This window comes from Pseudomonas sp. R1-18 (genome assembly GCF_051132095.1).
GTDB lineage: Bacteria > Pseudomonadota > Gammaproteobacteria > Pseudomonadales > Pseudomonadaceae > Aquipseudomonas.
On record NZ_CP071658.1, the window covers coordinates 3441029 to 3556371 of the forward strand.

Annotated in this window: 99 protein-coding genes, 2 tRNA genes and 1 pseudogene (1 of these 102 cut by a window edge); 43 read left to right on the forward strand and 59 right to left on the reverse strand. The window is 61.3% G+C overall.

What is annotated here, in order from left to right:
- Positions 1-59: 59 nt before the first annotated feature.
- From J3P77_RS15700 to J3P77_RS15795, 20 genes are all read right to left on the reverse strand, one after another.
- Positions 60-680 carry a phosphoribosylanthranilate isomerase gene (locus J3P77_RS15700; protein WP_434677512.1) on the reverse strand — a complete coding sequence of 207 codons (621 nt, stop codon included), beginning with the start codon at positions 678-680 and terminating at the stop codon, positions 60-62.
- Positions 681-739: 59 nt separating this feature from the next.
- Positions 740-1564 (reverse strand): tRNA pseudouridine(38-40) synthase TruA, encoded by an 825-nt coding sequence (gene truA, locus J3P77_RS15705; RefSeq protein ID WP_434682037.1) that lies wholly within the window; start codon positions 1562-1564, stop codon positions 740-742.
- A 157-nt stretch (positions 1565-1721) separates the two neighbouring features.
- The gene (locus J3P77_RS15710) at positions 1722-4673 is read right to left on the reverse strand and encodes a FimV/HubP family polar landmark protein (RefSeq protein WP_434677513.1); all 2952 of its coding nucleotides are present in this window, start codon (positions 4671-4673) and stop codon (positions 1722-1724) included.
- Between the two features lie 108 nt (positions 4674-4781).
- Positions 4782-5792: an aspartate-semialdehyde dehydrogenase gene (locus tag J3P77_RS15715; RefSeq protein ID WP_434677514.1), complete on the reverse strand. Its 1011-nt coding sequence runs from the start codon at positions 5790-5792 to the stop codon at positions 4782-4784.
- Positions 5793-5877: 85 nt separating this feature from the next.
- Positions 5878-6438: a DUF1285 domain-containing protein gene (locus tag J3P77_RS15720; protein WP_434677515.1), complete on the reverse strand. Its 561-nt coding sequence runs from the start codon at positions 6436-6438 to the stop codon at positions 5878-5880.
- Between the two features lie 9 nt (positions 6439-6447).
- On the reverse strand, positions 6448-7050 hold the full coding sequence (locus J3P77_RS15725) for a DUF4823 domain-containing protein (protein ID WP_434677516.1): 603 nt from the start codon (positions 7048-7050) through the stop codon (positions 6448-6450).
- A 114-nt stretch (positions 7051-7164) separates the two neighbouring features.
- Positions 7165-7827, reverse strand: coding sequence for a TetR/AcrR family transcriptional regulator (locus J3P77_RS15730; protein ID WP_434677517.1), 663 nt, complete (start codon positions 7825-7827; stop codon positions 7165-7167).
- A gap of 460 nt (positions 7828-8287) precedes the next feature.
- Positions 8288-9073 carry a TatD family hydrolase gene (locus J3P77_RS15735; RefSeq protein ID WP_434677518.1) on the reverse strand — a complete coding sequence of 262 codons (786 nt, stop codon included), beginning with the start codon at positions 9071-9073 and terminating at the stop codon, positions 8288-8290.
- Positions 9074-9087: 14 nt separating this feature from the next.
- Entirely contained in the window at positions 9088-9444 is a 357-nt protein-coding gene (locus J3P77_RS15740; protein WP_434677519.1) for a PilZ domain-containing protein, read from the reverse strand.
- A 32-nt stretch (positions 9445-9476) separates the two neighbouring features.
- On the reverse strand, positions 9477-10463 hold the full coding sequence (locus tag J3P77_RS15745) for a DNA polymerase III subunit delta' (protein ID WP_434677520.1): 987 nt from the start codon (positions 10461-10463) through the stop codon (positions 9477-9479).
- Complete coding sequence (tmk, locus tag J3P77_RS15750; protein ID WP_434677521.1) at positions 10456-11088, reverse strand: dTMP kinase; 633 nt, start codon at positions 11086-11088, stop codon at positions 10456-10458. Before tmk ends, J3P77_RS15745 begins: the two co-directional genes overlap by 8 nt.
- 19 nt (positions 11089-11107) lie before the next feature.
- Positions 11108-12235: an endolytic transglycosylase MltG gene (gene mltG, locus J3P77_RS15755; RefSeq protein WP_434677522.1), complete on the reverse strand. Its 1128-nt coding sequence runs from the start codon at positions 12233-12235 to the stop codon at positions 11108-11110.
- A 3-nt stretch (positions 12236-12238) separates the two neighbouring features.
- Positions 12239-13054 (reverse strand): aminodeoxychorismate lyase, encoded by an 816-nt coding sequence (gene pabC / locus J3P77_RS15760; RefSeq protein ID WP_434677523.1) that lies wholly within the window; start codon positions 13052-13054, stop codon positions 12239-12241.
- Positions 13054-14298: a beta-ketoacyl-ACP synthase II gene (gene fabF / locus J3P77_RS15765; RefSeq protein ID WP_434677524.1), complete on the reverse strand. Its 1245-nt coding sequence runs from the start codon at positions 14296-14298 to the stop codon at positions 13054-13056. Before fabF ends, pabC begins: the two co-directional genes overlap by 1 nt.
- Positions 14299-14408: 110 nt before the next feature.
- Positions 14409-14645 (reverse strand): acyl carrier protein, encoded by a 237-nt coding sequence (gene acpP / locus J3P77_RS15770; protein WP_434677525.1) that lies wholly within the window; start codon positions 14643-14645, stop codon positions 14409-14411.
- Between the two features lie 192 nt (positions 14646-14837).
- Positions 14838-15581, reverse strand: coding sequence for a 3-oxoacyl-ACP reductase FabG (gene fabG, locus J3P77_RS15775; RefSeq protein WP_434677526.1), 744 nt, complete (start codon positions 15579-15581; stop codon positions 14838-14840).
- Between the two features lie 15 nt (positions 15582-15596).
- Positions 15597-16535 carry an ACP S-malonyltransferase gene (gene fabD / locus J3P77_RS15780; RefSeq protein WP_434677527.1) on the reverse strand — a complete coding sequence of 313 codons (939 nt, stop codon included), beginning with the start codon at positions 16533-16535 and terminating at the stop codon, positions 15597-15599.
- Positions 16536-16641: 106 nt separating this feature from the next.
- A complete protein-coding gene (plsX, locus tag J3P77_RS15785) occupies positions 16642-17688 on the reverse strand; it encodes a phosphate acyltransferase PlsX (RefSeq protein ID WP_434677528.1) in 1047 nt (348 codons plus the stop codon).
- Between the two features lie 4 nt (positions 17689-17692).
- Positions 17693-17875 (reverse strand): 50S ribosomal protein L32, encoded by a 183-nt coding sequence (gene rpmF / locus J3P77_RS15790; protein ID WP_003179396.1) that lies wholly within the window; start codon positions 17873-17875, stop codon positions 17693-17695.
- Positions 17876-17888: 13 nt separating this feature from the next.
- Positions 17889-18416: a YceD family protein gene (locus J3P77_RS15795; RefSeq protein ID WP_434677529.1), complete on the reverse strand. Its 528-nt coding sequence runs from the start codon at positions 18414-18416 to the stop codon at positions 17889-17891.
- A 106-nt stretch (positions 18417-18522) separates the two neighbouring features.
- On the opposite strand from J3P77_RS15795, the gene J3P77_RS15800 reads away from it, so the two are divergent.
- A complete protein-coding gene (locus tag J3P77_RS15800) occupies positions 18523-19101 on the forward strand; it encodes a Maf family protein (protein WP_434677530.1) in 579 nt (192 codons plus the stop codon).
- A 62-nt stretch (positions 19102-19163) separates the two neighbouring features.
- Here J3P77_RS15800 and sppA read toward each other — a convergent pair whose 3' ends face one another.
- Genes sppA through rluC form a run of 3 tightly spaced genes read right to left on the reverse strand, consistent with a single transcriptional unit; the run spans position 19164 to position 21801 of the window.
- The gene (sppA, locus tag J3P77_RS15805; protein ID WP_434677531.1) at positions 19164-20168 is read right to left on the reverse strand and encodes a signal peptide peptidase SppA; all 1005 of its coding nucleotides are present in this window, start codon (positions 20166-20168) and stop codon (positions 19164-19166) included.
- Positions 20169-20192: 24 nt separating this feature from the next.
- Positions 20193-20855, reverse strand: a complete 663-nt coding sequence (locus J3P77_RS15810) for an HAD-IA family hydrolase (RefSeq protein WP_434677532.1) — start codon at positions 20853-20855, stop codon at positions 20193-20195.
- The gene (gene rluC, locus J3P77_RS15815; protein WP_434677533.1) at positions 20845-21801 is read right to left on the reverse strand and encodes a 23S rRNA pseudouridine(955/2504/2580) synthase RluC; all 957 of its coding nucleotides are present in this window, start codon (positions 21799-21801) and stop codon (positions 20845-20847) included. The genes J3P77_RS15810 and rluC overlap by 11 nt, the downstream gene beginning before the upstream one ends.
- Positions 21802-22514: 713 nt before the next feature.
- Between rluC and rne the strand changes: the two genes are divergently transcribed.
- Complete coding sequence (rne, locus tag J3P77_RS15820) at positions 22515-25754, forward strand: ribonuclease E (protein WP_434677534.1); 3240 nt, start codon at positions 22515-22517, stop codon at positions 25752-25754.
- A gap of 155 nt (positions 25755-25909) precedes the next feature.
- Here the strand turns inward: rne and murB are convergent, their stop codons facing one another.
- The 10 genes from murB to J3P77_RS15870 all read right to left on the reverse strand — a co-directional run bounded on the left by murB (position 25910) and on the right by J3P77_RS15870 (position 35357).
- Positions 25910-26929, reverse strand: a complete 1020-nt coding sequence (gene murB, locus J3P77_RS15825; RefSeq protein ID WP_434677535.1) for a UDP-N-acetylmuramate dehydrogenase — start codon at positions 26927-26929, stop codon at positions 25910-25912.
- 34 nt (positions 26930-26963) lie between these two features.
- Positions 26964-27728: a 3-deoxy-manno-octulosonate cytidylyltransferase gene (gene kdsB, locus J3P77_RS15830; protein ID WP_434677536.1), complete on the reverse strand. Its 765-nt coding sequence runs from the start codon at positions 27726-27728 to the stop codon at positions 26964-26966.
- Positions 27725-27910, reverse strand: a complete 186-nt coding sequence (locus tag J3P77_RS15835) for a Trm112 family protein (RefSeq protein WP_434677537.1) — start codon at positions 27908-27910, stop codon at positions 27725-27727. The genes kdsB and J3P77_RS15835 overlap by 4 nt, the downstream gene beginning before the upstream one ends.
- A gap of 17 nt (positions 27911-27927) precedes the next feature.
- Positions 27928-28923: a tetraacyldisaccharide 4'-kinase gene (lpxK, locus tag J3P77_RS15840; RefSeq protein ID WP_434677538.1), complete on the reverse strand. Its 996-nt coding sequence runs from the start codon at positions 28921-28923 to the stop codon at positions 27928-27930.
- Complete coding sequence (locus J3P77_RS15845; protein ID WP_434677539.1) at positions 28923-29354, reverse strand: ExbD/TolR family protein; 432 nt, start codon at positions 29352-29354, stop codon at positions 28923-28925. Before J3P77_RS15845 ends, lpxK begins: the two co-directional genes overlap by 1 nt.
- A complete protein-coding gene (locus J3P77_RS15850; RefSeq protein ID WP_434677540.1) occupies positions 29351-30025 on the reverse strand; it encodes a MotA/TolQ/ExbB proton channel family protein in 675 nt (224 codons plus the stop codon). The genes J3P77_RS15845 and J3P77_RS15850 overlap by 4 nt, the downstream gene beginning before the upstream one ends.
- Positions 30026-30196: 171 nt before the next feature.
- On the reverse strand, positions 30197-32416 hold the full coding sequence (locus J3P77_RS15855) for a DNA internalization-related competence protein ComEC/Rec2 (protein ID WP_434677541.1): 2220 nt from the start codon (positions 32414-32416) through the stop codon (positions 30197-30199).
- A 430-nt stretch (positions 32417-32846) separates the two neighbouring features.
- Positions 32847-33635 (reverse strand): ABC transporter permease, encoded by a 789-nt coding sequence (locus J3P77_RS15860; RefSeq protein ID WP_434677542.1) that lies wholly within the window; start codon positions 33633-33635, stop codon positions 32847-32849.
- The gene (locus J3P77_RS15865) at positions 33632-34564 is read right to left on the reverse strand and encodes an ABC transporter ATP-binding protein (RefSeq protein ID WP_434677543.1); all 933 of its coding nucleotides are present in this window, start codon (positions 34562-34564) and stop codon (positions 33632-33634) included. The genes J3P77_RS15860 and J3P77_RS15865 overlap by 4 nt, the downstream gene beginning before the upstream one ends.
- Positions 34565-34733: 169 nt before the next feature.
- Entirely contained in the window at positions 34734-35357 is a 624-nt protein-coding gene (locus J3P77_RS15870; RefSeq protein WP_434677544.1) for a glutathione S-transferase, read from the reverse strand.
- 152 nt (positions 35358-35509) lie between these two features.
- Between J3P77_RS15870 and J3P77_RS15875 the strand changes: the two genes are divergently transcribed.
- Both J3P77_RS15875 and J3P77_RS15880 read left to right on the forward strand, forming a co-directional pair.
- A complete protein-coding gene (locus J3P77_RS15875) occupies positions 35510-37957 on the forward strand; it encodes an acyl-CoA dehydrogenase (RefSeq protein WP_434677545.1) in 2448 nt (815 codons plus the stop codon).
- A gap of 75 nt (positions 37958-38032) precedes the next feature.
- The gene (locus J3P77_RS15880; protein WP_434677546.1) at positions 38033-38443 is read left to right on the forward strand and encodes a PA2817 family protein; all 411 of its coding nucleotides are present in this window, start codon (positions 38033-38035) and stop codon (positions 38441-38443) included.
- An 81-nt stretch (positions 38444-38524) separates the two neighbouring features.
- Here J3P77_RS15880 and J3P77_RS15885 read toward each other — a convergent pair whose 3' ends face one another.
- The 3 genes from J3P77_RS15885 to recQ all read right to left on the reverse strand — a co-directional run bounded on the left by J3P77_RS15885 (position 38525) and on the right by recQ (position 43447).
- On the reverse strand, positions 38525-40702 hold the full coding sequence (locus tag J3P77_RS15885; protein ID WP_434677547.1) for a FimV/HubP family polar landmark protein: 2178 nt from the start codon (positions 40700-40702) through the stop codon (positions 38525-38527).
- 89 nt (positions 40703-40791) lie between these two features.
- Positions 40792-41226: a MarR family transcriptional regulator gene (locus J3P77_RS15890; RefSeq protein ID WP_434677548.1), complete on the reverse strand. Its 435-nt coding sequence runs from the start codon at positions 41224-41226 to the stop codon at positions 40792-40794.
- 91 nt (positions 41227-41317) lie between these two features.
- Positions 41318-43447: a DNA helicase RecQ gene (recQ, locus tag J3P77_RS15895; protein WP_434677549.1), complete on the reverse strand. Its 2130-nt coding sequence runs from the start codon at positions 43445-43447 to the stop codon at positions 41318-41320.
- 189 nt (positions 43448-43636) lie between these two features.
- Between recQ and J3P77_RS15900 the strand changes: the two genes are divergently transcribed.
- Both J3P77_RS15900 and J3P77_RS15905 read left to right on the forward strand, forming a co-directional pair.
- A complete protein-coding gene (locus J3P77_RS15900; protein ID WP_434677550.1) occupies positions 43637-44224 on the forward strand; it encodes a UPF0149 family protein in 588 nt (195 codons plus the stop codon).
- A gap of 10 nt (positions 44225-44234) precedes the next feature.
- Complete coding sequence (locus J3P77_RS15905) at positions 44235-44633, forward strand: YbaN family protein (RefSeq protein ID WP_434677551.1); 399 nt, start codon at positions 44235-44237, stop codon at positions 44631-44633.
- Positions 44634-44678: 45 nt separating this feature from the next.
- On the opposite strand, the gene J3P77_RS15910 is transcribed toward J3P77_RS15905, so the two are convergent.
- Positions 44679-47327 carry a retention module-containing protein gene (locus tag J3P77_RS15910; RefSeq protein WP_434677552.1) on the reverse strand — a complete coding sequence of 883 codons (2649 nt, stop codon included), beginning with the start codon at positions 47325-47327 and terminating at the stop codon, positions 44679-44681.
- Between the two features lie 394 nt (positions 47328-47721).
- Between J3P77_RS15910 and J3P77_RS15915 the strand changes: the two genes are divergently transcribed.
- The 4 genes from J3P77_RS15915 to chrA all read left to right on the forward strand — a co-directional run bounded on the left by J3P77_RS15915 (position 47722) and on the right by chrA (position 53940).
- Positions 47722-49077 carry a TolC family outer membrane protein gene (locus J3P77_RS15915; protein ID WP_434677553.1) on the forward strand — a complete coding sequence of 452 codons (1356 nt, stop codon included), beginning with the start codon at positions 47722-47724 and terminating at the stop codon, positions 49075-49077.
- Between the two features lie 20 nt (positions 49078-49097).
- On the forward strand, positions 49098-51293 hold the full coding sequence (locus J3P77_RS15920) for a type I secretion system permease/ATPase (protein ID WP_434677554.1): 2196 nt from the start codon (positions 49098-49100) through the stop codon (positions 51291-51293).
- A 15-nt stretch (positions 51294-51308) separates the two neighbouring features.
- Positions 51309-52661: an HlyD family type I secretion periplasmic adaptor subunit gene (locus tag J3P77_RS15925; protein ID WP_434677555.1), complete on the forward strand. Its 1353-nt coding sequence runs from the start codon at positions 51309-51311 to the stop codon at positions 52659-52661.
- A 73-nt stretch (positions 52662-52734) separates the two neighbouring features.
- Positions 52735-53940, forward strand: coding sequence for a chromate efflux transporter (gene chrA, locus J3P77_RS15930; RefSeq protein ID WP_434677556.1), 1206 nt, complete (start codon positions 52735-52737; stop codon positions 53938-53940).
- A gap of 41 nt (positions 53941-53981) precedes the next feature.
- Here the strand turns inward: chrA and J3P77_RS15935 are convergent, their stop codons facing one another.
- Both J3P77_RS15935 and pap read right to left on the reverse strand, forming a co-directional pair.
- The gene (locus tag J3P77_RS15935; RefSeq protein ID WP_434677557.1) at positions 53982-54215 is read right to left on the reverse strand and encodes a DUF6124 family protein; all 234 of its coding nucleotides are present in this window, start codon (positions 54213-54215) and stop codon (positions 53982-53984) included.
- A gap of 169 nt (positions 54216-54384) precedes the next feature.
- The gene (gene pap / locus J3P77_RS15940) at positions 54385-55893 is read right to left on the reverse strand and encodes a polyphosphate:AMP phosphotransferase (protein WP_434677558.1); all 1509 of its coding nucleotides are present in this window, start codon (positions 55891-55893) and stop codon (positions 54385-54387) included.
- Between the two features lie 161 nt (positions 55894-56054).
- On the opposite strand from pap, the gene mnmC reads away from it, so the two are divergent.
- The 9 genes from mnmC (at position 56055) to J3P77_RS15985 (ending at position 69103) form a co-directional block, all read left to right on the forward strand.
- On the forward strand, positions 56055-58043 hold the full coding sequence (gene mnmC, locus J3P77_RS15945; protein WP_434677559.1) for a bifunctional tRNA (5-methylaminomethyl-2-thiouridine)(34)-methyltransferase MnmD/FAD-dependent 5-carboxymethylaminomethyl-2-thiouridine(34) oxidoreductase MnmC: 1989 nt from the start codon (positions 56055-56057) through the stop codon (positions 58041-58043).
- A gap of 114 nt (positions 58044-58157) precedes the next feature.
- The gene (locus J3P77_RS15950) at positions 58158-58826 is read left to right on the forward strand and encodes an ABC transporter ATP-binding protein (RefSeq protein WP_434677560.1); all 669 of its coding nucleotides are present in this window, start codon (positions 58158-58160) and stop codon (positions 58824-58826) included.
- Between the two features lies 1 nt (position 58827).
- On the forward strand, positions 58828-61308 hold the full coding sequence (locus J3P77_RS15955; RefSeq protein ID WP_434677561.1) for an ABC transporter permease: 2481 nt from the start codon (positions 58828-58830) through the stop codon (positions 61306-61308).
- Positions 61298-62377 (forward strand): lipocalin-like domain-containing protein, encoded by a 1080-nt coding sequence (locus tag J3P77_RS15960; RefSeq protein ID WP_434677562.1) that lies wholly within the window; start codon positions 61298-61300, stop codon positions 62375-62377. The genes J3P77_RS15955 and J3P77_RS15960 overlap by 11 nt, the downstream gene beginning before the upstream one ends.
- Positions 62378-62514: 137 nt before the next feature.
- Positions 62515-64287, forward strand: a complete 1773-nt coding sequence (locus tag J3P77_RS15965; protein WP_434677563.1) for an N-acetylglutaminylglutamine amidotransferase — start codon at positions 62515-62517, stop codon at positions 64285-64287.
- 3 nt (positions 64288-64290) lie between these two features.
- On the forward strand, positions 64291-66039 hold the full coding sequence (gene ngg / locus J3P77_RS15970) for an N-acetylglutaminylglutamine synthetase (protein WP_434677564.1): 1749 nt from the start codon (positions 64291-64293) through the stop codon (positions 66037-66039).
- 151 nt (positions 66040-66190) lie between these two features.
- On the forward strand, positions 66191-67387 hold the full coding sequence (locus J3P77_RS15975) for an osmoprotectant NAGGN system M42 family peptidase (RefSeq protein ID WP_434677565.1): 1197 nt from the start codon (positions 66191-66193) through the stop codon (positions 67385-67387).
- Positions 67388-67757: 370 nt separating this feature from the next.
- Positions 67758-68753, forward strand: a complete 996-nt coding sequence (locus tag J3P77_RS15980) for an IS110 family transposase (protein ID WP_434677566.1) — start codon at positions 67758-67760, stop codon at positions 68751-68753.
- Between the two features lie 122 nt (positions 68754-68875).
- The gene (locus J3P77_RS15985) at positions 68876-69103 is read left to right on the forward strand and encodes a YheU family protein (RefSeq protein WP_125830176.1); all 228 of its coding nucleotides are present in this window, start codon (positions 68876-68878) and stop codon (positions 69101-69103) included.
- A gap of 3 nt (positions 69104-69106) precedes the next feature.
- On the opposite strand, the gene csrA is transcribed toward J3P77_RS15985, so the two are convergent.
- The 4 genes from csrA to J3P77_RS16005 all read right to left on the reverse strand — a co-directional run bounded on the left by csrA (position 69107) and on the right by J3P77_RS16005 (position 71191).
- On the reverse strand, positions 69107-69316 hold the full coding sequence (gene csrA / locus J3P77_RS15990; RefSeq protein ID WP_434677567.1) for a carbon storage regulator CsrA: 210 nt from the start codon (positions 69314-69316) through the stop codon (positions 69107-69109).
- Positions 69317-69464: 148 nt separating this feature from the next.
- The gene (locus J3P77_RS15995; protein WP_434677568.1) at positions 69465-69797 is read right to left on the reverse strand and encodes a YnfA family protein; all 333 of its coding nucleotides are present in this window, start codon (positions 69795-69797) and stop codon (positions 69465-69467) included.
- An 84-nt stretch (positions 69798-69881) separates the two neighbouring features.
- On the reverse strand, positions 69882-70688 hold the full coding sequence (locus tag J3P77_RS16000) for an SDR family oxidoreductase (RefSeq protein WP_434677569.1): 807 nt from the start codon (positions 70686-70688) through the stop codon (positions 69882-69884).
- A 122-nt stretch (positions 70689-70810) separates the two neighbouring features.
- Complete coding sequence (locus J3P77_RS16005) at positions 70811-71191, reverse strand: DUF2784 domain-containing protein (protein ID WP_434677570.1); 381 nt, start codon at positions 71189-71191, stop codon at positions 70811-70813.
- Between the two features lie 298 nt (positions 71192-71489).
- Between J3P77_RS16005 and J3P77_RS16010 the strand changes: the two genes are divergently transcribed.
- The gene (locus tag J3P77_RS16010) at positions 71490-71648 is read left to right on the forward strand and encodes a DUF3309 family protein (protein WP_434677571.1); all 159 of its coding nucleotides are present in this window, start codon (positions 71490-71492) and stop codon (positions 71646-71648) included.
- Positions 71649-71737: 89 nt separating this feature from the next.
- On the opposite strand, the gene J3P77_RS16015 is transcribed toward J3P77_RS16010, so the two are convergent.
- The 3 genes from J3P77_RS16015 to J3P77_RS16025 form a co-directional block, all read right to left on the reverse strand.
- Complete coding sequence (locus J3P77_RS16015; RefSeq protein ID WP_434677572.1) at positions 71738-73396, reverse strand: cation acetate symporter; 1659 nt, start codon at positions 73394-73396, stop codon at positions 71738-71740.
- Positions 73393-73704, reverse strand: a complete 312-nt coding sequence (locus J3P77_RS16020) for a DUF485 domain-containing protein (RefSeq protein ID WP_434677573.1) — start codon at positions 73702-73704, stop codon at positions 73393-73395. The genes J3P77_RS16015 and J3P77_RS16020 overlap by 4 nt, the downstream gene beginning before the upstream one ends.
- 238 nt (positions 73705-73942) lie before the next feature.
- Positions 73943-74797 (reverse strand): glycine betaine ABC transporter substrate-binding protein, encoded by an 855-nt coding sequence (locus J3P77_RS16025; protein WP_434677574.1) that lies wholly within the window; start codon positions 74795-74797, stop codon positions 73943-73945.
- 1140 nt (positions 74798-75937) lie between these two features.
- On the opposite strand from J3P77_RS16025, the gene J3P77_RS16030 reads away from it, so the two are divergent.
- The 3 genes from J3P77_RS16030 to J3P77_RS16040 all read left to right on the forward strand — a co-directional run bounded on the left by J3P77_RS16030 (position 75938) and on the right by J3P77_RS16040 (position 79137).
- Complete coding sequence (locus tag J3P77_RS16030; protein ID WP_434677575.1) at positions 75938-77236, forward strand: serine/threonine protein kinase; 1299 nt, start codon at positions 75938-75940, stop codon at positions 77234-77236.
- Positions 77229-78035, forward strand: coding sequence for an MlaA family lipoprotein (locus J3P77_RS16035; protein ID WP_434677576.1), 807 nt, complete (start codon positions 77229-77231; stop codon positions 78033-78035). Before J3P77_RS16030 ends, J3P77_RS16035 begins: the two co-directional genes overlap by 8 nt.
- A gap of 247 nt (positions 78036-78282) precedes the next feature.
- Positions 78283-79137 carry a pirin family protein gene (locus J3P77_RS16040; protein ID WP_434677577.1) on the forward strand — a complete coding sequence of 285 codons (855 nt, stop codon included), beginning with the start codon at positions 78283-78285 and terminating at the stop codon, positions 79135-79137.
- Positions 79138-79573: 436 nt separating this feature from the next.
- Here the strand turns inward: J3P77_RS16040 and J3P77_RS16045 are convergent, their stop codons facing one another.
- Both J3P77_RS16045 and J3P77_RS16050 read right to left on the reverse strand, forming a co-directional pair.
- Entirely contained in the window at positions 79574-80752 is a 1179-nt protein-coding gene (locus tag J3P77_RS16045) for a patatin-like phospholipase family protein (RefSeq protein ID WP_434677578.1), read from the reverse strand.
- 31 nt (positions 80753-80783) lie between these two features.
- A complete protein-coding gene (locus J3P77_RS16050; RefSeq protein ID WP_434677579.1) occupies positions 80784-81716 on the reverse strand; it encodes a lipid A biosynthesis lauroyl acyltransferase in 933 nt (310 codons plus the stop codon).
- 120 nt (positions 81717-81836) lie between these two features.
- Between J3P77_RS16050 and minC the strand changes: the two genes are divergently transcribed.
- From minC to J3P77_RS16080, 6 genes are all read left to right on the forward strand, one after another.
- A complete protein-coding gene (minC, locus tag J3P77_RS16055) occupies positions 81837-82583 on the forward strand; it encodes a septum site-determining protein MinC (RefSeq protein WP_434677580.1) in 747 nt (248 codons plus the stop codon).
- Positions 82584-82812: 229 nt separating this feature from the next.
- A complete protein-coding gene (gene minD, locus J3P77_RS16060; protein WP_434677581.1) occupies positions 82813-83625 on the forward strand; it encodes a septum site-determining protein MinD in 813 nt (270 codons plus the stop codon).
- The gene (gene minE / locus J3P77_RS16065) at positions 83625-83879 is read left to right on the forward strand and encodes a cell division topological specificity factor MinE (protein WP_004879390.1); all 255 of its coding nucleotides are present in this window, start codon (positions 83625-83627) and stop codon (positions 83877-83879) included. The genes minD and minE overlap by 1 nt, the downstream gene beginning before the upstream one ends.
- A gap of 90 nt (positions 83880-83969) precedes the next feature.
- On the forward strand, positions 83970-84605 hold the full coding sequence (locus tag J3P77_RS16070; RefSeq protein WP_434677582.1) for an RluA family pseudouridine synthase: 636 nt from the start codon (positions 83970-83972) through the stop codon (positions 84603-84605).
- Between the two features lie 406 nt (positions 84606-85011).
- Positions 85012-86301 (forward strand): M18 family aminopeptidase, encoded by a 1290-nt coding sequence (locus J3P77_RS16075; RefSeq protein ID WP_434677583.1) that lies wholly within the window; start codon positions 85012-85014, stop codon positions 86299-86301.
- Between the two features lie 234 nt (positions 86302-86535).
- A complete protein-coding gene (locus J3P77_RS16080) occupies positions 86536-86877 on the forward strand; it encodes a hypothetical protein (protein WP_434677584.1) in 342 nt (113 codons plus the stop codon).
- A 63-nt stretch (positions 86878-86940) separates the two neighbouring features.
- On the opposite strand, the gene J3P77_RS16085 is transcribed toward J3P77_RS16080, so the two are convergent.
- Complete coding sequence (locus J3P77_RS16085; protein ID WP_434677585.1) at positions 86941-87657, reverse strand: UTRA domain-containing protein; 717 nt, start codon at positions 87655-87657, stop codon at positions 86941-86943.
- 350 nt (positions 87658-88007) lie between these two features.
- Here J3P77_RS16085 and J3P77_RS16090 point away from each other — a divergent pair, with 350 nt between their 5' ends.
- From J3P77_RS16090 to J3P77_RS16125, 8 genes and pseudogenes are all read left to right on the forward strand, one after another.
- Positions 88008-89075: an ABC transporter substrate-binding protein gene (locus J3P77_RS16090; protein WP_434677586.1), complete on the forward strand. Its 1068-nt coding sequence runs from the start codon at positions 88008-88010 to the stop codon at positions 89073-89075.
- 90 nt (positions 89076-89165) lie between these two features.
- Entirely contained in the window at positions 89166-89972 is an 807-nt protein-coding gene (locus J3P77_RS16095; protein WP_434677587.1) for an alkaline phosphatase family protein, read from the forward strand.
- Positions 89969-90811 (forward strand): ABC transporter permease, encoded by an 843-nt coding sequence (locus J3P77_RS16100; RefSeq protein WP_434677588.1) that lies wholly within the window; start codon positions 89969-89971, stop codon positions 90809-90811. The genes J3P77_RS16095 and J3P77_RS16100 overlap by 4 nt, the downstream gene beginning before the upstream one ends.
- Positions 90798-91595, forward strand: coding sequence for an ABC transporter permease (locus J3P77_RS16105; RefSeq protein ID WP_434677589.1), 798 nt, complete (start codon positions 90798-90800; stop codon positions 91593-91595). The genes J3P77_RS16100 and J3P77_RS16105 overlap by 14 nt, the downstream gene beginning before the upstream one ends.
- A 1-nt stretch (position 91596) precedes the next feature.
- Positions 91597-92586, forward strand: a complete 990-nt coding sequence (locus tag J3P77_RS16110) for an ABC transporter ATP-binding protein (RefSeq protein WP_434677590.1) — start codon at positions 91597-91599, stop codon at positions 92584-92586.
- Between the two features lie 61 nt (positions 92587-92647).
- On the forward strand, positions 92648-93301 hold the full coding sequence (locus J3P77_RS16115) for an HAD family hydrolase (RefSeq protein WP_434677591.1): 654 nt from the start codon (positions 92648-92650) through the stop codon (positions 93299-93301).
- Between the two features lie 453 nt (positions 93302-93754).
- The gene (locus tag J3P77_RS16120) at positions 93755-95836 is read left to right on the forward strand and encodes a carboxy terminal-processing peptidase (RefSeq protein WP_434677592.1); all 2082 of its coding nucleotides are present in this window, start codon (positions 93755-93757) and stop codon (positions 95834-95836) included.
- Positions 95837-95951: 115 nt separating this feature from the next.
- Positions 95952-97154 (forward strand): annotated as a pseudogene (locus J3P77_RS16125) (EAL domain-containing protein); the annotation flags it as partial.
- A 93-nt stretch (positions 97155-97247) separates the two neighbouring features.
- Here J3P77_RS16125 and J3P77_RS16130 read toward each other — a convergent pair.
- From J3P77_RS16130 to J3P77_RS16155, 6 genes are all read right to left on the reverse strand, one after another.
- Positions 97248-97619 (reverse strand): hypothetical protein, encoded by a 372-nt coding sequence (locus tag J3P77_RS16130; protein ID WP_434677593.1) that lies wholly within the window; start codon positions 97617-97619, stop codon positions 97248-97250.
- Positions 97616-97954 (reverse strand): helix-turn-helix domain-containing protein, encoded by a 339-nt coding sequence (locus J3P77_RS16135; RefSeq protein WP_434677594.1) that lies wholly within the window; start codon positions 97952-97954, stop codon positions 97616-97618. The genes J3P77_RS16130 and J3P77_RS16135 overlap by 4 nt, the downstream gene beginning before the upstream one ends.
- Before the next feature lie 128 nt (positions 97955-98082).
- Positions 98083-98535: a YkvA family protein gene (locus tag J3P77_RS16140; RefSeq protein WP_434677595.1), complete on the reverse strand. Its 453-nt coding sequence runs from the start codon at positions 98533-98535 to the stop codon at positions 98083-98085.
- Between the two features lie 392 nt (positions 98536-98927).
- Complete coding sequence (locus tag J3P77_RS16145; protein WP_434677596.1) at positions 98928-99692, reverse strand: FKBP-type peptidyl-prolyl cis-trans isomerase; 765 nt, start codon at positions 99690-99692, stop codon at positions 98928-98930.
- Positions 99693-100135: 443 nt separating this feature from the next.
- Positions 100136-100212 (reverse strand) — tRNA-Asp (locus tag J3P77_RS16150).
- Between the two features lie 21 nt (positions 100213-100233).
- Positions 100234-100309 (reverse strand) — tRNA-Val (locus tag J3P77_RS16155).
- Positions 100310-100470: 161 nt separating this feature from the next.
- Here J3P77_RS16155 and rdgC point away from each other — a divergent pair.
- On the forward strand, positions 100471-101391 hold the full coding sequence (rdgC, locus tag J3P77_RS16160; protein WP_434677597.1) for a recombination-associated protein RdgC: 921 nt from the start codon (positions 100471-100473) through the stop codon (positions 101389-101391).
- Positions 101392-101578: 187 nt separating this feature from the next.
- Positions 101579-102544, forward strand: a complete 966-nt coding sequence (locus tag J3P77_RS16165) for a bile acid:sodium symporter family protein (RefSeq protein WP_434677598.1) — start codon at positions 101579-101581, stop codon at positions 102542-102544.
- Between the two features lie 107 nt (positions 102545-102651).
- On the opposite strand, the gene J3P77_RS16170 is transcribed toward J3P77_RS16165, so the two are convergent.
- Positions 102652-104526, reverse strand: coding sequence for an MFS transporter (locus J3P77_RS16170; protein ID WP_434677599.1), 1875 nt, complete (start codon positions 104524-104526; stop codon positions 102652-102654).
- A 220-nt stretch (positions 104527-104746) separates the two neighbouring features.
- On the opposite strand from J3P77_RS16170, the gene J3P77_RS16175 reads away from it, so the two are divergent.
- Entirely contained in the window at positions 104747-108220 is a 3474-nt protein-coding gene (locus J3P77_RS16175) for a hybrid sensor histidine kinase/response regulator (RefSeq protein WP_434677600.1), read from the forward strand.
- 1 nt (position 108221) lies between these two features.
- Here the strand turns inward: J3P77_RS16175 and aceK are convergent, their stop codons facing one another.
- From aceK to cysK, 3 genes are all read right to left on the reverse strand, one after another.
- Positions 108222-109958, reverse strand: a complete 1737-nt coding sequence (aceK, locus tag J3P77_RS16180; protein ID WP_434677601.1) for a bifunctional isocitrate dehydrogenase kinase/phosphatase — start codon at positions 109956-109958, stop codon at positions 108222-108224.
- A 66-nt stretch (positions 109959-110024) separates the two neighbouring features.
- The gene (locus J3P77_RS16185) at positions 110025-110963 is read right to left on the reverse strand and encodes an aspartyl/asparaginyl beta-hydroxylase domain-containing protein (protein WP_434677602.1); all 939 of its coding nucleotides are present in this window, start codon (positions 110961-110963) and stop codon (positions 110025-110027) included.
- Between the two features lie 160 nt (positions 110964-111123).
- Entirely contained in the window at positions 111124-112098 is a 975-nt protein-coding gene (cysK, locus tag J3P77_RS16190; RefSeq protein ID WP_434677603.1) for a cysteine synthase A, read from the reverse strand.
- Positions 112099-112223: 125 nt separating this feature from the next.
- Here cysK and J3P77_RS16195 point away from each other — a divergent pair, with 125 nt between their 5' ends.
- From J3P77_RS16195 to J3P77_RS16205, 3 genes are all read left to right on the forward strand, one after another.
- On the forward strand, positions 112224-113294 hold the full coding sequence (locus tag J3P77_RS16195; protein ID WP_434677604.1) for a DUF748 domain-containing protein: 1071 nt from the start codon (positions 112224-112226) through the stop codon (positions 113292-113294).
- A gap of 441 nt (positions 113295-113735) precedes the next feature.
- Complete coding sequence (locus J3P77_RS16200) at positions 113736-114578, forward strand: AAA family ATPase (RefSeq protein ID WP_434677605.1); 843 nt, start codon at positions 113736-113738, stop codon at positions 114576-114578.
- A 38-nt stretch (positions 114579-114616) separates the two neighbouring features.
- Positions 114617-115343: the 5' portion of a vWA domain-containing protein gene (locus J3P77_RS16205; RefSeq protein ID WP_434677606.1), read on the forward strand. The gene runs 452 nt beyond the window's last position; 727 of the gene's 1179 nt are visible here — the first part of the coding sequence; its start codon is at positions 114617-114619; its stop codon lies beyond the right edge, outside the window.

Genomic DNA, 115343 nt, shown 5'->3' on the forward strand with positions numbered 1-115343 from the left:
CTTGCGGGACTGATGGCAGGAACAGGCTTATGGACGGCGGCAGAACCGCCGCCGTCACATCAGGCACCCTGGACGGCGCTCATGAACGCGAGAATCTTGTCGCGGTCCTTGATGCCCTTGCTCTTCTCTACGCCGCCGCTGACATCGACCGCGTAAGGGCGAACCTGTGCAATGGCCTGTGCCACGTTAGCTGACGTCAGCCCGCCGGCAAGGATAATCGGCTTTTCCAGCTTGCTCGGAATCAGCGCCCAATCGAACGTCTCGCCAGTACCGCCCGGCACGCCGTCCACGTAGGTGTCGAGCAGAATGCCCCGAGCGTTGCGATAGGCACGGCAGGCTTCGGCGATCTGATCGCCGGCCTTGACGCGCAGCGCCTTGATATAGGGACGATGGTAGCCTTCGCATTGCTCGGGCGTTTCGTCGCCATGGAACTGCAACAGGTCCAGCGGCACGGCATCGAGCGTCTCGTTGACCTCGCAACGACTGGCGTTGACGAACAGGCCGACCGTGGTAATGAACGGCGGCAGTGCGGCGATGATTGCGCGTGCCTGCTGGACATTCACTGCTCGGGGGCTCTTGGCGTAGAACACCAGGCCGATCGCATCGGCACCGGCCTCGACCGCTGCGAGAGCGTCTTCTATGCGGGTAATCCCGCAGATCTTGCTGCGAACGGCTGACATGTGGTTAAACCTCAGACCTTTCGGAAAGTCCCGAATGTTAGCAAATGGTTGCCTGCCCGTCAGCCGTCAAGTTCACTGAACCCTGTCAGAAAATGCGGACCGATGTAGCGATCAGGCAACGGAAACTCATCGTGGTATTCGACCTGAACCAGATACAGCCCATATGGATGAGCCGTGACGCCACCGGTACGACGAACCCGGCTTTCCAGCACATCCCGGGCCCAGTCCACGGGGCGCTCACCCGCGCCGATGGTCATCAGCACGCCAGCGATATTGCGCACCATGTGGTGCAGAAAAGCATTGGCGCGCACATCGATGACGATCATCTTGCCGTGTCGGGTCACGCGCAGATGATGCAGTTGCTTGACCGGCGACTTCGCCTGGCACTGTCCGGCGCGAAACGCGCTGAAATCATGCGTCCCCACCAGAAACTGCGCGGCTTCGGCCATACGTTCGACGTCCAGAGGCCGGTGGTTCCAGGTGATTTCCTGCCCCAGGTGCGCGGGGCGAATCTGGTCGTTGTAGATCACATAGCGATAACGACGGGCGATGGCCTTGAAGCGCGCATGGAAATGCGCCGGCATGACCTTGGCCCAGGTAACACTGACGTCATGGGGCAGGTTGATGTTGGCCCCCATTACCCAGGCTTTCATTGAACGTTCGGCCTGGGTATCGAAGTGCACGACTTGCCCACAGGCATGAACCCCGGCATCGGTGCGGCCGGCGCACATCAACGATACGGGTGATGCCGCAACTCTGGACAGTGCGTCTTCAAGCGTCTCCTGAACTGTCAGCACGCCGGAGGCCTGGCGCTGCCAGCCGCAGTAGCGCGAGCCTTTATACTCGACGCCCAGCGCGATACGGGAAAAGCCCTCGGCAGCCATCTCGGCGGCCGGGTTGTCTATGTTCGCCAAGGGTTACAGCCTGTCGGTTTGCGAAAAGTCGGCCATTATACGGACGGGGAAAAAAGACGCCACCCGACCGAGGCCGCAAATGCAAACGGCCGCAATCGCGGCCGTTTGTGGTCGAGCATGGAGCCGGTCAGGCCAGGCGAGCAAGCATTTCGCGTGCTTCGCTCTTCTGGCCGTCGTCACCCTCGACGACCACTTCGTCGAGAATGTCCCGCGCTCCGTCCGCGTCGCCCATATCGATATAGGCCCGCGCCAGATCCAGTTTGGTCGCTGCTTCGTCCCCACCCGCCAGGAAATCGAACTCAGGCTCGTCATCCAGCGCCGCGGCGTCGGCTGCGGTGAAACTCGGCTCGCTCAACGGTGGCTGTTCCAGATTTTGCGACAGACGGTCAAGCTCTGCGTTGACGTCCTCGATCTCCGACGCAAAAGCCTCAGAAGCCTGGTCGTTCTCCATCTCGTCCGCCAGCGACAGATCGAAGTCATCAGGCAGTTCCAGGTCCTCGCTCAGCGGCTCCGGCTCGGTCGCGCCCAGATCAAGCGGATCCTCACCCAGGCTCAGCAGGAATTCGTCCTCGTTTTTCAGCACGGGGTCGTCTTCTGTCAGGTCCAGGTCGAAGTCGGCGAGGTCGTCCGGTTGAGTGCTGGCCGCGGTCTGCTCTTGCAGGATGGATTCGAAGCTCGGCGTCTCGGTTACCGGCTCGGCCACCGGTGCCGGCTCGTCCAGCATCAGATCATCCACATCGTTGACGGTCGTGACGTCAGGCGATGAAGCCTGCTCGAACTCATCCAGACTCAGATCGAACTCGTCTTCAGGCTCCTGCACCGGGGCAGTAGCTTCGTCGACGGCCGGCGCTTCGGCCACTGGCTCGTCGATAATCGGCTCGTCGATAATCGGTTCGTCGGCAATCGATTCCTGCACGTCCGGTTGCTCTGCAACAGGCTCTTCGACGACAGGCGTCGCAGCTACCTCGTCGGAATCATCGGCCAACAGCTCTTCGACATACCGGGCATCCATCTCCGCCGCCAGTGCTGCAGCCGAAGCGGCGGCTGCGGCAGTGGCGGCAGCGGCGGCCACCGGCGCAGTCGAATCGGACCCGGTTTCAACCACCGGCGTCGGACTGGTTTCAGCCACAACCGGCGCCACGACCGGCGCCGAAGTGTTCATGGTCGGGTATCGATCTTTTAGCTGCTCGACCTCAGCTTCACGCTTTCCCGCAGCCACCAGTTTTCGTTCATGGACCGCGAACGCCTTGTTGTTGCCCTGCTCCGCGTAGATCTCCATCAGCTTCAGATGGATGTCATCGCGTTCCGGATCTTCCTTGACGGCCTCTTCCATCAGTTCGACAGCCTGGTTCATGCGTCCGTAGGCAATGTGTATCTCGGCCTGAACCAGCGGATCGGCAGGACGCTCGCGAGCAGCCGTGACACCGGCAGCGGCAGCGGCAGCCGCACCCATGCGTACGGTTGGCGGCGGTACGTCCAGACCGTCGAAACTGGCCGGCGGCGCATTCATGTCCATGTCAGACACAAACTGCGATTCCTCGGCCAGCGCGCGAGCCATGCGCTTGTGCTTTTCGGCTTCGGCACGCGCATTGCGACGGCGCGCCAGGAACAGCAACAGCAAGGCCAGCAGCAGAATGACCGCACCGCCGATCAGGCCCAACAGAACGGGGTTGTTGAGGATGCTTTGCAGCGGATCTTCTGGCTCCTGCGGCGCGACCGGCTCAACAGCCAGCGGCTGTTCCGCCGACGGCGCGACGACTTGTGCGGCGCCCGGAGGCAATGCATCTTCCGGCGCGATTTCGCCGGCTGGCTTGACGGGTGCGCCGTTGGCGTCGACCAGTGCGGCAGGCAGCGCGGGATTCACGCCCGGTGCGCCCCCAGTAGCTGGCGCTGCGGCCGGCGCTGCGGCCGGATCCGCCGCGGTCGCCGCCGGAGCAGGCGCGCCGCCAGCGGCTTGCATTTTCGCCAGCTGATTGTTCTTCAACTCGATGATGCGCTGCAGCTTATCGAGCTGACTTTGCAGATCGTTCATCCGGCTCTTGAGCTCGGCATTGTCACGACGGGAGGTGTCGAGCGCCTCTTGCGTCATCGCCAGCTTGTTGCCCAGATCACCATCCCCTGCCGCGCCATTGGCGGCAGGCTGGCCGCTGGCGGAAACCAGACTCAGGTTGTCACCGGTTTCGACCTGCGACGGCGCCTCGCCAGCGCGGGCGCGACGCGTGGCATCCACCTGACGCGTGCCTGCCGGCAGGCGGCGGCCTTCCCGCCAGGCGCGGTATTGCTGGGAAACTTCAGCCAGTGCCCGGGACTGCGGCAAGGCCGTGGACTGCTGTGGCGTCGGCAGCTGTAGCACATGGCCTTTTTTCAGGCGATTGATGTTGCCACCGATAAACGCATCAGGATTCAACGCCTGGATGGCCAGCATGGTTTGCTGCACGGTTCCGCCATTGCGCGCTCTATCGGCAATTTCCCACAGAGTGTCGTTATTGACAGTGACGTACTGAGCGGGCTTGTCTGCCACAGGTGGCGGCAAGGCCGGATCGGCGGGTGCTGTCGGCGCTGGCCCAGCCGGTGCCGCTGCTTCAGGAGACGGCGCAGTGGCAGGCAACTGGACGGGTGCCGCGGGAGCAGTGGCAGGAGCAGATGCCGCAGCGGCGGCTGCAGCGGCTTCAGGCGAGAACTTCGGCGGATCCAGCAGCAGGCTGTATTCACGCAGCAACCGGCCATTAGGCCACAACACCTGCACCAGGAACTTCACGAAGGGATCGCGAACCGGCTTGCTGGACGTTATGCGCAAGACGCTTCGACCATTGGCGTTGATGACCGGAGTAAAGGTCAGGTCGTCCAGAAAGGCCTGACGCGTGACACCGGCCTGAGCAAAGTCAGCCGTGGTGGCCAGGCTCGGGACTACCTGAGCGGCGTTAAGCCCTTGCGCCTCTGTCAACTCGATCTCGGCTACCAGCGGCTGATTCAGGGTCGACTTGACCGACAACTCACCGAGCCCCAACGCGTGCGCCATTCCTGATGACAGCGCTGAAGCCGCGGCGATAGCTAAAACCAGTTTACGAACCTGAACCATAGCCCATCCCTTGTTTAAAGATTCCCCGGTGACCGAGGAGGTAGTCCTGCATTTGGGTGTGAGGCATATCGCCGCTATTAAAGAGTAGTAAATTGTTGCAAGTATCTTTTACACATAGTCTTTTATCAACAATTCGGCTACCTGCACAGCATTGAGCGCCGCGCCTTTGCGAACGTTGTCGCAGCTCACCCAGAGATTCAATTGCGTTAAATCGTCGATTCCGCAGCGTACTCGCCCCACATAAACCGCGTCCTGGCCGACCGCGTCGCCAACCGGTGTGGGGTAATCGCCCGCCTCCACCAGTTCAAGACCGTCCGCCGCCTCAAGCGCTGCGTTAACCTCTTGAAGATCGACAGCGCGCGCCGCCTGAACCGCAACCGTGAAGCTGTCGCCGAAGAACACCGGCACCTGTACGCAGGAGGCAGCCACTTTGAGCGACGGCATGCCCAGCAGTTCACGCAGTTCCGTCACCAGTCGCCGCTCCAGCGGGACATGGCCGGATTCGTCCGGCGTACCGACCTGAGCCAGCAGATTGAATGCCATCTGACGGTCGAAGAATCGAGGCTCCAGCGGTCGCACGTTCAACAGTTCGGTCGTCTGGCGAGCCAGTTCCGAGACGCCTTCACGGCCCAGGGCAGAAACCGCAAGGCATGCCGTCACGCTCACGTGCTGGATATCAAGCAGCCCGCGCAAGGGCGCCAGCACCAGGGCCACCGCTGTCGCCGAAGGGCTCGGGCTTGCGATCAGGTGCGTCGCGGAGTCGCGAGTCAGCAGATCGGCGTTGATCTCCGGAACGACCAACGGCGCCTGCGTTGACTCGAAAGCGCCGGACAGGTCGATGACCGAGCAGCCCGCCGCCGTTGCGCGGGCAACGAAGCTGCGACTGATGGCTGGACCGGCGGCGAAGAACGCCAGGCGCACCTTGCTGAAATCGAACTCGTCGACTTCACGAACCCGCACGTTCTTTCCTCGGAAGGGCACGGACTGCCCCGCCGACTCGATACTTGCCAGCAGGTGCAGGCTGGCGACGGGAAACTCGCGTTCTTCGAGGATCTGGACGATGGTTTCGCCGACCGTTCCGGTGGCGCCGACCACGGCGATGTCGAAGGACTGGCTCATTCAAAAACCTCAGCAAAATCAGGGAGTAGCACTTTAGCTTCTGCACTGGCCGCAGGCAATTCAACCCGGCGGCAGCGCCTGATGCTCAAGGCTCTGGCCCGATGGGGAAATACACACCATGGCTCCAGACGCCCAACCAGCGCTGCCCGTCAATTACCTGCGGCACCGCCAGCTCGACCAGTTGGTAGAACACGTTGCGATGAATCAAGGCTTCAAGATTGGCGCGCACATGGATATACGGCGAAGGCTCCAGCGTAACGGGATCGGTTACCACGCGCAGAGGGTGCTCCGGGCCCGCTTCGGCCTGGTCCTCGACATTGGTGACAAAACGCAGAACCTGGCTTTCGCCTTCGCCCTGCACCTCCAGCGTGACCGCTACGAAAGGCGCGTCCTCGACGGTGATACCGACCCTTTCAACCGGCGTCACCAGGACATATTTGTCGCCGTCGCGGCGGATGATGGTCGAGAACAGGCGCACCATCGGCTTTCGGCCGATGGGCGTGCCCTGATAGAACCAAGTGCCGTCGCGTGCGATATGCATGTCGATATCGCCGCAGAAATCCGGATTCCACAGATGAACAGGCGGCAGCCCTTTGGTTTTGGGGATCTGCGCGAACAGATCATTGGCCTTGCCTGAATCGCTCATGCGTTGCTCCTATCGTGGGACACCCAACAACATACGAGCGTAGTCCTCAAGAGGCGGGCCGAGCAAATCTTCCGGACTCTTGTCGTACAGCGTCAGCAATCCGCCGCGGCTGCGAATGCGGGCGCTGTCGATCAGATAACGGGTGTTGGTTTCGATCAGCATCAACTGAACGACGCCGCTGTCGACGCCCAGACGATCGACGGCCTCCTGGTCGGCCCATTGGTCGCCGTTGCCGATACGGTCATCCGCCTTCGCGAATCGGGTATAGAGCAGGTAATGGGCCCCGGCGCTGCGGGCCTCGATCATCGCCTCGTCCAGACCCCGCGGCGCAGGCGCCCGGCGGACCATCGGGAAGTATTCGACAAAGCCCTTGAACGCCTCTTCTGCCACGACATTGGGACGCGGATAGGCGTTTCCCGGAGGCACGAAAGCACCTTGGGCGATGTAGATAAAGGAATCGGGCTGGACGCGCCAGTTCGATATCCGGCGAGTCTCGCTATGATCGAGCAGCCCCGCATCACTGAACTGCTCGCGGGCACCCTCGCCCATATCACTGACTTTCATGCAACCACTCAGCGCTACAAGCGCCAGCAGCAGAACCAGGCTACGCATCTACCCCTCCAGATACCGGTGACGGAAAACCGGCGAATGGTCGTCGGATGCAGCTTCCGCGCCAGCTCTGCATAATTGCTCGGGAAAGCCTGTTGCGAGGCGTGAGCCGCTGGCTTACTTTTTTGGCAGTTCCGGCCTGGCTTGGGCAGGGACGTCGCTGTCGCGCTTGCGCTTGTTGCCCATGCGCACGCCGATGTCCATCAGGAAATGAAAGAAACCTTCCTGGTCTTCCAGCACGTTGCTCCAGAACGGCGAGTGGTACAGCGCTACGGCGCCGTGTACCAGCGCCCAGGCCGCGCAGTAGTGGTAATACGGCGGGACGTCTTCCAGCTTGCCTTCGTTGATGCGACCTTTGATCAGAAGGGTCAGGTGCTCGAAATTCGAAGCGCGGATCTTGTGCAGCTCCTCGACCAGTTCGGGTACCTGATTGCCCTTGACGACCTTCTCTTCCAGGCGGTCGAACAGCCGATATCGCTGCGGATCACGCATACGGAACTCGAAGTAGGCGCGCGACAGCGCCTCCTTGTCTTTGTCGACGTCGGCCGAATGCAGCAGCTCGTTCAGATCCCGCTCATAGTCGAGCATCAGCCGCAGGTAGATCTCGGCCTTGGATTTGAAGTGTTTGTAGATGGTGCCTTTGCCTATGCCCACGGCGTCCGCGATCATTTCGACGGTGACGCTGTCTTCCCCCTGCTCAAGGAACAGCTTGAGCGCGGTATCGAGAATTTCCTGTTCGCGACGACGAAACTCGCGGACTTTACGAGGTTCTTTCTGCATAAGAAGGTCTTTAGGGGTCAAAATCGAAGCCGCGTATTATGCCCAAACGGCGGCAGATTGCACGGTTCATCCGACCATATCGGTCCATACTGATGAAATATCGTGCAATGGCTCAGGTGCGGCGAGTATGGATTACAGAAACATCGACCGCTGGCGCTCCGACGAATTCCATAGGCGCCGACCACGGCGCCAACCGTAAATATCTTCGGCCGCTGCGGACGGAGCGACCACTGAGCGCTGACCAGCGGATTTAGTATTCCAAAACTGTTTAAAAAATGAACAATCCGGGCTGGACGCAGGGCAATCCTGATCAATACTTGAATCGTTGGCGAGCCACCTTCCCCCAGGTGGCGCGCCAGCAAAGACGCCAAGGGACCGCGTGTCTTTAGTTTACTCCTAATGGTCTTAACCCGGTTTCACCCCCCAGAATCCGGGTTTTTTTTGCCCGCGATTTACCGCCTCAGCGCTTGACGTGCGCCAGCGGGAACAGGCGCGCGAAGTTTTCGGTCGTCTGTGCGGCGAACTGTTCGTACGGCTCGCCGCGCAACATCGCCAGGAATTCCGCGACTTCGCGAACGTACTGCGGCAGGTTCGGCTTGCCGCGATAGGGAATCGGCGCAAGGTACGGAGAGTCGGTTTCGACCAATAGCCGGTCAGCTGGAACCTGCCGGGCGACATCACGCAGCGCATCGGCGTTGCGGAAGGTCACGATGCCGGACAAGGAGATATAGAACCCCAGATCCAGCGCCGCCCTGGCCATTTCCCAATCTTCAGTAAAACAGTGCAGCACACCGGCCTGCGGCAGTGCGGCTTCGCGAAGCAGCGCGAGCGTATCGGCCTGAGCGCCGCGAGTGTGGACGATGACTGGCTTGCCCGTGGTTCGGGCAGCCTGCAAGTGCAGACGAAACGAAGCCTGCTGCAGTTCGGCGGCCTCGGGCTCGTAGTGATAGTCCAGCCCTGTCTCGCCAATCGCCACCACCCTAGGATGGTCGAGCTCTGCCAGCAGCCAGTCCAGCGCGGGGGCTTCGCCGGGTTTGACGTCGAGCGGGTGAATGCCCACCGAACAATCGACATCGTCATAGCGCTCCGCCAGTGCCTTGACGGCCCCGGCGTTATCGGCACTCACGCCAATGCACAAAAAGTGGCCAACGCCCCGGCCACGCGCCGCGTCGAGAGCTGCGTCCAGAGAGCCCTGGTGCTGAGTAAGGTCGAGACGATCGAGATGACAGTGGGAATCTACAAGCATGGGAATTGAGACAACTACATCGTATGAGTAGGACGATCGGACTTCAGAGCCCCGACCAGATAGGTTTCGATCAGATTGCGGGCGGTGTTGTCGCCGTCGTTGAACTGCACGCCGACGCCGGCGGCGCGATTGCCTTGGGCGCCCTTGGGCGTGACCCACGTAACCTTGCCGGCCACCGGGACTTTTTCCGGCTCGTCCATGAGGCTGAGCAACATGAACACTTCATCGCCCAGACGGTAGCTCTTGCTGGTCGGGATGAACAACCCGCCGTTCTTGATGAACGGCATGTAGGCGGCGTACAGCACGGCCTTGTCCCGGATGGTCAGGGACAGGATTCCGTTACGTGGACCGGGGTTTAGCGGCAGGCTCATCACAACTCCTCGCGAATTCCGAATGACAGAGTCTACGCCTGTCCGGGCAGACCTGCCCACTGCACGAGCAAGGCTTCGAGCAGCAGAACCCTGTTGAGGTTGGCCTTGGACATGACTTTCTGACGCTGCGCCAGAATCCATTCCTGGAGTTCCAGCACTTTGCCACGACCCGATTTTTGCGCCAGGTACTGAACGACCTTGCGCATGTCCGCCAGGCCCAGCCCGTCTTCGTCTTCCGTGAGCTGGTAGCGCAGAATCAACTGCGACCAGTCACAGAACCAGTCGAACAGCTGCAGCAGCGCAATGTCTTTCCAGCCTTCGGCCAGTTGGGTCGGTGACTGCTGCTGTTTGAGCAGCTTCTTCACGCCATCCACAACATGCGCACGCTGCTCGCGCACGCCCTGCCCATGAAGCGTCACGGCGGCCAATGGCGATCCGGCGGCCAGGCTCAGCAGCTCGGCGCGCTCGTCCTGCGAACAGTCAGGCAACGCCTTGCCCAGCCAGTCCAGGCTCATCTGTTCACCGGGCAGCGGACAGGCCTGCTGCACGCAGCGGCTTTTCACGGTCGGCAGCAAACGGCTCGGCTGATGGCTGACCAGCAGCAGGACCGTGTTGCCGGACGGCTCTTCAAGGCTTTTGAGCAGGGCATTGGCGGCGTTGATGTTCATCGACTCGACCGGCTCGATCAGCACTACTTTGCGCCCACCCATCTGGGACGTCTGCACCACGAAGCTGACCAGGTCACGCACCTGGTCGACCTTGATCGGCTTGTCGGCTTCTTCAGGCTCAAGAATGTAGTTGTCCGGATGGCTGCCCGCCGCCAGAAGCATGCACGACTTGCATGTCGCGCAGGCTTCCAGCCCGTTTGGCGTATTGCACAGCAGATGGGCCATCAGACGTTCAGCCAGCGCCCGCTTGCCGATACCCGCCGGCCCGTGCAGCAAGTAGGCGTGCGAATGCCGGGACCGCCCGGCCATCTGCTGCCAGAGCGCATCCTGCCAGGGGTAGGCTTCAGCCACGGTACAACTCCAGCAATTGTGGCAGCCAGGCATCGAGCGAACGCTGGACTTCGGCCAGAGGCTGAGCCGCATCGATCAAGCGGTAGCGGCCGGGCTCGGCGCTGGCGCGTTGCAGGTACGTGCTGCGCACCGCATCGAAGAACGCGCGGCCTTCCTGCTCGAACCGATCCAGACGTCCACGCGCGGCGGCACGCGCCAGACCGACTTCCACCGGCAGGTCGAAGACCAGAGTCAGGTCAGGACGCAGATCGCCTTGCACGAAGCTTTCCAGAACTGCGATGCGGTCCCGGGACAAGCCTCGACCGCCACCCTGGTAGGCGTAGGTCGCGTCGGTAAACCGGTCACAGAGAACCACTTCGCCACGGGCCAGCGCCGGCCGGATCACTTCGGCCAGATGCTGCGCGCGCGCCGCGAAGACCAACAGCAATTCGGTGTCGGCGCACATCGGCTCGTCAGTGGGTGCCAGCAACAGCTCGCGTATGCGCTCGGCAACCGGCGTACCGCCTGGTTCGCGGGTCAGCAGCACTTCCACTCCCTGAGCGCGCAGCTGTGCGGCCAGATAGTCGCGATTGGTACTTTTGCCGGCGCCTTCCGGGCCTTCCAGAGTGATAAACAAGCCGGTCACGGGCAATCCTTAGTCGAAGTCATTGCGAACCCGATTCGGTCTGCGGCGCATCCGGCGCTGCAGAGGATTCGGGTTCCGGGGAAATAGTATCTGGTTGCACCAGGGGGCCCGACGCAGGCGCCGGACTGGAGCGGTAATCGGCGCGACGCTTGAGCTGGTACTCGCGCACGGCGGCGTTGTGGGCATCCAGATCAGCAGAAAACACATGGCTGCCATCGCCCTTGGCGACAAAATACAGGCTGTTGCCCGCCACCGGATTGAGCGCGGCATGAATCGCCTCGCGTCCGACCAATGAAATCGGCGTCGGCGGCAGGCCGGCGATGACGTAAGTGTTGTAAGGCGTCGACTCCTTGAGGTTGGCGCGGGTCAGCTTGCCGTTGTAACGCTCGCCCATGCCGTAGATCACGGTCGGATCGGTCTGCAACAACATGCCCAACTGCAGGCGGCGCACGAACACGCCGGCGATCTGGCCGCGCTCGTGCGGCACGCCGGTTTCCTTCTCCACCAGCGAGGCCATGATCAGCGCCTGATACGGGTCTGCATAAGGCACGTCCCGTGCCCGCTGATTCCACTCTTCGTCGAGTACATCCTCAAGGCGATTGAACGCCTGCTTGAGCACGTCAGCGTCCGTCATGCCACGCACGTAGCGATAGGTGTCCGGGAAGAAACGACCTTCGGGGAAAACATCCGGGCGACCGATCCTTGCCATCAGTTCGTTGTCGGTCAGGCCTGCCAGCGTCTGGCCGAGCTTGGGCTGGGCAGCCAGCGCGGAACGCACCTGGCGGAAATTCCAGCCTTCGACCAGCGTCAGGTTGTACTGCACGACTTCCTTGCGTTTCCAGACGTCGAACAACGTTTCGACACTCATGCCCGGCGTCATGCGGTACTCACCGCTGTGCAACGGCTGTTCGGCCAGATTGAATCGCCAGTAGAGGCGCAGCCAGAACGCGTCGCGGATCACGCCGTCATTCTGCAAACGATTGAGCACCCCGGAAGGCGTCGAGCCCGCCGGTACATCAAGCAATTGTTCCTGGGGGACATTCAGCGACTGGTTCAGCGCCGAGTGCTGTTTCCAGACCACGAAGCCCAGCAGCAGAACAGCCAGGACCACGAGGGTTTCCAGCAACACCAAAAATTTTCGGATCACGAATCAGGTATCCAGAAGTGCACAGGCGATGCGTTGCAGTTTACGGGTGAGCGGGCCAACCGGCCAGTTCAGACGCTCGAACCCGCGTACCGGCCAGATGCCGTAGACGCTGTTGCAGAGAAAGACTTCGTCCGCCTGTTCCAGGTCGGACAGATGCAGGTCGCGGATCTCGACCGCGATTCCGAGGGCCGAGGCCTGTTCCAGCAGTTCGGCACGCATCACACCGGCCACGCCACAGCGGCTCAGATCGGCGGTGAGCAGACGCTCGCCACTAACCACAAACAGATTGCTGAACACGCCTTCGACGATTCGGCCGGAAACATCGCGCATCAAACCTTCAGCGTGCTCGCTGTCTTGCCATTCGGCGCGCGCCAGCACCTGCTCCAGACGATTCAGATGCTTTAGCCCGGCCAACAGCGGCTGCTCGGCGAGTCGTGTCTGGCAGGGAAAAAGATGCACACCCTGCTCGGCATGGGAAACGGGATACGACGGCAGCGGCCCGCCCTGCAGGATGCGTCGCGATCGCGTATCCGGAGCCGGGGCATAGCCGCGCTGGCTGTCGCCGCGGGTAACGAGCAGTTTCATGACCCCGTCACCGAGCTGGCTGGCGAAGTCGGTCATTTCCAGGCGGACCAGCGCCGCATCCAGCGGGATTGCCAGACGCCGGCACGAACCTTCGAGACGTTGCAGGTGCCGGTCGAACAACACCGGCACCCCGGCTTTCACGGCAACGGTTTCAAATACACCATCGCCGTAGGCCAGCCCCCGATCCTTGAGCGGCAGGGTATCGGCGGGGCGGCCATCAACCCAGCTCGACATCACTCGGCGAACCGACGGAACACCAGCGAGCCGTTGGTACCGCCAAACCCGAAGGAGTTCGAGATGACGACATCGATCGGCGTCTGACGCGCCTCGTGGGGGACGAAATCCAGGTCGCAGCCTTCGCTCGGCTCATCGAGGTTGATGGTCGGCGGCGCGACCTGATCGAGAATCGCCAGCACACTGAAGATCGCTTCCACCGCGCCCGCCGCACCCAGCAGGTGGCCGGTCATCGACTTGGTGGAGCTGACCGCCAGTTTATAGGCGTGATCACCGAACACTGACTTGATCGCCGAAGCCTCGGCGAGGTCGCCGGCCATGGTCGATGTGCCATGCGCGTTGATGTACTGGACCTGCTCGGCATTCACTTTGGCGTCACGCAGCGCGTTGGCGATGCAGCGCGCGGCACCGGCACCGTCGTCCGGTGGCGAAGTCATGTGAAAGGCGTCGCCGCTCATGCCGAAACCGACCAGTTCCGCATAGATGGTCGCGCCGCGTGCCTTGGCGTGCTCCAGCTCTTCCAGAACCATGGCGCCGGCTCCGTCGGACAACACGAAGCCGTCGCGGCCCTTGTCCCACGGGCGGCTGGCGCGCGTCGGGTCGTCGTTGCGGGTCGACAGCGCGCGTGCCGCGCCAAAACCGCCGAGCCCCAGACCGCAGGCCGCCATCTCAGCGCCGCCGGCGATCATCACGTCGGCTTCGTCATAAGCGATGTTGCGTGCCGCCATGCCGATGCAGTGCGTGGCCGTGGTGCAGGCCGTGGCGATGGCGTAGTTAGGCCCCTGTGCACCCAGATGGATGGACAGAAAGCCGGAAATCATATTGATGATCGAACCGGGTACGAAGAACGGCGAAATACGCCCAGGACCCTGTTCATGCAGCAGACGACTGCTGTTTTCGATATTGGTAAGGCCGCCGATACCCGAACCCATGGCTACGCCAACGCGGTCGCGGTTTGCGTCGGTCACTTCAAGACCGGCGTTACGTACTGCCTGGAAGCTGGCTGCCAGACCGTATTGAATGAAGAGATCGAGCCGACGAGCTTCCTTGGGCGCGAGGTACTCCTCGACATTGAAGCCCTTGACCGAGCCGCCGAAGCGGGTGGTGTAGGCTGAAAGGTCCGTGTGCTCGATAAGGCCAATGCCACTGCGGCTTTCCAGAATGCCTTGCCAACTGCTGGGCACATCATTGCCCAGTGGCGAAAGCATGCCCATCCCGGTGACCACGACGCGTCTACGCGACACAGGACTCTCCTTCTCTCTTGTTTACGAATCATCACATCGTTTTAAAGAAAAAACCGCACGCCGGCAGGCAGTGCGGTTTTCCCATGACAGCTAGCAGCAACTACAGAGCATTACGCCTGATGGCTGGTAACGTAATCGATAGCCAGCTGAACGGTGGTGATCTTTTCCGCTTCTTCGTCAGGGATTTCGGTCTCGAATTCCTCTTCCAGAGCCATAACCAGCTCAACGGTGTCCAGGGAGTCAGCGCCCAGGTCTTCAACGAAAGAAGCTGTGTTGGTGACTTCTTCTTCCTTGACGCCAAGTTGCTCAGCAACGATTTTCTTGACGCGCTCTTCGATGGTGCTCATACCTAGTTTTAACTCCTAGTGGAAATATTCAGGCATCTGGCCGGTGGGTAAGTGTATAGAAGAGGTTTTGCGAATTTCAAGCTAAACGCTCTCCCCTTGTACCCAACCGGTCCGCCGCCCGTTGATAGATTGCAGCTTTATAACGGATTTTTAGACAGCTGGTATGACATTTTTACGATGTCACGGGTCACATCAGCTCATGTACATGCCGCCGTTGACCGGGATTGTAGCCCCTGTCACGTACCCTGCGCCTTCGGACGCAAGAAAAGCGACTGCGTGCGCGATTTCCTGAGCCTGCCCAAGACGACCCAACGGGATCTGGGTCAGCAGCGCATCACGTTGAGCCTCGGGCAGCTCACGCGTCATGTCAGTGTCGATGAAGCCTGGAGCCACGGCGTTTACGGTTACTGCACGCGAACCCACTTCACGAGCGAGGGCACGACTGAAGCCTTCCAGCCCCGCCTTCGCGGAAGCATAGTTTACTTGACCGGCATTGCCCATTGCACCGACAACCGAGCCAATGCTGATAATCCGGCCCCAGCGGGCCTTGGTCATGCCGCGCAGGACGCCTTTTGACAGACGGAACAGGCTGTTGAGATTGGTATTGACCACGTCATACCACTCGTCGTCTTTCATGCGCATCATCAGGTTATCGCGGGTGATACCGGCGTTATTGACAAGAATCAACGGCGCGCCGACACGCTCCTGAATAGTGCTCAGTACCGAATCCACCGATTCGGCGCTGCAGACGTCGAGCATCAGACCGAAGCCTTCGATGCCGGCTTCCTTGAATGCCGCGCTGATACGCTCGGCACCGGACTCGGATGTGGCGGTACCGACGACCACGGCACCATTGCGACCCAGCTCCAGGGCGATGGCTTGGCCGATGCCACGGCTGGCGCCGGTGACCAGTGCAACTTTACCTTGCAGGCTCATGCAGGCTTCTCCTAATCAGGCCAGTGCCGCGCGCGCGGCGGCAAAGGCGTCTGGGGTGTCCAGGTTGTAGGTTGTCACGCCTTCGGCGCAACGCTTGTTCAGACCCGCCAGAACCTTGCCGGGACCACATTCCACCAGCCGGGTCGCGCCGTGACTGGCCAGGCACTGGATGGATTCGACCCAGCGAACCGGCTTGTACAGCTGCTCCAGCAGATCACGCTTGAGGGTTGCCAGGTCGCTGACCGCTGATGCGCTGACGTTCTGCACCAGCGCGATTTCCGGCGCCTGCCACTCGATAGCCTCGATGGACTCGGCAAAGCGCTCGGCTGCGGGACGCATCAGCTCGCAGTGCGAAGGCACGCTGACCGGCAACGGCAGCGCCCGCTTGGCGCCACGGGCCTTGCACAGCTCCATGGCGCGCTGCACGGCCTGTGCCGAACCGGCGATGACGACCTGACCCGGCGAGTTGAAATTCACCGCACTGACGACTTCGCCCTGCGCCGCTTCGGCACAGGCCGCGATCACGTCGGCATCGTCGAGACCAAGAATGGCCGCCATGCCGCCCTGACCGGCCGGCACCGCTTCCTGCATCAACTGGCCGCGACGTTCCACCAGCTTGACCGCGTCCGCCAGGCTCAGACTCTGAGCGGCGACCAGCGCACTGTATTCACCCAGGCTATGACCGGCAACGAACGCGGGAACCGCACCGCCTTCGGCCAGCCACACATGCCACAGCGCGATCGATGCGGTCAGGATCGCAGGCTGGGTCTTGTCAGTCTGGTTGAGCAGCTCGGCGGGGCCTTGCTGGGTCAACGCCCACAGGTCATAGCCCAGCGCGTCGGACGCTTGCTCGAATGTATCGAGAATCAAAGGATGCTGCGCGCCTTGCTCGGCGAGCATGCCGAGCGATTGCGATCCTTGACCCGGAAAGACGAATGCGAGGGATGCAGACATTTATCAAGCCCCTGAATTGTTGTCGCGTCGGAAAAAGGCCGAACGCAGGAATCAAAATTACACGACTGCCCGGTTGGATGACCGGGCAGTCCGTTGCGTCACATCTTCAGCGCTGGTCGTCACGCAACATGGCCTCCAGCTGGCCATGCAAGCGCTGCGGCAGGTTTTCACGAGTCTCGATCACGGCGCGCCGGATCGCACTCTGAAATGCCTGAACGCCGGCGGAACCATGGCTCTTTACCACGATACCCTGAAGCCCGAGCAGGCTTGCGCCGTTATGCCGTGCCGGCGCCATATCGGACTGCAGGCGCTTTAGCACCGGCCTTGCCAGCACGCCGGCGGCACGTGTCAGCAGGTTGCGCCTGAACAGCGCCTCCATTCGGGCCGCGATCATGGTCGCAAGGCCTTCACTGGATTTGAGCAGCACATTACCCACAAAACCGTCGCAGACCACTACGTCGGCCTCTCCGCGATACACCCCGTCGCCCTCGATGAAGCCGATGTAATTGAGACCATTGGCTTGCTGCAACAAGGCCGCGGCCTGCTTGACCTGCTGATTACCCTTGATGTCTTCGGTGCCGACATTGAGCAGAGCGACCCGTGGTTTGCTGACACCCAGCGTTTCGGCTGCCACCGACCCCATGACCGCGAACTGGTACAGCGCCTCGGCACTGCAATCGACGTTCGCCCCCAGATCCAGCAACTGACAATAGCCGCTGCGCGTGGGAATGGCGGCGACCATCGCCGGCCGGTCGATACCAGGAAGCGTCTTGAGCATAAACCGCGATAGCGCCATCAGCGCTCCGGTATTGCCGGCGCTTACGCACGCCTGAGCCTGACCGTCAGCCACCAGTTGCAACGCGAGACGCATCGACGAATCAGGCTTGCCACGCAAGGCCTGAGACGGACGCTCGTCCATGGTGATGACTTCGCTGGCTTGCACAACACGCAGGCGTGAGCGATCCAGGCCACGATCACGCGCCGGATGGCGTGCATGATGGAGGGCAATCTGATCTTCAATAAGGGAGGTTTGGCCGACAAGGACCAGGTGCAACGAGGGTGTAGCGGTCAGGCACGCGATACTGGCCTGAACAATGTTGCGGGGACCGAAGTCCCCGCCCATTGCGTCGATCGCAATGATCGGAGCGGACAAGAAATTACTCGTCAGCGCCCTTATCGATCACTTTACGACCACGGTATACGCCTTCTGGCGATACGTGGTGACGCAGGTGAACTTCACCAGTGGTCTTTTCTACCGACAGAGTGCTAGCCTCAAGCGCGTCGTGCGAACGACGCATGTCACGGGCAGAGCGGGATTTTTTGTTCTGCTGAACAGCCATAATTGATTAACTCCTAAACGTTTGGGTCACGCTTTAACTGCGCCAATACACTGAACGGGTTGGACCGCGTTACCTCGTCCACGCTCGGTTCGGGCTCATCGAGACCCGCCGGTTGCTGGCATTCTTCCGGATGATGAGCAGGCACAATCGGCAAGGCGAGCAGAAGCTCTTCCTCGATCAATGCCAGCAGATCCAAAGGATCTTCGCCCAGTTCCAGCACGTCATAACCTTTCGGTAACGACTGGGTATTCGCACCCTCCTTCACCACCGCGTAAGTACATTCGCTGTGGATCGGCAGGGTGACCAGCTCAAGACAACGCTGGCAAACCATCTTGACCGGGACGTCTATCGAACTGTGGATGATCACAGAACGGCGTTCGTCACGCTCAAATACGAATTTCGCCTGCACCGTACCGACATTGTCGGCAAGCGGGTCGCAGAGTCTCTCCAAATCGGCCAGCAGCACTTCGCCTTCAAGGGTAGTGCCGCGATCAGCCAATTTGCGCGGGTCAACGTGAGGTGGAATCGGGTCATTCAACATAGGCGCAGCATTCTAGGGATGCCCCCTTGGCATGTCAAAGGAAATTCAGGCCTGTTCGCTATTCCAACCACTGATTAGAATCGGCGCTCAGCCTACGGAGAACCGCATGCCTTCCTTGCTCCTCGCTTCCAGCTCACCTTACCGTCGCGAACTGCTCGCCCGCCTGCGCCTGCCCTTCACCTGCCAGTCGCCGGATATCGACGAAAGCCACCGCTGCGGGGAGTCCGCCATTGATCTGGTGCAGCGCCTGGCACGCGAGAAAGCGCAGGCGCTGGCCGGTGCTCATCCAGACCATCTGATCATAGGCTCCGATCAGGTGGCGGTACTCGACGGAAAAATCCTGGGCAAACCCCACACGTTCGAGCGCGCTCTTGAGCAACTATCCGCGGCCAGCGGCAACAGCGTGACGTTCCTGACGGGACTGGCGCTGCTCAACAGCAGCACGGGCAGTTGCCAGGTGGATTGCGTGCCGTTCACTGTCCATATGCGCGACCTGGACAAGCAGAGCATAGAACGCTATCTGCACGCCGAACAACCCTTCGACTGCGCTGGCAGCTTCAAGGCCGAAGGCCTGGGCGTAAGCCTGTTTCGCCGCACCGAGGGCGAGGACGCGACCAGTCTGATAGGCCTGCCGCTGATCCGCCTTGTCGACATGCTAATAAAGGAAGGCGTGCGCACGCCCTGACGACTCACAGCACCCATTAAAAACCCGACCAATGGCCGGGTTTTTAGTGTCACGCCAGAAGCTCAGCGCAATGTCGGTCCGGTAAAGCCGGCCCACATCGCGATACGCTCGGCAACGCTGGCACCCAGCTTCTTGGAGAAACGGTCGAATGGCGACTCCTGAACGGTGTAGTCGACGATATTCTTTTCGCCGATCACTTCACGCGCCACATGACTGGCGCTGCCCAGACCATCTACCAAGCCCAGACCCACAGCCTGCTCGCCGGTCCAGACCAGCCCCGAGAACAGCTCGGGGTGATCCTTGTCCTTCAGACGATCCCCACGCCCCTGCTTGACGCTGGCGATGAACTGGCGGTGGGTGGTGTCCAGCACGCCTTGCCAGAACTGCGTTTCATCCGCTTTTTGCGGCTGGAACGGATCAAGGAATGCCTTGTGCTCACCCGACGTATAGGTCCGGCGGTCCACCCCCAGCTTTTCCATGGCTCCGACAAAACCGAAACCGGTAGCCGTTACACCGATGGAACCCACCAGACTGGCCTTGTCGGCGTAGATCTGATCGGCAGCGCTGGCGATGTAGTAAGCACCCGACGCCCCCAGATCGGTGATGACCGCATAGACCTTGACGCCGGGCTTTTCAGCGCGCAGTCGACGGATCTCGTCATACACGTAGCCGGACTGCACCGGACTGCCGCCCGGGCTGTTGATCCGCAGAATCACGCCCTTGGTGCTGGAGTCCTCGAACGCCTTGCGCAGGCTGGTGACGATGTTATCGGCGCTGGCGGCTTCCTTGTCGGCGATCATGCCTTCGATCTCGATCAGCGCGGTGTGGCTGCCGGAGGTCGATGTACCCTTTTCGAAATCCATCAATGGCGTGAACAACAACAGCGCCGCAAACAGATAGGCAAAGGTCAGAAACTTGAAGAAGATGCCCCAGCGGCGCGAACGACGCTGCTCCTGAATACCGGCCAGCAGGGTTTTTTCCAGCAGCTTCCAGCTCTTGGCATCTTCCCTGCCATCGCCTGCCTCGTCCGCTCGCGGCGAAGTCGGCGCCTTCCATTCGTCAGACATAGTTCGGTCACTCCAACCAGAAAACTAGATACGGCGCTCGCCCAGCCAGGCGCGCAACTCGGAAAACTCTTCAATAGCCAGGCGCGGCTCGTAACTGCGCAGCGAATCCAGCGACTGCGCTCCGTAGCCGACCGCCACCGAATCCATGCCCGCATTGCGCGCCATCAGCAGGTCGAACGATGAATCACCGATCATCAGCGAGCGCTGCGGGGGTACATGGCAATGCGCCATGATCTCGTGAAGCATCAGCGGGTCCGGCTTGCTCGCCGTCTCGTCGGCGGCACGCGTGATGTCGAACCAGTCCAGCCAGTTGTTGGCTTTCAGAACCCGGTCCAGCCCACGCCGCGCCTTGCCAGTGGCGACAGCGAGACGATAACCCTCGTCCCGGAACGCCTGCATGGATTCCAGCACGCCATCAAACAGCCGCGATGGCACGTTATCCATCGCCATGTAGCAGTCGGCGTAGCGCTGACGAAAGTCGATCAGGTCGTTGGCACTGATCCGCGGATAGAGCGTGCGGATCGCTTCGGGAAGGCCAAGGCCGATGATGCCCTTGATCGCCTGATCATCGCGGACTTCCATTTCACTCTGAATCGCCGCCATGCGCATGGCTTCGACGATACGACCGATGGAATCGGCAAGGGTGCCGTCCCAATCGAAAATCAGCAGATCATATTCACGGCGCACTCAAACGCTCCACGGTCTTTGCCCACATCTCATCGACAGGCGCCTGAAGTTCCAGCTTGCCGCCATCAGGCAGCGGCACGGTCAGCATGTAAGCGTGCAGGAACAGGCGCTTGCCGCCCAGGTCGCGAATCTCGCGACTGAAATCCTCATCACCGTATTTGGTATCGCCGGCAATCGCATGCCCGGCATGCAGGGTATGAACACGAATCTGGTGGGTACGGCCGGTGACAGGCTTGGCCTCGACCATGGTCGCGAAATCACCGAAGCGGCGCAGCACCTTGAAGATGGTCAGCGCTTCCTTGCCTTCGTCGTTGACTTCGACCATGCGCTCGCCGGAACGCAGATTGCTCTTGAGCAGCGGCGCGCGCACCTGCTTCTGGGCGGTCGCCCAGTGGCCGCGCACCAGCGCCATGTAGCGCTTGTCCACACCGTCGCCGCGCAGGGCTTCGTGCAGATGCCGCAACATGCTGCGCTTCTTGGCGATCATCAGCAGGCCGGAAGTGTCGCGGTCCAGGCGATGGACCAGCTCCAGCTCCTTGGCATCCGGACGCAACTGGCGAAACGCCTCGATCACACCGAAGCTCAGGCCGCTGCCGCCGTGCACCGCGATGCCGGCAGGCTTGTTGAGCACGATCAGCGCCTTGTCCTCGTAGACAATCGCCGCTTCGAGACGCTGCAAAAGACCTTGCGCCACCGGCACCGGCTCGTCGCGCTCAGGCACGCGCACTGGCGGGATGCGCACGATGTCGCCCGCCTGCAGCTTGTACTCGGGCTTGATTCGGCCTTTGTTCACGCGCACTTCGCCTTTACGCAGGATGCGGTAGACCAGAGTCTTGGGCACACCCTTGAGGTAGGTGATCAGAAAATTATCGATGCGTTGACCGGCAAGTTCCGGCGCAACCTCTACCAGCTGGACGCCGGGGGTTGGGGGGGCAATATTCGTCATGCGGCGAATCATAACAATTTTTTATGGATTTGAAGCACTTAATGATTGCTGCTATAGTCGCGAACGCCGCCAAAAGCGGCCGGACAGCGGACAAACGGTTGACAACCGGCCCTGACCAACGCAATTCACAAGGACGGGAGGCCGTCCTACGAGGCTTTCGGTGACAACGGAGCACGCTGGAAACGTAACGAGCGCAGGTGACATGAGGCCGGAAACCCGCCAGATCGCAGAGTGAGTCACTCGCCTTCTGCGCACTACCCATGGCCAGTTCACAAAGTGCAGTCGCTTCCGGACGCTACGAGCGAATGTTTCGGGAACAACGCCTCAAGCCATGATGCGCGAACTTCCCATCGAAGATCGCGGTAAATGCCAACCCGCTGCGGATTCTGCGCGCGGCAGCACCCGAATTATCAGGGATACGTGTAGGGTGGAGACGCACAACCATCGGACTGTGTAGCACAAGGCTGGTTCTAGACGCTTCATCTCGTCCGCTACCGATGGTCGATTCCTCCTCCTGACAAAGCTTTTGCTGACAGGGTGTCTTATGTCACCACAGCAAGCAGGAAACGTCGTCGCGACTCTCCGACCCCTCTGGTCGAGAATCTCGCTAGACACTGGAGTGCCCAGGCACTCCTGACGCGCCCTGACACCGACCGTGAGAAGTCGTGTGTGCCGAACGCCGTTTCCGGCAGCCCGGAAACCGACGGTACTACATGAAAAGAATGCTGATTAACGCAACTCAACCCGAAGAGTTGCGTGTTGCTCTGGTAGACGGCCAGCGCCTTTACGATCTGGACATCGAGTCCGGAGCACGCGAGCAGAAGAAGGCCAACATCTATAAAGGCCGTATCACTCGCATCGAACCAAGCCTTGAGGCTGCCTTTGTCGATTTCGGCTCCGAGCGCCACGGCTTCCTGCCCCTCAAGGAAATCTCCCGCGAATACTTCAAGAAGGCTCCCGAAGGTCGCGTCAACATCAAGGACGTCCTGAGCGAAGGCCAGGAAGTCATCGTTCAGGTCGAAAAAGAAGAACGCGGCAACAAGGGCGCGGCCCTGACCACTTTCATCAGCCTGGCGGGCCGCTATCTGGTCCTGATGCCCAACAACCCACGCGCCGGCGGCATCTCGCGCCGCATCGAAGGCGAAGAGCGCAATGAACTGCGCGAAGCCCTCAACGGCCTGATCGCTCCCGCCGACATGGGCCTGATCGTTCGCACCGCCGGCCTTGGCCGCAGCAGCGAAGAAATGCAGTGGGACCTCGACTACCTGCTGCAACTCTGGACCGCCATCAAGGAAGCTTCCCTCGATCGTTCGGCTCCGTTCCTGATCTACCAGGAAAGCAACGTCATCATCCGCGCGATCCGCGACTACCTGCGCCAGGACATCGGCGAAGTGCTGATCGACAGCGTCGAAGCCCAGGAAGAAGCCCTGACCTTCATCCGCCAGGTGATGCCGCAGTACGCCAGCAAGATCAAGCTCTACGAAGACAGCGTTCCGCTGTTCAACCGTTTCCAGATCGAAAGCCAGATCGAAACCGCTTTCCAGCGCGTGGTCGAACTGCCTTCCGGCGGCTCCATCGTCATCGATCCGACCGAAGCTCTGGTGTCCATCGACATCAACTCGGCGCGCGCCACCAAGGGCAGCGACATCGAAGAAACCGCACTGCAGACCAACCTTGAAGCGGCTGAGGAAATCGCCCGTCAATTGCGTCTGCGCGACATCGGCGGCCTGATCGTCATCGACTTCATCGACATGACGCCGGCCAAGAACCAGCGCGCCGTGGAAGAAAAGGTCCGCGAAAGCCTCGAAGCCGACCGCGCCCGCGTTCAAGTGGGTCGCATCTCGCGTTTCGGCCTGCTGGAAATGTCCCGTCAGCGTCTGCGTCCGTCGCTGGGCGAAAGCAGCGGCATCGTCTGCCCGCGCTGCAACGGCACCGGCATCATCCGTGACGTCGAATCGCTGTCGCTGGCCATTCTGCGCCTGATCGAAGAAGAAGCCCTGAAAGACCGCACCGCCGAAGTGCGCGCCCAGGTGCCGATCCCGGTTGCCGCATTCCTGCTCAACGAAAAGCGCAACTCGATCACCAAGATCGAACTGCGTACTCGCGCGCGCATCGTGATCCTGCCGAACGATCATCTCGAAACACCGCACTTCGAAGTGCAGCGTCTGCGTGACGACAGCCCTGAGGCCAACAACGCCCAGACCAGCTACGAAATTGCCGCGGCCGCCGCCGAAGTGGAAGAAATGGCGCCTCAGGCCGCCGCGACCCGCACCCTGGTTCGTCAGGAAGCCGCGGTCAAGACTGCACCGCCACGCGCCAACGCTCCGATTCCGGCCGCAGCCGCAGAACCGGTTGCTCCAGCGCCAGCTCCCCATGAGCCAAGCCTGTTCAAGGGTCTGGTCAAATCTCTGGTCAGCCTGTTCGCCTCCAAGGAAGAGCCGGCCGCTCCGGTTGTCGTCGAAAAGCCGGCCGCCGAGCGCCCTGCCCGCAACGAAGAGCGTCGCAACGGCCGTCAACAGAGCCGTGGCCGCAACAACCGTCGTGACGAAGAGCGCAAGCCACGTGAAGAACGTGCCGAACGTGCTCCGCGTGAGGAACGCGCGCCGCGTGAAGAGCGTGCACCTCGTGAAGAACGCGCTCCACGCGAAGAGCGTGCGCCACGTGAAGAGCGCGCACCGCGCGAAGAACGCCCGGCCCGCACCCCGCGTGATCGCAAGGGTCGTGAAGATCGCCCGGTCCGCGAACTGCGCGAACCACTGGACGCCGTGCCAGCCGTAACCGAGGCGCGTGAAGAGCGTCCGGAGCGCGCACCGCGTGAAGAGCGTCAGCCACGAGCGCCGCGCGAAGAGCGTCAACCACGCGTTGAACAAGCTGCTGCGCCAGCGGAAAGCGAAGACGAAGTGCTGCTCAATGACGAGCAGGCACACGACGACAACCAGGAAGGTAACGAAGGCGACCGCCCTCGCCGTCGCTCCCGTGGTCAGCGTCGTCGCAGCAACCGTCGTGAGCGCCAGCGCGATGCGAACGGCAATGTGATCGAAGGCTCCGAAGAGACCGGCAGCGAAGAAGGCCAGAATGGCGCCGATCTGGCCGCAGGTCTGGCAGTGACCGCAGCCGTGGCCGGTGGCGTGATCAGCGCCCAGGCCGAAGCCGATGCTCATCAGCAGGCCGAACGTGCCACTAATGCCGTCGACGCCCCGGTTGCAGCCGAAGAGCCAGCCAAGGTTGGGGAAGTGAAGGAAGTCGAGATCGTAGAAGCTGCGGCCGTGGAAACACCCGTGGTTGAAGCGCCGGCTTTTGAAACTCCGAAAGCCGAGGCATCTGAAGCCGCAGCACCTGAAGCTGAAGCACCGTCGGTTGAAGCGCCTGCCGTAGAAGCACCGGTTGCCGACATCGCGCCGCAAGCCGAAGCTCTGCCGGAAATCGAAGTCGAGTCGTCCAAGGTCGAAGCACCGGCACTGGCTGCCCCGGCCGAACTGTCGGAAGCACCACACGCCGAGCGCGTTGTGCCTTTCACTCCGACACCTGCACCGCAGGCACCGGTCGAGGCCGAGGTTGAAGCCAAGGTTGAGGAAGCCAAGGATGAAGAAACCGAGGTTCAGGCGGTCAAGGTTGAAGAGGCCAAGGCAGAAGAGGTGCCAGCCACCGAATCCGCCGAATTGCCTGTTCCGGCTTCCCAGCCGCAGATCGTGGACGAAGCGCCTGCGCCGTACGTCGCACCGGCTGCGGTAGAGGCACCGGCCGTGAAGGCTGAAGCCGAACCGGTTCCGGTTGAAGCCCCTGCCCTGCCGGTCAGCAGCAGCGGTCGCGCACCGAACGATCCTCGTGAAGTGCGTCGTCGCAAGCGTGAAGAAGAAGCTCGCCGTCTGGCGGAAGCCCAGGCCAGCGCCGAACCTGAAGCAGTCGCGCAGCCTCAGGCTGAGGAAGAGACCGAGACCAAACCTCTCGTCTGATCCCCAGGCATGAAAAAGCCCTACCTGTGAAAGCAGGTAGGGCTTTTTTTATGCTGCTTTTTTTGTGGAAGCGGACCGGACGGCGCTCCGCCGGCTCTGGCCATTTCGCGGACAAGTCCGCTCCCACAGGTCTTTGCAGAACTGGAAGGGGCACGTCAGTACAGATTTGGCTCCATTTCCAGCTCGACGCCGAAACGCTCGGCGATGTCGGCCTGGATTCGGCGGGCCAGGTCGAGCAACTGGGTTCCGGTGGCCTTGCCGTAGTTAACCAGCACCAGCGACTGCAACGCATGGACGCCCGCATCGCCTTCACGGAAACCTTTCCAGCCCGCCGCCTCGATCAGCCAGCCGGCTGCCATCTTCACGCTGCCTCCAGCCTGTGGATAGCCGACGGCTGCGGGATGCTCACGTTTGATGGCTTCATACAGCCGAGCATCGACCACCGGATTCTTGAAGAAGCTCCCGGCGTTGCCCAGCACTGCCGGGTCTGGCAGCTTTTCACTACGAATCGCACAAATTGCCCGGCTGACATGCAGGGGTGTTGGCTCCTTGATGCCCATCTCGTCGAGACGCTGACGGACCGGGCCGTACTCCAGGTGCAGATTGGCAACGTGGCTGAGCCTGAAACGCACTCGCAGGATCAGCCAGCGACCGGCCTGCTGTTTGAACAGGCTGTCGCGGTAGCCGAAAGCACAGTCCTGGAGAGTGAACTCACGGACTTCGCCAGTCTGCCGATCCATAGCGCTCAGGCTGTGGAACACATCCTTGATCTCGACTCCATAGGCACCGATGTTCTGCATGGGTGCCGCGCCAACCGTGCCAGGAATCAGGCTCAGATTTTCCAGGCCTGCCAGGCCCAGTTCCAGACAGGACTGCACGAACGGATGCCAGGGCTCGCCCGCTTCCGCTTCGACGATGGCTTCCATGCAATCCTCGCGCAGGACGCGGATGCCACGGCTGGCCATGCGCAACACCAGCGCATCAATATCGGCGACCAATAGCAGGTTACTGCCGCCGCCGATGACCAGCAGCGGCACATCGTGCCCAGCGGAGTAAGCGAGTGCCTGACGCACGTCTTCATCGGTGTGCGCTTCGGCGAACAGCGAGGCCTGCACGTCCACGCCAAAAGTGTTGTACGGCTTGAGGGAAACCGCGGAGCGGATTTGCAGGGTCATGCAGATACCGCCCCGACTGTCAGAGACGACAACATCAACTCTCCAGCAGGCGCTTTATACGCTCAAGGTCTTCCGGTGTATCGACGCCGCCTGGAGGGGCTTCAAGGGCATCGGCCACATGAATCCGCACGCCGTTCCACAGAGCACGCAGTTGCTCCAGGCTCTCGGTGTTTTCCAGCCAGCACGGCCCCCAGCTCACGAAGTCGTGCAGAAATCCGACGCGGTAGGCGTAGATGCCAATGTGGCGGCGATAAGGGACGCCCTCGGGCAGTCGATCACGGCTCTGGGCCAGCGCATCTCGGGCCCACGGCAACGGTGCCCGGCTGAACGTCAGGGCCAGGCCGTTGGCGTCACTCGACACCTTGACCACGTTGGGGTTGAACAGCGCCGCTACGTCGTCGATCGGCTCGGCCAGCGTCGAAATGCCCGCTTCCGGATGCGCTGCGAGGTTTGCCGCGACCTGATCGATCACCGCAGGCGGAATCAGCGGCTCGTCGCCCTGGACGTTGACCACGATGGCATCGGCCGGCAGTCCCAGTTGCGTTGCCACCTCGGCCAGCCGGTCGGTACCGGAGTTGTGATCGGCGCGGGTCAGCACCACATCGGCGCCAAATGCTTCGCAGGCTTCAACGATGCGAGCGTCATCGGTGGCGACGACAACGCGCCCGGCACTGCTCTTGCGCGCCTGTTCCCAGACATGCTGGATCATCGGCTTGCCGGCGATGGTCGCCAGTGGCTTGCCGGGAAAGCGGCTCGAACCGTAGCGTGCGGGAATGACAACGATGAAGGCGGCGGTCATTTCTCAAGACGCTCCTCGGCGGACAGCGTGCGTGCTTCGCTTTCCAGCATCACCGGGATGCCGTCGCGTACCGGATAGGCAAGGCCCGCGCCTTTGCTGATCAGTTCGGTTTTGTCTGCGCTGAGCTTCAGCGGACCTTTGCAGATCGGACAGGCGAGGATGTCGAGTAATTTGGTGTCCATAGAAAATCCTGAAGCAATCAAGGAGAGAAACGGCGCAGCTGCTCGTCGAACCAGCGAATGAACGCGTCGGATGGTACCGCGTCCACCGCCAGATACCACCAGTCATCGGCGGCGAAGGCGCGGCACTTCACGGCGTCCTTCTCGGTCATGACCAGCGGCAGCGAAGGCGTGAATGCCAGCGCCTCGGCGCTATACGACGCATGGTCGGCGAAAGCATGGGCAATGGGCTGCCAGTGTAGTCCTTCGAGGGTGTTGAAGAAACGCTGCGGGTTGCCGATTCCGGCTACCGCGTGCAGCGTCTGGCCCTTGGGAAAGAAGTCGACCGGCTGGCGCTGGCCGCTGCGCAGGTTGACCAGCGCGGAGGGTTTGAGCGTGAAGGCATAGCCGTCGTCGCGATCCGCGGCGGCGCCGTTGTAAAGCAGCGCGTCGACGCTCTCCAGCCGCTCGACCGGCTCACGCAACGGTCCGGCCGGCAGGCAACGGCGGTTGCCCAGCCCGCGCGCGGCGTCGATCAACACCAGCTCCAGATCCCGGGCCAACCGGTAGTGCTGCAGGCCGTCGTCGGAAAGGATCAGGTCAATGGGTTCGGCGGCAAGCAACGCCTGCACCGCCCGACTGCGGTCGGGGTCGATCATCAGCGCGACACCGCTGCGCTGTACGATCAGCAAGGGTTCATCACCCGCCTGCGCGGCATCCTGGTCGGGCTGCACCCGCCAGGGCAGGCTCGGTGGCGTGGCGCCGTAGCCGCGGCTGACCACGCCGACACGCAGACCTTTGCTGCGGCAGTGTTCGATCATCCACAGGATCAGCGGCGTCTTGCCCGTGCCACCCACGGTGATGTTGCCCACCACTATGACCGGGACCGGCGCGCGATAGATCTCACCCTCCCCGGCCAGAAAACGCGCGCGCTTGCCATTCACGACCCGTCGATAGAGCGATTCGAGCGGACGGAGCAATCCGAGCGCGGGGTGGCCGGTGTACCAGGCGTCAAGCAAGCGGTCGGTAAGCGCCATCACTCAGCCTGCGTGGCTTCGACTGTGGTCATGCGCAAATGGCTGAAGCCCAGCTTGCCCGCTGCGTCCATCGCTGTAATGACCGACTGATGCGGGGTCTTGCCATCGGCGCTGATGGACAGCGGCAGACTGGTGTCGCCCGCCGACTCACGATGCAGCGCTTCGATCAGGGTCGCCAGATCGTTCTTGGGCAGCAACTGATTATTGAGCGAAAACAGTCCGTCGGCGTTGATGGCGATATCCAGTTGCTTGGCACTGGCGTCATCGGCGGATGCGCCGGTAACCGCCTGGGGAAGGTCCACACGCAACTGGGTTTCCCGGGTAAACGTCGTCGTGACAATGAAGAACAGCAACAGAATGAATACCACGTCGATCAGCGACACGAGGTTGACGTCGATGATCTCGCGGGGTCTGCGGCGACGAAACTTCACTTTTTCTTGCTCCCGGCGCGAGCCAGGGCCTTGAGGTCAACCCTGGCATCGATCAGATCGACCTCACGATCGCCCTGCACTACCTCGACCAGCCGAATCGCCTGCTGCTCCATGCCGACTACCAATTCGTCGACGCGGCCCTGCAAGTAGCGATGAAAGAAAATCGCCGGAATGGCAACGATAAGGCCAGATGCGGTACAGATCAGCGCCTTGGAAATGCCGCCCGCCAGCACGCCGGCGTTGGCGGTGGTCCCGGAACTGTTGAACGATCCGAAAATGTCGATCATGCCCAGAACCGTACCCAGCAAGCCGAGCAGTGGTGCCATGGCTGCGATGGAACCGAGCGCGCTCAGATAGCGCTCCAGCTCGTGGATGACTCGCGCGGCCGCTTCCTCGATGCACTCTTTCATGATCTCGCGACCATGCTTGGAGTTGGCAAGACCGGCTGCGAGGATTTCCCCGAGCGGCGAATCGGCGCGCAGCTCCTTGAGCTTTTCACTGTCCAGCTTCTTGTCCTGAATCCACTGCCAGACCTGTCCCAACAGATGAGGCGGCGTGATACGGCTGGCGCGCAGCGTCCAGAGCCGTTCGATGATGATGCCGGCAGCGGCGATGGAACTCAAAATGATTGGCAGCATCATCCAGCCGCCAGATTTGACCAGCTCCCACACAGTGACGCCTCCCGCAAAAAATTGGCGCCACTCTAACATGCGTCGAGGGCTGCCCGAAGCCCGAGATAACGATCCGTTCATCAAGCATCGAAAAGCACCATCTTCCGGCAAATCGCCAGTATCCGGACGCTGAAGGATGCCCGCTCATCAAAAGTCATGAGCGCAAGCCGGTCAGTCGCGCCAGAAACGCCTTTCCTTCATTTGTCCGCGTGCCGGGCCGAAAGTACCGAGCTGCAAGGTGATCGCGCCCAGCTCCGCGCTGTCATAGCTGGGGATTCCGAGCCAGCCATAACGCGCCATGACCAGCGGATGTGGATGCCCGAACGCGTTGTTCTGACCGCGCGAAATCAGCACGCCGTCCGGCGCGACCGCGCGCAGGAAAGGCTGGCTGGAAGACGAACGGCTGCCATGGTGCGGGGCTTGCAGCCAGCGCGCGCGAAGGTCGAATCCGCTGGCAATCGCAGCGCGCTCGACCTCCGCGTCGACATCGCCGGTGAGCAGCAGGCGCTCGCCTCCGGCGTCCACACTCAACATGCACGACGAAGGATTACCCGCGTCTGCCTGCGCCCAGCGCCAGGTCGCGAAGCGCACGCCGTCCCAGGTCCATGACTCGTCGTTATCGCAAAGGCGGGCACTGAGCTGCGGCATCAGCTTCTCGGGCTCGCCACTGAGGACACGGCTCACCGGCAGCGCTTGATACACGGCCGCCGCGCCGCCCGCATGGTCGGCATCGGCATGACTCAGCAGCATGAGGTCCAGCCGGCGCACCCCGGCCTTGCGTATGGCCGGCACCACCACGCGCTCGCCGATATCGTATTCACCGAAACGCGGCCCGGCGTCGTAGAGCAGTGCGTGATGACGGGTGCGCAGCAGCACCGCCAGCCCCTGCCCTACGTCCAGCTGTATCACTTCAACCTGTCCCGGCGGGACCTGTCTGAGCGGCGGGAAGACGCATAGCAGCAGTAGCGGCCAGCCCAGGTGACGCAGGGGAACTCCGCGGGGCAACAACACGAACAACGCGCCGAGCAGACCGAGTATCCACGCCCAGCCCGACATCGCGCTTGGCAGCCAGGCAGGCACCGCGCCAGCGACCCGGCCGAGAAACACGAATAACCCGTCAAGCGCGCCACCGGCCAGCCACAACAGACTCTCGCCAACAACCGGAACCGGCAGCAACAAGGTTCCGAGCAATGCCAGCGGCAGGACAATCACGCTGACCCATGGCACCGCGAATAGATTTGCCAATGGCCCGGTGATGCTGATCGGCAGATTCAGGACCAGTAAAACCGGCAACAGGCCGACAGCGATCAGGCACTGCGCGCGCGTCCAGCTCTGCCACCAGCGCCATGCGCCCAGGCGCCCGCCGAAGATCAGTATCAGGATCGCCACCGCCGTGTACGACAACCAGAACCCCGGCTGAAGGCTGACCAGCGGCTCGAATATCAACACTACATTGAGCGACATCAAAAATGGCCAGACCAGCCCCAGATGTCGAAAGCGCAGGCGCCACAGCAGCATCAGGGCGACCATTACGCAGGCGCGCCGCACCGGCACATCGAAGCCGGCCAGCAGCCCGTAACCCAGCGCGGCGGCAAACGCCAGCGCGCAGGCCCAAGGCAGCCAGGGCAAGGCCTGCGGCCAGCAGCCCCGGCGCGCCAGCCCGGCGAACAGCAGATAGACCACGCCGGCGAGCAGCCCGACGTGCTGGCCGGAAATTACCAGCAAATGAACAGTTCCGGTGTCCTGCAGCACTTGCCAGTCTGCCCGCGACAGACCGGAGCCGTCGCCCAGCACCAGCGCCGCCAGCCCACCTTCACGGCCCTGCGCATCGACCGCCAGCAGGCGCTGACGAAGCCCGTCGCGCAGGGCTCCGCGCGCCGGTGCCAGCTGCTGCCCGTCTGTCACAGTGCCGGTCGCGCCGATGCGCTGCGCCAGCAACCATGCCTGATAGTCAAAGGCGTGAGGGTTGACCAGCCCGGCCGGCCGCTTGAGCTTGACTGCCAGCCGCCAGCGCTCGCCGCTGCGGACCTCGGGCCCGCCATACCAGGCGATGCGCATGCGTGACGGCAGTCTGGCCCGCCTTGACTTGGCACCCGCCAGTTCGAAGCGCACCACGCCCTCGATCTGACTGGGCAGACCGACCACCTCGCCTTGCAACCACAGCGTCTGCCCGTCCAGGCTCACCGGCAGCCGGTCATCCAGCGCCCGCTGCGCCGAGAAGCACGCCCAGCTCACGCCCAACAGAAAAAGCGCTATCGGATAAGTGCGATACGGCAGCAGCATCAGCGCCACGACCGGCAAAATAATCACCAGCAGCCAGGTCGGCGGCAGCGCCGGAAGCAGGCGCAGCGACAGCAGACCCAGAGCGAGCGCAATCATCCCTGTACGCATATTCAATCCTTGAAAGCGGTGAGCTTTAAGGATTAGCGCAAGGGATGTGCGTTGGCGAAATGGAGTGTTGCAGGGTGTGGATTGCTGGCGCTTACAGACCAGAGTCCACCGCGATCAACGTGGGAGGGAGCTTGCTCGCGATGCTATTCCAGGCGACCGATCTGCTGCGGATGCACCGGCCTCATCGCCAGCAAGCTGCCTCCCACAAAAATCGCGTTATCTATGATCTCCCGGAAACAGCTCAAGGCGATTGCTGGGCCCCACAAGACCGGGTCGTGCACTGACCTGTGGGAGGGAGCTTGCTCGCGACAGCATTACTTCAGGCAATACATCTGCCGGATGCACTTGCCTCATCGCCAGCAAGGTGCCTCCCACAAAGACCGAGTCGGTCGCTCCACAGGCCCACAGGCACAGGTACGGCGGGCGGGATTTACTGGCGCATGCCTCGCCCGCTGACCAGCAGCCGAGCGCAGCCGAGGTACAGCAACACGGTGGCGATGACCATGAAGGCCAGGGCGATGCTGATCCGGATATCGGACACTCCGAGGATGCCGAACCGGAAAGCGTTGACCATGTGCAGGACAGGGTTGGCCAGCGAGACCGTCTGCCAGAACGGCGGCAGCAGGTTGATCGAGTAGAACACTCCGCCCAGATAGGTCAAAGGCGTCAGCACGAAGGTCGGGATGATCGAGATGTCATCGAAGTTGCGCGCGAACACCGCGTTGATGAAGCCCAGCAATGAAAAGATCGTCGCCGTCAGCACAACGACAATGACGGTCACGCCCAGATGGTGCACCTGCAGGTCGGTGAAGAACATCGAAAGCATCGTCACGATGAAACCGACCGCCAGCCCGCGCAGTACACCGCCCAACGTATAGCCGACCAGAATGGTATGCGGCGACACCGGCGACACCATCAACTCTTCGATGGAGTGCTGGAACTTGGCGCCGAAAAAACTCGAAACCACGTTGCCGTAGGAGTTGGTGATCACCGACATCATGATCAGGCCCGGTACGATGTACTGCATGTAAGTGAAGCCACCCATGTCGCCGATCTGACGGCCAATCAGGTTGCCGAAGATCACGAAGTACAGAACCATGGTGATCGCAGGCGGCAGCAAGGTCTGCGGCCAGATCCGCATGAAGCGACGGATTTCGCGGTAGACAATCGTGTACAGGGCAATCAGGTTGGGGCGCAGTTCGCCGTTCGGGGCCGTCATACCGCCACCTTCGCCAGGTTTTTTTCCACCAGTGACACGAACAGCTCCTCAAGGCGATTGGACTTGTTACGCAGGCTCAGCACTTCGATGTTCTGCAGTGCCAGTTGGGTGAACAGCGCGGTGATGCCGATGCTCTTGTCCACCTGAACTTCCAGGGTGTGGCTGTCCAGCAGCTTGCAGGGGTAGCCCTGTAACGTCGGCGCTACCTGATGGGAAGCCTTGAGGTCTAGAACGAAGGTCTCGACGGTCAGTGTGCTGAGCAGCTGTTTCATGCCCATGTTCTGCACGATCACTCCGTGGTCGATGATGCCGATATTGCGGCACAGCTGCTCGGCCTCTTCCAGGTAGTGGGTGGTCAGAATGATGGTGATGCCCTTCTGGTTCAGCTCGGTGAGAAACGTCCACATCGAGCGACGCAGTTCGATGTCGACGCCCGCCGTCGGCTCGTCGAGGATCAGCAGGCGCGGTTCGTGAATGAGCGCGCGGGCGATCATCAGGCGACGCTTCATGCCGCCGGACAGCGAGCGCGAAGGCACGTCGCGCTTGTCCCACAACCCCAGCTGGGTCAGGTACTGCTCGGCGCGTTCCTTGGCCACCTTCATCGGAATGCCGTAATAGCCGGCCTGAGTCACGACGATATCGAAGGTTTTCTCGAACTGGTTGAAGTTGAACTCCTGAGGCACGACGCCGATGCAGCGCTTGAGCGCCGCAGGCTCGCGGTCAAGATCGTGACCGAAGATATTCACGGTGCCGCTGGTCTTGTTGACCAGGGTCGAGATGATGCCGATGGTGGTGGATTTGCCGGCACCGTTAGGGCCGAGCAAGGCGAAGAAATCACCTTCGGCGACGTCCAGATCGATACCACTCAGGGCCTGGAAACCGTTGCCGTAGGTTTTGGTTAGCTGCCGGATGGACAGAGCGGAAGACATATCGGAAAAAACACCAGATCAGGAAAAAAAGGAGATCGATCGGAACGCGGAACAATCGTCCGCGCGATAGACCAGGCCGCCAATGTTGCTTGGCGGGGCCGCCCAAGTACAGACACATCTATTAATAGTAAGTATCAAGCAACGGGCAGACAGGTCGACGAACGACCGGTCACGTCAGCGCTGTCATGACCGTCTTGCGATACGCAGGCCGGGTTTTGAGACGCTCGTACCAGGCTTGGAGATGAGGCAGCGGCGGACGTTCAATCGGCATTTCGAACCACGCGTAGGCAAAGCTGCCCAGCGGAATATCGCCCATGCCGAACGCCTCGCCCGACAGCCACGGCTGGCGCGACAACGCGTCGTCCGCAATCGCCAGTAACCCGTGCAGGGTTTTCACGCCCTGGTTGATGGCGTCCCAGTCCTGCTTGTCGGCGGGAGTGCGCAGCACGCCCCAGAACACCGGAATGAAGGGCGCGGCGATGGTCGAGGTGGTCCAGTCCATCCATTTGTCGGCCTGGGCGCGGGCCTTTGGATCGGCCAGGTAGAGCCCGGAATCGGCGCCGTACTGCGCGGCGAGATAACGTACGATAGCGTTCGATTCCCAGAGTACGAAATCGCCGTCCTCTATCATGGGAATCCGGCCATTGGGGTTCATCGCCCGGTACTCCGCTTCATTGACCAGGCCGAATGCGCCGCCCGCATCTTTTGTCTCGTAGGGCACGCCGACTTCCTCGGCTATCCATAGCGCCTTACGCACGTTACTGGAATTCTTGCGGCCCCAGATTCTGAGCATTGCGTTCCCCTCGCATTGGTCGTGAAGATAAATCGCTCGCCAGTCTACTCCGATACGCCCGCAACTTCCTCGGTCACGAAAGGTCATTATCGTGTCACCCCGCCATTGGCTTCGATCACGGCCCGCGCCGCGTTCATCACGGAGGAATACTTATGCTGCTGTTGTGGATTCTGGTGCTGGTCATCGGCATCGCCTGGCTGGCCCATCGACGCACCGACCCGCTCCCAGCCTTGGGCATCGTGGCGGTCTACCTGCTGGCGATGGGTATTTTCAGCCATGCGCCGGGCTGGTTGCTGACGATCTTCTGGGTACTGTGGCTGGCTGTTCTGCTGCCCATCGCCTTGCCGGACCTGCGCCGCAGACACTTCACGGCGCCGATGTTCGCTTGGTTCAAGAGGGTGTTGCCGCCCATGTCCGAGACCGAACGCGACGCCATCGATGCAGGCACCGTCTGGTGGGACGGCGAGTTGTTCAGCGGCCGCCCGGACTGGGACAAGCTGCTGGCGTATCCCAAGGTGCAGTTGACCGAAGAAGAACAGGCCTTCATCGACGGTCCGACAGAAGAGCTGTGCGCCATGGTCAGCGACTGGGACATCGGTCAGGCCATGGACCTGCCGCCTGAAGCCTGGACGCATATAAAAGAGCACGGCTTCTTTGCCCTGATCATTCCCAAGGAATTCGGCGGCAAAGGCTTTTCGGCTTATGCCCACTCGCAAGTCGCGATGAAACTGGCGACCCGCAGTGGCGACCTCGCGTCCACCGTGATGGTCCCCAATTCGCTGGGCCCCGCGGAATTGCTGCTGCACTATGGCACCGAACAACAGCGCAATCATTATCTGCCACGGCTGGCGCGTGGCGAAGACATTCCGTGCTTTGCGCTGACCGGTCCCCTGGCCGGTTCGGACGCGGGCGCGATGCCGGACACGGGCGTTGTGTGCAAAGGCCAGTGGCAAGGCGAAGAAGTCATCGGCCTGCGACTGAACTGGGAAAAGCGCTACATCACCCTCGGTCCGATCGCCACGCTGCTGGGCCTGGCCTTCAAAGCCTACGACCCCGAACATCTGCTCGGCGACGAAGAAGACCTGGGCATCAGCCTGGCATTGATCCCCACTGACACTCCCGGCGTGGAAATCGGCCGTCGGCATCTGCCGCTGGGTGCCGCATTCATGAACGGCCCGAATTCCGGCAAGGACGTGTTCATTCCCCTGAGTTACCTGATTGGCGGCCAGGCCATGCTCGGCAAGGGCTGGATGATGCTGATGAACTGCCTCTCGGTGGGCCGTTCGATTTCCCTGCCGGCGGTGGGTACCGGCGCGGCCAAGTACACAAGCCTGGTGACCGGCCAGTACGCCCAAGTGCGCGAGCAATTCAACGTACCGCTCTCCGCGTTCGAGGGAATTCAGGAAGCACTGGCGCGAATCGGCGGCAACGCGTGGCTGATGGACAGCGCGCGCATGCTGACGGCCAAGGCCGTGGATCTGGGCGAAAAACCGTCGGTGCTGTCGGCGGTCCTCAAGTACCACCTGACCGAGCGCGGCCGGGCGTGCATTGGCCACGCCATGGATGTGCACGGCGGCAAGGGCATCATCATGGGCCCGAACAACTACCTCGCACGCAACTGGCAGAGTGCGCCGATCTTCATCACGGTCGAAGGCGCGAACATCCTGTCGCGCAACCTGATGATCTTCGGTCAGGGCGCGATTCGCTGCCATCCGTTCGTACTGCGGGAAATGGCCCTCGCCGGGCGTCAGGACCAGGAAAACGCGCTGGCCGAGTTCGACACCCTGTTGCTCAAGCACATCGGTTTTGCCGTCAGCAACGCAGCGAGCACGCTGGTGCTCAATCTGGGCTTCGGTCATTTCGAGCGGGTGCCGGGCAACAGCTTGAGCCAAGGCTACTTCCGCGCGCTCAACCGCCAGGCGGCTGCATTCGCAATGCTCGCCGACCTGAGCATGATGCTGCTGGGCGGCGAACTGAAGCGCCGCGAACGGCTTTCGGCGCGTCTGGGCGACGTGCTCAGCCACCTTTATCTGGCGTCGGCCGCGCTCAAGCGCTATCACGATCTCGGCTCTGCGGAGCACATGCGGCCATTGTTCCAGTGGGCCATGGAGGAAAGCCTTGGCGAATCCGAACGGGCGCTCGATGAACTGCTGACCAACTTCCCCAATCGCGTGCTCGGTGCGCTGCTGCGAGTGATCGTGTTCCCGCTCGGTCGTCGCCATAAAGGGCCGTCGGACCGACTGGACGCCGAAGTTGCCCAAGTACTGGGACGCGCCAAGGGCGACCCGGCGCTGGAGGAGCTACTGGCTGGCTGCTACCGTCCGCAGTCGCCGGACGATGCGGTCGGTGCCTTGCAGCACGCCAGCGATCTGCTGAGTGCAGCGCTGCCGATCCGCAGGAAACTTCAAGTGGCACTCAAAGGTGGCCAGCTCAAACCCGTCGCAGGCGAACACGTCATCGACGCTGCGCTGCGTGAAGGCGTGCTGCTCGCCGACGAAGCGCAGACGCTGCGCACCGCTGAAGCGGCGCGGCGCAAGGTGATCGACGTGGACGACTTCGACAAGGAATCGCTGAACGCGAGTCTCGGCAAAATCCGATAACCGTCAGGTCGTCCCCACAGCAGGCGCGCAGGGCTTTATACTCTCGCGCCTGTTTTTGCATTTGAGGATTACATCATGGCCGACGCCATTCTCGACCACCATCTCAGCCTGCTGACGCATCTGCGCAGCATTCTGGTCGCGCTGGGCGAGGCCGACCAGGTTCCGGAAGAAAGCCACGCGCTGTTCATGGAGCGTTTCGACGAACTGATGGAGCAGCTGCCGGTCGACCCGATCGAAAGTCAGTATCTAGGCCAGGACATCATCTGTCAGGTCATTCAGCGCTACCCGCAGATCGCGCATCTGGTGCCTCGCGACCTGTTGTGGTTCTTCGCCGGCGACTGCCTGCATTTCATGCCCGACGAGGAAATCGACCTTTACCAGGCGCTTGAAGAGCGTCGTTACGAGGCCGAACAGAACGACGAGCCATTCGACTGGAACCAGGAAAAGCAATTGCTGGCGATGTCGGCGCAAGGCAGCAAGCACTGATCGCATAGTCCTGCAGGGGCGCTTGCCCGCCACAACTAAGCGCCCGAACCAGCGCGCTCCAGTCTCCCGGAGCGCGCTGGCTCAGCTGATCCCCGCCAACAGCTCCCGCGCCATCTGCCGATGTTGTTCGTCGGACTCTTCGATGACCCGTTCCAGGATACTGCGCGCGGCGTCGAAGTCTCCTTCGTCGATCAGCATCTGTGCCTCGTTGATCTGAGTCAGCGGCGGCTCTTCAAGATCCAACAGGTCAAACTCCGAATCGTCGCCCATGAAGCTGTCGAGGAACTCGTCGCTCAAGGCGTCATCATCTCCGGACTGGACCGAATCGAGCGCGTCGTCTTTGATCGGGCGTTGCTCAGGCTCGTCGAAGTCACTGAGAAACTGCTCGTCGGACAGCTCGAAGACTTCCGGCAGTTCGGTCAGGTTCGAAGCAAACGCCGGATCGACTTCAGGCGCGGGCGCGGGCACGGCTGCGGGCGCCACTTGCTTGCCACGCTTGGCCGGAGTATCGAACGGATCGACCAGGTCCCAGTCGGCGTCCAGCGAAAGATCGTCCAGATTCAGCTGGAATTCGTCAATGTGCTCGGGGTTCAGCGCGGCGGCGGTGGTTTCATCCAGTTGCAGGTCAGGCAGTTCGTCGACCGGAGCTGGCACCGGCGCGACTACCGGCGCTGGCGCTGGCGGCGCTTCATTGGCTTTGAGTTGCGGATAGCGGGCGCGGATGTCTTCGATTTTCTGGCGCTCGACGCCGTGGTCCAGCGCGCTCTGCTCTTCACGCGCAAACCCGGTCACATCGCCCTGCTCGGCCAGCAATTCGAGAATCCTTATCCGGATGTCCTCGCGCTCCGGCTCGGTTTCCAGAGCGCTGCGCAAAATCCCCAGCGCCTCGGTGAAACGGCCATAGGCAATGTAGATGCTCACACCGTCCAGCGCATCCGGCGCGGCGCCGGCCAGTCTTGCGGAAGCCGGGGCTTTGGCGGGAGTCTGGGCCGCAGCTGGCGCCGGCTGCGGAGCGACCGCAGGCACTTCGTAGACTGGCATGACCGGCGTCTGGGCCGGCTTGATGAGGGGTTCGTCGTAAACCGGCGCAGGCGCAGGGTCAGCTTTGCGCTGCTGCCGACGGCGGCTGACGGCGTAGACCACCAGCAACACAACCAGCGCCAGTAAAGCCAGTAGCAGCGGCAAACTCAGAAACGGTTCGGATTGCGCCGTCGTAGCGGACGGCTGGGCCAGTGGCGCTGGAGCCGCCACCGGAGCGGCGGTCGTCGGCGCAGGCGCTGCAGCAGGCGGAGACGCCTGAGACTGTGCGAGGTCAGCCCGCAACGCAGTGATTTCCTTGTCCTTGCCGGCCATTTCTTCCTGAAGCGCCTGGGCTCGGGCAGTCAGTTCCTCCACTGTCCGCGCCAGTTGCTGACTCTCCAGCGTCGAGGCGGCGAGCTGCTCGGCAGCTTTCTGCAGGTCCGTCGCCTGCGCTGCCACAGCGGGTGCCGCAGCAGCAGCAGTAGCAGGCAGAACGGCCGTATCGGGCAGCAACAGGCTCTGACCGGCTTTCAGTGCCGACGAGGCGGGGTCGGTAAAGGCTTGCGGGTTGAGCGCACGGATGCCTTCGGCCATCTGGCTGGCCGATGTGCCGCGGCCTTGTACCCGTTGGGCTATTCGGTTCAGCGTGTCGCCACTGGCCACTGTGTAGCGCTGGCCTTTGACCGCCGCTGGCGGTGCGACTGGCATGCGCGACTGGCTGTCGGCAGACGCCACGCTCGATTGCTGCCGACTGCGGGTGGCGGCTACGCCCGCGGCGGAGGTGGCCGGGTCGAGCAGCAAGGTGTATTCGTGCAGCAAGTCGCCGTTGGGGCGTGACAGCTGCACCAGAAAATTCAGATAGGGTTCGGTCACGGCCTTGCTGGACACCACGCGGATCACACCGCGGTCGCCGCGCACTACCGGCGTGAAACGCAGGTCGTTGAGGAAAAACCCGCGCTCGATACCGGCCTTGGCGAAGCTTTCCGGCGACGCGAGCCGCACGACAATGTCGTCGCTGCTCAGGCCGCCGGTTGCTGTCAGCTGGATTTCCGCATTCAACGGCTGATTGAGCGCTGAATGCAGGGTGATTTCGCCCAGCCCCAGCGCCGAGGCCAGCGTCGACCAGGCCAGGGCCGACGCGGCAAGCGATGTCGCGAAAACACGCCTGGCGATACAGCGGCTGATACTGCGCGCCCCGGGGGCGACGCTCTCGAAAACGGCCTGAGAACTCTTCAGCATGCGAACCCTTATGGAAACCACAACAGGCTTCTCACGTAATCAAAAGGAAATCGGTTTCGAGAGTATGGGTGAGAACCCGGCAAGCCGTCTCAGGATCTTTCCAGGTTGCCAAGAATCCGCGAATGCACGCGCATGCAGACCTTCAGGTCAGCCTCATCCACGCCCTCGAACAGCTCGATGCGCAGCGCATTGGCGATGGTCTCGATCTTCTCGATCAAGGGCAACGCGGTGTCGCTGAGCAGTATTTTCTTTGCACGACGATCTTCCAGCACGGCCTGGCGCTGGACCAGCCCCTGGGTTTCAAGGCTGTCGAGCAGCCTGGCCAGAGTCGGCCCTTCAACGCCTACGCTCTGCGCCAGTTCGCGTTGCGTGGGCGGCTCTCCGAATCGTGCCAGATGCAGCAACACCAGCCAGCGGGCCTGGGACAACCCGAGATCGGCGAGACGCCGATCCAGCTCGGCTCGCCACCCCCGGGAAATGTGCGCAAGTTGCATCCCGAAACGATGTTCGTCGGTCAATGGCATAGGGGAACTCATGATTAAAACTAATTATTAGCGAGCTAAGCATGCTCCTTGCGTTCAAGCAAGGTCGCGGTTGCAGCGTTTCGTCGCGCGGTCAGATCTCGAACTCCGATTGCAGGGCGGCGCGCACGCAATAAAGCACGCCTTCCGGGACTCGTCCGGTGAACTGCTCGGCAACCGCCGCGACCGGTGGCAGCTCGCCCTCGCCATCGAGGAAGGCGTCCTGGATTTCTCCCAGCAGATCTTCAGGCAGGTCGAGCGCCTGCTCCACCGATAGCTGCTGTTTGCCAATCGCTTCGGCAAGCATGGTGTAGACATTCTTCTCGGAGCATTGCAGCTGACCGGCGATCTGCGCCGGGGTCATGCCCGCGCGCGCCAGGCTGATCAGTTCGTGACGTACATCGGCGACCACACGCGGCGCTTCGGCCTTGCCGCTGAGCACTTCGAGGAAGGCTTCGCCATAACGCTCCAGTTTGCGCGCGCCGACTCCACTGACACGGCCCATCTCGGCCATCGAGCCCGGCTTGCTGCGCAGCATTTCGAGCAGCGTGGAGTCCGGGAAAATCACATAAGGCGGCACGGCGTGCTCTTCGGCCAGCTTGCGGCGCAGGGTCCGCAGCGCTTCCCACTGCTCGCGCTCTTCGCCGCGCACCAGTTGACTGGCCGGGCTGCCGGAGCTGCCTTTCGATGTGGTCTGCGGTTTGAGGTCGCGGCGCAGTTCCAGCGTGACTTCGCCACGCAGCAGCGGACGACAGCTGTCACTAAGGCGCAAGCCGCCGTAGCCTTCCAGATCGATATCGGCGAGGCCGCGCGCCACCAGCTGGCGAAACAGCGAACGCCATTCGCCCTCCGAACGCGCCTTGCCGACACCAAACACCGACAGGTGCTGGTGACCGAAACTTTCCACTTTGTCGTTGGACTTGCCCAGCAGCACGTCGACCAGATGGCCGACACCGTAACGCTGGCCGGTGCGATAAATTGCCGACAAGGCCTGACGCGCGGGCTCGGTCGCGTCCCAGGTCTGTACGCCGTCGACGCAGTTGTCGCAGTGACCGCATGGCTGCGGCATGTCTTCGTCGAAATAGGCCAGCAATGTCTGACGACGGCAGCGGGTTTCTTCGCACAGCGCGAGCATTGCGTCGAGCTTGTGATGTTCAAGGCGCTTGTGCCGCTCGTCACCCTCGGAGTTCTGCAGCATTTGCTTGAGCATCAGCACATCCTGCAGGCCGTACGCCATCCAGGCATCGGCGGGCAGACCGTCGCGCCCTGCCCGGCCGGTTTCCTGGTAATACGCTTCCAGCGATTTGGGCAGGTCCATGTGGGCGACGAAACGCACGTTGGGTTTGTCGATGCCCATGCCGAAGGCGATGGTCGCCACCATGATCAGGCCTTCTTCGTTGAGAAAGCGCTTCTGATTGGCGGCGCGGGTTTCGGCAGGCAAACCGGCGTGGTACGGCAGCGCCGGGTAGCCGTTGTCGCTGAGAAACACCGCCACTTCGTCGACCTTCTTGCGCGACAGGCAATAGACGATGCCGGCGTCGCTGCGTCGCTCGGAAAGGAACGCCAGCAGCTGCTTGCGCGGCTGTTCCTTGGGCACGATGCGATAGAAGATGTTCGGGCGGTCGAAGCTGGACAGAAAGCGCTCGGCGTTCTGCAGGTGCAGGCGCGTGACGATCTCTTCGCGGGTGCGCTTGTCGGCGGTGGCCGTCAGGGCGATGCGCGGAACGTCCGGAAACATCTCTGCGAGCTGGCCCAACTGCAAGTATTCAGGACGGAAGTCATGGCCCCATTGCGATACGCAGTGCGCTTCGTCGATGGCGAACAGGGCGATCTTCAGATTCTGCAGGAACGCCAGCATGCGCGGCTGCACCAGCCGCTCCGGCGCCAGATAGAGCATTTTGACTTCGCCCTGGCGAATCCGGTTCGCCAGATCGCGCTGCTGCTCGGCGCTCAGCGTGGAGTTCAGCGCGGCGGCCGCGACGCCCAGCTCTTCAAGCGTGGCCACCTGATCGTCCATCAGGGCGATCAGCGGCGACACGACCACGCACAGACCGTCGCGCAGCAAACCCGGAACCTGGAAGCACAAGGATTTGCCGCCACCGGTCGGCATCAGCACCAGCGCATCACCACCGCTGGCCACGCGTTCAATAATGGCACCCTGGCGACCACGGAAACTGTCGTAGCCGAAGATGTCTTTGAGTACGCGTTGTGCCTGTTCGAGCATAAAAACCCCGGATCGTCCTGCTGCACTGCCGTGCTGCACTGCAAAGCCCGGCAGTATACCCGAGCCATCAAAGCCGATGGACAGCCACGACATGAGCGGTCGAAATTAACTGCAATCGGCATCCACGCTGGCGCCCCGCTCGCTCAGCGCCTAGAATTCAGCATCGTTTATTTCCAAGGTAGTCCGTCCATGTCCTTCGCTGAGCAACTTACCCGCCTGCAAGTCTTCCTCGATGCAGATGAACTGCACGAAGAAGCACTGGACTATGTGGCCGCCCACGGCTACCTGACCGCGCTGTCGATCTGTTCCGAGACGGTGCCGGAGCGCGAGTGGATCGACGCCCTGTTCTCCGAGCCGCCGCATTACGCCAGTGATGAACAGCGCGAAGAGATCGAAACCACGCTGGTGCTGCTGCAGGCGCACATTGCGCGTCAGCTGGCTTCGGACGAAGAATTCGAACTGCCATGTGATCTGGATCTGGGCGACGACCCGGATGATTCGGACCTGCGCGGCTGGTGCATCGGTTTCATGGAAGGTGTTTTCCTGCGCGAAAACGCCTGGTTCGAAAGCGCCGAAGAAGAAGTCAGCGAAATGCTGCTGCCGATCATGGTCGGTTCAGGCCTGTTCGACGAACAACCCGAATTCGCCGACATCGCTCAGGACGCCAATCTGATGGACGACATGATCGTCCAGATTCCGGAAGCCCTGACGGCCTTGTTCCTGCTGTGCCAGGCTCCGGACGAGAAACCGGCGATCCTCAAGCCTCGCCACCACTGAGTCGGCGCCTATGGCGCAAGACATGCCGCGCACCCATCGTCGCCGATCGGTGCGCTACATTCTGCTGGGTGCCGGCTGGCTGAGCGTGGCGCTTGGGGTCGTCGGCATTTTCCTGCCGGTGCTGCCCACCACCCCGTTCCTGCTGCTGGCCGCCGCCTGCTTCGCGCGCAGTTCGCCGCGCTTCTATTACTGGCTGGTCAATCACAAGCGCCTCGGCCCGTGGATCCGCGACTACCTGCAAGGTAATGGCATTCCACTCAAGGCCAAGGTCTACGCCATCGGCATGATGTGGGCCAGCATCGGACTGTCCTGCTACCTGATGCCCTGGCCGTGGCTCCGTGTGTTCATGCTGGTCAGTGCGGTGCTGGTCACCATTTACATCCTCAGACAGAAAACCCTGCACCGATAGCGTGAGCACGTGCTTGCCGACGGCCGGAATCAGAAGGCCGCAAGGTCAGACCACATCCGTTTTCAACGAATGATCTCCCAACATCCCATTGATAATGGTTGAGGTGTCCGCACCCCCGGCGATCCAGCCATTGTTGCCTGGCGTAACGCCGAACTGCGCGGCGAGGTCGACACCTGCCAGGTCGATGGTCTGGACGGGATGCCCCGCGGCATGACCGACTTCGATGGTGGAAACCGTTTCGGCGGCGCTGCCGCTGACGCGAAAACGCAGGAAATCGTCCAGTGTCTCGGCCGTCGCACCGATGCCATGCAGCAGCTGTGACAGGTCCAGCGTATCGCCCGATGTTGCAATACCCGGCTTTGCGACGCCGAAAGCGAAGTCAGTGACGCGGTCGTGACCGGTGTCGCCAACCAGCCACATGAACGTGTCCGCGCCTGCCCCGCCGGTCAGCAGGTCATTGCCCTTGCCGCCGATCAACAGGTCGGCGCCGTCATGGCCGTACAGGCAATCGGAACCGTTTCCGGCCAGTAACACATCATCACCTGCGCCGCCGATCAGCGCCGGGCCGTGCTGATAGTCGATGCTGACCTGCGCGGTATCGCTGCCACCCTGCATACCATGCGCCGTGTAAGCGCCCTGCCAGGTCGGCGTCGTATCGACCGCGCTGTAATCGACAGTCAGGCCGAGCTTGTATTCCAGCCCTTCATTCACCGCGCCCGGATCGGGCTGATGGACCAGCAGCACCCGATAGACGTTGTCCTCGGTCGCAGTGAAGCTGGCATCGGCTCCCAGGCTGTGGAAAGGACCGTCGTTCATCTGCCATGCCAACCCGACCTGATCCGACAGGCAGCTGGTATCGAGCTTGAGGGTTTCGCCGGCCTTGAGCTCGACGCTGTAGAGATCCTGACTGTTATAGCTATGGCCATCCCAGGCACTCAGATAACCGTTGACCATCACCATGGCCGTCGCCGCACTGGTGACGTGAAAGTCAGCGCGCTGCAGATCCTTGAGCTGATTGGCAAGATTGTCGCGGTGGCCGTTGAACGCCACCGGATGCAGCGTTGGGGCGAGGAAGTCGCCGGCCGCATCCGTCCAGCCGGTTTCGAAGCGTGTCGGTGTCGCCGTCAGCGGTCGGTCGTTGGCGAAATGATCATTGGCGAGCAGTACCGCGGCGGGCAGCTCGATGACAGGCGCCAGCACGTTGGTGATGATGTGGTCGTCGGCAGCGACAACACAGGGTTCAGGCGCGGGAGGCGGCAGGTTGGGCTGGACGTTGATCAGCAGCGAAGCGCCCGCCTGGTCGCCATCGCTGTCGCTGAGCACAAAACCGATACGTTCGGTCAGTGGCACGGCCACCTCGCCCGGCGTGTAGTTGAACGCGCCGTTCTGCATGTTGACGACCAGCGTACCGCCCTGCCCGGTAATCACCGTCAGCGTGTGATTCAGGCTGTCATAACACTCGCTGCCATCGCCTCCGCTGATGGGTTGCTTGCCTTCGGGGTCGTAATTGTAGGTGATGCCGTCCACGCAAATGGATTTGACGAAGCCGTCGTCGGCACCGAAAGTCCCGCCTGACAACAGGCTGCCGTCAAACCCGTCGCTCGGCCCCGGCTCGGACGTAACGCAGACCTCGATATCGCAGGCCTGTGGCACGTCGTCGACGATGACGATCTCCAGGTTTGCCGAGCCGGTGTCGCCGTCACTGTCGACGGCCACCACATCAATGCTCTCGCCCAGGCTGTTGGTCCCGTCGCCTTCGGGATGTTCCAGCGAACCATTCAAGGTATAGCTGTAGCTCACCTGGCCGGTGGCCGGATCATAACCGGTGATGCTGAAGCTGTTACCCAGCGGGGTGAGCGCGGTTTGCGGGAAGGTGGCGACCACCCCGCCCTTGATGACCTCGACACCGCCCACCGTCAGGCTTTGCAGACCATCGGGCGCGTTCACGGTAAAGGTGCCGTTCTGGGTCAGCTTGCTCGCGTCTGGCGCCGAGCCTTCGGGCAGATGCGCTTCATCGACGGTAACCCCGCTCTCCGAGACGGTCACATCGTGGTCGACCGGCGGTTCGCAAGGTGGCTCGCATGGTGGTTCTGTGGGCGGCTCCACGGGCGGATCGATCGGTGGCGGGTCGATGACAGGTGGCTCGATGACAGGCGGCTCAACCACTGGCGGCTCGATGACTGGTGGCTGCGGCGGAGGAACAACTAGAGGTGGCGGTCCGTCCGAGCCTTCGTCGAAAAACTCATCCCGGCCGTCCGGGAAAATCGGCGCCATGGACAGGCCTTCGGTGGGAAAGCCTATGACCGGCGTCACCTCGCCACCGGTTTCGCTCAACACCACCATAGTGTGTCCTCCGCCGCTTTCACCGATTGGCGCGGCTTCAGCGCGTGGCTCCGTGGAAACGGGTTTTTCGGCCTGCGCGTCACTGAGCGTCGGCGTCAATGGGTCGAGGGTCTCGACGTGGGCGGCATGCCCTTCCAGGATCGAGCCGTCCAGCAATACCCGGCTGTAGCGCCCAAGGGTCAGTTCACCGCCGCTCTCAAGCCTGACCGCAATCGCCCCGTCGGTTCCGGTCTGCAGATACTCACCGGCGTAGAGTCTGTCGCCCGCCTGCAATAACCGTTGCTCCCCGTTTGCGGAAACTGCCAGCACTTCGCCAACTACCTGTCGCACTGTGCCTATCAACCTGGCCATCGTAGTCCTCCACATTCTGGAAACGGTTGAAATCCGTTTCACGCTTGCGACGACAGTTTGCAAAAACCTGACAGCGACAAAATATCGACGATTGATCAATTCATTGTTTTTACATGTAAAACCGCACGGTCGGTCGCAATTTGTTGCGCGTCAAAAAACCACTAACCGCTCGTTTGGCGCTGCTAATCCGCTGATTTTCTTGCGACTTGCTGCACTCAACATCGCTCGAATTCAAAAAATCGCATAAGTTTTTTTCGGCATAAGGCATATGAGAAAAACGTCTGAGGTTTCTCGAAAGTTGTTCTTAGCTGTGTTGTTACGAGCCTGAAACGGCCTGCAAAACGTATTCGTCAGTTTATTGGCGATCTAGAACAAACGTCAGGGAGATGTATTCATGCGCGATTTGACTCCGCTTTACACTGCGGTGGTGTTGGCAGTGGCCTGTGCCCAGGCGCAAGCCATATCGCTGACAGAGGCGATCCAGTACACCATTGACCACCATCCTGAATTGCAGGCCAGCAAGAACGAACGCCTTTCAGCGGGCGAGGACCTCAACGCAGCCAAGGGCGGCTACCTGCCGGCTATCGATCTGGTAGCCGCCTACGGCAGACAGCAGAGCGACAACCCAAGCACGCGCGCCATCTACGGGCATGAAGCCCGGACCCTGAATTACACCCAGTCCGAACTGCGTCTGCGCCAACTGCTGTTCGACGGCTTCAACACCCCCAATGAAGTGGGGCGCAACAAAGCGGTGGTCAACTCGCGCGCCTATTTCGTACAGGGCACTTCACAAAGCCTGGCCCTGCGCGCCATCGAGGTTTATCTGGAAGTCCTCAAGTGCCGGGAGCTTCTGACCCTGGCACGCAACAACCTGCAAGCCCACATGCGGATCAACGACCAGATCGGCTTGCGCAGCGAGCGCGGCGTGGGCAGCACCGCCGACCGCGACCAGTCCCTGGCGCGCCGCGCCCTGGCGCAAAACAACTACCAGACCGCGCAGGTGAACCTGGCCGATGCCGAAGCCAACTTCGCCAGCGCCATCGGCCGGCTGCCGGACGAGCTGGAAACGCCTCCGTCGATCAAGGGCGAGGTGCCGTTGACCCTCAGCGACGCCCAGCGAAGCATGCTGCTCAACAATCCCTACCTGAAGTCCGCCCAGGCCGATGTCCAGGCCGCCGAGAAACAATACGAGATTGCGCGCGCGCCGTTCTATCCGCGCTTCGACGCCGAGCTGGCGGTCGGCGCCAACGACAACCTGCAGGGCGAGGAAGGCCACGACAATCAATGGCGGGCGGCGGTGGTGATGAATTACAACCTGTTCAACGGCAACCGTGACACGTCGCGCCTTCGTTCCAACGCCTACAAGACCGGCCAGGCGCTCGACATTCGCAACAACGCGCTGCGGATGCTCAACGAAAATATGGCGCTGGCCTGGAATGCCATGACCAATGCCCGCCTGCAAACGCCGGTGGCCCGCGACTACGTGGAAACCACCACCCGCGTGCGCGCCGCCTATCAGGACCAGTTCGGTCTGGGACAACGCACCCTGCTCGACCTGCTGGACAGCGAAAACGAGCTGTACAACGCCGGCCGCCGCTACACCGAGGTCCGCTACACCGAGGAACTGGCCATGTATCGCGTGCTGGCCAGCGAAGGCGAACTGCTGCGCAAGCAACGCGTGGTACTGCCCGCCGAGTCGGTCGAGCTGAGCGAAGTCGAGAACGAAGCCCGCCTGCCCACCCTGAAATGATCCGCCACCGGGGTAACGTCATGACCAGTCTGGAACTGCCCGAAATGCTCGAACCTGTAGCGAGCGCCGAAGATCCGCTCCTGGACGGGCTGATGATTCTGTGTGGCTTGCACGGTTGCAACGCCAGTCGCGCTACCCTCACCGCCGGCCTTCCGCTTGCACGGCAGCAGCTAAGCCCTGCGCTGTTGCCCCGAGCCGCTGCGCGGGCCGGTCTGCAGGCGCGCTGGTTGCAGCGCGAGCTCAGGGACGTTGATCAGCTGAACCTGCCGGTACTGCTGCTGTTGGACGGCCCGGCGTCCGACAAGCAAGGCTGCGCGGTGCTTGCGCGCTGGGGCGACGATGGGCGGGCGCTGATTCTGCCGTCCGAAAGCCAGGGCGGCGAGCAATGGGTCAGTCGTGAAGATCTCGCCCGGCGCTACAGCGGGCGGGCGCTCTTCGCCCGGCCGTTGCACGAGCTGGAACAGGCGCGTACGCCGTTGGTGCCGCGGGTCCAGGCCTGGTTTCGCGACACCCTGCAACGCTCGCGCAGCCTGTACGGCGACGCGATTCTTGCCAGCCTGTTGATCAACGTGCTCGGCCTGATGGTGCCGCTGTTCGTCATGCAGACGTACGACCGCGTCGTGCCCAACCAGGCCACCGCAACCCTCTGGGTGCTCGCCACCGGCCTGCTGATCGGCACGCTGTTCGAGCTCGGGCTGCGCTTGATCCGCGCCCGCCTGCTGGACCAAGCCGGCGCCAAGACCGACCTGATTCTCTCCGCCACGCTGTTCGAACGCATTCTGGGCATGGATCTCAAGGCACGGCCGGCAACCATCGGCGGCTTTGCCCAGAGCATTCATGACTTTCAGGGGCTGCGCGAATTTCTTACCTCTGTGACCCTGACCAGCCTCATCGACCTGCCGTTCGCGGTGTTGATGCTCGCCATCATCGGGCTGCTGGGCGGCTGGCTGGTCCTGATCCCGCTGCTGGCCTTCCCGCTGACCATCCTCTTTGCCTGGGCGATTCAGGCCCGGCTGCGCGACACCGTGCAGAAAAGCCTCAGCCTGGGCGCGGCGCGTCAGGCGCTGCTGATCGAAACCCTCGGTGGTCTGGAGACCTTGAAGGCGTGCAATGCCGAGGGCGAGCGTCAGCATCAATGGGAAAGCACCCACGGCGCGGTGACCCACCTGGATAACCACGCCCGACGCCTCGCGGCGCTGGCCAGCAACGGCACGCTTTTCGTGCAGCAGTTGTGCGGCATGGTGACGCTGGTTGCCGGGGTGTACAGCATCATTGCCGGCCACCTGAGCGTAGGCGCACTGGTCGCCACTTATATGCTCGGCAGTCGGGTGCTGGCGCCACTGGGTCAGATCGTCGGGCTGATCACCCGCTATCAGCAGGCGCGCCTGACCATGACCAGCACCGATGCGCTGATGGCGCTCCCGCAAGAGCGCGATGCCGAGCAGCGCCCGCTGCAGTCCGCGCCACTCGCCGGCGCAATCGGCGTCGGCGCTGTGAGTTTTCGCTACGAAGCCAAGGGCGCACCGGCGCTCGACAGCCTGAGTTTCAGGCTTGAGCCCGGCGAGCGCGTGGGCATCATCGGCCGCAGCGGGTCGGGCAAGAGCACAATGGCGCGCCTGCTGATGGGTTTCCACAGCCCTGACCAGGGCCAGTTGCTTTTCGATGGCCTTGACCTGCGCCAGCTGGAGCTGAGCGAGGTGCGCCAACAGATCGGTTATGTCGCTCATGACCTGCCGCTGCTGGCCGGCAGCCTGCGCGACAACCTGACCCTCGGCGCGCGGCAGATCAGCGACTCGCGGATGCTGGAGGTTGCGCGCATTACCGGTGTCGACGAACTGGCCCTGCGTCATCCACGCGGCTTCGACCGCCCGGTGGGCGAGCGCGGCCAGCTGCTGTCCGGCGGCCAGCGCCAGGCCGTGCTGCTGGCCCGCGCATTGTTACTGCAACCGCCGATCCTGCTGCTCGACGAACCCACCAGCCACATGGACAACGCCAGCGAAGACACGCTGCGCCACCACCTGCATCGCCTGGTGCCGGGCAAGACGCTGGTGTTGATCACCCATCGCCTGTCGATGCTGTCGCTGGTCGACCGCCTGCTGGTTCTGGACAACGGACGCCTGATCGCCGATGGCCCCAAGGAAGCGGTGATCGACGCCTTGCGCAAAGGCCAGGCCGGACCATTCCCCGTCGAGCGCCCCACTGCGGGCTATCGCTAATCAAGGAGCACAGCCATGTCAGCGACTCGCGGTCTTCGTCGACGATTCACTCCCCGCCTGCGGGACGACGTCGAATTCCTGCCTTACCGGGCCGGCGCTCTGGCCCGGGAAGCCCCTGGCACCATGCGCGTCACGGTGTGGCTCGCCGCGGCGCTGCTGCTGGTCGCGCTGGCCTGGGCCAGCATGGCGCACATTCAGGAAGTCACCACCGGCGAAGGCAAGGCCATTCCTTCGAGCAAGGTGCAAGTGGTGCAGAACCTGGAGGGCGGAATCGTGACCGAAATTTTCGTCCGCGAAGGTCAGACCGTGAAAAAGGGCGACACGCTGCTGCGGCTTGATGACACGCGTTTTCTGTCCAACCGCGGCGAAAGCGAAGTCGACCGCATGGTGCTGACCGCCCAGGTGGAACGTCTGGCCGCCGAAGCCGAGGGTCGGCCCATGATGCTGCCCGACGAGGTGACCCAGAATGCCGCGCAGGTTGCCGCCGACGAACTGGCGCTGTACGACTCCCGCCAGCGCCGCTTGAGCAGCGAGCAACGCACGCTGAGCGAGCAGCTGCGCCAGAAGACTCAGGAGCTGGCGGAGTTCCGCGCCAAGCAGGAGCAGTTTCGCGGCAGCCTGGCGCTGGTCCAGCAAGAGCTGGATATGTCCGCGCCACTGGTCAGCTCGGGCGCGGTTTCGCCGGTCGAGATCCTGCGCCTCAAGCGCAGCGCGGTGGAGATACGCGGTTCGATGAATGCCAATACCCTTGCCATTCCGCGCGCGGAGGCGGCGATCAACGAGATCCGCAGCCGCGTGCAGGAATCGGAACTGGGCTTTCGCTCCGAGGCCGCGCGCGAGCTCAACGAAAAACGCAGCGAGCTGACGCGCCTCAGCGCTACCCGGATCGCCATCGACGATCGCATGGACCGCACCATGGTGATCTCGCCGGTGCGCGGCATCATCAAGACGTTGAAGGTCAACACCATCGGCGGCGTTGTGCAGCCCGGCAGCGATCTGCTGGAAATCGTGCCGCTGGAAGACAACCTGCTGATCGAAGCCAGAGTCCGCCCGCAGGATGTGGCTTTTCTGCATCCGGGTCAGAAGGCCATGGTCAAGTTCAGTGCCTACGATTACACCCTGTACGGCGGCCTGTCCGCACGCCTTGAGCTGATCGGCGCGGACACCATCAGCGACGACAAGGGCGAGAGTTTTTACCTGATACAGGTGCGCACCGCGAAAAATCATCTGGGCAGCGACGACAAACCGCTGCAGATCATTCCAGGCATGGTTGCCACCGTCGACATTATTACCGGCGAAAAAACCGTCATGGACTACCTGCTCAAGCCGGTGCTCAAGGCTCGCTCGGAAGCGTTGCGCGAAAGGTGATTGGCAAGCGGCGGGCCTTGCCGATTTCGCAAGCCGCTTCTAATCTGCCGGTTCGCTCCGTCCAGACATCGCCATGCCACCCATCGATAGCCGCCGCTGCGCATCCGTATTTCTCATCTTCCTGCGCCTGGGCCTTACCAGCTTTGGTGGCCCGGTTGCGCACCTGGCGTTCTTTCACGCCGAGTTCGTCACCCGCCGCCGCTGGCTGAGCGAGCGCAGCTATGCCGATCTGGTTGCCCTGTGCCAGTTCCTGCCCGGACCGGCCAGCAGCCAGGTCGGCATGGCGCTGGGTCTGTCACGCGCCGGGTACGCCGGTGGGCTGGCAGCCTGGGTCGGGTTCACGCTGCCATCGGCACTGCTCATGACGCTGCTGGGCCTGAGCCTGTCGGCGTCCGGTGGCCCGGGCCCGGACAGCGTGCTTTCGGAAGGCGCGCTGCGCGGCCTGAAGATCGTCGCGGTAGCGGTCGTGGCCCAGGCGGTGTTGGCCATGGCGCGCCAGCATTGTGCAAGTCTGCCGCGCGCGTTGCTCATGGGCATCAGCTGCGCCGCGACGCTGCTGATGTCCCACGCCTGGGCGCAATGGTTGATCATCGGCGTCGCTGCGGCCGCCGGAACAATGCTGTTCAGACCGGCTCAGGCGCTGAACGCGGATGCACTGCCCGTTCCGGTCAGCGTAAGGGCGGGCCTGCTGTGCCTGGGTCTGTTCCTGCTGTTGCTGATCGGCCTGCCGATGCTCGGCGCGCTGGGCGCGAACCCGACGGTCGCCATCGCGGAGGCGTTCTACCGGGTAGGCGCCCTGGTGTTCGGCGGTGGTCATGTGGTGCTGCCGTTGTTGCAGACTGAAGTTGTGAACAGCGGCTGGGTCGACCCGGAAACATTTGTCGCCGGTTATGGCGCGGCGCAGGCGATGCCCGGCCCGTTATTCACATTTGCCGCGTTTCTGGGTGCTGCGATGCAGGGCGAGGTCTCCGGGTGGAGCGGCTCGCTGCTGTGCGTGCTGGCAATCTTCGCGCCCTCGTTTCTGCTGCTCGCGGGCGTGCTGCCGTTCTGGGCAGGCCTCAGACGGATCCCGCACATGCAGGCCGCGCTGGTCGGCGTCAATGCCGCCGTGGTCGGGCTGTTGCTGGCGGCGCTTTACCAGCCGGTCTGGACCAGCGCCATCCACGGCGTCCAGGACATCGTGCTGGCGCTGCTGGCCTTTACCGCGTTGACCCGGTGGAAGCTGGCGCCGTGGCAAGTCGTAATAGCCAGCGCGTTGCTGGGCTGGCTGGCCGGATAAGCCGGCAAACAGTCAACCGGCGCCATTCGACCAGCAGTCATTCAATCTGCCTCCAGACAGTCCAGCGAGCGGTCGACCATCGCCTTGGCCATCTGCGCAAGGTGGACGACCGACAGAGTCAGATCCCGACTGACGCCTTGAGCGCATTCGTTGGATTCCTCCGCAGTGGCAATGATGCAACGCAGCAGATCGGAAGCATGGTTGAGCGCGGCTTCCGGACCGACCGTTTCATTGATCGAGAACAGGCCGGTTGAAGCGGTTGGGTGGTCGAGCATGCGAGTCATCTCCGATGGAACTCAGGTTGGCGTCGCCTGCCAGCTCCTGGCGTAGAACGACCGGCGAAGAGTATTGAGCCATCCCCCTCGGCGCAAGGCGCCAAGGGGTTATCGGAAATTTCACTCAACGATATGGGAAACGTCTTGCTCAGCAACCCCGGACGCGGCGTTATTTCTTCTTGTTTTTCTTCTGGTCGCGAGCAAAAGCCGCTTCAAGCGCGTCGTTGAGCGTACGCAGGACCTTGACCCTGGCCCAGCGCTTGTCGTTGGCCTCGACCAGCGTCCAGGGCGCAATTTCGGTGCTGGTGCGATCGACCATGTCGCCCACCGCCTGACGATACAGCGGCCACTTGTCGCGGTTGCGCCAGTCGTCCTCGGTGATCTTGTAGCGCTTGAACGGGATCTCCTGACGCTCTTCGAAACGCTGCAACTGGGTCTGCTCGTCGATGGCCAGCCAGAATTTCACCAGCACGATGCCGGCATCGGTAAGTTGCTCCTCGAAGTCATTGATCTCGCCATAAGCCCGCAGCCAGTCGGGTTCGCTGCAAAAGCCTTCGACGCGCTCCACCAGCACCCTGCCATACCACGACCGATCGAATATGGTGAACTTGCCGCGCGGCGGGATCTGCCTCCAGAACCGCCAGAGGTAAGGCTGTGCCCGCTCGTCCTGGGTCGGTGCGGCAATCGGCACGATACTGTAGTGACGCGGGTCCAGAGCGGCAGCGACCCGGCGAATCGCACCGCCCTTGCCCGCCGCATCGTTGCCCTCGAACACTGCCACCAGCGCATGCTTTTTCATGCGCTTGTCGCGCATATTGCCGGACAACCGTGCCTGCTCGGCGATCAGTGCTTCCTCATATTCATCCTTCTCAAGGCGCAGGCTGAGGTCGAGGCTGTCGAGCAGAGTCAGTTCATCCTGACTCGCGGCAACCGGGCCGATGGTCAATGCCTGCGGCCGACGCCCGGTTTCCTTGAGAGCCGCCTGCATGCCTTCGAGCAGCAGACGCCCGACCGTCAGGCTACGGTAATTGGCATCCGCGCCTTCGATTACATGCCAGGGCGCGTATTCGCGGCTGGTGCGACGCAGCACCCGCTCGCCGAAACGCACGAACTTGTCGTAGGTTCTGGACTGCTGCCAGTCCAGCGGGCTGATTCGCCAGCTGTGCAATGGATCGTCCTTCAGGGTCTTGAGGCGACGCTTCATCTGCTTGCGCGACAAGTGGAACCAGAACTTGAAGACCAGCGCGCCTTCGTCACAGAGCATTTTCTCCAGACGTTCGGCGCTGGCAATGGCCTGGTCCAGCACGGCATCCTTGAAGCGACCATGCACACGGTCCTGCAGCATCTGGCTGTACCAGTTGCCGAAAAAAATCCCCATGCGGCCCTTGGCCGGCAGCTGCCGCCAGTAGCGCCAGGCTGGCGGATGCGCCAGTTCCTCGTCGGTCTGCTGATCGAACGTGCGTACTTCGATCAGACGAGGGTCCATCCATTCGTTGAGCAGCTTGACCGTCTCGCCCTTGCCCGCGCCTTCGATGCCATTGATCAGGATGATGATCTGTCGACCGGCCTGCTCATGCAGATCGTATTGCGCTTCGAGCAGGGCCTCACGCAGCGCAGGCACCTGTTTGTCGTAGGTTTCATCATCAATGGCATGACCGATTTCAGCGGATTCGAACATGGGCAACTCCCTTTTTGCGATCGACTGGGGCCAATCGATCTGATGGCGACATGCTCCTTGTGACCGCCATTCGGTGCCATGGGTCAATCCGATCTGTCGGCAGTGCCGCTTTTGGCTTCGCTGGGGGTTAAAATGCCGCTTCTGTTCCCGCTGAGCCCATCATGACCACGACCCGCCACGCCCAGATCGACTGGGATGAACACGGCAATCCCCGCTCCCGTGCTTTTTCCGATGTGTACTTTTCCACCGAATCGGGGCTGGCCGAGGCGCGCCATGTGTTTCTGGTGCAGAACGATCTGCGCAACCGCTTCAATGCCCTGCATGCGGACGACCGGCTGGTGATCGGTGAAACCGGTTTCGGCACCGGGCTCAATTTCCTTTGCGCATGGCAGCTGTTCGACCAGTGCGTGCCCGCCGGCGCATGCCTGCACTTTGTCAGCGTCGAAAAATTTCCGCTGCAACGCGCAGACCTACAACGGGCCCTGGCCCTGTGGCCGGAACTTGCGCCCTACGCTGTGCAGTTGCTCGACCAGTACGTCGCCGTGCACGAGGGTTTCCAGCGGCTGATGTTCGACGGCGGGCGAATTACCCTTACGCTGCTGATCGGCGACGCGCTGGAGATGCTGCCCCAGCTCGACGGGCAGGTCGATGCCTGGTTTCTGGACGGCTTCGCGCCGGCGAAAAACCCGGAGATGTGGACCCCGGAGCTTTTTGCCGAGCTGGCCCGGCTCTCTGCCCCGTCGGCAACTATCGGGACCTTTACCAGCACCGGCTGGGTCCGTCGTGCGCTGAACGCGGCGGGGTTCAAGATGAAGCGGGTTCCGGGCATCGGCCACAAGTGGGAAGTGCTGCGCGGGGTATTTCTCGGTTGGCCGCAGGACGTAGCGGCACCGCCTCGCGCCGCGCCCTGGTTCGCTCGACCGCCCGCGCCGCAGGGGGAGCGCAAGGCGCTGGTGATCGGCGCCGGGCTGGCCGGGTGCGCCACGGCGCAAAGCCTGGCGACGCGAGGCTGGCAGGTGAGCGTGCTGGAACGCCATGCGCAGCCGGCCCAGGAGGCGTCCGGCAACCCGCAAGGCGTGCTGTATCTGAAACTTTCTGCGCACGGCACCGCCTTGTCACAGCTGATCCTCAGCGGTTTCGGCTATACCCGTCGATGGCTGGAACGCCTGCAACGAGGCGTGGAATGGGACAACTGCGGCGTGCTGCAACTGGCCTTCGACGACAAGGAGAGCAAGCGACAGGCACAGTTGGCGCAGGCCTTTCCCCGCGACCTTCTGCACCTGCTGGACCAGGACGCCGCCGAGGGGTGCAGTGGCGTGGCGCTCAGGTCCGGCGGGCTGTTTTTCCCTGAAGGCGGCTGGGTTCATCCTCCTGCGCTTTGCCGGATGCAGCTGGCGCATCCCGGTATCCGGCTGATCGCCCACCGCGAAGCGCTGAAACTGTGCCGTGTCGATGGTCAATGGCAGGCGTGGGATCAGGGCGAGCTGATCGACAGCGCACCGGTCGTGGTATTGGCAGGCGCGGCGGACATCAAGCGTTTTGCGCCGAGCGCAGATTTGCCGCTCAAGCGCATTCGCGGGCAGATCACCCGCCTGCCGCAGACCGAGTCCAGCGCGGCGCTGGCCACGGTGGTCTGCGCCGAAGGCTATGTGGCTCCGGCACGCCTGGGCGAACATACGCTGGGGGCGAGTTTCGACTTCCATAGCGAAGACCTGACGCCCAACCCGGCCGATCATCTGGGCAACCTGCAGCTTTTGCAGGCGATCTCCAGTGACCTGACCGAACGGCTCGGTGCTTGCGGGCTAGACCCGGAACAGCTTGAAGGACGCGCGGCGTTTCGCTGCACCAGCCCCGATTATCTGCCCATCGTCGGGCCGCTGGCCGACCAGGCCGCATTCGCCGATGCCTACGCGGTGCTGGCCAGAGATGCCCGGCAAGTGCCTGATGTCCCGTGCCCCTGGCTGGAAGGTCTGTACATCAACAGCGGCCACGGTTCGCGCGGCCTGATCACCGCGCCGCTGTCCGGCGAACTGATCGCCGCGTGGCTCAACGACGAGCCCTTGCCGGTGCCGCTCAGCGTCGCCCAGGCTTGCCTGCCAAACCGCTTCGCCCTCCGCGCGCTGATTCGCGGCAAGGCGGCCGTGGCCTAGAACCTGCCGGTTAAACCTTTTCGTGCTCCCAAAGTCACACCGATCGGGGTAGGAGCGGACTAACCGGTCCGCACCCGCTATGCTTGTTCCTCACCTCTGCCCGGTTGAGTGCTCATGCTGCAAGTGCAAAACGTGTTCAAGAGTTATGCCACTGCGCAAGGACCGCTGGCGGTGTTGCGGGGCGTGGACTTGCATCTTTCACAAGGTGAAAGCCTGGCACTGATGGGTGAATCAGGCAGCGGCAAGAGCACTTTGCTGCATTTGATCGCCGGTCTCGACCAGGTGGACGGCGGCAGTATAGAAGTCAGCGGTCAGCGTCTCGACCGGATGAACGAGCGTCAGCTGGCCAACTGGCGGCGTACCGAGATCGGTCTGGTGTTCCAGCAGTTCAACCTGATCGGCAGCCTCAAGGTCCTGGACAACCTGGCGTTTCAGGCGCGCCTCGCCGGGCGCTTCGATCCCATCTGGCAGGCGCGCCTGACCGAACGCCTTGGCTTGACCCAATTGCTCGACCGCTATCCGGAACAACTGTCCGGCGGCCAGCAGCAACGGGTTGCCATAGGTCGTGCTCTGGCGTCGCGTCCTGGCCTGCTCCTGGCCGACGAACCCACCGGCAACCTCGATGAAACCACCAGCGATGAAGTGTTACAGCTGCTTCTGGATCTACTGGATGACAGCCCGACCAGCCTGCTGATGGTCACCCACAGCGCGCGCGTCGCTGAACGTCTGTCGCGCAAGGTCGTGCTGCATTTCGGTCGGCTGGCCTCGCAAGGCGCGCACTGACATGCGGGTGTTTTACTGGACCCTGCGCGCGCTCGTCAGCCACTGGCGGCGTCATCCTGTGCAATTTTTCAGCATTCTTACCGGTTTGTGGCTCGCCACCAGCCTGCTGACGGGTGTCCTGGCCCTCAACAGTCAGGCGCGCGAAAGTTACCAGCGGGCCAGCCAGCTGATCGGCGGCGAACCGCAGACCCGCTTGGTGTCCGCCACCGGTGCGATATTTCCCCAGGACCTGTTCATTCAGCTGCGTCGGCTCGGCTGGCCGGTCTCGCCGACCGTACAAGGCCGTGTCCAGCTCAAGGACCGCGAGACCCAGCGGGTGCAGCTGATTGGCATCGAACCGGTGACCCTGCCATTGGGCTCCGCGGTAGCCGGGCAGACACTGGACTCGGGGCAAATCGTCCAGTTCCTCACGCCGCCGGGCGTGACCTGGATCGCGCCCCAGACCCTGGACGCGCTGGGCTACCAGGAAGGCGACCAACCTCAGCGGGAAGACGGCAAGACGCTGCCACCGCTGCGCTCCCGCCTGGACATGGCACCTGGCGTACTGCTGACAGACATCGGCTTCGCCCAGCCTTTGCTCGGCCTGTCCGGCCAGCTGTCGAGCCTGCTGCTGCCCGGGGATTTCGCCGCAACAGATCCGAAGCTGCCCGCCGAGCTGAACGGCCGACTGGTGATCCGCAAAGGCGCTGAAGAGAACAATCTGCAACGGCTGACGGAAAGCTTCCACTTGAATCTCAACGCCCTGGGCGTGCTGTCGTTCATCGTCGGTCTATTCATTGTCCATGCCGCTATCGGCCTGGCGCTGGAGCAACGGCGCGGCCTGCTGCGCAACTTGCGTGCGTCCGGCGTCAGCGCGCGGACCCTGATCGTGTCGCTGGGCCTGGAGCTGGGTGCTTTGGCGCTGATTGGCGGCCTTTTCGGCGTCATCAGCGGTTACCTGCTGGCCGGGCTGTTGCTGCCCGACGTCGCCGCCAGCCTGCGTGGCCTGTATGGCGCGGAAATCGCCGGGCAACTGAGCCTCGATATAGGCTGGTGGCTGAGCGGCATCGGCCTGAGCCTGCTCGGCGCCCTGCTGGCGGGCGCCAACAGCCTGTTGCGCGCGGCACGTCTGCCGCTGCTGGCACTGGCCGATGCTCAGGCCTGGCAGCAGGCGCATGCTCGATGGTTGCGTCGCCAGGCCTGGGTATCCGGCGTTTGCGCGGTCGTGGCAATCGCAGCCCTGTGGTTGGGCGACAGCCTATTGATGGGCTTTGTGCTTATCTCCGCCTTGCTGCTGTGCGCCGCGCTGGGCCTGCCGGCGCTGCTCGATGCGCTGCTAGTCGGCCTGTCGGTACGGAGTCGTTCGGTACTTGGCCAATGGTTCGTGGCTGACTGCCGGCAGCAACTGCCGGCGCTCAGTCTGGCGCTGATGGCGCTATTGCTGGCGATGGCCGCCAACATCGGCGCAGGCACCATGACTTCGGGGTTCCGCGAAACCTTCGGCAGCTGGCTGGAACAACGCCTGACCGCCGAGTTGTACGTCAGCCCGGTCGACCCGCAGCAGGCCCGCGAGCTGCACAGCTGGCTGGACCAACAGCCGGAGATCGACGCCGTGCTGCCCAACTGGCAGGTGCCGGTGCAACTGCAAGGCTGGCCCGCCGATCTGTACGGTGTCATCGATCACGCCAGCTACCGCGAACACTGGCAACTGCTGGAGGCCAGCGGCGACGATCCGTGGTCCCGACTGGTGAACGAAGACAGCGTCATGCTCAGCGAGCAGCTGGCACGACGGCTCAAGGCAGGGCTCGGCGACCGCCTGGACATCCCGGTGCCGGGCGGCCGGTGGACGACGCGCATCGTCGGTATATACGCCGACTACGGCAACCCCAAGGGTCATCTGCTCGTCAATGCCGGGCATCTGCTGAGCCACTGGCCGCAGCTGACGCCCAACCGCTTTAACCTCAGGATTGACCGCGAGGCTATCACCCGACTGGTTCCCCGACTTCAGGCGCGCTTTGCGCTGGACGATACGCGCATCATCGACCAGAGCCAGCTCAAACGCTGGTCCAACCAGATTTTCGAGCGCACCTTTGCCGCCACCGCCGCGCTCAACAGCCTCACGCTGGGGGTCGCCGGCGTGGCGCTGTTCATCAGCCTGCTGACCCAGAGCCAGAGCCGGCTCGGACAGCTGGCGCCACTCTGGGCATTGGGCGTCACCCGCAGACAACTGATGCTCCTGAATCTGGGGCAGACCTGGCTGCTGGCAGTGCTGACCCTGGCATTCGCCCTGCCCCTTGGTCTGCTGCTGGCCTGGTGTCTGGACGCAGTCATCAACGTTCAGGCATTCGGCTGGCGATTGCCGTTGCAGATCTTTCCTCTGCAACTGGTGCAGCTGATGGGCTTGGCGCTGCTTGCCACACTGCTCGCCTCGGCCTGGCCTCTGTTCAAGCTGTACCGCACACGGCCTGCCGACCTGATCAGGACTTTCGCCGATGAAAAGTAAATGGCTGGTTTCAGCCGCGATGGCTCTGCTGCTTGCGGCGTGCGATGAGCCGCCACCGGCGGACAGCGGATTCGCGGGGCTGGGCGATGAAGCGAATGACTATTTGCAGGTCACACCAGGCCGGGTTTTCAGCTTTCCTGAGGACCACGGTCAGCATCCGGGTTTCCGGATCGAATGGTGGTACGTCACCGCCACCCTGCAGGACACTCAGGGACAACGCTTCGGCGTGCAGTGGACGCTGTTCCGCAGCGCCCTGCGTCCGGGCGCGCAGCCGGACAGCGGCTGGAACGACGGCACCATCTGGCTGGGGCACGCGGCCGCCACGTCGGCGACCGAGCACAAGGTGGCGCAACGCTACGCGCGCGGCGGCGTGGAACAGGCCGGCGTACAACCAGGGCCATTTTCAGCGTGGATCGACGATTGGTCCTTTAACAGTACCTCTGACCCGAAAGATCCTTTGGCCCAGATGCAGCTCAAGGCGCGCGGCGACGGTTTCGCCTACGACCTGAAGCTGCGATCGACCAGGCCGCTGGTGCTGCAAGGTCAGCAGGGTTTCAGCCGGAAATCCGAGCTTGGTCAGGCCTCGTACTATTACAGCCAGCCGTTCTTCGAGGCCGAGGGCAGTGTGCAGATCAACGGCAAAACCCACGAAGTGACCGGCAATGCGTGGCTGGACCGGGAATGGAGCAGCCAGCCGCTGGCCGCCAGTCAGACCGGCTGGGACTGGTTTTCGCTGCAGCTGGCCAGCGGCGAGCGCGTCATGTTGTTCCGCGTCCGCCGCAATCAGGGTGAGCCCTATCTGAGTGGCACTTGGATCAGCGCCGACGGCAAGCCCCGTGTGCTTGGCCCCGCAGACGTCAAGCTGGAGCCACTGGCCGAAACGGAAGTCGCCGGACGCCGCGTGCCCACGCGCTGGTCGGTGCGCATTGCCGACAGGAACCTTGACGTCACTGTCGACGCGCTCAACCCCAAGGCCTGGATGGGCGTCAACATTCCCTACTGGGAAGGCCCGGTCAATCTGACTGGCAGCCAGGGCGGGGTCGGGTATCTGGAGATGACGGGGTATTGACTGTGCCCCGTTTCGATGCGGGCCAGCGCGCCACTTATAACCGATTGATCTAAAACTCCCACGTATCCTCCGGGTCAGTTTCTGGGTGACTGAGCTTTTCGCCAGTCACCTCCCCAACGGAAACCCGGTAAGGACTTATGTGCGGATTAGCAGGTGAACTACGTTTTGACCATCAACCAGCGGATCTGGCCGCTGTGGAACGCATTACCCATGAGCTGGCGCCTCGCGGCCCGGATGCGTGGGGTTTTCATAGCCAAGGGCCGGTTGCCCTGGGCCATCGCCGTCTGAAAATCATGGACCTGTCCGACGGTTCGGCGCAGCCCATGATCGACAGTCATCTGGGCCTGTCGCTGGCCTTCAACGGCGCCATCTACAATTTCCCGGAACTGCGAGCAGAGCTGGAAAGCCTGGGTTACGCGTTCCACTCCGGCGGCGACACCGAAGTCTTGCTCAAGGGCTATCACGCCTGGGGCGTGGACATGCTGCCCAAGCTCAATGGCATGTTCGCCTTCGCGATCTGGGAGCGGGACAGCCGTCAGCTGTTCATCGCTCGCGACCGCCTTGGCGTCAAGCCACTGTATCTCTCGAAAACCGAGAAGCGCCTGCGCTTTGCTTCTTCCCTGCCAGCGCTGCTCAAGGGCGGCGACATCAGCGGAATGCTGGACCCGGTTGCGCTCAACCACTACCTGAACTTTCATGCCGTGGTGCCAGCGCCGCGCACACTTCTGGCCGGTGTGGAGAAACTGCCACCCGCCAGCTGGATGCGCATCGACGCGAGTGGCAAAACCGAGCAGAAAGTCTGGTGGACGCTGCCTTACGGCCCCCACGAAGACGAGAAAAACCTGACGCTCGAAGATTGGCGTGACCGTGTTCTGGACAGCACCCGCGAAGCGGTTGCCATCCGTCAGCGCGCGGCGGTCGATGTCGGCGTGCTGCTTTCCGGCGGCGTCGATTCGAGCATGTTGGTCGGTCTGCTGCGAGAAGTCGGGGTTGAAGACCTGTCGACTTTCTCCATCGGTTTTCAGGATGCCGGCGGCGAGCGCGGCGACGAGTTTCAGTATTCGGATCTGATTGCCCGCCATTACGGCACTCGCCATCACCAACTGCGCATTCAGGAAAGCGAAATCATCGAGCAACTGCCCGCAGCCTTCCGCGCGATGAGCGAGCCGATGGTGAGCCATGACTGCATTGCCTTCTATCTGCTTTCCCGCGAAGTGGCCAAGCACTGCAAGGTTGTGCAGAGCGGCCAGGGCGCCGACGAGCTGTTTGCCGGCTACCACTGGTATCCACAGGTAGACGGCGCGGACGATCCAGTCGCGGCCTATCGCGACGCGTTCGTCGACCGTAGCTACGACGAGTACACGCAGACCGTCCAGCCAAAATGGATGACGGCCAACGATGCCGCCGGAGACTTCGTGCGTGAACACTTCGCCCAGCCGGGCGCGAGCGCCGCAGTCGACAAGGCACTGCGTCTGGACAGCACGGTGATGCTGGTGGACGACCCGGTCAAACGCGTCGACAACATGACCATGGCGTGGGGCCTGGAAGCGCGGACGCCGTTTCTGGATTACCGGCTGGTCGAACTGTCAGCCCGCATTCCAGGCAAATTCAAACTGCCCGACGGCGGCAAGCATGTGCTCAAGGAAGCAGCGCGGCTGGTGATTCCTTCGGAGGTCATCGACCGCAAGAAAGGCTACTTTCCGGTTCCGGGTCTCAAGCACCTTGAGGGTGAGACGCTCAACTGGGTTCGTGATCTGTTGACCGACCCAAGCCAGGATCGCGGGCTGTTCAACCCTGTCATGATCGATAAATTGCTGACCAACCCTCAGGGCCAACTCACGCCGTTACGCGGCTCCAAGCTGTGGCAACTGGCAGCGCTGAACCTGTGGCTCAGCGAACAAGGACTCTGACCGATGAAACAGAACGGGACCAATTACAGCCAGCGCCTGTTGCGCGGGCAGTCGCCCTCCTACGAACGGTTACAGGCGCGTTTCGCCGAAGACGGTCGCCACCCGGATGACGAATCGGTGGCGGTGCACTGCGGCTGGGGTCGTCTGCTGATCGGCCATACGTATCCGGACTCCGCCAGGCTGGCTGAGGAGTTACTCAACGAAAAGCCCGGCGAACGCGATATCGCGCTGTACGTGGCCGCGCCTCAGCAGGTTCTGGCGCAATCGCAGCAGCAGCTGTTCCTCGATCCATCCGACACGTTGCGCCTGTGGTTCAGCGATTACCGCCCTGCGCAACGCGTGTTCCGTGGCTTTCGCATTCGCCGGGCGCAGATCGAAACCGATTGGCAGGCGATTAACAACCTGTATCTGGCGCGCGGCATGTTGCCGATCAACCACAATCTGCTGACTCCACGTCATCAGGGCGGACCGGTGTACTGGCTGGCCGAGGACGAGAGCGATAACAGCATCATCGGCAGCGTGATGGGTCTGAACCATCAAAAGGCTTTCAACGATCCGGAGAAAGGCAGCAGCCTGTGGTGCCTTGCCGTCGATCCGCGCTGCACGCGCCCAGGTGTAGGCGAAGTGCTGGTGCGTCATCTGATCGAGCATTTCATGAGCCGCGGTCTGAGCTACCTCGACCTCTCTGTACTGCATGACAACCACCAGGCCAAATCGCTGTACGCCAAGCTGGGCTTTCGCAACCTGCCGACCTTTACCGTCAAGCGCAAGAACTGCATCAACGAAACCTTGTTCCTGGGACCTGGTCCGCAGGCGGAATTCAATCCGTACGCGCGGATCATCGTCGAGGAAGCGCATCGGCGTGGTATTGATGTGCATGTCGATAACGCCGATGCCGGGATGTTCACGCTCAGCTATGGCGGGCGTCGCATCCGTTGCCGCGAATCGCTGAGCGATCTGACCAGTGCTGTGAGCATGACCCTGTGTCAGGACAAGAGCCTGACCCACCACACGCTGAAAGCCGCTGGCCTGAATTTGCCGGAACAGCAGCGTGCTGGAAGTCCCGACGAAAACCTTGCGTTCCTCGAAGAACATGGACGCGTGGTGGTCAAGCCACTGGACGGCGAACAAGGCCACGGCGTCGCGGTCAACCTGACCACCATCGAGGACGTGCAGAGCGCCATCGAACGTGCGCGCCAGTTCGATACTCGGGTGATTCTGGAAAGCTTCCATGAAGGAATGGACCTGCGCATCGTGGTCATCGGCTTTGAAGTAGTCGCCGCCGCGATTCGTCGACCGGCTGAGATCACTGGCGACGGTCGTCATACCATCAGGCAGTTGATCGAAGCGCAAAGCCGACGGCGCGCCGCAGCCACCGACGGCGAAAGCAAGATCCCTCTGGACGAGGAAACCGAGCGCACCGTACGTGACGCCGGTTACGACTACTCGACCATCCTGCCGCTGGATGAACGCCTCGCGGTGCGCCGCACCGCCAACCTGCACACCGGAGGCATCCTGGAGGACGTCACGGCGATCCTGCATCCGGTGCTGCACGACGCCGCCGTGCGTGCCGCGCGTGCGCTGGACATACCGGTAGTCGGCCTCGACCTGATGGTGCCTGCCGCTGACCAGCCGGAGTATGTTTTCATCGAAGCCAACGAACGGGTCGGCCTGGCCAACCATGAACCGCAACCCACTGCCGAGCGATTTGTCGACCTGCTCTTCCCTCACAGCTTGCCTGTGCACGTTTGAGCTGCAAGCTGCAAGCCACAAGCTGCAAGCTAAAAGCGGAAACGCGCCCGATCTGAACTCGGTTTTCGCTTAAGGCTTGTAGCTTGTAGCTTGCAGCTCAAGCGCTTGTAGCTTAAGCGCTTGTAGCAGCGCCCGCTAATTAGGAGCCTCCATGCCAACTGCAAACATCCCCGAACCGGATTTGAATTACCTGCAGAAAGTTCTGTTGGAAATGCTCGCTATTCCCAGCCCGACCGGTTTTACCGACACCATCGTGCGCTACGTCGCCGAACATCTTGAACAACTGGGTATTCCGTTTGAGCTGACTCGCCGCGGCACCATTCGCGCGACGCTCAGAGGCAGGCAGAACAGCCCTGACCGTGCTGTGTGCGCCCACCTGGATACCATCGGCGCAATAGTGCGCGAGGTGAAGGATAACGGACGTCTGTCACTGGCGGCCGTCGGCTGCTGGTCCAGCCGCTTCGCCGAGGGCAGCCGCGTCAGCGTATTCACGGAGAACGGCGTTATCCGCGGCAGCGTGCTGCCGTTAATGGCTTCCGGACACGCCTTCAATACGGCGGTCGATGAAATGCCCATCAGTTGGGATCACATCGAGCTGCGTCTGGATGCCTATTGCACTACCCGCGCCGACTGCGAATCGCTGGGCATCGGTATCGGCGATTTCGTGGCCTTCGATCCCCTGCCGGAATTCACCGAAAGCGGCCACATCAGCGCCCGCCATCTGGACGACAAGGCGGGTGTTGCCGCGCTATTGGCGGCGCTCAAGGCGATTGTCGAGAGCGGTGCCGAACCGTTGATCGACTGCCATCCGCTGTTCACCATTACCGAGGAAACCGGCACCGGCGCGGCAGGTGTGCTGCCTTGGGACGTGAGCGAGTTCGTGGGTATCGACATCGCGCCGGTCGCGCCGGGCCAGAATTCCAGCGAGCATGCGGTAAGCGTCGCGATGCAGGATTCCGGCGGGCCCTACGATTATCACCTGTCGCGTCACTTGCTGCGCCTGGGCGCGGAAAGCGAGCTGCCGGTGCGCCGCGACCTGTTCCGCTATTACTACAGCGATGCCCATTCGGCCGTGACCTCCGGTAATGACATCCGCACGGCGTTGCTGGCGTTCGGCTGCGACGCCACTCATGGTTATGAACGAACGCACATCGATAGCCTGGCGGCGCTGAGCAAGCTGCTTGCCGCCTACATGCTCAGCCCGCCGGTATTTGCCAGCGACGCCAAACCGGCGCAGTCATCGCTTGAGCGGTTCAGCCATCAACTGGAATACGAGGCGCAGATGGAACCCGAAACCCGCGTGCCGCCCGTGGACACCCTGGTCGGGCAGCCGCGCGAGGAAAGCTGACGACGCGTGTGGCCAATCTGTGGGGGCCAGCTTGCTGGCGAAGGGGTCGGAACAGCCACCGGCTGTGTGGCGGCGAGTTTCGCTTTCGCGGACGAGTCCGCTCCTTGTATGTTGGCCAAACACCCAATGAGAGCAACTAAGCTCATCGGTGTTGTCCCAAAGATGTGTTTCTGGGGGAGGCCGACTGCTCCTGAAGGCAGGATTTGCTCCTGACCTTGTCTGTAGAGAGGCTCCCCCGCCTCATTGCCCACCACGAAGAGTATCGAGAAGCCGACAAGTCGGACTTCGCATTACAAGGTTGCAGCGGCATGAAGTTCGAGGTCAGGGGAACCAGGAGCCATCTTCACCCAGTTTCTTCGGAGTGGAAAGCATGAGTGTTCACGTCGGATTGGATGTCGGTTCTCGTAGCACTGTGATGGTTTGGCGTGACAAGGGCCGCGCAGCCGGTCCGTGGGATATCGCTCAAACGCCCAAGGGCCGCAAAGCGGCGGTGAAAAAGCTGATAGCGCTAAAACCGCTGTCTGTCGTTATGGAAGCCACCGGTATTTATTACCTGGATCTGGCTCTGGAGTTGAACGCGGCTGGGTTGCCGGTCTCGGTGATCAACCCGAAAAGCTCTCGCAATTTTGCAAGGCTGATGCTTCAGCACAGTAAAACGGACGCCATCGATGCCCAACTGCTAGCCGAGTATGGCGAACGCATGACGCCTCGCCTGTGGATCCCGCCAAGCCCCGCGCAGCTTGAGCTGCGCGCCATTGGACGCCACATCAACCGGTTGAACGGCCACTGCACCCGGGCCAAGAATGAGCTGCACGCCCTGCGGGCGACTGGAACCACTTCAGCGCTGCTGATCGAGGACGAGGAAGAGGCTATTGCGATGTTTGGCAAGCGCATTGAGCGGTTCAGGCAAGCCGGGCAAGCAATCATCGCCAGTTGTCCGATATTGCAGAGCCAGTTCGATCACATGGTGGCTGCGCCGGGAATGGGCGACGTTTCGACCTTTGCAGTGCTGGCAGAACTGGCGACGCTGCCAGTCACACTCAAAGCCCCGCAGGTGAGTCGTTATGCGGGGTTGGACGTGAGACTGAACCAGTCCGGAACGAGCATCGACAAACCGGGGCGTCTGAGCAAGGCCGGCAATGCCTACCTGCGTTCGGCGATGTTTATGCCGGCAATGTCAGCGATTCGCTGCGACTCGAATGTGAAGGCTTTTTACGAAGGGTTGATCGCACGTGGGAAGCGGAAAATGCAGGCCATCTGCGCGGTTATGCGCAAATACCTGACAGGCTTGTGGGCTTGCATCCGCATAGGAGAAGATTTCGACACGGCCAAGCTTTTCAGCGAAAAGCACCTGCTGAAAGCTTGACCGGGAACAGAGTATCTACAGGTTGAAGTCAGCGGTGGGTTAACGACCGCTGGCTCCCATGGCTCCCACCGCGCAGCAACGATCTGCATTATCATTGCCGGGCTACCAGACCGAGAACCGCCATGCTAATCCCCTACGACCAACTCGAACCTGACACTCTCACTCGCCTGATCGAGGATTTCGTAACGCGGGACGGCACCGATAATGGCGATGACACGCCGCTGCAGACCCGCGTGTTACGTGTACGCCATGCGCTGACCAAGGGGCAGGCCGTGATCTTTTTCGACCTCGAAAGCCAGCAGTGCCAATTGATGCTCAAGCACGACGTACCCAAGGAATATTTCGACTGATCTTCACGCGCCCGCAGCGGGTGAGGCGCGTCGCGGCTCCTGCTCGGACCGCTTGCTGGCGATGCGCCGGAACACTTCGGCGCGATGGATCTTGATGTCCTTCGGCGCATCGATCCCCAGGCGGACCTGATTGCCGTTCACCCCAAGAATCTGGATGGTGATCTCGTCACCGATGGAAAACGTTTCGCTGACATCCCTCGTTAGTACCAGCATTTTCCTACTCTCTTCTTAGCGAAAAGAAGACAGGTTGCATGGCATGTGACACAGCTTCAATGCGCCAGAAGCAAATCAGTAACGTCCTTCAAGCTTATCGGACGCCACCGAAGGAACGGTCTTACACTCGCCGCCAAAAGCCATGTTTTCAGCTGGCGGACCAACGCGGTCCGAGCAGAATGACGGTCGCGCCGATGACACAGAGCGCGACGCCCAGCCAGTCCGAACCCAGTGGCCTTACTCGTTCGACCAGCCCCAGCCAGGCAATGGAGGCTACGATGTAGATCCCGCCATAAGCCGCATAGGCACGACCTGCGTAGGCGGCTTCCACACGGGTCAGCAGCAGAGCGAACAGCGTCAGGCTCAGCAGAGCCGGGATAACCCACAATGCACTTTTGCCTTGGCGCAGCCATAACCAGAACGCGTAGCAGCCGAAGATTTCAAACAGGGCGGCGAGAAAGAACCACAGGTAATTGAGCACGACAACTTTCCATCTGACGCTGAAAGATGCGCGCCACCGTAGCAGAAACCCTCGGCGTTGGCCGCCCGCTTCTGCTCAGCCGCCTCAGCCGCGCCGTGCCTTGGCACGCATTTTTGCGCACAACGTGCTCATTTCGTCATAGAGCGCCTGCGGGTGTCTGCGCTTCAGCTCCCACGCCGCGCGGCCGTCCTCGTGCGGCAGGATCATGAACACACCGCTTTGCACCTGCTCATGGATGTAATCGGCGATTTCACTCGCGGTAATGGGCGAGCCTTCCAACAATTTGCCCACCTCGGCTTTCATCGCGGGGGTCGGGCCGCGGAACGAATCCAGCAGATTGGTGCGAAAGAACGACGGGCACACCACATGCACGCTGACCTGCTCATGCAGCTCCACGAGCAGGCTTTCCGAAAGCGCCACCACGCCGGCCTTGGCAACGTTGTAGTTGCTCATGGCCGGGCCCTGCATCAGCGCAGCCATCGACGCAATATTGATGATCTTGCCTTTGCTGGCTTGCAGCATCGGCAGGAACGCCTTGCAGCCCTTGACCACGCCCATCAGATTGATTGCGATCTGCCAGTCCCAGTCTTCCAGCGACAACTCGCTGAAAAAGCCGCCCGAGGCGACGCCCGCGTTGTTGACGATGACATCAATTCCGCCAAACCGCTCTTCACAGGCCTGCGCCAACGCAGTGAGCTGGCTGTAGTCGCGCACGTCGCAGCGCTGGGTGAATCCGTCGCCGCCCGCTTGGCGAACCAGCGCGAGCGTTTCCTGCAAACCTTCATCGTTGACATCCGACAGCGCCAGCCGCCAGCCTTCCCGCGCCCAGCGCAGGGCAATTTCACGGCCCAGGCCAGAGCCAGCGCCAGTAATCATGATGCGATTTTGCATAGCAGAAATGCCTTGTGGGTGACCGTTAGGTGTCTGGAGTGTAAACACCAGCGCCCGATACAGGCCCCACCATCAAAGGCCTGAATGACGGCAGCAAACTTGTCGGTCAGGCTCGCGGGCGATCAGCGTTGGCGCTGACGCTGACGAAGCCACCTGATCGTCAGTACGCCATACACCGCGGCATTGATTCCGAGCACCATTGCGCCCAGCCATAGCTGGATCTGCGGTGTCAGCCCGCTCGGATAGATCAGCGCCGTGACGTAGTGCTCGATGAAGCCACCCTCGTAACCTTCCTGGCCCGCGCGGACACGCAAGCTGTTTTCCAGCGGCGTCAGCGGGCAGTAGAGATGAAAGAACTCCACCACCGCGCCCCATGCCATGGCAGGCAGATGCACGATGGCAAGCCATGGCCTGCGCAGCACCAGCAGCCCACCGAACAGAACGAAAAGGATGAACATCAGGTGAAACAGCACAACGGCATCCGCGGACACTTGATAGATCATGCTCGAACCTACTAAATAATCGCGAGTGGAGACTTTTAAAGTTCCCGCCAGTTCAATCTCTTTTCCGCTCTTTTCAGACAACTATTTACTATAAGAAAACCGCACGGCAAAAGGCCTTTTGCCCGCAAGCCATTGATTTTAAACCACTTATTTCAATTGTAAAAAAATTATTCGTTCCACTTCGAACCTTTTCCGGGCCGCCAGAGTCGGATATTTCAAGCAGGCAAAACTTTGCCCCTTGCGGTGAAAAGCTTTACTTGCAGTTGCCCTCTAATAGAACTCAAAGAAGGAACTCATCATGGGTATCGGCACTATTCTCATCATCGTCCTGATTCTGCTGCTGATCGGCGGTCTGCCGGTCTTCCCGCACTCGCGCAGCTGGGGTTATGGTCCGTCGGGCATCATCGGTACCATCCTGATCATTCTGCTGATCTTGGTACTACTCGGCAAGATATGACCTTGGCCGTGCAGGAGCGCGCTCCTACGGGATAAGCGTTAAATAAAAAAGCAGCCCAAGGGCTGCTTTTTTATTTGCGTCAGTCAAGCTTAGTGCGAGACAGCACCGCTGGCGCCCAACCCGGTCTGCGACCGGACGAACTGCGGGAAGAACAAGGCGCGCTCGCCTTCTGCAGCTTTCGACTTGTCGGTGATGGAGAAGATCCAGATGCCGACAAAGGCGATGATGATCGAGAACAGCGCCGGGTACTCGTACGGGAAGATCGGTTTAGGGTTGTGCAGGATCTGCACCCAGATGGTCGGGCCCAGCACCATCAACACTACCGCACTGATCAGCCCCATCCAGCCGCCGATCATGGCACCGCGGGTGGTCAGGTTCTTCCAGTACATCGAGAGCAACAGGATCGGGAAGTTGCAGCTCGCTGCCACCGAGAACGCCAGGCCAACCATGAATGCGATGTTCTGGCTTTCGAAGGCGATGCCCAACAGGATGGCCACAACCGCCAGAGCGATGGTGGTGATCTTGGAGATGCGGATTTCATCCTTCTCGTTGGCTTTGCCTGCCTTGATCACGCTGGCATACAGGTCGTGCGACACGGCAGAAGCACCGGCCAGGGTCAGACCCGCAACCACCGCCAGGATCGTGGCGAAGGCAACTGCCGAGATGAAGCCCAGGAACAGGCTGCCGCCCACGGCATTGGAGAGGTGAACCGCCGCCATGTTGTTACCGCCCAACAGTGCGCCTGCTGCATCCTTGAACGCCGGGTTGGTGCTGACCAACAGAATTGCGCCAAAGCCGATGATGAAAGTCAGGATGTAGAAGTAGCCGATGAAACCAGTCGCGTACAGCACTGACTTGCGGGCTTCCTTGGCGTCACTCACGGTGAAGAAGCGCATCAGGATGTGTGGCAGACCCGCAGTACCGAACATCAGAGCCAGGCCGAGGGAGAACGCCGAGATCGGATCTTTCACCAGACCGCCCGGGCTCATGATCGCTTCACCTTTAGGGTGAACCTTGACCGCCTCCGAGAACAGCATGTTGAAGTCGAAGTTGACGTGCTTCATCACCATCAGCGCCATGAACGACGCACCGGACAGCAACATTACCGCCTTGATGATCTGCACCCAGGTGGTAGCGAGCATGCCGCCGAACAGCACGTACAGGCACATCAGGATACCGACCAGCACGACCGCGACGGTGTAGTCCAGGCCGAACAGCAGCTGGATCAGCTTGCCGGCGCCAACCATCTGCGCGATCAGGTAGAACGCCACCACCACCAGCGAACCGCAGGCGGACAGGGTACGGATCTCTTTTTGCTTGAGACGGTAGGAAGCAACGTCGGCGAAAGTGTACTTGCCCAGGTTACGCAGGCGCTCGGCGATCAGGAACAGAATGATCGGCCAGCCCACCAAAAAGCCGATCGAGTAGATCAGACCGTCGTAGCCGGAGGTGTACACCAGTGCGGAAATACCCAGGAAGGATGCGGCAGACATGTAGTCGCCGGCAATCGCCAAGCCGTTCTGGAAGCCGGTGATCTTGCCGCCCGCTGAATAGTAGTCCGATGCTGTCTTGTTCTTTTTCGATGCCCAGTAAGTGATGTACAGCGTGAAAGCGACAAACGCCACGAACATGACGATGGCCGCAGTGTTCAGCGGTTGTTTCTGCACAGCGCCGGTCAATGCATCTGCCGCCCAGAGGGACGGCGCGAATGCGGCCAGGCCGAATGCTGCTGATAGGCGCCGGATCATTGCTGTGCCTCCTTGAGGATCGCGTTGTTCAGGTCATCGAACTCGCCGTTTGCGCGGCGAACATAGATGCCGGTGAGCACGAAGGCGGACAGGATCAGGCCGACACCGATCGGCATTCCCCAGGTAATAGTCGATTCAGGACTGATTTTGGCGCCCAGGATATGAGGCCCATAAGCAATCAAAAGGATAAAGGCCGCATACAGGCCAAGCATAATCGCCGAAAGAATCCAGGCGAAACGCTCTCTTTTTGATACCAGCTCCTTGAAACGCGGGCTGTTTTGAATCGAGAGGTAAATGCTGTCGTTCATTGTTTTTGTCCTCGCAGCACAGATGAGATGTCACGCAATCCACTTTAGTCGGGTCCGTCGCGCACTCCAGACGACCTTAGTATTAGAACGACATTAGTCGTAGAAAGCGGAATCCGCTTTGTCCCGTGTGCGCCTTGTGCGTAGCTGCGATAACAGCGCAGACAAAAAAGGCCGTCCGGCGATATACGACGGACGGCCTCGGCAGCCCCGGCCTGTAGCAGGCCGGATTTTCAACAGTTTATTTTGCGGTCCAGGCGGCTACGCGCTCGGGGTGTTTGGCCACCCAGTCCTTGGCCGCGGCTTCCGGCTTGGCACCGTCCTGAATAGCCAGCATGACTTCGCCGATTTCATCCTTGGATTGCCACTGGAATTTTTTCAGGAACGCCGCTACTTCCGGCGCCTTCTTCTCAAGCTTCAAGCTCGCCACGTTATCGACGGTTTCCGCCGCGCCGTAGACGCCTTTGGGGTCATCCAGAAAGCGCAGCTTCCATTTGGCGAACATCCAGTGCGGCACCCAGCCAGTCACGGCGATTGACTCATTACGCTTTTCCGCCCGCGTCAGTTCGGCAATCATCCCCGCTCCCGAACTGGCCTGCAGCTTGTAGCCGTCGAGCCCGTAATCCTTGATCGCCTGATCGGTCTTGAGCATGACGCCCGAGCCTGCATCGATGCCGGTGATCTTTTTCTTGAAGGACTCGTCGGTCTTGAGATCCTCGATGGTCCGGGCCTTGACGTACTCGGGCACGATCAACCCGATCTTGGCGTCCTTGAAGTTGGGCCCGTAGTTGACGACCTGATCCTTGTATTTGGTGTAGTACTCGCCGTGCGTCCCCGGCAACCAGGCCGACAGGATCATGTCCAGTTTGTCGGTGGCGACCGCCTGCCACATGATGCCGGCGGCCACCGATTGCAGTTTGACTTCGTAGCCCAGCTTTTGCTTGAGCACCTCGGAGGCCACGAACGTGGTGGCTACGCTGTCCGACCATCCCTCGACGTAGCCGATGGTCACGGTCTTGGTTTGAGCAACGGCCAGCGTGGAACCGACGGCCAGCACCAGAGCAGCCCCCGCCCCCAGAATTTTTCGCATCTTCATCATCACTTCCCCACAAGTCGTGCCGACCCAGGCCGGCGGGTTAACGTTGTTTTCAAAGGCTGCCAGCTGCGCCCGACTTTGGGGCAGCCCGCGCCCTCCACGTCTCGATCTTTGCAGCATGCGGTGCCGGGCATCGCATCACCGCTTCGATCATCGACCTCGCCCGCAAAGCGACATGCTCTGTCTGCGACATTGAGGCAGTGGGAAACGACAGCACGTCGCCATCAACGACATGCGTCCGAAAAAAACGGCGTGACGCGTGCTCGATTCGCTCGGTGGTGGCTGATGCGGGCCGTGACAGCTGTCCTGGATTTCGGGGCGCGTCGCAGTGTCCGCCACACGCCTTGCCCCGAAGTGGCGCATGCGGGCGCGGAAACAGGATGTGTTACCGCCGCGCATCGAGGTCACCCTTGAACGGGTAGCACGGAAACAATTTCTTTGACCCGACCGGCGCGCTCTGTCAGCTACAAAGCATAAGCAACTGAAATTTAAGGTTTTTTATAAGTTGGCACAGGTTCTGCTATCTCTCAGGCACAACAAAAACAATAAACCTGCAGTAAACCAATAAGAACAATATTGACGGCTCTGACATAACAAGAACAAAACGGACAGAGACGCGGCTAACAGATTTTTTTGGAGTGGATAGCTTCACAGGGCCTGCTGGTACAGGAGCCCGCACCCGGACAGAGAACGATAAAACTACCTTCAGGTAGCGCCCGGACCGGTTGGATCATGAGGTTGTGCAGACCAGTGATTGAAGTGACTCAGCGCTCAAAAAAATACGTTTGCTCTTGACCCCGGATGGGGGTCGCACAAGAACGCAGTAAAGGGATGCGCCGCCAAAAACAAGAACAGGCCGCCCTATAAGAATAAAAAGAGCACGTGAAAACACATTGGAGGAGAGCCCAGGCTCTCCTTTGTGCTTTCCGGGCATCGGTAACATCCCTCGCGCACCTGCCTGCCCCGCACCTCTCCTTCGCATCACAAAAAAAACGCACAGATTTGCAATCCGCGATCCACAGACCGTGTATCGTTTCGCCCTGTTTACAAAGGTTTGCCTGTTTATGCGGCACTTTGGCACTACACCGGTGGTCATAGGCTGCGTACTTCACCAGCACTTCTTTCCCAAGGGATTTAGTCATGCTCCGTTTCCTGCGCTTCGCTACCGTAATAGGTGGCCTCTGTTTGAGTGCGTCCGCTCTGGCGACCAACGTCGACCCTGCCACTTATGGCTATCCGCTGACTAACCCGTTCGAAGCCACTATCGCCACCACGCCTCCAGATCTGCGCCCGAAGCTGCCTGCCCAGGATGACATCGATCAGGACGTCTACTCGCTCAACCTGCGCCCGGAACGCGAGTTCACATTGCCGGACAACTTCTGGGCAGTGAAAAAACTGCACTATCGCCTGGCACGTCAGGATCACGCCGCGCCGCTGATCTTCCTGATCGCGGGCACCGGCGCGCCATACAACAGCACCCTCAACGAATTTCTCAAGCAGCTTTATTACGGCGCCGGTTATCACGTCGTGCAGCTGTCGTCGCCGACCAGCTATGACTTCATGAGCTCCGCATCGCGCTACGCCACGCCCGGAATTTCCAAGGACGACGCGGAAGATCTGTACCGGGTTATGCAGGCCGTTCGCGCTCAGCACACGGATCTGCCGATCACCGACTTCTACCTGACCGGCTACAGCCTCGGTGCGCTCAACGCCGCGTTCGTCAGCCATCTGGATGAAACCCGTCGCAGCTTCAACTTCAAGAAAGTGCTGCTGCTAAATCCGCCGGTGAACCTCTATACCTCGATCAGCAACCTCGACAAGCTGGTGCAGACGAACGTCAAGGGCATCAACAACACCACCACATTCTATGAGCTGGTGCTGGCGAAGCTGACCCGTTACTTCCGTCAGAAAGGCTACATCGACCTCAATGACGCTCTGCTGTACGACTTCCAACAGTCCAAACAGCATCTGACCAACGAACAGATGGCCATGCTGATTGGTACTTCGTTCCGGTTCTCGTCCGCTGACATCGCCTTTACATCTGACCTGATCAACCGTCGCGGTCTGATCACTCCGCCGAAATTCCCGATCACCGAGGGCACCAGCCTGTCGCCCTTCCTCAAGCGCGCGCTGCAGTGTGACTTCGATTGTTACCTGACCGAACAGGTCATCCCGAGCTGGCGTGCCCGTACCGATGGCGGCAGCCTCTTGCAGCTGGTAGACCAGGTCAGCCTGTACGCGCTCAAGGATTACCTGCACAACAGCAGCAAGATCGCGGTCATGCATAACGCCGACGACGTGATTCTGGGCTCCGGAGACCTCGGGTTCCTGCGCAAGACTTTCGGTGATCGCCTGACCGTTTACCCTTACGGCGGCCATTGCGGCAACATCAACTACAGCGTCAACAGCGACGCCATGCTGGAGTTCTTCCGTGGCTAAACGTCTTTTACTCCTCGCTGCCCTGCTCTGCGCAGGTACCGCACAGGCCGATGACGCAGACAACCGGGCCGAACAACCGGCCACCGTCACCCGCCAGCTTGACGCGGACGGTTTCACCCAGCCGCTCAAAGCGTTGCAGTTCAACCCAGGCCTTGATCAACGCGAGTTCGAGCGGGCGTCCATCAATGCCCTTGAAGTCTACGACCCGCTGGAGTCGTGGAACCGCCGGGTCTACCACTTCAACTATCGCTTCGACGAATGGGTGTTCCTGCCGGTAGTAAACGGCTATCGCTACATCACACCCGGTTTCGTGCGCAGTGGCGTGAGCAATTTCTTCAGCAACCTGGGCGATGTACCGAACCTGCTCAACAGTCTGTTCCAGTTCAAGGGCCAGCGTTCGTTGCAAACCACCGGCCGCCTGCTGCTGAACACCACCATCGGCGTCGCCGGCCTCTGGGACCCGGCGACCATGATGGGCCTGCCACGCCAGAGCGAAGACTTCGGCCAGACGCTGGGTTTCTATGGCGTGCCGTCGGGGCCTTATCTGATCCTGCCCTTGTTCGGCCCCTCGAACCTGCGTGACACCGGTGGTCTGCTGTTCGACTTCGCGGCTGAACAGCAGATCAACTTCCTCAACGTTGCCGAGGTCAGCAACGACCATCCGGAAATCACCCTGCTGCGCGCCATCGACCGCCGCTACGTGACCAGCTTCCGTTATGGCCAGCTGAACTCGCCTTTCGAGTACGAGAAAGTGCGTTACGTTTATACCGAGTCGCGTAATTTGCAGATTGCCGAGTAACTTCGTCGCAATATAAAAGGCCAGCCGACAAGCTGGCCTTTTTGTAAATGTGCATATGCAGAATGGCGAATTAGTTGCGGTAGGAAATTTCAGCGAATCCTGTAGATCCTTCTACGCCCGGCAGGCAGCAGAATGAGGCGGATACATCCAGAAATCTGATCAATAACCCGAGAAATTCAAACCCATCGTTCGAAGGGTTGCGCCTATCATGGCCAGCATTGCCACCTGACCAGGAGTGCTCCTTTCCATGACTCAGTTTCGTAAAGTCCTATCGATCCAGGCCGGTCAACCCGCGTCCGACGGCGCCGGTGTGCGCCTGACCCGCGTATTCGGCGGGCCGGGCGTCGAACAGTTCGACCCGTTCCTGATGCTCGACGAGTTCGGTTCGGACAAGCCTGATGATTACATCGCCGGCTTCCCGCCTCACCCGCACCGTGGTTTTGAAACCGTGACCTACATGCTCGAAGGTCGTATGCGTCACGAGGACCACATGGGTAACGTCGGTTTATTGCAGGGCGGCGGCGTGCAATGGATGACCGCGGCACGCGGCATCATTCACAGCGAAATGCCAGAGCAGGAAGAAGGCATGATGCGCGGCTTCCAGCTGTGGCTCAACCTGCCAGGCAAGAACAAGCTTGCCGATGCCAGTTATCAGGATATCCAGCCGGAGAACATCCCGCGCCTGACGACGGCTGAGGGCGTCGACGTGGTGGTGATTGCCGGCGAGTTCAGTGACGGTCACATCCGCCAGGCGGGCGCCGTGCAACGCCCCGACACCGAGCCGCAGTATTTCGATTTCCATATCCCGGCAGGCGGCCGTATCAGCCCGCAGTTGCCCGAGGGACATCGAGCGCTGCTGTACGTATACGAAGGAACGCTGGAGATCGAGGGCTGCCCGCAGTCGATAAGTGCAAGCCGCCTGGCGCGCCTGGGCGATGAGGGCCAGTTGCAGATAAACAGCGCAACGGGTGCCCGCGTGCTGTTGATTGCAGGCAAACCCCTGCGCGAGCCCATCGTGCAATACGGCCCGTTTGTGATGAATACACGGGAAGAAATCGAACAGGCGCTACGGGACTTTCGGGATGATCGCTTGACGGCGTGAGGATGTGGAAAGGCGGCTTGCTGCAGTCTCACTGACAAATGCAGGGTCTGCCAGGTTGCAGTCGCGAGCAAGCTCCCTCCCACGGGGCCAAGGCCTGACGCGATCCGTGGGAGATTCTATGTTTGGGGGTAGCCCTAAACCACCCTTGGGGAGAAACTCCTGGTGCCCGCGAATCCGCTTTGATTCTGCCCGCAGGGCGTGGGAGTGACCGGGCGGCGATCCGCTTGCTCTGGGCGGCAATCCGACGATCTGGCGCGTAGCGGCAGTAATCCTGGCGACCCTGTCTATACACCGCATGAACCATCTTGCTGCCGGTTCCCGGCAGATCGCAGGCAAGCCAGCTCCTACAGTTCGTGCAGCGCTGCGGTTCTTGTGTGGCCAGCTTGCTGGCGAATGGGCCGCTGCAGGCGCAGTAGATTTGTCAGCTGTGACGGCCTCACCCCAACTGCAGAAAGCGCTTCAATTCCGCGCCCTGGGCCTTGGCGTCGTGGCGGCCCAGTTCGATCAATTCGCTGCAATACCCGGCTTCGAACAACAGATAGCTCAGCACGCTGGCGCCGCTGGTCTTGGTCGCCCCAGGACCGCGCAGGAAGGTGCGTAGCGCAGGCGGCAGTTCGCGACGGTGGCGGGCGGCGATTTCGTCGATCGGCCGGCTGGGCGAGATCACCAGAACCTCGACCGGTGCCATGCCCGGCTGGCATCTGGCCGAGTGGTCCGGCAGCAACGAGCTGACTGAATTGAGCCTTTCCAGCAGTTCGATATCGCTTTCCAGATTGTCGATGAAGGTGCTGTTGAGCATGTGGCCGCTGATTTGCGCAAGCGTCGGTTGCACACCGGTCGTCGCGCGTTGCACCTGCCGCTGCGGGCCGCGCGGGTTGCCGCTGACGCCGATCACCAGCACCCGATTGGCGCCCAGATGCAGCGCCGGGCTGATCGGTGCCGATTGGCGGACCGCGCCATCGCCGAAGTATTCCTCTTCCAGCTTCACCGGCGCGAACAGCAGCGGGATCGCGGAACTCGCCAGCAGGTGGTCGACGGTCAGTTCGGTCGGTCTGCCGATGCGTCGGTGACGCAGCCACGGCTCGATGGTGCCCCGCCCCTGGTAGAACGTCACTGCCTGACCGGACTCGTAACCGAAAGCAGTAACCGCCACGGCGCGGAGATGGTGGGCCTCGATGGCGGCATCGATTCCGGAGAGGTCCAGCCGCTCGGTGAGCAGATCCCGCAGCGGCGAGCTGTTGAGCAATGCCACCGGCACGTCACGCCCCAGACCGATCAGGCTGCGCCCGAAAAAACGTCCGGCCTGATGAATGACACCCGGCCAGTCACTGCGCAGCACCTGATGACTGCGGAATGACTGCCAGAACTCGGTCAGCTGGTGGATGGCGATCCGAAAATGCAGCGCCCCGCTGGCGAGCTTGACGGCATTGATGGCTCCGGCCGAGGTGCCGACGATCACCGGGAACGGATTCGGGGAGCCGGGAGCCAGCAGGTCGGCAATGCCTGCCAGCACGCCGACCTGGTACGCGGCCCTTGCGCCGCCGCCGGAAAGAATCAGCCCGGTGACGGGCTCGACACCAACGCTCGGGTTTGTCGCTACTGCAGGATGCGCCATCTACAACTCGACCTCAGTGAACCGCCACGTGTCATTCGGCTTTCTTGTACAACCTGGGCTCGCCCGGCGGTCGACTTTTGAAGCGTCGATGCGCCCAGAGGTATTGCGCCGGGCACTCGGTGATGGCCCTTTCTACCCATTGATTGATGCGCAGGCAATCGACTTCATCGCTTTCGCCCGGAAAATCTTCCAGCGGCGGGTGAATGACCAGTCGGTAGCCGCTCCCGTCAGCCAGCCGCTGCTGGGTGAACGGCACTACCCTGGCGCGCCCCAGCCTGGCGAATTTGCTGGTAGCGGTCACGGTCGCGGCAGGGATGCCAAACAACGGCACGAAGATGCTTTGCTTGGCGCCGTAATCCTGGTCCGGTGCGTACCAGATCGCGCGACCGGCGCGCAGCAGCTTGAGCATGCCGCGCACGTCCTCGCGCTCCACAGCCAGCGAGTCGAAGTTATGCCGCTCGCGACCACGGCGCTGGACGAAGTCGAACAATGGGTTGCGGTGTTCGCGGTACATACCGTCAATCGTGTGTTGCTGGCCGAGCAACGCCGCGCCGATCTCCAGCGTGGTGAAGTGGATGGCCATCAGGATCACGCCCTCGCCCTTTGCCTGGGCATCCTGCAGGTGCTCCAGCCCCTCGATTCGCGCGAGCTTTGCCAGTCGCTGCCGGGACCACCACCAGCTCATGGCCATTTCGAAGAAGGCGATGCCGGTCGACGCGAAGTTTTCCTTGAGCAATCGGGTGCGCTGCGCCTCGGTCAGCTCTGGAAAACACAGCTCCAGATTGCGCGACGCAATATATTTTCGATCAGCGGCCAGCCAGTACATGACCCGGCCCAGCCCGGCACCAAGGACCAGCAGCACGCGAAACGGTAGCTGGACGATCAGCCAGAGCAGCCCCAACCCCAGCCACAGCAGCCAGAAACGGGGGTGAAGAAAACGGGCTTGAAAACGCGGGCGATCCATTTGGGCTTCCGTCAGAACAAGGGCCGCGCATTCTACAACGGTTCGACGCGGCTTGCGGGTCGCGGGCGTTCTCGTTATAAGTCTCGGCACTTTTAGCGACAAGCTGTTGTGTATGCCGACATGAGCCAGAACGAATCGCAAAATCCGGAGCCCGTATTTCAGCTCAAGGGCAGCATGCTTGCCATCACGGTGATGGAGCTGACCCGAACCGACCTCGAAGCGCTCGACCGGCAACTGGCGGCGAAGGTGGCGCAGGCCCCCAACTTCTTCAGCAATGCGCCCTTGATTCTTGCCCTGGACAAACTCGCCCCCAGCGAAGGGTCCGTGGATCTGCCAAGCCTGGTGCGCGTGTGCCGCCAGCATGGTCTGCGTACTCTGGCGATCCGCGCCAATCGTATCGAAGACATCGCCGCCGCCATCGCCGTCGATCTGCCGGTGCTGCCGCCATCGGGCGCCCGCGAACGGCCGCTGGAGCCTGTCGAGGCCGCGGCGCCCAAGCCGGTGCCGGTGCCGGAAAAGCCGCCTGAGCCGGTCATCAAACCGACCCGCGTCATTACCGCGCCGGTTCGTGGAGGCCAACAGATTTATGCCCAGGGTGGCGATCTGGTCGTGATAGCACCGGTCAGTCCCGGCGCGGAACTTCTGGCCGATGGCAACATCCATGTGTACGGCCCGATGCGCGGCAGAGCGCTCGCAGGTATCAAGGGCGACAGCAAGGCCCGGATTTTCTGCCAGCAATTAAGCGCTGAACTTATTTCCATCGCCGGGCAATACAAGGTGTCGGAGGACCTGCGCAGGGACCCGCTATGGGGCTCGCCGGTACAAGTCAGCCTGTCAGGCGATGTGTTGAACATCATCCGGCTTTAACGGATACTGGCGAAATTTTCAAAGCATCTCTGATTCGTCGCGAAACCGTTGTAAATGTTGTAGGAAATCTGAGGAACAGTGTTTCTCTCCCGATGCATCAACCGAACGTGTAAGCGTAAAAGCGCTTTGTATTCCGGTCAGCGGTCTGATTTCCTCACTCTTCGATTAACGCCGCGTCAAGGATGCTCTTCAGGGACTAACTGTCCTTTTCCTCTAGGGGTGATTCACCTTGGCCAAGATTCTCGTGGTTACATCCGGCAAGGGTGGTGTGGGTAAAACCACCACCAGCGCCGCCATCGGTACCGGCCTCGCATTGCGCGGCCACAAGACAGTCATCGTCGACTTCGACGTCGGTCTGCGTAACCTGGACCTGATCATGGGTTGCGAGCGTCGCGTGGTGTATGACTTCGTCAACGTCGTCAACGGCGAAGCCAACCTGCAGCAGGCGCTGATCAAAGACAAGAAGATCGAGGGCCTGTACGTGCTGGCCGCCAGCCAGACCCGCGACAAGGAAGCGCTGACCAAGGAGGGCGTTGAAAAAGTCCTCATGGAGCTCAAGCAATCGTTCGAATACATCGTCTGCGATTCGCCGGCGGGTATTGAAACCGGCGCTCACCTGGCCATGTACTTCGCTGACGAAGCCATCGTGGTGACCAACCCCGAAGTTTCGTCGGTTCGTGACTCCGACCGCATGCTGGGCCTGTTGGCCAGCAAATCGCGTCGCGCCGAAAACGGCGAAGATCCGATCAAGGAACACCTGCTGTTGACTCGTTACAATCCAGAGCGCGTCAGCAAGGGCGAGATGCTGGGCGTCGAAGACGTCAAGGAAATCCTCGCGGTGACCCTGCTTGGCGTGATTCCCGAGTCCCAGGCGGTCCTCAAGGCCTCCAACCAGGGCGTTCCGGTGATTCTGGACGAGCAGAGTGACGCCGGCCAGGCCTACAGTGATGCCGTTGACCGCCTGCTGGGTAAAGACCGGGAACATCGGTTTCTGGATGTGCAGAAGAAAGGATTCTTTGAACGCCTGTTCGGGGGTAATTAATGAACATTTTTGACTTCTTTCGTGACCGCAAAAAAGAAAGCACGGCTTCGGTCGCGAAAGAGCGTCTACAGATCATCGTGGCGCACGAACGCGGTCAGCGCAGCACTCCGGACTATCTGCCTGCCTTGCAGAAAGAACTGGTCGAAGTGATCCGCAAGTACGTCAATATCGAGTCTGACCAGGTACAGGTCGCTCTGGAAAACCAGGGCAGCTGTTCGATTCTGGAGCTCAATATCACCCTGCCAGATCGCTGATCCGGCAGTTGCTCACGGCGGTATCGGCGTCACTACACAGTAGCGGCGCCCTTACCGCCGTTGTCGTTTCCAGCGTTTCGAGGCCGTTGCATGCCGTTGTCCAACATCCAGATCATTTATCAGGACGCTGCCGTTCTGGTGATTGATAAGCCCACCCTGCTGCTTTCCGTTCCCGGCCGCGCCGAGGACAACAAGGATTGCCTGATTACCCGCCTGCAGGAAAACGGCTACCCCGAGGCCCGCATTGTCCATCGACTGGACTGGGAAACCTCCGGCATCATCCTGCTGGCTCGCGATCCTGATACTCATCGCGAACTGTCACGGCAGTTTCATGACCGCGAAACCGAAAAAGCCTACACCGCATTGTGCTGGGGACAACCGACCCTGGACAGCGGCAGCATTGACCTGCCGTTGCGCTACGACCCACCGACCAAACCGCGCCACGTCGTGGACCACGCGGAGGGCAAGCATGCGCTGACGTTCTGGAAGGTACTGGAGCGTTACGAAACTCATTGCCGGGTGGAACTGACACCGATCACCGGGCGGTCTCACCAGTTACGCGTTCACATGCTCTCCATCGGCCACCCGCTGCTGGGCGACGGACTGTACGCACACGCCGAGGCACTGGCGGCGTATCCACGCTTGTGCCTGCACGCCAGCATGCTGAGCTTCACCCACCCGGTGAGCGGCGAGCGGCTGAAGTTCGAGTGCCCTGCGCCGTTTTGAGCCGTCCATAAACTGTGGGACCCGACCTTGGGCGCGAGAATGGTCTGTACAACGAATGTACCAGGTCAGTACCGCCCTCTCGCCAGCAAGCTGGCTCCCACGTTTTTTCGAGGCGTGCTGATCCATTGTAGGAGCGACCTTGGTCGCGAGGATGGTCAGGCCGACACATATCCTGTGTCAGTACTGCCTACTTGCCAGCAAGCTGGCTCCCATTTTCGAGGTGTGCTGATCTGAGCTGTGGGAGGGAGCTTGCTCGCGACTGCACTCTGCCTGACCCTGTTTTCTGACTGAGTGGCCTCCGTCGCCAGCAAGCTGACGTGGGCGCCCGCTCCTGTCGGTTTGCTGCCACTCATCTCTTAATCCTGCCAATACGGTAGACTTGCGCCATTGCTGTCGGGAGTTATGTATGCGCGAAGAGCTGAACCAGGGCCTGATCGATTTTCTCAAGGCTTCTCCAACCCCTTTCCACGCCACTGCAACGCTGGTCAAGCACCTGGAGGCCGGCGGCTTTCAGCGTCTCGATGAGCGCGACACCTGGTCCATCGAGACCGGCGGGCGTTATTACGTCACCCGCAACGATTCCTCGATCGTCGCGTTCAGGATGGGACGTCAGTCACCGTTGAACGGCGGGATACGCATGGTCGGTGCCCACACCGACAGTCCATGCCTGCGAGTCAAGCCGCAGCCTGAGCTGCAGCGTCAGGGTTTCTGGCAACTGGGTGTCGAAGTCTACGGCGGCGCGCTGCTCGCGCCCTGGTTTGATCGCGACCTGTCACTGGCGGGACGCGTCACCTTCCGCCGCGATGGCAAGGTCGAAAGCCAGCTGATCGATTTCAGGCTGCCTATCGCAGTCATTCCCAACCTGGCAATTCACCTCAATCGCGCCGCCAACGAAGGCTGGCCGATCAACCCGCAGAACGAATTACCGCCGATCCTGGCCCAGGTAGCCGGCGACGAGCGGGCTGACTTCCGCGCCCTGCTGACCGATCAGCTGGCGCGCGAACACGGTCTGAACGCCGACGTGGTGCTCGATTACGAGCTGAGCTTCTACGACACGCAGAGCGCAGCGGTAGTGGGCCTGAACCGCGACTTCATCGCCGGGGCCAGGCTCGATAACCTGCTGTCGTGCTACGCCGGGCTTCACGCCCTGCTCACTGCCGACACCGACGAAACCGCACTGCTGGTGTGCACCGACCATGAAGAAGTCGGCTCGTCGTCTATATGCGGCGCGGATGGCCCGATGCTGGAGCAGATCGTCCAGCGCCTGCTGCCGGTCGGCGAAGACTACGTGCGCACCATCCAGAAGTCGCTGCTGATCTCAGCCGACAACGCTCATGGAGTGCACCCCAACTACGCCGACAAGCATGACGCCAACCATGGGCCCAAGCTCAACGCCGGGCCGGTCATCAAGGTCAACAACAACCAGCGCTATGCCACCAACAGCGAAACCGGCGGCTTCTTCCGTCACCTGTGCATGGCCGAGGAAGTGCCGGTGCAGAGCTTCGTCGTGCGTAGCGACATGGCCTGCGGCTCGACCATCGGCCCGATCACTGCCAGCCAGCTGGGCATCCGCACCGTGGACATCGGCCTGCCGACCTTCGCCATGCATTCGATCCGGGAACTGGCCGGCAGCCACGACCTGGCGCATCTGGTGAAAGTGCTCGGCGCATTTTACGCGAGCCGTGAGCTGCCCTGACCGCCGCTGATCCAGGCTGAAAGCGTCGTGGCTCCCACGGCGCTTGTTGAAAGAGCCTGAGTAAAAATAAACTTTCCGCACCTGCATTGTTGACACGCCTTCCGACATCGTGTTCGCTCGATTTCAACATCAAAGCTCAGCGGTTCAATGGCAAGTAAGCAACTAGTCAACCTGCCATTCAAACCAATAAGACCCGATGTTGAACGGATGAATAATTGAATAAGGAAATCAATCATGCGGACAATCAGTCAACTACTACTACCCGCGCCCTCGTTGCCTCAACTCAATGCCGACGGCACGTTGAGCATTTCCAGGATCAGAGGCGGCGTGCTCGTTCAGATCCCGGTTTACCCGGGTATGAAGGTGGGCGATCAAGTGTCGGTCCCGTGGGAAGGGACACCGGCGAACCCGGAAATGGGCTTCCCCGCCATTCATGTCGTCACGGATTCCATTGAACCCAAGACCTACGCCATTTCCTACATGGACGTTCATGACAAGTGGCAGAAATTGAAAGTCTGGTATCGCGTGAACCGCCTCGTGGATTCTGAAAGCGTGGTCGTAGATATTGTGCCCTGACCACGGCAAACAGTAATGACGTGCTGTCCGGTTAGTTGAACCGGGCGGCACGTAACTTACTCTTTATATGCCGGCCGTCGCACTTACGCGAATCGCATCGTGTCGCCAGTATTCCAGATCACAGTCGATCAAACGGCCTTGCTGATCGTAGTTGACTCGCGAAATGCACAAGCCCGGGCTACCCACCGATACCTTGAGCGCCGCGCAGGCCTCGACATGCAGCGCCGTGGGAAGCATCTCGAAATGCACCTGACCGTAGCGCAGGCCATAGTGGCTGGCGTACAGCTCAGTCAGCGACTGATTGAGATCAAAATCGAGAATCGCCGGAAAGAACGTAGGGTTCAGGTAGTGTTCGACGTACAACACCAGCCGCCCATCGATACGCCGTGCCCGGCAAATCTGTATCACACTGGACAGCGCCGGTAGCTGAAGTCTTTCGCAGATTTTCGCGGAAGCCGGTTGCAGTCGTGCCGAGATCATCAGGGTTTCGGCCACGCGGCCCTGGGCCTGAACCATGGCGTGAAAGTGGCTGCGGCGCATCAGGTCATAGGCCAGACGCGGCGGAGAGATGAACCAGCCACGCCGTTCTTCACGGTAGATCAGACCCTGCGCCTCAAGCTGAACCAGCGCCTCGCGCAAAGTAATCCGCGTGGTGGCAAATACTTCGCTGAGTTTGCGTTCGGCCGGCAGCTTGCTTCCCGGCGGCAGCAGGCCGTGCTCGATCTGTTCCTGCAACGCCGTGCAGATCACCGTCACCGCACGTGGCACTTCTTCGCGCATCGGGTTACCTATCTGGACTAGACCAGAGCCGTTTCGGTGCACACACAGTTTGAGACGCACCGTTTCACATGCTGCACAAGCCTAGGCAGCACAGATGACTGTTGCATGACAAAAGCGTCCATATTTCGTGCCAGACCAGTTCACTGCGGCGATCAACACCTTGGAGATCAGATATTTAGCGATGGTCTACGCTTGAGCAACGGTTGTCCTGCAACCCGTGCTGCCTAACGGCGCAAACGGCTCCGGACATTAAAGTGTCATTGAACACGCCTAACTTGGCTCAGGTATTGCTGACCTAGACCAATCCATCCGCGACGACCACGCGTTGATCGAAGTACAAGGAGCTCTGAATGAAACATCTTTTGTTGGCTTCACTCCTCGGTTCCGCCATTGCCATGAGCACGGCGGCCATGGCTGCGGACAATGACCTGAAAACGCTGGAAGCCGCAGCCAGGACCGAAGGCACCGTCAACAGTGTCGGCATGCCGGATGACTGGGCGAACTGGAAAGGCACCTGGACCGACCTGCAAGCCAAGTACGGTCTCAAGCACACTGACACCGACATGAGCTCTGCCCAGGAGGTCGCCAAGTTCGACGCCGAGAAAGACAACGCCAGTGCCGACATCGGTGACGTGGGCGCAGCGTTCGGTCCCATCGCTGTCGCCAAGGGCGTGACTCAACCCTACAAGCCAAGCACCTGGGAACAGATCCCGACCTGGGCCAAGGACACTGACGGTCACTGGGCCCTGGCGTACACCGGGACAATCGCTTTTATCGTCAACAAGAACCTGCTGCACGGCTCCGAGATTCCGAAAAGCTGGGCCGACCTCAAGACCGGCAAGTACAAGGTTTCCATCGGCGACGTTGGCACCGCCGCCCAGGCAGCCAACGGCGTCCTGGCCGCGGCACTGGCCATGAAGGGTGACGAGAGCAACATCGAGCCCGGTCTTCAGCTGTTCACCGAACTGGCGCAGCAAAAGCGCCTGTCGCTGGCGAACCCGACCATCCAGACCATCGAAAAAGGCGAGGTCGAAGTCGGCGTGGTCTGGGACTTCAATGGTCTGAGCTACCGGGCCAAGATGACCAAACCCGACGATTACGTCGTGCTGATCCCGTCGGACGGCTCGGTGATCTCCGGCTACACCACCATCATCAACAAATACGCCAAACACCCCAATGCCGCCAAGCTCACGCGTGAATACATCTTCAGTGACGCCGGCCAGATCAACCTGGCCAAGGGTAACGCGCGCCCGATCCGTGCCGAGAACATCACGCTTCCGGACGACGTGAAGAGCAAGCTGCTGCCCAACGAGCAATACAAGAACGTCACGCCGATCAAGAGCCCGGAGGCTTGGGAAAGAACGTCCAAGGCCCTGCCTCAGAAGTGGAACGAGCAGGTCATCATTGAGATGAACTGATTCGTCGTTGCGGCTCACGGACGAGCCGCATCCTGCTCCACTGCGTTCGTGACCCTATCCAGGTTTCCCTGCCGCTCAAGCGAGTCGCTCATGAACCACAACGTCATCCTGATTGTGCTCGACGGCCTGAACTACGAGGTGGCCCGGCACGCGATGGGGCATCTTCAGGCCTATCACCAGGCGGGCAACGCCGCGCTATACCGGCTGGAATGCGAGCTGCCGGCGCTGTCACGGCCGTTGTACGAATGCATCATGACCGGCGTTCCACCCATCGCCAGCGGTATCGTTCACAACAACGTCTCGCGGCTTTCCAGCCAGCGGAGCATCTTCCATTACGCGCGCAGTGCCGGGCTCGGCACGGCGGCCGCGGCCTATCACTGGGTCAGCGAACTGTATAACCGCACGCCCTTCGACGCGGCGCGCGACCGCCACACCGATGCGCCCGAATTGCCGATCCAGCACGGCCTGTTCTACTGGGCCGATCATTACCCCGATTCGCATCTGTTCGCCGACGCGGAAAGCCTGCGACTCAGGCACGCGCCAAACTTTCTGCTGATCCACCCCATGAATATCGACGACGCCGGGCACAAGCACGGCCTCGACAGTCCGCAATACCGAAACAGCGCCCGCGCGGTCGACATCATTCTGGCCGACTACCTGCAGCGCTGGCTCGATGCCGGTTATCAGGTACTGGTGACCGCCGACCACGGCATGAACAATGACCGGTCACACAACGGTCTGCTGCCTGAAGAGCGCCAGGTGCCGCTGTTCGTGCTCGGTGACGCCTTCAGCCTCGCGCCCCACGCACAGCCGAAACAGACGGATCTGTGCGGCACCGTCTGCGAGCTTTTGGGCGTCGCCCATGACAAACCGGTATGCCGGGAGATGCTCAAGTGAAAGGCCTGAGCCGTGGTAAATGGCTGGGTTTGTTGTGCCTGGTGCCGTTCGCGCTGTTTTTTATCGTGTTTCAGATTGCCCCGCTGGCCTGGGTCGCCATCCATAGTCTGCAGACCGACAACGGCTGGGGCTGGGAGAACTTCAGCAAGGCGTTCAACTCGCGCTTCTATCGCCAGGCCATGCAGTTCAGCCTGGAGATCAGCTTCTGGTCCAGCCTGTTCGGCATCCTGATCGCGATCATGGGTGCCTATTCGTTGCGTCAGGTGGACTCGCGGCTTCGCGATTTCGTCAACTCGTTCGCCAACATGACCAGCAACTTCTCGGGCGTGCCGCTGGCCTTCGCTTTCATCATCCTGCTCGGTTTCAACGGCGCGGTGACCCTGATTCTCAAGCAGTCCGGAATCATCGACGACTTCAATCTGTACTCCAAGACCGGGCTGATCATTCTCTATACCTACTTCCAGATTCCGCTGGGCATTTTGCTGTTGTACCCCGCGTTCGACGCAGTGCGCGAAGACTGGCGCGAGTCGGCGTCGCTGCTGGGCGCCAGCAGCTTCGATTTCTGGCGACACATCGGTCTGCCGGTGCTGATGCCCGCCCTGCTTGGCACCTTCGTGATCCTGCTCGCCAACGCACTCGGGGCTTACGCCACCGTCTACGCGCTGACCACCGGCAACTTCAACGTCCTGCCGATCCGCATCGCAGCACTGGTCGCCGGTGACATCACGCTGGATCCGAACATGGCCAGCGCCCTGGCGATGATTCTGGTCGGGCTCATGACCCTGGTCACTGTGATCCATCAATGGCTGTTGCGAAGGAGCTACCATGTCGCGCGCTGAACGAGGGCCCGCGGGTCTTTACCATCGACTGGTGGTCTACGCCGTGTTCCTGATCCTGCTGCTGCCATTGCTCGGCACCCTTCTCTATTCGATCTCGACCAGTTGGTCGGCGTCCATCCTGCCCAGCGGCCTGACTTTCAAATGGTATGTGGCTCTGTGGAGCGACCCGCGTTTTCTGACCGCATTCGGCCAGTCGCTGCTGGTGTGCGTCGGGGCGCTGCTGCTGTCCGTGGTGCTGATCCTGCCGTTGCTGTTCGTGGTGCATTACCACTTTCCGAGGCTGGACGGCCTGATGAACATTCTGATCCTGCTGCCATTCGCCGTGCCACCGGTGGTGTCTTCGGTGGGGTTGTTGCAGCTGTACGGCTCGGGGCCGATGGCGATGGTCGGCACGCCGTGGATTCTGATCGGCTGCTACTTCACCGTCGCCCTGCCCTTCATGTACCGCGCCATCACCAACAACCTGCAGGCGATCAACCTCACCGACCTGATGGACGCCGCTCACCTGCTGGGCGCCAACACCTGGCAGGCGGCGTTCCTGGTGGTACTGCCGAACCTGCGAAAGGGCCTGATGGTGGCGCTGCTGCTGTCGTTCTCGTTCCTGTTCGGTGAGTTCGTGTTTGCCAACCTGCTGGTCGGCACCCGCTACGAAACCCTGCAGGTGTACCTGAACAACATGCGCAACAGCAGCGGTCACTTCAACAGTGCGCTGGTGGTCTCCTACTTCTTCTTCGTGCTGGTGCTGACCTGGGCCGCCAATCGACTCAACAAGGACAAGGGCTGAGATGAGCTTCATCAGTATCGAGAACCTGCACAAAAGTTACGCCAGCACCGCCGTGTTCAGCGACATCAATTGCCGCATCGACAAGGGCGAGTTCGTCACGCTGCTCGGCCCCTCCGGCTGCGGTAAATCCACGCTGCTGCGCTGTATCGCCGGGCTGACCCCGGTCAACAGCGGACGCATTCTGCTCGACGGCCAGGATCTGGTGCCGCTGACGCCGCAGAAACGCAGCATTGGCATGGTGTTCCAGAGCTATGCCCTGTTTCCCAACATGACCGTGGAGCAGAACGTCGCTTTCGGCCTGCGCATGCAAAAGGTCAGCACCGAGGAAAGCCGTGGCCGGGTTGCAGAGATTCTGCGGCTGGTGGAGCTGCAGGAGTTCGCCGGACGCTATCCGCACCAGATGTCCGGCGGCCAGTGCCAGCGTGTAGCGCTGGCGCGTTCGCTGGTGACCCGCCCGCGACTGTTGCTGCTCGACGAGCCGCTGTCGGCGCTGGACGCGCGGATTCGCAAGCATCTGCGCGAACAGATCCGGGCGATCCAGCGCGAGCTGAACCTGACCACCATCTTCGTGACCCACGACCAGGAAGAAGCGCTGACCATGTCGGATCGCATTTTCCTGATGAACCAGGGTCGGATTGTGCAGAGCGGCGACGCTGAGACCTTGTATACAGCGCCGGTGGACATTTTCGCGGCGGGCTTCATTGGCAATTACAACCTGCTCGAAGCGGACGCTGCTTCGCGCTTGATGCAGCGTCAGATCGCCAGCCGTATTGCGATCCGCCCCGAAGCCATTCAGTTGAGCCTGACCGGCTCACTCGAAGGTGAAGTGCTCGGCCATAGCTTGCTGGGCAACGTGATCCGCTACCGGGTGCAGGCGCGTGGTGTCGAACTGGTGGTCGACGTGCTCAACCGTTCGGCCGATGATCTGCACCCTGCCGGGCGGCGGGTAACACTGAACATCGAGCCTTCGGCACTCTGTGCCGTGGCCTGAACATTACGAGCTGCGGGCCAGGGCCCGCTGACATCGAACAGACGAAACAAGGATTCATGTAATGGCGCTAGCAATCTTCGACCTGGATGAAACCCTGATCGGCGGCGACTGTGCCAGCCTGTGGAGCGAGCAGATGGTGCGGCTCGGCTGGGTCGACGCCGAGTCATTCATGCGGCGCAATGACGAGTTGATGGCCGCTTACAGCGCCGGCGAGCTGGCGATGGAAGACTACATGGCCTTCAGCCTGGAGCCCATGGCCGGCCGTACCCCCGAAGAAATCGATCACCTGGTGGGCCCGTGGGTGGAGGATGTCATCGAGCCGATTCTCTACAGCGACGCGTGCAAAGCCATTGCCGAACACCGCGCCCGTGGCGATCGCATTCTGGTGATCTCGGCCTCGGGCGTGCATCTGGTCAAGCCTATCGCCGAGCGAGTCGGCGTTGACGAAGTGCTGGCGATCGAACTGGACGTGCAGCATGGCGTGTACACCGGCGCGACCCGAGGCGTGCTCACCTATCGCGAAGGCAAGGTCACGCGCCTGATGGAATGGCTGGACGCCGAAGGGGAAAACCTCGAAGGAGCAAGCTTCTACTCGGACTCCCGCAACGACCTGGCTTTGCTGCTCAAGGTCGACCATCCGCACGTGGTCAACCCCGATCCCGTCCTGCTGGAGCATGCGCGTCAGGCCGGGTGGCCGGTGCACAGCTGGCGCTGAGGCTTTCGGCCTTGCCTGTCCACGATCGGAACGCTGTCATTTCTGACAGTGCCACCCCGACTCGCCCGTTCGACACTGGAGCTCCGCTGGACCGGATCACAGGCCTTGCCAAGCTGAATGCCGGCTGAATCAACGTCAACTGGCGGCGATGCCAAGGAAGGCGCCACATCTCGGCTCGCCGCGTCGGATTACCGCGTCGGATTACCGGTAGCGTCGCGTCGCCGCTATCTGGAAACTGAACCCGATCTGCATCGTGCATCAGACCTGACGCTTTCAGGTCTTGCACATCGCGTTCCACGCCTTGCAATGCCTGCAAGGTGCCGCCATAGTGAGTCAAGACTGAGCCCGAGGCTTTTTGCCCGGGCTTTTGCATTATGCGGCCGGGACCGACGGAACCGGCGACTTCAAAGACGGCCTAATATGCGTTATCAATTGTCACCGCGTCGAACCAGCATGAAGCACCTGATCCCAAGCACCGCCCTTGCACTATTCCTCGGCCTCGGCGTACTGCCGATGTCCGGCAGCGCTTTTGCCGCCAACAGCTGGGATAACCTTCAGCCGGACCGCGATGAAGTAGTCGCCAGTCTCAATGTCGTCGAGCTGCTGAAGCGTCACCACTACAGCAAGCCGCCGCTGGACGACAAGCGCTCCGCCATTATCTACCAGAGCTACCTCAAGCTGCTGGACCCGGCGCGCAGTTACTTCCTGGCCAGCGACATAGCCGAGTTCGACAAGTGGCAGACTCAGTTCGACGACTTCCTCAAGAGCGGCGACCTGAACCCTGGCTTCACCATTTACAAGCGTTATCTGGACCGCATCAAGTCGCGTCTGGATTTCGCTCTCGCCGAGCTGAACAAAGGCGTCGACAAACTCGACTTCACCGCCAAAGAAACCTTGCTGGTGGACCGCAAGGACGCCGCCTGGCCGAAGAACGCCGCCGAGCTCGATGACCTGTGGCGCAAGCGCGTGAAGGACGAAGTCCTGCGCCTGAAGATCGCTGGCAAAGACCCGGCCAAGATTCAGGAAACGCTGACCAAGCGCTACAAGAATCAACTGGCGCGTCTGAACCAGACCCGCGCGGAAGATATCTTCCAGGCTTACATCAACACCTTCGCCATGTCCTACGACCCGCACACCAACTATCTGTCTCCAGATAGCGCGGAAAACTTCGACATCAACATGAGCCTGTCGCTGGAAGGCATTGGCGCTGTGTTGCAGAGCGACAACGACAACGTGAAGATTGTCCGTCTGGTCCCTGCAGGCCCTGCCGCCAAGACCAAGCAGGTCGCCCCCGCCGACAAGATCGTCGGCGTCGCTCAGGGCGACAAGGAAATGGTCGATGTCATCGGCTGGCGTCTGGATGAAGTGGTCAAGCTGATTCGCGGTCCCAAGGGCTCGGTGGTCCGTCTGGAAATCATCCCGGCCAGCAATGCACCTAACGATCAGACCAGCAAAGTGGTTGCGATCACTCGCGAAGCGGTCAAGCTCGAAGAACAGGCCGCGAAGAAGTCAATCCTGCACATCAATCAGGACGGGCGCGATTACAAGCTGGGCGTGATCGACATTCCGGCTTTCTACCTGGATTTCAAGGCTTATCGGGCCGGTGATCCGGAGTACAAGAGCACCACGCGTGACGTGAAGAAACTGCTGACCGAGCTTCAGGCCGAGAAGGTCGACGGTGTGGTGCTGGATCTGCGCAACAACGGTGGTGGCTCACTACAGGAAGCGACCGAACTGACCAGCCTGTTCATCGACAAGGGCCCGACCGTGCTGGTCCGCAATGCGGACGGCAAAGTCGACGTGCTTGAAGACGAAGCCAAGGGTGCGTTCTACAAAGGACCGATGGCACTGCTGGTCAACCGTCTTTCCGCCTCGGCTTCGGAAATTTTCGCCGGTGCGATGCAGGACTACCATCGGGCGCTGGTCATCGGTGGCCAGACCTTCGGCAAGGGCACGGTACAGACCATTCAGCCGCTCAATCACGGTGAGCTGAAACTGACGCTGGCCAAGTTCTACCGGGTTTCCGGCCAGAGCACCCAGCATCAGGGCGTGGTGCCTGACATCACTTACCCGTCGCTGATCGACACCAAGGAAATCGGCGAGAGCGCGCTGCCCGAGGCCATGCCGTGGGACAGCATTCGCCCGGCGATTCGTCCTGCCGTCGATCCGTTCAAACCGTTCCTCGCGCAGTTGCAGACGCGTCACGATGCACGCACAGCCAAGAACGCCGAGTTCGTTTTCATCGAGAACCGGCTGGCGCTGGCCAAGCAGCTGATGAATGAGAAGACCGTCAGCCTCAATGAAGCGGACCGTCGCGCCGAGCATGCGTCCATCGAGGGCAAGCAGTTGGCTCTTGAGAACACCCGCCGCAAGGCCAAGGGTGAAGAGCCGCTCAAAGAGCTCAAGAAGGAAGACGAGGATGCTCTGCCGGTCGAGGACGAGAAGACCAAGCCGGAGGACGATGCTTACCTGGCGGAAACCGGACGAATCCTGATCGATTATCTGGGTCTGAGCGCTTCTGTCGCAAAAAAGTAACAAGCCAGGCAATGGCCTATTGATGGCAATCGTCATCAAGCGGTCATGAATCTGTCGTGAAATGAGGGGCTGTACGCCAAGGCGTCCAGCCCTTTTTTTCAGCCACGAGATCGTCATGACTTTGACCGAGCAGTTGAGCACGTTGAGTGCAATTCTGGTGCGCAGTGACCTGCACAGCTTGTTCCAGCCCATCGTGTCGATCTCCCAACAGCGCATCCTGGGCTATGAGGCGCTGACGCGCGGGCCGTCAAACAGCGTCCTGCACTCCCCGCTCAACCTGTTTGCAGTCGCACGCCAGGCCGGGCGCCTGAGTGAACTGGAACTGGCCTGCCGCGAAAGCGCGTGCCGTCGTTTCAGCGAGCAGAAGCTGCCAGGCAAGCTGTTTCTCAACGTGTCTCCCGAATCGCTTTTGGAAGCTGCGCACCCGCCCGGACGTACGCTGGAGATGCTTCGTCGCCATCGCATCGCGCCCAGAAACGTAGTGATCGAACTGACCGAGCAGACACCCACCGACGACATGGAGGCGTTGCACAACGCGTTGCATCATTACCGCGATATGGGCTTTTCAATCGCGCTGGACGATCTCGGCGCTGGGTATTCCAGTCTGCGGCTATGGTCGGAACTGCGTCCGGATTACGTAAAGATCGATCGTCACTTCATCGACGGTATTCATCGGGACGCCGTGAAGCGTGAATTTGTGGGCTCCATGCTGCAGATGGCCAAGGCCTCCCGAGCGACCGTGATAGCCGAGGGCATCGAGCTGCCGGAAGAGCTGGCAACGCTCACTGAAATGGGCGTGGATCTGGTTCAAGGTTATCTGCTCGCACGCCCGCAGGAACATCCACCTCGCGATACACGCGCGATCTTGCCGAAGGCCGGCAGCGCGAACAGCGCATCGAATGATCCACAGGCGGACCTGGCAGCTCTGCTCAAGTCAGAGCCTGCGGTTTATTGGTCGACGCCAGCCGCGCAGGTCCTGGAAACCTTCCGCAGGCAGGTCAACCTCAATTCGCTCGCGGTGGTCGACGCCCACGACCGCCCGTGTGGAATCGTGCATCGGCATGCGTTGTCCGAAGTGCTGCTCAAGCCGTTCGGCACCGAGCTCTTTGCCCGCGAGCCCATCAGCGTATGGATGAGCGATAACTTCCTGACGGTGGAGCATGGCCAGCCTCTGGAGCAGGTCAGCCGCCTGCTCACAAGCCGTGCAGGCGCTCGTATCGAAGAAGACTTCATCATCACCCGGCACGGTGCCTATCTGGGCCTGGGTCGGGTTATTGATGTGCTGAAACTGATCACCGAACTGAAATTCCGGACGGCTGACCAGAATGATCTGGCCAAGCGACCTAAACCGCGCGCACCAGCGCCGGCGCTCACCTAAATACCCCGAGCGTCTGAAATCCGGCCCGGCGTTCTACTGCTCAGACGTTTCCGGATAGTTGTATTCGAACACCCTCACCACTTCCGAGGCATGCCAGGACGCAGCCGCTATGCCGTCGGAAGGTCCGGAGAAACGCCCCAGCCGTTCAACGCATTCGAAAAAACCGGTCCGCGGCAGGCGGCTGGCGCCCTGGCTGATGACCAGCGAACTGCGCAACGGCTGATCGGCACGCGCATCGATGGCTGCCAGGTATTCCAGCGCGGCGGTCAGGGTCTGCATGGCCGGTGACGGCAACTGCAAGCGTTCAAGCAACGCCCGATAGGTCACCAGATGACGTTGGCGACGCGCGTGATCAAGTTCGTTCAGCAGCCCGTCCCAATGCTGCCGGCTGATGCGCACGCTCATGCCTCACCCCGCCAACCGGGCACGCCCAGCTCCCATGCAAGACTGCGCTTGATCGCCGCATCCGGCTCGCGAGTGCCGTTTTCGATAAGCTCCAGGTAAGACGGGCTAATGCCGACAGCGCGGGCGAGTTTCGCGACTTCAAGGCCCTTGGCGACACGCAACGCCCCCAGCTCTTCGAAACCGGGCCGGTGCACCTCGCTCGCATTCACAGCCGCCGCGTCCGGGGTCGCGGGCGAGCCGCCAAGGCCTGCGGCCAGTAGCAATGCCTGGTATTGAGCCCACGGCAGTACCGCATATTCCGGCTCCCCGTCACGAGAGATCACTTGAAGATCCATACACTTCCTCTGCTGGCCCGCTAGCTAGTTCCAGATAGGCTTACTCCAGATGGTGGCATATTAACAGCGGATTGGGTGTCGCGGGCCTGCAACGACTCGACAAGCCCACGTTTATCGCCACACGGGTATTAGTGTTGACCTTTTTCCTGCTCCAGCAGGGCCGGGTTCTCGGGCAGCCGCTCGACCACCACAAGCTTTTCCGGCGGCTGCCGTTCGCGCCAGGCGCGGAACGCATCGAGCTCATCTGTCAGGTGTTTCATGATCCAGGCCAGTACTGCGATGTCGTCGAACATGCCCAGACCGGGGATCCAGTCCGGTATGGCGTCAAGCGGACTGAGAAAGTACATCAGGCCGGCGACGATCGACAGGATCGACTTGGGGCTGATGTCCCGGTACTCGCCTCGCCAGTAGGCCAGACACAATGCCTGTAGCAGGCGCAGGTCTTCCTTGATCCGGCCCAGGCGACTGCTTTCAGCGCTGCCCTTGCGAGCTACCGCGAACAATAGTGCAGGAAGTCGCCCCGCGGCGAGCACGCGCCGGGCCCCAGGCAGATAACGAATCAGATTCCAAGGTGCTTTCATGTTCACTCCCGTTCAATAAAGGTAGCCTCTGGACAACACACCGTGGTCTTGCGGGCACGTTCCGGCTCACTTGAAGGTTATCCACATTTATTGTGGATAACCTTGTGAACAGCGAGCTTTTTTGGCCCTGAACCGCCCGTTTTCCGGGCCTCGACGTTAAATCGGGCGTTTTTTACTCATATAAAAACGCCGTAAAATCGTTGACTTAGCGAGGTTTCGACGCTAACTCCCAAGCCTTGTCTGGCTGTCTGACAATCGACCAGGTTCAGTGGCGTCATCGCACTGTCCGCGTCCTATGAATGGACTCTGGAAGAGGCCAAGCGTTCGGCGTGAGTCCCGGATACAAAAACGCCCTGTCGGGACAGGGCGTTTCATTATTGCTACCAGGCCGGTTACTTCTTGGCTTTGGCCGCTGCAGCAGGCTCTTCAGCTTCAGCTTCGGCTTCCGGAGCAGGAGCGGCCGCCGGATCCTTGATGCCCAGCAGTTCCAGATCGAAAATCAGCACCGAGTTGGCCGGGATCATCGGGCTAGGGCTCTGTGCGCCATAGGCCAGATCGCTCGGGATGAAGAGTTTGATCTTCTCGCCTACGTGCATCAGTTGCAGGCCTTCGACCCAACCCGGGATTACACCACCGACCGGCAGATCGATCGGGCTGCCGCGCTCTACCGAGCTGTCGAACACCTTGCCATCAGTCAGTTTGCCTTCGTAGTGAACGGTCACTACGTCAGTCGGCTTAGGCTGAGCACCGTCGGCCTTCTTGATGATCTGGTACTGCAGACCGGAAGCCGTGGTGACCACGCCCTCTTTCTTGCCGTTCTCTTCGAGGAATTTCTTGCCGGCCGCGGCCGACTCTTCGCTCTGCTTGGCCATGCGCTCTTCGGCACGCTTCTGCAGCGCGGCGAACGCTTCGACCAGCTCTTCATCCTTGAGCTTCTGCTCTTTCTTGCCGACGGCGTCTTCGATGCCCAGGGCTACAGCCTTGGAATCGAGATCGTCCATGCCTTCCTGTGCCAGGCTCTTGCCCATGTTCAGGCCGATGCCGTAGGAGGCTTTCTGGGCGGGGCTCTTCAGCTCGACCGTGCTGGCTTGCTTGTCGCAACCTGCGAGTACCAGACCGACCAAGGCAATCGCCGCTGCCAACCGATGCTGTTTCATGCTAATTCCTTGTTCATGCGCCAAAAGGGCAAACGAGTAAAGCCGCGAGCTTATCAGGCTGCCGCGATCAATGGCTACCGGCATGAGAGGCACAAAACATCGATAAGTTCAGGTATCCCAACGGTTTTCCCGGCGCTGCAACGATCGTTCAGTCGCAGTTCAGCTTGCGACCCGAGACGTAGTGCACAAGGTTGCGGTAGATAGCGCCAGACTCTGACATCGAGCCACGCACCCTGCCCGTCCATCGCAGGACTTTTCTGACAACAGCCGTGGGTTGTTCACCATCGATTCGATAGCGCTGAGTGACGCGGGGAAGCAGGCAAGATGCCGGAGCGCAGGATGAGTGTTTGAAATAGTGGACACATAAGGCAGAAAGCAAAAAAGCGACCCTAGGGTCGCTTTTTTGTTTACACCAAGGAGTTCAAGGGCCTTGATGTGGAATATGGCGCAGCGGACGGGACTCGAACCCGCGACCCCCGGCGTGACAGGCCGGTATTCTAACCGACTGAACTACCGCTGCGCGTAACACTTGAAGTGAGTTTGGTGGGTGATGACGGGATCGAACCGCCGACCCGCTGCTTGTAAGGCAGCTGCTCTCCCAGCTGAGCTAATCACCCTTCACTCTCGGTGTGGCGCGCATTCTACGGAGCGACCTGTAGTCTGGCAAGAACTTTTTCAAATAATTTTTATAATCCTTCCAAAGGCTTAGCGCAGGGTTGGCCGCAGCGTCCGAGCAGCGAATAATGCGCCCCTTTGCATGTATAGAGAGATTCACCTCATGTGGTTCAAAAACCTGCTTGTGTATCGCCTGACCCAGGACCTGCCGTTTGACGCCGAGGCTCTGGAAACGGCACTGGCGACCAAACCGGCGCGCGCTTGTGCCAGCCAGGAGTTGACCACTTACGGTTTCGTCGCCCCGTTCGGCAAGGGCGAGGACGCACCACTGGTGCATGTGAGCGGCGATTTCCTGCTGATCGCGGCCCGCAAGGAAGAGCGTATTCTGCCCGGCAGCGTGGTACGTGATGCGGTCAAGGAGAAGGTCGAAGAGATCGAGGCCGAGCAAATGCGCAAGGTCTATAAGAAGGAACGCGATCAGATCAAGGACGAAATCATCCAGGCATTCCTGCCGCGCGCCTTTATCCGCCGCTCGCAGACTTTTGCTGCCATCGCGCCGAAACAGGGCCTGATCCTGGTCAACTCGGCCAGCGCAAAACGTGCCGAAGACCTGCTGTCCACACTGCGTGAAGTGATCGGCTCGCTGCCGGTACGGCCGCTGAACGTCAAGACCGCACCGACTGCGGTCATGACCGAATGGGTCACTTCGCAGAAAGCTGCCGACAATTTCTTCGTCCTGGACGAATGCGAACTGCGCGACACCCATGAAGATGGCGGCATTGTGCGTTGCAAGCGCCAGGACCTGACCAGCGATGAAATCCAGCTGCACCTGAGCACCGGCAAGGTGGTGGCGCAACTGTCGCTCGCCTGGCAGGACAAATTGTCCTTCGTGCTGGACGACAAGCTGGTGGTCAAGCGCTTGAAGTTCGAAGAGCTGCTGCAGGATCAGGCGGAGCAGGACGGCGGAGATGAAGCCCTCGGCCAGCTGGACGCGAGCTTCACGCTGATGATGCTGACCTTCGGCGAGTTCCTGCCGGAGCTGTTCGAAGCCCTGGGCGGAGAGGAGATCCCGCAGGGCATCTGATTCATTAGCTCATCTGTAGGAGCGCGCTGTCGGCGGCAATCCAACGCTCTGGCGCGCAGCGCCAGCAAAAGACAAGCACCGCCGCTACGCGCCGGATCGCCAGCAAGCTAGCTCCTACACGCTCGCCATGAAGCCATCTATGGATGGCCGCTCTGCTTTATCGATAAACACAAGAAAGGAATAAACCATGCGTGCACTGGCGGCCCTGAGTCGTTTTGTCGGTAACACCTTCGCCTACTGGGTTCTGCTGTTCGCCGTGCTGGCGTTCCTTTTCCCCCAGGCTTTCATCGGCCTGAAAAGCTGGATCGTGCCGCTGCTTGGGCTGGTGATGTTCGGCATGGGCCTGACTCTCAAGCTCGAAGATTTTTCAGAGGTAGCTCGTCATCCCCGGCGGGTTGCACTCGGTGTGATCGCGCAGTTTGTCATCATGCCGGGCACTGCGTGGGCGCTGAGCCAGGCATTCAACCTGCCGCCGGAGATTGCTGTCGGAGTGATCCTGGTTGGCTGTTGCCCCAGCGGTACATCGTCCAATGTCATGGTGTGGCTGGCTAAAGGTGATCTGGCACTAGCCCTGGCCATTTCAGGGATCACAACGCTGCTCGCCCCGCTGCTGACCCCGGCCTTGATCTGGCTGCTGGCTTCCGCCTGGTTGCCGGTGTCATTCCCGGACATGTTCTGGTCGATCATCCAGATGGTGCTGTTGCCCGTCGTTCTGGGTGTTCTCGCTCAACGCGTGCTGGGCAGCCGGGTCGGCTATGCAATGGACCTGCTGCCACTGGTTTCGGTCGTGAGCATCGTGATGATCGTCTGTGCCGTGGTTGCAGTAAGCCAGGCGAAAATTGCCGAGTCGGGCCTGCTGATCATGGCCGTCGTCATTCTGCACAACAGTTTTGGTTACCTGCTGGGCTTTGTCACCGGCAAGGTCTTCAAGCTGCCGCTGCCCCAGCGCAAGACCATGGCCCTGGAAGTAGGCATGCAGAACTCCGGCCTCGGCGCCGCCCTGGCCAGCGCCCACTTCTCGCCGCTGGCCGCCGTGCCAAGCGCGCTGTTCAGCGTATGGCACAACATCTCCGGAGCGCTGCTGTCAACGTACTTCAGGAAGATGCCGGAAGACGGTGCTGCCGCCAGTTTGCGAGGAACAACGCCTGACTGAGGCGCATTAACGACCGGGGCGGCAACCCGCCTTGCCCGTAACGAACGATGGCGCGCAAGCCTCAAAAGCGCGTCGTCAGCGTCGCGGGCAAGCGCGCTCCTACGTTGCTAGCGCCCGGTTCCTCGCAACAACTTCACCTGCTCACGCACATCCACTGGCGCCGCGTTTTCTGCTGCAATGGCAGGGCCGGCGACCAGCACCACTCTTGACCAGAACCTGCGAAACAGGCCCTTGTCCGGATCGCGGCTGAAGAAGCTGCCCCACAAGCCTTGCAGTGCCATTGGAATCACCGGCACCGGGGTCTCCTCGATGATGCGTTTCATACCGCTCTTGAAACCACTGATCTCGCCGTCCAGAGTGAGCTTGCCTTCCGGGAAGATGCACACCAGCTCGCCATCGGCCAGGTATCGGGCGATACGCTCGAATGACCGGTCGTAGATAGCCTGATCTTCATTTCGCCCGGCGATGGGGATGGTCCCTGCAGTGCGGAAGATGAAGTTGAGTACCGGCAAGCGGTAGATCTTGTAGTACATGACGAAACGGATCGGCCGCCGCACCGCTCCGGCGATCAACAGCGCATCGACGAACGACACGTGGTTGCAGACCAGCAGCGCCGCGCCTTCTTCGGGAATCCGGTCGAGATTACGGTGCTCGACGCGATACATCGAATGGCTAAGCAGCCAGATCAGGAACCGCATGGTGAACTCTGGCACGATCTTGAAGATGTAGACGTTGACGGCAACGTTCATCAGCGACACAACCAGGAACAGCTCCGGTATCGACAGTTCCGCGAAGCTCAACAGCAGAATCGACACCAGCGCCGAGACGACCATGAACAGCGCATTGAGGATGTTGTTGGCGGCAATGACCCGCGACCGCTCCTTTTCCGCCGTGCGTGACTGGATGAGCGCGTATAGCGGCACGATGTAAAAACCGCCGAAAATGCCGATGCCGAGGATGTCGAGCAGCACCCACCAGCCCTCGCTGAAGGACAGCACCGCCAACCAGTCGTTGGCCTGGACATTTTGCGGAAAACCACCCGAGTGCCACCAGAGCAGCAGGCCGAACAATGTAATCCCCATGGAGCCGAACGGCACCAGGCCAATCTCGACCTTGTGCCCGGACAGCCGCTCGCAGAGCAGCGAACCCAGCGCGATGCCGATGGAGAACACGGTCAGAATCAGGGTGACGACGGTTTCGTCGCCGTACATCCACAGTTGAGCGTACGCCGGGATCTGCGTCAGGTAGATCGCACCGACGAACCAGAACCACGAATTGCCGACAATAGAGCGCGATACCGCGGGTGTCTGTCCAAGCCCCAGACGCATGGTTGCCCAGGACTCGCTGAAAATGTTCCAGTTGATCTTCAGTTCCGGCGAAGCGGCTGCGGCGCGCGGGATGCCGAAGCTGGCGACGAAGCCAAGCGAAGCGATCAGGACGATAGCGCCTGAGACGACATAGGCGTAGTAGGTCGAGGACATCATCACGCCTGCGCCAATGGTGCCGGCAAGGATCGCTAGAAAGGTGCCCATCTCTACCAGCGCGTTGCCGCCCACCAGTTCGTTTTCACGCAAGTGCTGCGGCAGAATCGAATATTTCACTGGCCCGAACAGCGCGGAGTGCGTGCCCATGGCAAACAGCGCCACCAGCATCAGCCACAGGTGATTGAACAGGAAGCCCGCCGCGCCGACCACCATGATTGCGATTTCACCGAGCTTGATCAGCCGGATCAGCGAGTCTTTCGGGTATTTTTCGCCGAACTGTCCGGCCAGCGCGGAAAACAGGAAAAACGGCAGGATAAACAGCAAGGCACAGAGGTTGACGTAAATAGACCGGTCACCCTCGATAGCCAGCTTGTAGAGGATGGCCAGAATCAGCGATTGCTTGAAGACGTTATCGTTGAACGCCCCCAGTGACTGGGTAATGAAAAACGGCAGAAAGCGACGCTTCCCGAGCAGGCGAAACTGGGATTGTTGACTCATCGTCCATGGTCCTGAATGGCTGGCGAGGCACATTGAAGACGCAAGCGAGGCGGATGTCGATAGGCAAATGGTACGCCGCAGCTCCATGGATTCCCGTGGGAGCCAGCTTGCTGGCGAGGGCGGCGGCTGCGACATACCACCACGCTCGACCTTGGTCGACAAAGACGAACGCCGGGCATCATGCGAGACTGGGCGTTATCGACAAGTTCTGGAACCACCCATGTCGCTGTCCAGCGGGCTGATCGCCGCCGTTGCCCTTGCCTATATGGCCATCATGTTTGCCATCGCCTTTTACGGCGACCGCTACAGCGCTTCGTTGCGCCCGACCTTGCGCGCCTGGGTGTACAGCCTGTCGCTGGCGGTCTACTGCACCAGCTGGACATTCTTCGGCGCCGTCGGCCAGGCCGCCGAGCAGCTCTGGTCGTTTCTGCCCATCTACCTGGGACCGATTGTGCTGATGGTGCTGGCGCCGTGGGTGCTGCAAAAAATGGTGCTGATCAGCAAGCAGGAAAACATCACTTCGATCGCCGACTTCATCGCCGCCCGCTACGGCAAGTCCCAGCCGCTGGCGGTGATGGTCGCGCTGATCTGCCTGATCGGCATGCTTCCGTACATCGCACTGCAACTGAAGGGCATCGTGCTGGGCGTCAATATCCTGATCGGCGCCGTTGCCGATTCGACCGGCACCCGCGCCCAGGACACCGCGCTGGTGGTGTCGGTCATTCTGGCGCTGTTCACCATCGTGTTCGGCGCGCGCAATCTGGATGTCACCGAGCACCACCGCGGCATGGTGCTGGCGATTGCCTTCGAGGCGCTGGTCAAATTGCTGGCTTTCATGGCGGTCGGGGTGTTCGTCACCTTCGGTCTGTACGACGGCTTCGGCGATCTGTTCAACCAGGCGATGCTTGCGCCGCGCCTGGAGGAATACTGGAAGGAGACCATCAACTGGCCTTCGATGATTGTGCAGACCGGCGTGGCGATGATGGCTATCGTTTGCCTGCCAAGGCAGTTCCACGTCACGGTGGTGGAGAACATCGAGCCTCAGGACCTGAACCTTGCCAAGTGGGTGTTTCCGATCTACCTGGCACTGGCCGCGCTGTTTGTGGTGCCCATTGCCCTGGCCGGCCAGATGCTCCTGCCCAGCAGCATGTTGCCCGACTCGTTCGTGATCAGCCTGCCGCTGGCTCATGCTCATCCGTCGCTGGCCTTGCTGGCGTTCATTGGCGGCGCATCGGCGGCTACCGGCATGGTGATCGTCGCCTGCGTGGCGCTGTCGACCATGATTTCCAACGACATGCTGCTGCCATGGCTGCTGCGGCGCAAGAACACCGAACGGCCCTTCGAGGCGTTCCGGCACTGGATGCTGTCGGTGCGGCGCGTCAGTATCGTGATGATCCTGCTGCTGGCCTACGTCAGCTACCGCATGCTGGGTTCGACCGCGAGCCTGGCGACCATCGGCCAGATCGCCTTCGCCGCCATCACACAGCTGGCGCCGGCCATGTTCGGCGCCCTGTACTGGAAGCAGGCCAATCGACGCGGCGTGTTCGCCGGCCTCGCGGCAGGCATCTTCATCTGGTTCTACACGCTGGTACTGCCTGTTGCCGCGCACGGCATGGGCTGGTCGCTGGACAACTTCCCGCTGCTGGCCTGGCTGCACAGTAACCCGTTCAACCTGCCAATCACCCCGATGACTCAAGGCGTGGTGCTGTCGATGGCCGGCAATTGCACGCTATTCGCGTGGGTGTCGATGCTGTCGCGCACGCGCGTGTCGGAGCACTGGCAGGCGGGCCGTTTCATCGGCCAGGAAACCCACAATCGTGGCATCAGCCGGCCGCTGCTGGCCGTGCAGATCGAAGATCTGCTAAGCCTTGCCGCGAGGTTCGTCGGCGAAGAGCGGGCACGACAGAGCTTCATTCGCTTTGCCTATCGCCAGGGCAAGGGCTTCAATCCCAATCAGAATGCCAACGGCGACTGGATTGCCCACACCGAACGACTGCTGGCGGGCGTGCTCGGTACTTCGTCGACCAGGGCGGTGGTCAAGGCGGCCATCGAAGGCCGCGACATGCAACTTGAAGACGTGGTGCGGATCGCCGACGAAGCGTCCGAAGTGCTGCAGTTCAATCGCGCCTTGCTGCAGGGCGCCATTGAAAACATCACGCAGGGCATCAGCGTCGTCGACCAGTCGCTACGGCTGGTAGCGTGGAATCACCGCTATCTGGAGCTGTTCAATTACCCGGACGGCCTGATCAGCGTCGGCCGCCCAATCGCCGATATCATCCGCTACAACGCGGAGCGGGGGCTGTGCGGGCCGGGCGAAGCGGAAGTGCATGTTGCGCGCCGCCTGCACTGGATGCGTCAGGGCCGCGCGCATACTTCCGAACGGTTGTTCCCCAATGGCCGGGTCATTGAGTTGATCGGCAATCCGATGCCGGGCGGCGGCTTCGTCATGAGTTTCACCGACATCACCGCGTTCCGCGCCGCCGAGCAGGCGCTCAAAGGCGTCAACGAGAGCCTTGAGCAGCGTGTCACCGAACGTACTCAGGAACTGTCGCAGCTGAACCAGGCGCTGACCGAAGCCAAGGGCACCGCCGAAGCCGCCAACGAATCCAAGACGCGATTCCTTGCCGCAGTCAGTCATGACCTGATGCAGCCGCTTAACGCAGCACGGCTGTTTTCCGCCGCGCTGTCGCATCAGGAAGAAGGCATGTCCAGCGAAGCTCAGCAACTGGTCCAGCATCTGGACAGCTCGCTGCGCTCGGCTGAAGACCTGATCAGCGACCTGCTGGATATTTCGCGGCTGGAAAACGGCAAGATCACTCCGGATCGCCAGCCCTTCCCGCTCAATGCGCTGTTCGACACCCTCGGTGCCGAGTTCAAGGCGCAAGCCCAGGAGCAAGGCCTGGATTTCCGGGTCAAGGGCAGCCCGTTGCGGGTCGACAGCGATATCAAGCTGCTGCGCCGCGTGTTGCAGAACTTTCTCACCAACGCCTTCCGCTACGCCAAAGGCCCGATCCTGCTGGGCGTGCGGCGCCGTGGCGATGAGTTGAGCCTGGAAGTGTGGGACCGTGGCCCCGGCATTCCGGAAGACAAGCGCAAGGTGATCTTCGAAGAATTCAAACGACTCGACAGTCATCAGACCCACGCCATCAAAGGCATGGGGCTGGGCCTGGCGATTGCCGACGGGTTGTGTCGCGTATTGCAGCATCCGCTTGAAGTCCGCTCCTGGCCGGGCAAGGGCAGCGTGTTCAGCGTGCGTGTGCCGCTCGCCCGCGCGCTGGCGCCGCAACCGGCTCAGCCTGCCGAAGCCAACCGCCCTTTGCTCAATGGCACGCAGGTGCTGTGCATCGACAACGAAGACAGCATCCTCATTGGCATGAACAGCCTGCTTTCGCGCTGGGGCTGTCAGGTATGGACCGCCCGCAATCGCCAGGAATGCGAGACGTTGCTCAACAACGGCATACGCCCGCAGGTGGCGCTGGTGGATTACCACCTGGACGAAGGCGAGACCGGAACCGAACTGATGGTCTGGCTGCGCAAGCGACTGGGCCAGCCGGTACCGGGTGTGCTGATCAGCGCCGATGGTCGGCCGGAACTGATCGATCAGGTCCATGCCGCAGGTCTCGACTACCTGCCCAAGCCGGTCAAACCTGCTGCGTTGCGAGCGTTGTTGAGCCGCCACGTAAGTCTTAACTGAGTCAGGCCACATGCTCATCCCGCAAGCCCTTGCGACGGTAGGGAAAGACATCAATCACCTTGCCGTCACGGATGGCGGCTTGCAGCATTTTCCAGTAATCAGCGTCGTATAACTCGCCATGCAGGCTGGCGAACAGGCGACGCTGCGCGGCATCGGCGAACAGAAACGGCGGAAACTCCTCGGGAAACACGTCCAGCGGCCCGATGGAATACCAGGGCTCGGAGGCCATTTCATCCTCCGGCGTGCGCGGTGGCGGAATGCGCCGGAAGTTGGCTTCGGTCAGGAAACATATCTCGTCGTAGTCGTAGAACACCACACGACCATGGCGGGTCACCCCGAAGTTCTTGAGCAGCATGTCGCCGGGGAAGATATTCGCCGCTGCCAGTTGCTTGATCGCCAGCCCGTAGTCGTCCAGCACCTCATGAACCTGCGCAGGGCTCGCGTGCTCCAGATACAGGTTGAGCGGGACCATTCGCCGCTCGGTCCAGCAATGCCGGATCAGCACGGTGTCATCACCTTCCAGCTGCACTGTCGATGCCGCAACCTGCAGCAACTCGGCGAGGCAGGCGGGCTCGAACTTGGTGACCGGGAACCGGAAGTCGGCGAACTCCTGGGTGTCGGCCATCCGCCCTACCCGGTCGACATTCTTCACCAGCCGGTACTTGTCGATCACCGTGGCGCGGTCGACGTTCTTGGAAGGTGAGAAACGATCCTTGATAACTTTGAACACGGTATTGAAGCCCGGCAGAGTGAACACCGTCATCACCATGCCGCGCACCCCGGGCGCCATGATGAACCGGTCATCCGTCGCGCTCAGATGGCGGATCAGCGCTCGATAGAACTCCGACTTGCCCTGCTTGTAGAAGCCGATCGAGCTGTACAGCTCGGCGATGTGCTTGCCTGGCAGAATGCGCTTGAGGAACGCGACGAGCGCAGCTGGCACCGGCACCTCGACCATGAAGTACGAGCGGGTGAAGGAGAAGATGATCGACACTTCCGCTTCGTCGGTAATCACCGCATCCACCACAATTCCATGGCCTTCGCGGTGCAGGAGCGCCAGCGCCAGCGGCCACTGCTCTTCGCCAGCCCTTACACAGCCGATCAGGTAAGCACCCTTGTTGCGATAGAACACAGAGGTGAACAACTCGACCTGCAATGCCGGATCTTTGCAGACCCAGTCAGGCAGGCCGGCCCGTAGCTGCGCTTCGAGACGGGACAGGTCCTGAGGCAGAGCCGCATAGGGAACGCTGAATCGGTAATCGTCCAGTATCCGCGCCAGCAACGCGCCCAGATCGCCTTGCGGCCGGTAAGTTCGCAGCTGCGTGGCGCGCTCTGGCGCACGCGGGGAAGCCCGGGTGGTGTGGATGAACATGCAGCCGTCGCTGATCAGGTCATGACTGAACAGGCCGCAGAAGACCGAATTGAACCAGGTTTCAGCCAGTTCGCCGTCAGGGCGCGGGTCGATCAGGCGGATGTAGGCGGCCTTGACCAGCGGCCAGCCCGCGACATCCTGCAACTGCTGCGGGGTGAATACCTCGCGCAGACGAACCAGCACCTGGTTGACCTTCTGCTCATACAGACCGATTCGAGCAGCGGAGGCGTCCTGAATCTGCTGCCAGCGGGCCTGTTCGAAGCGACCCCGGGCTCCGTCAGTGATACGCCGGAAATGGTCTCGATAATCATCGAAACCGCCAAGAATCGAATGTGCGATCTCGACGGCGGGCCAGGCTGGCGACATGGGAGCACTCTCTGCTGGGCATTCGTGATCCAAGCCTAGCAGTTGAGCGGCAGATCCTGCCCCGGCTTATCCGAACAGCCAATAGCCCAGCAAAGTCAGCACGATCACTGCCAGTACCGGACGCAATACGCGGTAGGCTTTGGGATTGCGGCGTTTGAACTGCTTGACCTTGCCGCTGAATCCGTCGCTGAAGCGCTTGCTGAACGCGTACGCCTGGTTGATTCCGCCGACGCGCTCGTCGTCCAGATTCTGCGGCGCGGTGGCCCGGCCCAGAAATGCGCTGACGCTGCGGTTGATGCGCGTCATCAGGCGGCTGGACAGCGGCCGCTCAACATCACAGAACAGGATCACCCGCGTCTGGTCGGTTTCGTTCTTGACCCAATGCACATAGGTTTCGTCGAACATCACATCCTGGCCGTCATGCCAGGCGTATTCCTGACCGTCGACGAAGATGCGGCAATCCGGGGAGTTGGGCGTCGACAGCCCCAGGTGGTAGCGCAGCGAACCGGCGAACGGATCGCGGTGCGGGTTGAGATGGCTGCCGCCCGGCAGCAGGGCGAACATTGCGCCCTTGACGCTGGGGATGCCGTTGACCAGCTCGACCGTGCGCGGGCAAAGCGTTTCGGCCGATGGCAGGGCCTTGTCATACCACTTCAAATAAAAACGCTTCCAGCCTTTCTTGAAGAACGAACCGAAGCCGGCGTCGTTGTTCTTTTCAGCGGCACGGATGTAGCCCTCGTCGAACAGACGCATGGCCTCTTCACGAATCACTTCCCAGTTGTCCTTGAGAACATCCAGCTCGGGAAATTTGCTGCGGTCCAGATAAGGCCTGGAAGGCACGCCCGAGAACAGATACATGAGCGCGTTATAGGGTGCGAACAAGGCAGAGTGGTTGACGAACTGACGCAGCAGCGGCAGACGCGCCCGACCACGCAAATGCACGTAAAGCGTGCTGCCCAGGAAAATCATCAGGATCGACGCCTTGGCAGCAAATGAGAAGGTCATGCAACTCTCCTTGGAGCGGACAACCCGTTGCTGCGGAGCACCGGCTGTCATGATCGACTACTGAATCCGCCGGGCATCCAGACTGAGACCCGGCGGTTCACGAGCGGACCATCATAAACCTTCAATGGATCGGCCTGAAGCGCTCACGCGCATCGATCGCTTACTGCTGCAGCTCCTGTTCAGTAAACAGGTCGCTGAACAGCATGCTGGAGAGGTAGCGCTCACCGGAGTCCGGCAGGATCACGACAATGGTCTTGCCCTGCATTTCCGGCTTTTCCGCCAACCGGGCCGCGGCCGCCATGGCCGCGCCGCAGGAAATCCCGCACAGAATGCCCTCTTCCTGCATAAGGCGCAGAGCCATGGCCTTGGCTTCCTCATCGGTCACGCGCTCGACGCGGTCTACGATGGACAGGTCCAGATTTTTGGGGATGAAGCCTGCGCCGATGCCCTGGATCTTGTGTGGACTGGGCTTGATCTCCTCCCCGGCAAGCGCCTGACTGATGATCGGCGAAGCATCCGGCTCGACCGCCACCGACTGGATGGGTTTGCCGGCGATATTCTTGATATAGCGTGAAACGCCGGTGATGGTGCCGCCTGTGCCGACGCCCGCGACCAACACGTCGATGGCGCCATCGGTGTCTGCCCAGATCTCCGGGCCGGTGGTCTTTTCATGGATGGCAGGGTTGGCCGGATTGTCGAACTGTGCCGGCATGAAGTAAGTGTCCGGGTCGCTGGCCAACAGTTCCTCGGCCTTGGCAATTGCGCCTTTCATGCCTTTGGCCGGCTCGGTGAGGACCAGCTCGGCGCCCAGCGCCTTGAGCACCTTGCGCCTTTCGATGCTCATCGACGCCGGCATGGTCAGCACCAGCTTGTAACCGCGGGCCGCCGCCACGAAAGCCAGGCCGATCCCGGTATTGCCCGATGTCGGCTCGACGATGGTCATGCCCGGCTTTAGCCTGCCGCTGCTTTCGGCGTCCCAGATCATGTTGGCCCCGATCCGGCACTTCACCGAGTAACCGGGATTGCGCCCCTCGATCTTGGCCAGGATGGTAACGCCGCGCGGCGCAATCCGGTTGATCTGCACCAGCGGCGTATTGCCGATGGAATGGGCGTTATCAGCGTAAATACGGCTCATGATCGTGTCCTTGTCCACATCGGTTAAAAGGCAGAGCCTATGCCTGCGGCTCTCGTGCGTCCAGTCGCACCGAACGGAACGGCGTGGGTGCAGTCAATCGCTCATCAGAACCGGAGGCATACGCCATGAAACGTCGCTACAGCTGGCCACTCTGGACCGTGGTCACACTTGTCGTGCTATTGATCGCCGCCCACATCGCGTTGCCCTATGTAGTGCGCAACTACCTCAATGAGAAGCTCGCGGACATGGGCGACTACCGCGGCCAGGTGACCGATGTGGACCTTGCCTTGTGGCGCGGCGCCTATCGCATCAAAGGTCTGAACATCGTCAAGGTGGACGGCAAGGTGCCGGTGCCTTTCATCAAAGCTCCGGTCATCGAACTGTCCGTCAGCTGGCACTCGCTGTGGTACGACCACGCGGTCGTTGCCGAGGCCGTGTTTCTCGAACCTGAAGTGAATTTCGTCGACGGCGGAGAAGACAAACAGGCTTCCCAGACCGGTAAGGGTACAGACTGGCGCGATCAGGTAGACAAGTTGCTGCCCATGACCCTCAACGAAGCGCGGATCAGCAACGGACGCATTACCTTCAGCAACTTCAACTCCAAACCCAAGGTGAAGATCGAGGCGGATCGGGTCAACGCCAGCCTTTACAACCTGACCAACGTGGTCGACGTCGAAGGCAAGCGCGACGCACGTTTCGAGGGCAAGGCACGTCTGCTGGGCCATGCCGGTCTGGAAACCAGCGCGACCTTCGACCCGCTCAGCGATTTCCAGGACTTCGACTTCAACCTGCGCGCAACCGGTATCCAGCTACGTCGCCTCAATGACTTTTCCTCGGCCTATGGCAAGTTCGACTTCAATGCCGGCAGCGGCGATCTGGTGATTGAAGCCAAGGCCGACAACGGTCGGCTGAGCGGTTACATCAAACCGTTGCTGCGCAACGTCGATGTTTTCAACTGGGGTCAGGACGTGGAGAACAAGAACAAGGGCTTTTTCCGCTCGATCTGGGAGGCCGTTGTCGACGGCGCCGAAACCGTCCTCAAGAACCAGCCGAAGAACCAGTTCGCTACCCGCGTCGACCTCAGCGGCAGCGTCAAGCAACAAGACATCAGCGGTTTGCAGGCCTTTTTTCAGATTCTGCGTAACGCATTCGTTCAGGCGTTCAATACCCGCTATGAAGGCAGTGAGGATTCCTGAGGAAGCGTGCAGCTCTATGCGGGAACGAAGCATCAGGCCGGCGCTGCCTGAGTTGTGCCGGCACCGACCTGTGGGAGCCAGCTCGCTGGCGATCCGGCGCGTAGCGGCGGCAACTGCTTGACCGGATGTCTCAGCCTGACGCGACGGCGCCTGTCGTCGGACCGCCGTTTACAATGCCAGCTGACCCGCCAGGCCGTTCGGTTTTACTGCCGCTACGCGCCAGTTCGTCGGATTGCCGCCCACACCAAGCTGGCTCCTACAGAAGATTGAGCTGCGCCCCAAAAGTTGGACAGTTGGCACCCACAGAGTGTGCTTGCGAACAGCGCCAACTCCGGCCTGCGGCTGCATAAGGATCCGACGCACGCTATAGTCGCTCCATTGTTCGCCACCACCTGAACGCAGCAGGCCACGTCCCTGCGCGTCCCGCGAGAGGATTCATCGATGAAGTTCGAAGGTACCCACGCATACGTCGCCACCGACGATCTCAAGCTGGCAGTCAACGCTGCAATCACGCTGGAGCGTCCGCTGCTCGTCAAGGGCGAGCCGGGTACTGGCAAGACGATGCTGGCTGAACAGCTGGCCGAATCCTTCGGCGCGCGCCTGATTACCTGGCACATCAAGTCCACCACCAAGGCCCATCAGGGCCTGTACGAATACGATGCCGTCAGCCGCCTGCGAGACTCCCAGCTGGGCGTGGACAAAGTCCATGACGTGCGCAACTACCTGAAGAAGGGCAAGCTCTGGGAAGCGTTCGAGTCCGAGGAGCGGGTCATTCTGCTGATCGACGAGATCGACAAGGCGGACATCGAGTTCCCCAACGACCTGCTGCAGGAACTCGACAAAATGGAGTTCTACGTTTACGAGACGAATGAAACGATCAAGGCCAGGCATCGCCCGATCATCATCATTACGTCCAATAACGAAAAGGAGCTGCCGGACGCGTTCCTGCGCCGCTGCTTCTTCCACTACATCGCGTTCCCGGACCGCACCACGCTGCAGAAGATCGTCGATGTGCATTACCCGAACATCAAGAAGGATCTGGTCAGCGAAGCGCTGGACGTATTCTTCGACGTGCGCAAGGTGCCGGGCCTCAAGAAGAAACCTTCGACCTCGGAACTGGTGGACTGGCTCAAGCTGCTGATGGCCGACGAAATCGGCGAAGCGGTATTGCGCGAGCGCGACCCGACCAAAGCCATCCCGCCGCTGGCCGGGGCGCTGGTCAAGAACGAACAGGACGTCCAGCTGCTCGAACGCCTGGCGTTCATGAGCCGTCGCAACCGCTGACCGCCTCTTCCACTCTGCTACGTAAAAGGGCGACGGCCATGCTGCTCAACCTCTTCAACGAAATGCGCGCGGCCAAGGTCCCGGTGTCCCTGCGCGAGCTGCTGGACCTGATCGACGCGCTCAAGCATCGGGTGATCTTCGCCGACATCGACGAATTCTACTTTCTGGCGCGCACTATTCTGGTCAAGGATGAACGCCACTTCGACAAGTTCGACCGGGCGTTCGGCGCGTACTTCAACGGCCTGGAAAAACTCGATGACCATCTACAGGCGTTGATTCCCGAAGACTGGCTGCGCAAGGAATTCGAGCGCTCGCTGACCGACGAGGAACGTGCGCAGATCCAGTCGCTGGGCGGTCTCGACAAGCTGATCGAAGCCTTCAAGAAGCGCCTGGAGGAACAGAAAGAGCGCCACGCCGGAGGCAACAAGTGGATCGGCACCGGTGGCACCAGCCCGTTCGGCTCGGGCGGTTACAACCCGGAAGGGATCAGGGTCGGCGACGCGGGCGAGCGCAAGGGCAAGGCGGTCAAGGTCTGGGACCAGCGCGAGTACAAGAACCTCGACGATCAGGTCGAGCTCGGCACTCGCAATATCAAGGTCGCGCTGCGCCGCTTGCGCAAATTCGCCCGCCAGGGCGCCGCCGATGAACTGGACATCAATGGCACCATCGACCATACCGCGCGGGACGCAGGACTGCTCAACATCCAGATGCGCCCGGAACGCCGCAACACCATCAAGCTGTTACTGCTGTTCGACATCGGCGGTT

What these genes read in the sequence shown, in the direction of transcription:
- J3P77_RS15700 (WP_434677512.1), bottom strand. Translation starts at nt 680, where the DNA reads ATGTCAGCCGTTCGCAGCAAGATCTGCGGGATTACCCGCATAGAAGAC.
- truA (WP_434682037.1), bottom strand. Translation starts at nt 1,564, where the DNA reads ATGGCTGCCGAGGGCTTTTCCCGTATCGCGCTGGGCGTCGAGTATAAA.
- J3P77_RS15710 (WP_434677513.1), bottom strand. Translation starts at nt 4,673, where the DNA reads ATGGTTCAGGTTCGTAAACTGGTTTTAGCTATCGCCGCGGCTTCAGCG.
- J3P77_RS15715 (WP_434677514.1), bottom strand. Translation starts at nt 5,792, where the DNA reads ATGAGCCAGTCCTTCGACATCGCCGTGGTCGGCGCCACCGGAACGGTC.
- J3P77_RS15720 (WP_434677515.1), bottom strand. Translation starts at nt 6,438, where the DNA reads ATGAGCGATTCAGGCAAGGCCAATGATCTGTTCGCGCAGATCCCCAAA.
- J3P77_RS15725 (WP_434677516.1), bottom strand. Translation starts at nt 7,050, where the DNA reads ATGCGTAGCCTGGTTCTGCTGCTGGCGCTTGTAGCGCTGAGTGGTTGC.
- J3P77_RS15730 (WP_434677517.1), bottom strand. Translation starts at nt 7,827, where the DNA reads ATGCAGAAAGAACCTCGTAAAGTCCGCGAGTTTCGTCGTCGCGAACAG.
- J3P77_RS15735 (WP_434677518.1), bottom strand. Translation starts at nt 9,073, where the DNA reads ATGCTTGTAGATTCCCACTGTCATCTCGATCGTCTCGACCTTACTCAG.
- J3P77_RS15740 (WP_434677519.1), bottom strand. Translation starts at nt 9,444, where the DNA reads ATGAGCCTGCCGCTAAACCCCGGTCCACGTAACGGAATCCTGTCCCTG.
- pabC (WP_434677523.1), bottom strand. Translation starts at nt 13,054, where the DNA reads ATGTCGAGCTGGGTTGATGGCCGCCCCGCCGATACCCTGCCGCTCAAG.
- acpP (WP_434677525.1), bottom strand. Translation starts at nt 14,645, where the DNA reads ATGAGCACCATCGAAGAGCGCGTCAAGAAAATCGTTGCTGAGCAACTT.
- fabG (WP_434677526.1), bottom strand. Translation starts at nt 15,581, where the DNA reads ATGAGCCTGCAAGGTAAAGTTGCACTGGTCACCGGCGCCAGCCGTGGC.
- fabD (WP_434677527.1), bottom strand. Translation starts at nt 16,535, where the DNA reads ATGTCTGCATCCCTCGCATTCGTCTTTCCGGGTCAAGGATCGCAATCG.
- rpmF (WP_003179396.1), bottom strand. Translation starts at nt 17,875, where the DNA reads ATGGCTGTTCAGCAGAACAAAAAATCCCGCTCTGCCCGTGACATGCGT.
- J3P77_RS15795 (WP_434677529.1), bottom strand. Translation starts at nt 18,416, where the DNA reads ATGTTGAATGACCCGATTCCACCTCACGTTGACCCGCGCAAATTGGCT.
- J3P77_RS15800 (WP_434677530.1), top strand. Translation starts at nt 18,523, where the DNA reads ATGCCTTCCTTGCTCCTCGCTTCCAGCTCACCTTACCGTCGCGAACTG.
- sppA (WP_434677531.1), bottom strand. Translation starts at nt 20,168, where the DNA reads ATGTCTGACGAATGGAAGGCGCCGACTTCGCCGCGAGCGGACGAGGCA.
- rluC (WP_434677533.1), bottom strand. Translation starts at nt 21,801, where the DNA reads ATGACGAATATTGCCCCCCCAACCCCCGGCGTCCAGCTGGTAGAGGTT.
- rne (WP_434677534.1), top strand. Translation starts at nt 22,515, where the DNA reads ATGAAAAGAATGCTGATTAACGCAACTCAACCCGAAGAGTTGCGTGTT.
- murB (WP_434677535.1), bottom strand. Translation starts at nt 26,929, where the DNA reads ATGACCCTGCAAATCCGCTCCGCGGTTTCCCTCAAGCCGTACAACACT.
- kdsB (WP_434677536.1), bottom strand. Translation starts at nt 27,728, where the DNA reads ATGACCGCCGCCTTCATCGTTGTCATTCCCGCACGCTACGGTTCGAGC.
- J3P77_RS15835 (WP_434677537.1), bottom strand. Translation starts at nt 27,910, where the DNA reads ATGGACACCAAATTACTCGACATCCTCGCCTGTCCGATCTGCAAAGGT.
- lpxK (WP_434677538.1), bottom strand. Translation starts at nt 28,923, where the DNA reads ATGGCGCTTACCGACCGCTTGCTTGACGCCTGGTACACCGGCCACCCC.
- J3P77_RS15855 (WP_434677541.1), bottom strand. Translation starts at nt 32,416, where the DNA reads ATGCGTACAGGGATGATTGCGCTCGCTCTGGGTCTGCTGTCGCTGCGC.
- J3P77_RS15860 (WP_434677542.1), bottom strand. Translation starts at nt 33,635, where the DNA reads ATGACGGCCCCGAACGGCGAACTGCGCCCCAACCTGATTGCCCTGTAC.
- J3P77_RS15865 (WP_434677543.1), bottom strand. Translation starts at nt 34,564, where the DNA reads ATGTCTTCCGCTCTGTCCATCCGGCAGCTAACCAAAACCTACGGCAAC.
- J3P77_RS15870 (WP_434677544.1), bottom strand. Translation starts at nt 35,357, where the DNA reads ATGCTCAGAATCTGGGGCCGCAAGAATTCCAGTAACGTGCGTAAGGCG.
- J3P77_RS15875 (WP_434677545.1), top strand. Translation starts at nt 35,510, where the DNA reads ATGCTGCTGTTGTGGATTCTGGTGCTGGTCATCGGCATCGCCTGGCTG.
- J3P77_RS15880 (WP_434677546.1), top strand. Translation starts at nt 38,033, where the DNA reads ATGGCCGACGCCATTCTCGACCACCATCTCAGCCTGCTGACGCATCTG.
- J3P77_RS15885 (WP_434677547.1), bottom strand. Translation starts at nt 40,702, where the DNA reads ATGCTGAAGAGTTCTCAGGCCGTTTTCGAGAGCGTCGCCCCCGGGGCG.
- J3P77_RS15890 (WP_434677548.1), bottom strand. Translation starts at nt 41,226, where the DNA reads ATGCCATTGACCGACGAACATCGTTTCGGGATGCAACTTGCGCACATT.
- recQ (WP_434677549.1), bottom strand. Translation starts at nt 43,447, where the DNA reads ATGCTCGAACAGGCACAACGCGTACTCAAAGACATCTTCGGCTACGAC.
- J3P77_RS15900 (WP_434677550.1), top strand. Translation starts at nt 43,637, where the DNA reads ATGTCCTTCGCTGAGCAACTTACCCGCCTGCAAGTCTTCCTCGATGCA.
- J3P77_RS15905 (WP_434677551.1), top strand. Translation starts at nt 44,235, where the DNA reads ATGGCGCAAGACATGCCGCGCACCCATCGTCGCCGATCGGTGCGCTAC.
- J3P77_RS15910 (WP_434677552.1), bottom strand. Translation starts at nt 47,327, where the DNA reads ATGGCCAGGTTGATAGGCACAGTGCGACAGGTAGTTGGCGAAGTGCTG.
- J3P77_RS15915 (WP_434677553.1), top strand. Translation starts at nt 47,722, where the DNA reads ATGCGCGATTTGACTCCGCTTTACACTGCGGTGGTGTTGGCAGTGGCC.
- J3P77_RS15920 (WP_434677554.1), top strand. Translation starts at nt 49,098, where the DNA reads ATGACCAGTCTGGAACTGCCCGAAATGCTCGAACCTGTAGCGAGCGCC.
- J3P77_RS15925 (WP_434677555.1), top strand. Translation starts at nt 51,309, where the DNA reads ATGTCAGCGACTCGCGGTCTTCGTCGACGATTCACTCCCCGCCTGCGG.
- chrA (WP_434677556.1), top strand. Translation starts at nt 52,735, where the DNA reads ATGCCACCCATCGATAGCCGCCGCTGCGCATCCGTATTTCTCATCTTC.
- J3P77_RS15935 (WP_434677557.1), bottom strand. Translation starts at nt 54,215, where the DNA reads ATGCTCGACCACCCAACCGCTTCAACCGGCCTGTTCTCGATCAATGAA.
- pap (WP_434677558.1), bottom strand. Translation starts at nt 55,893, where the DNA reads ATGTTCGAATCCGCTGAAATCGGTCATGCCATTGATGATGAAACCTAC.
- mnmC (WP_434677559.1), top strand. Translation starts at nt 56,055, where the DNA reads ATGACCACGACCCGCCACGCCCAGATCGACTGGGATGAACACGGCAAT.
- J3P77_RS15950 (WP_434677560.1), top strand. Translation starts at nt 58,158, where the DNA reads ATGCTGCAAGTGCAAAACGTGTTCAAGAGTTATGCCACTGCGCAAGGA.
- J3P77_RS15955 (WP_434677561.1), top strand. Translation starts at nt 58,828, where the DNA reads ATGCGGGTGTTTTACTGGACCCTGCGCGCGCTCGTCAGCCACTGGCGG.
- J3P77_RS15960 (WP_434677562.1), top strand. Translation starts at nt 61,298, where the DNA reads ATGAAAAGTAAATGGCTGGTTTCAGCCGCGATGGCTCTGCTGCTTGCG.
- J3P77_RS15965 (WP_434677563.1), top strand. Translation starts at nt 62,515, where the DNA reads ATGTGCGGATTAGCAGGTGAACTACGTTTTGACCATCAACCAGCGGAT.
- ngg (WP_434677564.1), top strand. Translation starts at nt 64,291, where the DNA reads ATGAAACAGAACGGGACCAATTACAGCCAGCGCCTGTTGCGCGGGCAG.
- J3P77_RS15975 (WP_434677565.1), top strand. Translation starts at nt 66,191, where the DNA reads ATGCCAACTGCAAACATCCCCGAACCGGATTTGAATTACCTGCAGAAA.
- J3P77_RS15980 (WP_434677566.1), top strand. Translation starts at nt 67,758, where the DNA reads ATGAGTGTTCACGTCGGATTGGATGTCGGTTCTCGTAGCACTGTGATG.
- J3P77_RS15985 (WP_125830176.1), top strand. Translation starts at nt 68,876, where the DNA reads ATGCTAATCCCCTACGACCAACTCGAACCTGACACTCTCACTCGCCTG.
- csrA (WP_434677567.1), bottom strand. Translation starts at nt 69,316, where the DNA reads ATGCTGGTACTAACGAGGGATGTCAGCGAAACGTTTTCCATCGGTGAC.
- J3P77_RS16000 (WP_434677569.1), bottom strand. Translation starts at nt 70,688, where the DNA reads ATGCAAAATCGCATCATGATTACTGGCGCTGGCTCTGGCCTGGGCCGT.
- J3P77_RS16005 (WP_434677570.1), bottom strand. Translation starts at nt 71,191, where the DNA reads ATGATCTATCAAGTGTCCGCGGATGCCGTTGTGCTGTTTCACCTGATG.
- J3P77_RS16010 (WP_434677571.1), top strand. Translation starts at nt 71,490, where the DNA reads ATGGGTATCGGCACTATTCTCATCATCGTCCTGATTCTGCTGCTGATC.
- J3P77_RS16015 (WP_434677572.1), bottom strand. Translation starts at nt 73,396, where the DNA reads ATGATCCGGCGCCTATCAGCAGCATTCGGCCTGGCCGCATTCGCGCCG.
- J3P77_RS16020 (WP_434677573.1), bottom strand. Translation starts at nt 73,704, where the DNA reads ATGAACGACAGCATTTACCTCTCGATTCAAAACAGCCCGCGTTTCAAG.
- J3P77_RS16025 (WP_434677574.1), bottom strand. Translation starts at nt 74,797, where the DNA reads ATGAAGATGCGAAAAATTCTGGGGGCGGGGGCTGCTCTGGTGCTGGCC.
- J3P77_RS16030 (WP_434677575.1), top strand. Translation starts at nt 75,938, where the DNA reads ATGCTCCGTTTCCTGCGCTTCGCTACCGTAATAGGTGGCCTCTGTTTG.
- J3P77_RS16040 (WP_434677577.1), top strand. Translation starts at nt 78,283, where the DNA reads ATGACTCAGTTTCGTAAAGTCCTATCGATCCAGGCCGGTCAACCCGCG.
- J3P77_RS16045 (WP_434677578.1), bottom strand. Translation starts at nt 80,752, where the DNA reads ATGGCGCATCCTGCAGTAGCGACAAACCCGAGCGTTGGTGTCGAGCCC.
- J3P77_RS16050 (WP_434677579.1), bottom strand. Translation starts at nt 81,716, where the DNA reads ATGGATCGCCCGCGTTTTCAAGCCCGTTTTCTTCACCCCCGTTTCTGG.
- minC (WP_434677580.1), top strand. Translation starts at nt 81,837, where the DNA reads ATGAGCCAGAACGAATCGCAAAATCCGGAGCCCGTATTTCAGCTCAAG.
- minE (WP_004879390.1), top strand. Translation starts at nt 83,625, where the DNA reads ATGAACATTTTTGACTTCTTTCGTGACCGCAAAAAAGAAAGCACGGCT.
- J3P77_RS16070 (WP_434677582.1), top strand. Translation starts at nt 83,970, where the DNA reads ATGCCGTTGTCCAACATCCAGATCATTTATCAGGACGCTGCCGTTCTG.
- J3P77_RS16075 (WP_434677583.1), top strand. Translation starts at nt 85,012, where the DNA reads ATGCGCGAAGAGCTGAACCAGGGCCTGATCGATTTTCTCAAGGCTTCT.
- J3P77_RS16080 (WP_434677584.1), top strand. Translation starts at nt 86,536, where the DNA reads ATGCGGACAATCAGTCAACTACTACTACCCGCGCCCTCGTTGCCTCAA.
- J3P77_RS16085 (WP_434677585.1), bottom strand. Translation starts at nt 87,657, where the DNA reads ATGCGCGAAGAAGTGCCACGTGCGGTGACGGTGATCTGCACGGCGTTG.
- J3P77_RS16090 (WP_434677586.1), top strand. Translation starts at nt 88,008, where the DNA reads ATGAAACATCTTTTGTTGGCTTCACTCCTCGGTTCCGCCATTGCCATG.
- J3P77_RS16095 (WP_434677587.1), top strand. Translation starts at nt 89,166, where the DNA reads ATGAACCACAACGTCATCCTGATTGTGCTCGACGGCCTGAACTACGAG.
- J3P77_RS16105 (WP_434677589.1), top strand. Translation starts at nt 90,798, where the DNA reads ATGTCGCGCGCTGAACGAGGGCCCGCGGGTCTTTACCATCGACTGGTG.
- J3P77_RS16110 (WP_434677590.1), top strand. Translation starts at nt 91,597, where the DNA reads ATGAGCTTCATCAGTATCGAGAACCTGCACAAAAGTTACGCCAGCACC.
- J3P77_RS16115 (WP_434677591.1), top strand. Translation starts at nt 92,648, where the DNA reads ATGGCGCTAGCAATCTTCGACCTGGATGAAACCCTGATCGGCGGCGAC.
- J3P77_RS16120 (WP_434677592.1), top strand. Translation starts at nt 93,755, where the DNA reads ATGAAGCACCTGATCCCAAGCACCGCCCTTGCACTATTCCTCGGCCTC.
- J3P77_RS16130 (WP_434677593.1), bottom strand. Translation starts at nt 97,619, where the DNA reads ATGAGCGTGCGCATCAGCCGGCAGCATTGGGACGGGCTGCTGAACGAA.
- J3P77_RS16135 (WP_434677594.1), bottom strand. Translation starts at nt 97,954, where the DNA reads ATGGATCTTCAAGTGATCTCTCGTGACGGGGAGCCGGAATATGCGGTA.
- J3P77_RS16140 (WP_434677595.1), bottom strand. Translation starts at nt 98,535, where the DNA reads ATGAAAGCACCTTGGAATCTGATTCGTTATCTGCCTGGGGCCCGGCGC.
- J3P77_RS16145 (WP_434677596.1), bottom strand. Translation starts at nt 99,692, where the DNA reads ATGAAACAGCATCGGTTGGCAGCGGCGATTGCCTTGGTCGGTCTGGTA.
- rdgC (WP_434677597.1), top strand. Translation starts at nt 100,471, where the DNA reads ATGTGGTTCAAAAACCTGCTTGTGTATCGCCTGACCCAGGACCTGCCG.
- J3P77_RS16165 (WP_434677598.1), top strand. Translation starts at nt 101,579, where the DNA reads ATGCGTGCACTGGCGGCCCTGAGTCGTTTTGTCGGTAACACCTTCGCC.
- J3P77_RS16170 (WP_434677599.1), bottom strand. Translation starts at nt 104,526, where the DNA reads ATGAGTCAACAATCCCAGTTTCGCCTGCTCGGGAAGCGTCGCTTTCTG.
- J3P77_RS16175 (WP_434677600.1), top strand. Translation starts at nt 104,747, where the DNA reads ATGTCGCTGTCCAGCGGGCTGATCGCCGCCGTTGCCCTTGCCTATATG.
- aceK (WP_434677601.1), bottom strand. Translation starts at nt 109,958, where the DNA reads ATGTCGCCAGCCTGGCCCGCCGTCGAGATCGCACATTCGATTCTTGGC.
- J3P77_RS16185 (WP_434677602.1), bottom strand. Translation starts at nt 110,963, where the DNA reads ATGACCTTCTCATTTGCTGCCAAGGCGTCGATCCTGATGATTTTCCTG.
- cysK (WP_434677603.1), bottom strand. Translation starts at nt 112,098, where the DNA reads ATGAGCCGTATTTACGCTGATAACGCCCATTCCATCGGCAATACGCCG.
- J3P77_RS16195 (WP_434677604.1), top strand. Translation starts at nt 112,224, where the DNA reads ATGAAACGTCGCTACAGCTGGCCACTCTGGACCGTGGTCACACTTGTC.
- J3P77_RS16200 (WP_434677605.1), top strand. Translation starts at nt 113,736, where the DNA reads ATGAAGTTCGAAGGTACCCACGCATACGTCGCCACCGACGATCTCAAG.